The sequence below is a fragment of the Arthrobacter sp. UYNi723 genome (assembly GCF_054057635.1).
Genome location: NZ_JBSRZM010000005.1, coordinates 115344 through 210883, shown reverse-complemented (window position 1 = coordinate 210883; position 95540 = coordinate 115344). Strand labels below are relative to the sequence as shown.

The following is a 95540-nucleotide window of genomic DNA, read 5'->3' as shown; positions in this document are numbered from 1 at the left end:
CACTCCTTTTAGCACCGTGCATCCAGCCCAGCATGGCGCTCGTCAGAGTGCCGGTGATGAAAAAAATGCAGCCCACAGGCTGCAATCTTCTGGACAACTGTGGCCACCTTGCGCCCAGGAATGACCAGCAACGGGCAGTGAAAGGGCGAGTAACACCGCGATTCCAGCGCAGTACACCAGAACCAGCGCCGCCAGGCGCGAAATAGCGCGGTTAGCCCGGAATCGGCCAGTGTTTGGCCCGCCGATGGTCAGAAATTGCCCACAAACCGCCCGCTGTTGGTTACAGCTGATTCAGCCGACCAGATTGCGGCCACTTTCGGCCCAAAATAGGCCGTTTGTGACCCTAAATGGGCTGGTGGGACCACGGCGGTAAGAATCAGGCTACAAAGTGGCCACTATGTGGCCGGGCGGGTGCGCCACCCGCCGACCGGAATAGTGCGACATTTGCACCAGTGACTCTGCGGCTGACCGGTACCCTCCTCGTTTGCTGATAGAAATGAGACTTGGTGCCCGTGCCCGCGGCGATTTTCTAGGAGTGTCATGTCCAAAAGCATGTTCGAGGTCTACTTGAACGAGGTGACGGACGAAGGGCTCCGAGCAAGGCTGAAGGCCGAATTCGAGCGCACTACCAAGAAGTTCGGGCTCGTCTTTGAACGGCACTCTCCAGAAGGCATTCGGATGCCCCAGGCCCAGGTTCGCCGAGGTCGCACAGTCATCCGCGAAGCGGACGGCACATTCCACAAGGTCCGTGCCATCAGCGGCGACGCTGTGACTCTTGCAGACGAGCACGGAAACGTGATCGAAGAGAAGCTCTCGAACGTAACCGCTGCTCGGCAGTTCGGTGAAGTGGTCTTCCCAGGTCTGAAGACCGTGGGTTCCGTGCGCACCGGCAATACCGAAGATCCCGCCCATGTGGTGATCAACGGAGAGAACTTCCACACCCTCGAAATGCTTGGATACACCCACCGTGAATCTGTGGATCTGATCTACATCGACCCGCCCTACAACACGGGCAACAAGACTTGGCAGTACAACGATCATTACGTCGGAGAGCAGGACACCTTCAGGCACTCGAAGTGGCTGAGCTTCATGGAACGCCGGCTGACGCTTGCCAAGAAGCTGCTCAAGTCCACGGGCGTCATCATCGTGGCCATCGGCGACGAGGAACACCACCGGCTGCGGATGCTCATGGACCAGGTCTTCGGCGACAACAATTTCCTTGCCAACATCATCTGGCAGGGAAGTGGAAAAAATGATTCCCGGTACACGGGAGGTGGCGTGGATTACATGCTCGCGTACTCCAGAAGCGAGAGTGCACTGACCGACGCAGACACCCGTTGGTTGGAGTCTAAACTCGGAATCGAACTTTCCGAAGAGGCAGCAGCCGCGGCGTGGGCGCAGGCTGATGGTGATACACAGCTTGCGACAAGTCTTTTCCGGTCTGCTCTGAGGAAACTAAAAGGACAGCTTGAGCCAGCAGTCTTTCGATATGACCAGATTGATGACAACGGTGAGGCGTATCAGCCGACTGATTTGACGAGCCCCAACCCCCGGCCGACGCTTCGATACGACATAGCTCATCCCGTCTCTGGCCTGCCTGTCAAAGCACATGCAAATGGCTGGCGCTACTCGCGCGACGCAATGGACAAGCTGATTGAGGAAGGGAAAATCCTCTTCGGTTCAGACGAAAAGACTGCACCGCGCTTCAAACGATACCTCCGGGACCAGGGCTCCCAAGTTCCCTACCCAACTTTTACGCAAACTCGAATGCCTGGCTCAAAGCGTCTTGAAACAATCCTTGGAGACAAACGCTTCCCCAATCCCAAAGACCCTGAGGTCCTCATGCGCTGGTTCCGCATGGTGGCCCCCAAAGACGCCGTGATCCTCGACTTCTTCGGTGGCTCGGGCACAACCGCCGAGGCCGTCATCCGGCTCAACGCCGAGGACCAAGGCGCCCGCCAGTGCATTCTCGTCACGAACAATGAACTGTCAGCCAAGGATGACGCCGCGCTGCGCAAAGCCGGCCACGGCCCGGGCTCCGCCGAGTACGAAGCCCAGGGCGTTTTCCACAACGTCACCAAGCCGCGCGTCGAGACAGTCGTTACAGGAGTGCGCCAGGACGGCTCTACCTACTCTGATGGTCTGCCAGCCAACGTGGAGTTCCTTGAGCTCGCCTATCTGGAGGAGAGCCGTGTCCACGCAGCTCTGGAGTACGAACGCCTCGCGCCATTGTTCTGGCTGAAGTCCGGCGCAGTGGGCACCGTGGTGCAACGCACCGAAGATTCAGCCTATGAATGGAACGAGGAGTCCTCGATGGCCGTCCTGTTTGATGCCGGGAAGGCAACTGAATTGGCAGAGGTCCTTGCCACCAAACCGAACCGGGTCAAACACGTCTTCATCATCACCGACTCTCCCGAGCAGGGCGACCTCGCCGGGGAGGCGTTTGGCGACGAGATCACCGTTGAGCCCATCTATGGCTCCTATCTTGACGCCTTCCAGATCAACCGGAGCGATTCGTGAATTTCACCCTTGCCGACTACCAGGCCGACGTTGTTGAGGAAGCGCTCAACGAAATCAGCATTGCCGCCCAACGGCTCCGCTCCAACAGTGATCGCAAGACGGCGATCGGCATCAGTGCTCCGACCGGCGCGGGTAAGACTGTGATTGCATCGGCTGTTCTGGAGGGATTGTTCTTCGGAAGGGAGGACTCCGAACCGCGGTCGGAAACCACCATTCTGTGGCTGACCGATGATGCGGAACTCAACGAGCAGTCCCGCAAGAAGATCAAGGCGTCCTCGGACCGGATCAACATGAACATGCTCCGGACCGTCGAAGCTGGCTTCGACCAGGCTGAGTTCAGCCCCGGGCTCATCTATTTCCTGAACGTCCAAAAGCTCGGAACCGGCGCTACGCGTCATATCCAGACTGGCGACGGGCGCCGGTATTCGCTGTGGGAAACCATCGGAAACACCATCAAGCAACGCGGCAGCGGCTTCATCATCTTGGTCGATGAGGCCCACCGGGGAGCCACAGACCGGAGCCGGCCGACGATCCTGCGACGAATCCTTGACGGCGCCACCATCGAGGTGCCGGGAGGCAACGACACTTTCCGCACGATCGTGAACCCGCCGGCGCCCGTCGTGATCGGGCTTTCGGCGACGCCGAAGAAATTTGAGGAGGCCATGCGCGGTGCCTCCGGTCGTTCCCTGGTGCAAGTGGTGGCCGATGTCCAAAAGGTACGCGCCTCCGGTCTCATCAAGGAGCGCATCAACGTCAGCTACGCTGTGGACGACCAGCCCAGCGATGACACCCTGATTCGTCAGGCTGTAGCTGACCTGGACCGTTCCGACCGGCAGTGGCAGGAATGGGCCCGTGCCACGGGCGCTTCGTCTTATCCGGTGCCGCTCCTGGCCATCCAGGTTCCGGACCTAACGTCGGCCGCCAAGATCGGCGAGATCGTCCAGACACTCACCGACGCCTCCGACGCTTTTGACGACGCAGATTCCGTGGCCCACTCGTTCGGCGAGCACGCACCCATCACGACCACCACCTGGTTGAGCGGTGTCGAGATGCCCAGGGTGGTCCAGTACATTGCCCCGACCTCGATCTCGCAGTCAGGGAATCTGCGTGCGGTGATCTTCAAGCAGGCACTGACCACCGGCTGGGACTGCCCCAGGGCCGAGGTCATGGTGTCGCTGCGGACCGCGCAGGAACACACGCAGATCGCCCAGCTCATTGGTCGGATGGTGCGGAACCCCTTGGCCAAGAAGATCGAAGAGCCGGAATTCGACGATTTGAATGCGGTGGATCTCTACCTGCCGCACTTCAACAAGGTTGAAGTGGCGATGGTCGTGAAATCCTTCATGGATTCGGCGGACATCGAGGTTCCGGTGCAGTTGAATCCCAAGCGGATGACGCGAAATCCGGATGTTACTGAAGCCGTCTGGGGTGCCATCGCTGGGCTGACTCGGGAGCAGAAGCCGGTACGCCGGTTCAGCTCGAACGTGAATCGCCTGGTGCGACTGGGCACTCTGCTGGACAACTCCGACTTCGAGCACCCCGGAGGGTCTTCCTACACCGAGGAATCACGCAACGTGGTCGTGGAGACCCTTGCCTCTGTGTTCAGCCAGAACAGGGTGGCCATCGACAAGGTCGCTGCTTCACTGCTCGAAGTGAGCTTTGAAATGGCCACCTTCGACCAGTACAGCGGCGCCAACACCGGGACCATTTCACGTACGGCTGCTACCAGCCAGAAAAACCTGCGTCAGCTCCTGGAGGAGGCTAAACGACGGCTCCCCGACGCCGCCGCAGCCTGGTACAGCACCTCCTTGGTTATCGCCGGGGAACTGGAGTGGGATGAGGTGGTCGTCCGTACTGTCGCCCTGGCACGGTCCGCCGAAGCACGGGAAGCGCTGGAAGCCCAGTGCGGCTCGCGCGTGGAATCCTGGCGGCGCAACACGGCCGGCTCGGTGGCCCGCCTGAAGCCGACGCAACGCCACGAATTTGAAACCATCTTCGCCCCCATCGGTTCGGCATTGACCAACCCCCTCGGTATGCCGGAGACGATCTCCCAGAAAACAGAGATCCTGAACAAGGACACCGGGCTGGTCGAGGAGCTCCCGCTATATGCGGATCATCTCTACGCGCTGCCAGACACCAAGCTGTTCCCGGACACCTTCACCGGATGGGAGGAGAGTGTCCTGGAAGCAGAGCAAGCTTCTGGCACGCTGTTGGGCTGGTACCGGAACCCTGTTGGCGGCAGCCACGCGCTGTCTGTGCACTATCTGGATTCCGAGGTGTCCAAAAACCTATACCCGGACTTTCTGTTCTTCCACGATGACGGTGATGACGGGGTAGCCATCGACCTGGTGGACCCGCACAATCACTCGTTGGCGGACACTGCACCAAAGTGGGCTGCCTTGGCGCGGTACGTCCGAGAGCACGATGGGGATTTCCGCCGAGCTGCGATTGTCATCAAGGACGCTGGGGGCGTACTGCTGGCCATCCAGCTATCCGGCCAAACCGACGACACTCTAGAGAAAAAGTTGGCCGAGGCAACATCCAAGGAAGCCATCGAGCAGCTATTCCGTGAGCTTGGCGGGGTTTATTAGTAGAGGATTTCGTTTTCAGGCTGGTTGCTGGAGGTTACCCGAGTCCAGTCGCACCCTGACCCACGGCTTCCCATGCCCGGAAACAGTGACCCCATCGGATGCTGACGAGCAAACTCGCTGGTGACCTAAGACTAAAGAGTTCGCCGAGAAGCGCCTGCAAGCCTGGAGCACACCCCGATCGACCGTTCCGGGAAGCCCTGACCACACCTCGAACTGCCCACCGGCAAAGCCCGCATCACTTCCGGTGTGGGCCCCTCCGGCGCACAATAGCTCCATGAAGGCACTCCGCTGGAAGCGGCGGCAGAGCCAGTGCGTGGCACTGATTGGGCCCCCGTTAGCAGTCCAGCGTCTATGCGATAGCTAATTTGTTCTCTTGCGTCCAGTTTTCCCAGTAGTGGTTCGGCGTCATGCCGTTCAGGGATCCGTGGGGCCGTTCATGATTGTAGATAGCTTTCCATTCCTCGGCCAAATACTTGGCTTCGGCCATGGTGTCCATGATTTCTCCGGCGAGTTGTTCCCTTCTGAACTGGGCGTTGAATGATTCGATGAAGCCGTTCTGCCAGGGTGATCCCGGGTCGATGAAGGCGGTGTCCACGCCGGCGGTGTTGCACCAGTCGATCAGCGCGGCCGCGGTGAATTCGGGCCCGTTGTCGCACCGGACGTAGGTCGGGGTGGTGCCGGTTTCGGCGATGATGTTCTCCAGTACCGCGACCACGTCGGCGGCCTTGAACGACCTGCGCGGGATGATGGCCAGGGCGGTGCGGGTGTATTCGTCGATGACGTTGAAGAAGCGGATGTGCCGGCCGCAGGAAGTCACATCGGACTGGAAGTCGAAGCTGACCACGTGCATCGGATATTCGGCCGTGAGACGCTTCTGCTCCCCGGCTCCGGGCCCGGTCCGCCGCTTCTTCCGCGCCCTGGGCTTGCAGGTGAGTCCTTCGTCGCGCCAGAGCCGGCGCACCCGCTTCCTGTTCAGTGCCACGCCAGCCCACTCCGGCTGGGCGAGCAGGTGCCAGCGGGCTTTCCGCCATCCCCACGCCGGGTGCGTCACCGCGACGGCGCGCAAAGCTGCACGGAGCCGTGCTTCCTCGAAGCCCATGTCGGGCTTCTTCTTGCGGAAGGCTGACCGGTTCTGACCGATGACCTTGCAGGCGAAGCGTTCGGAAGCCCCAAACTTCTCCACCGCCATGCGCACGGCACGGCGGCGGGGTTCGGGGCTCAGAATTTTCCCTTGGCCACCTCGTTGAGGATGTCGATGGCCAGTTCCTTCTCCGCCAGCAGCCGCTTGAGCCGGGCGTTCTCCTTCTCCAACTCCTTCGTCCGTTTGGACGCCTCGGCGTTCTTCTCGGACCCGTACTGGGTCAGCCACCGGTACCAGGTCGCCTCGGTGACCTGGAGCTCCTTGATGACCTCGACCATCGGGTGGCCGTCATTGAGCATTTTCTGGCCCTGCCGGACCTTCGCGATGACCTGCTCGGGGGTGTGTCTGCGTGCCATGATTCGTGAATTTCCTCCTGTGTCCATTCTCGGACACGAAACTCACACAAACACTGGACTTCTACCTGGGGACCCAACCAGCACCGGTGCAGGGTTCTTCACTTGCCGCACACATGACCGCCACAACAGCCGCCGCACCGACAGTAACGACTTCCGCCCAGCGCGCGGCTGCCGGCCGCCAGGCCATTGCAGATTGCCTTGAAGCCTTCGAGGACCTCCGGGGCGAAGGAGACCGCGAACTCGTAGAGCAGGCCGCCGCGAATGATGAAAACGTCCTGAAGGCGTTAGACACGGTCGGCGAACTCACGGCCGACCAGGCACCTTATCTCGGGAAGTTCCTCGCAGAGCAGCTGTTCGAGGGCGCTGTTGAAGCCGAGTATCAGAGGCAGCTGGACTCTTACCGATCTGCACGCCCGGCAGCCTTCATAGATGAAGACGCCGACCTGGCCTACGAACCGACAGATCCCAAGCACTCCGGCTTCCTGGATCGCGCCGGCGCCTGACAGCGTCCAGGCGCACACAGAAGTGGCGACCCTTGCTTCCCGAAGGAACAAGGCCCGCCACTTCTTAGAGGAACATCCTAAGCTTCTCTGTTTCCCAGCCTAGCCGCTTGCGCCACTTGTCCGACCACGAGTTCCCAGGCGGAAACCACGTCAACCGAGAAGAGTGAACGGAACGATTCTCCACGGTCATAAGTGATAGTAAACTACCGATAACAGCGATTATGTCAACCTAAATCGGTTGATAGTTTCGTTCACCGAATGACGATACAGGTCAAGCACAGGCAGGCGAGTTCATCCACCACTCCCCCGCGTACTGTGGTGCTTCCTCGTAGGGCAGGGGGTTCTGGCGACCGCGTCTGGCGCGATGCTGTACTGAGTGCCTCTTAGGGTCACTTCATGGTTGTGTTCTCAACCTATTGCGCTCGGATCTCAGATGAATTTTTGGTGCTGCGCGTGCACCGGTTAGATGCTTGGGCGGAACACATGTCAGTCTGGATACTCAAGACTCTGGGATAAACTTCTGGGGACCAGTCTACTCACTCATGCGTGGCACATGCGTGACCCGAGTTTGGGGGGAAACATGTCTGTGCGTTTTAGGAAACCTCCCAGCGGGGAGCGGGTAACGCCCGAAGCGGTTGTCGAGGCACTCAACCTGGGCGAGAACGTCACGTTCGAGGAGCTGCTGGCTATTGTCACTGAGGCTCACGGAAAACCGATCGTGCTCAAGGACATCGAGAATTCCCTGATCCCCACGGTCACGGGTCTGTGGGTGGAGAAGGATACGAAGTCGATCATTCTCCTGCCCTCCGGCGACCATAAGCTGCACCGCATCCACGCCGCGTGCCACGAGTTCGGGCACATGCTCCTGGGGCACGACGGCTGTGGCGGCCCGGAAGTAACCATGCCCTCGATTTTCAAACACATAGGCGGCCGTACGGGCATCAAGAGAATGCTGGCCCGGTCCCTGGACTGGAACGACACCGAACGCGCCGCTGAGCGCGTTGCCTATCTGCTGTGCCTGGCGCTTCTGCCGAAAGAACCCCAGAGCCCCAACGAATTCGAGCGAACCTTCATATGATCTCCCTGCAAACGTTGCCGGCTCTGGTTCTGTGGATCGTAGTGGCCATCCGGCTGATTGGCCTGCGCTTCGGCTGGCAGCTGGGCATTCTTCCGGCGATGACAATGGTGGCCATGGGCGCGACCCTGAACATCGACGAGGTGTACCTGGCCGTCGATCCCCTCCTGGGGAGCGTCAACATCCTCAATCTGCTCGTCCACCTGCTCATGGGGGCGGGCATGACCGAATTGAGCCGCCTGCTGCTCCAGGCAAGCGGCCGGGCCGGCCGCTCCAATATGCACGTCAAGATCCTGTTCGCGACGGGGTTGGTGCTGTCCGCGGTGCAGGTGGTGCTTCTCGCTGTCTCGGGCACCCAGGGCTCCGCGACCAATTTCACTGACACGTTCGGCTCAATTCCCACTGTTGCCCTGTACTCGGCAACCTTTTTCGCCTGGATAGCGATCGTCCTGGGATACACGGGTGTGGAATGTCTGCGCCGTGACAACAGCGGCGAATCCCGATCCTTCGCGATCGGCTTCAAGATCCTCAGCCTGGGATGCCTGGCTGGTCTCTTGGCCATTTCCGTGAAGATGCTGCTCATCGGGCTGGAACTGGCGGAAGTCCACGCCGGCTACATGTCCGCGCTCTATCTCGCCTACCGCGTACTCATCGCGCTGACGATCCTCGGCTTCGCGCTGGGCTTCATGCTGCCGTCCTACGGGCGGATCAAAGACGCCTTCGCCTCACGGAGCCAGCGAGCGAAGGCCCTGGATTCGCTGCGGCCCATTGTGCGGCGGCTGATCCAGACCCCGGAGGGCAAGCGGTCGATGGAGGCCGCCAATATCGACCTGAAGGCCCGCACGTCCAAGGTCCAGGTGTATCGCTGGTTCATCTTCATCGGCGACATCAGGGTGCTTGACCCCGATCTGCTCTCCGCGCAGGAGACCCAAATGATTGACGAGATAGGCAAGAGAATTGAACATCACGGATCAACGACCCGGTATACCGCGGCTCGCGTCTAGCTACGTCTCAAAGTTCCTGCCGCCGGCCCTGGTGCTGGCGGTCGTGGTTGTCCTTTCCGGAATCAAAGCCGGGCTGGATCTGCTGAGCGTCACAGTGCTGCTGCTGGGCATCGCTGTAGTCCCGGGGCTCATCTACAAGCGAACCAAGACCCTGTTCCGGGACCGCGGCATTGCTGATCACTGGCGGACCAGCCTCGTGGCCGCGCTGATGTTCGTGGGCACAGTGGTTTGCTATCTGATCGCTGTACCGGCGCCGGTTCCCGCCACGGTCGGAGCACTGTTCGTGGGCAATGCTGGCCTCATCTTCTTCCGCCGCTGGCTCAACGTGTCCGCACATGTGTCCGTGATTTCTTTCGGCATTCTGTGGATAATCGCGAACTTTGGGAGTGGCTGGTCTGCGTTATTGCTATTATCGCCAATAATGCTTATCAGTCGGGTGTCCCTCGGGGAACACACCTGGCGGGAGGCGATGTCCGGCGCATCACTCGGGCTGGCAACTTTCTGCTGCTTTCTCGTGGCCACTACTTGGAGTTGAATTTCGTGAACGAATTTGATCTTTCCCCGCAGCGTGCTGCGGGCATACGACGGGCTGAAACGCTTGCCAGGAAGATCAATCTTCTTCTGGACGTCATCATGTCCGATACAGGCAAGCCCTTCGAGTACCCGGAGATCCGGGACGCTGCGCAGGAAGCCGGCTACTACCTCTCCCGCACCAGGTGGACCCTCCTCAAGTCCGGTAAAGAACAAGTCGTCCCTGAAGATGCACTGCGGGCCATCGCCGGTGTCTTCGATGTAGATCCCGAGTACCTGATCCAGGAAGACGGCAAGCTCCCCGAACGGGTGGAAGCCGAGCTGGAGCTGCTGCGCAGCCTGCGGCGTGCAGAAGTGCGCAACTTCGCCGCTCGCGCGCTGGGTCCAGTAGACCCTGAAGCACTCAGGGCCATCGCCAAGATCCTGGATGAGAGCTAGCCCCAGGCTACGAACCGATGGATGAAAAACAGATACAGGACATAGCCGACCAGGTTATTGCCGCTCTACAGCATCTGGCGCCTGCGGAACCGTCGGTGTTCGCCAACATCGCCGCGCTCACGCCCTTCGCAGCTCTGACAGCCGCTATCGTGGCCGCCGTTGTTGGCTACAAGAACCTGAATCAGCAGCAACGCGCTTTGAAAGAGAGCGTGAAAAGCAACGCCAGAAGTCTGAATCAGAAGCGCCAGGCTGACGCCCGCAGTGAATGGTGGAAGCGCACGCAATGGGCCCTGGAAGCCGCAGCCTCAGACGATCCACGAATGTACGCCTATGGCGCCGGGATGCTCGATCTCCTGGCCCAGAGTGAACTGGCAGGCCCCAAGGACAAAGAGCTTCTGGATGCGGTGTGGGAAGGCACGGACACCGAGATGCAGGACGAGGACATCGAGCAGCTCATCAAGGACGCCAGTGAGCAGGAAGACCTCACGTACGAAGAACTGCTGTCGTTGATGAGTTTTGGCCCGGAAGATGTTGCCGCTCTAGAGCACCTCAAAGAGCAAGCCAAGAACATCTCAGTCGAGGACATGGAGAACGTTCTTAGGCACTACCGAGCCATAAACGATCAGGAAGACGAGCAAGAGGTTCTTGATGATCCTGAGCCCTCAGAGCCTCCAGGCGGGTTCGGCGGGCTTCCTGGCAGATTCCGCGGGCTTCTTGGAAGGTTCCGCCGGCCCCGGGCGACAGCACCCGTAGACGATTCATCGAGTCCAGATAATAATATGAAGGACAGTAAGGAGGAAGAAGATGGCGACTATTCGCAGGAAGTACGATCCGAAGCGTAAGGACCAGGTGTTTGATACGCTGCGTCGCGAAATCCTTGCGGCCCGTCTGAAGGTCACTCTTGATCAACAGCTTCACAGGCCGACCTCCATCACTGTGAAGCGTTTGGCTGGCATGAAACTGCCGCCGACCATCAGAACGAACCCAGCTGACCAAAACCCTCTGATCACCCACTAGGGACACAGACAAAAAAGAAGCCCCACCCGGATGACCCGGATGGGGCTTCTTCGTTTCAGTCGATCCTGGTGTCCCTGACACCGTTGCGCCAGTCGCCCACTTTGGCGGAGAGGACTCCCCCGCCCTCGGTGACCATGATGACCTGCTGTTCGCGCAGGTGTTGCTCGCCAGGCACGATGATGACCGCCTGCCGGTAGTTCCAAAAGACTTCGGCTTCTTCCTGCTCGATCGGTGTGCGGAGGCCGGCGATGATGTGCTGCACCTGCTCTTGCAGCTCCTTGGAGGGCGCCTCGATCATGGGCGCTGTCTCGTCCCCTTCCACGGTCAGCCCGACGCTGACGTTCTCGATGTGGAGGGTATAGCCGCCGCTGGCGTCCTTGTTGCGGTCGACGTGCAGCGTCAGCGCAGTGGCGCCTTCCTCGTCGTCGAAGTCGACCTTGCCGTAGTCCTCGGGCGTATTCCGGGGCCAGGGATGTGGCTCCAGGCGGTCACCGGTGTCGTAGGGCGTCAGTTCAGCCAAAGTGTCAGTGGCCGGGGATCTGTGTGTCATGGGCTTCTCATTTCGTAGAGGGCAGCTGCTTGCCTTGGTTCCCCCGGAACCGGCTTTGCCGGTGACTGCGTACACTTCCCGTATGGCTGCACGGCGGATGAACCGCATTCTGAAGATCACGCTGATCGCACTGGCGTCCATTGTGGTTGTAGCGGTCGGCTTTGCTGCCATCTTCGCCGGGGTCATTGAATCGGAACGAAGCTCCGCGTCGCAGAAGACCGTACCAACGACGCGCCCGACGGCTTTTTCATCCCTTGAGGTGGTTCGCCCGACAACGGTACCCAGGACCGCCTCTGCCGTTCCTGTGCCAACAACGGCACGAAGCCACACGGCCCCGGAACCGACTGCATATGCCCCCGAGATCCCCCAAACCGTTCAGGCACAGGTCCCGGCCGTTCCCGCTGCTCCCCGCGCGTCGGTTGCCCCGCCGCGGGCAACCTGTCCTTCCGGTGCCGTGACCGCGGGTCTGGACTCCATCACTTTCGAATGGCCTTACTCAACTCTTCCCAATGAAGTCACCGTCGTCGGACGGGGTACGCTCCACAACGGAACCAGCGCTGCCATCAAGATTTCCGAATACGACGTTCCCGACTTGGACGGACTGGACAGCAAAGGGCAGATCGCCGCCATCGAAACGTACGGTGAATACGATTGGGCCCCACCGCCGGGCGTCCCCAGCCGGGGGTACTTCGTGCTTCAGCCCGGCGAGTCTGCGACGTACACGGTCAAGGACGCAACCCTTGGCTCAATGATCGTTTCCGTTACTCACTGGTACTCCGCAACAGAGTCAGGGTCGGTCCAGATGTACTACGACACGGCCAGCAGTCTTTGTAGCGTCACCGGCATGGTGGACGGCACCGGCAAGGCCATCGCCAACACGTTCACGCCGAAGGTGTAGCCAGCGCCGGGGGGACAAAACGAAAAAAAGAACCCCCCTGCGCCGAAGCGCAGGGGGTTTCTCCCGCTGTTTGAGAGCTATTTAGTTGTAGCGGAGGTGGTCCGTGCCAAGAGCCAATGGGGGGAAGCTGTCCAGCCCGGTACCTCTCGCACTTTCTCTCCCGGACCCGGCTTTGCCGGGTCGCACTTTTCGCTGAGAAGCATTCTCCGGCCGGTGGCACAGCCTTATGTGGAGATGTCGTTCATGGATCTCACGGTCCACTCCCCCGTGTTCTGGTCCCGTACCAGAACGAACGTGACCAATTCTGCTTCTTCAGCGTTCGATCCCTCGTGGGCCTGGAGCTGCCACACCTCGATGTCGATCTTGAACGACTGTCCCCGCGGGATGGATGTGACCAGCTCCCACCAGGGTGTGCGCTCGAACCACCGCACAGCGTCTGTTGCCACCTGCCAAGTGCGCCCCTGGAGCACAAACGACAGCGGAACGCCGTCGGGCGCTGGGCTGACATCCACACTTTCCATGGTCCCAACGCTACGCGGGCTCCCCTGTTGGTCTGCTGAGGTTTGGCACTGACGCAGCACGATTTCTCTACTGCGCTCTTTACTTCGTCTCTGATGCGTCGTTACTGCCCGACTCAGGTGCGCTGTAACTGCGGTTGTTAGGTGCGTAGTTACTCGCTCTCTACTACGTCGCAACTTTTGCGCTAACTCTTCATCAAAGTGCAGCGTGTAATGCGCGACTCAGCTATGTAGCTAATGCGCCGTTAGCGTCTGATTACTTTGCTTATGCTCCGTAGCTGGTCTGCGCCTGCTGGTTGTCTAACGCATAGCTACTGCACTCTTACAGCGTCTTCAGTGCAGAACAGGTGCACAGTAGGATCACTGTGACTTTGGTGCGACACCACAGCGAATGTACTGCTGAGCTGCATTGGCTGCATTTAGGATTTGCACTATGGATTCGACAACTACCTCCCACACGTTGTCGCCCGCCGTTCTCCTGGCGTCGCGACGCACCATCTGCATCTCCAACGGCAAGGGCGGCGTTGGCAAGACGACCGTGACCACCAATCTGGCTGCTCTCCTGGCGGAAGCCGGCTACAGGGTGCTTGTCGTGGACCTGGACTCCCAGGGCGACACGTCGACCAACCTTGGCATCATCAACGATGACCGATACGACCATGGCGAAGCATTGGACATTGCAGTCCGGTATGACAAGGTTCCAGCGCCAATCAAGGATGTACGGCCGGGCCTGGATGTTCTTGCCGGCGGCAAGTTCACAGCACAGCTCATGGACGCCTTCCAGGGAGACGCCTCCCGTCAGGGCAAGATGCGTGGGGGAGTGGCCCGGACGTTGGCCAAGATCGCCCCGAACTACGACATCGTCCTGATCGACACCCCTCCTTCTGAGGCTGGTTGGACTGCCATCGAAGAAGCGATGTTGGCTTCTCGTTGGATTCTGGCTCCGGTGAAGCCTGAGCCGAAGTCAATCCGTGGTCTTCAGTCTCTTGCCCGTCGTATCCTCAGCGTTCGGAATGACAATCCAGCCGTCTCGCTGCTCGGTGTCATCCTCTTTGGCATTCCCACGAACGCCACCAACGTGGACAAGCAGGCCAGGACTCTGTTGCAGGAGTCCCTGGACGGCATCGCGCCTGTGTTTGAGGGCAGCATCCGCGACGTCGTGGCTGCTGACGCAGACGCCAGCTTCCGTGGTCTCGCGGCCCATGAGCTAGCCGCCAGGGCGGCGACTCAGTCACCGTTCTGGCAGCGGCTGCGCAACAAAGGCAAGAGCACCTCTGATGAACCCCGAATCGCACAATCGGCAGGCAATCTGGCTGAGGACTATATGCGGCTGACGGAGCAGATCGTCCACGAGCTCCAGGCTCAGGAGGAAGCGCTTGACGAGGACCTTGAGGTGGCCGCGAAGTGAGTATGCCCTCCAGTCCGGGAAAGATGGATCTCAGCGCACTCAGTGGCCTGAAGAAGCGCGCCCTGCGTCCGGTGCCGGATTCTGTGGATGCCGCCCCGATTGAGCCCGAACAGCTGGCACCTGCACCTGAAGTGCCTGCAATATCACCTGAAACAGCCCCTGTAGCTGTGCCTGAGCCTGTACAGGAGGTTCCAGACGCTCCACAGGAGCCTGGGTCGAATACTGCGGCGGTCGCGTCAGCAGTGCAGCCCGAGCAGCCCGAGGGCGGCTCCGTGGACCAGTCGGCTGCACCTGTTGCTGCCGCCACCGCTCCAGCGAACACAGCGACGATCGAACCTGCCGCAGAGGAACATTCAGGGCACGTCACGCTCTACCTGCCCAAGGACCTGAACCAGTGGCTGGGGGAGCACCACGACAGCACCGGGATCTCGTATCCGGGAATTGTCCTGAACGCGATCAGCTGGGCCGCCGGCGACAATCGGTTCGGCCAGATTTTCGCGCCCGTGGACAGCCCGATCCCGGCCAACGACATCTTCGGACGGGCACCTGCGATCCCCAAGCTTGCCCGTGGGTCAATTGATCCCGCGACCAGGCCAATACGATTCCGTAAAGACCACATGCAGGTGATCATCAGTCTCGCCCGCACCTGGACGGCTGACAACAGGAATGCTTTCTTCGTGGGAGTTCTCACTGCGTACCGGGGGCAACTCCAACAGGAACAGCAGGCTACCGAGTAACGATCCGCCCTACGTGTCGCGAGCCGGGCCCTCGACTTCGCCCGCGGGTCGCTGGCGCGGGGTACGGCGTTGTTTGGCCGCTGTCTCACGGGTCCGGATCAGTTCGTCGCGTAGTTGGTCGACTTGGCGGCCGTAGGTGGTGTGGAGGTCCTGGACTCGCTGCTCTCCATGGGCTCGTTCACGCTCAACGTCGGCTCTGGCCGCTTCCCGTTCGGCGGTTACCGTTGCCAGGTTGCCGCGCAGCTCGGCTACTGTGTCACGGGCGCGCCCGACGTCGGTCCGGGCGCTCTCAAGCTGGCCCCGCGCCTCTTCTGTGGCGGCGTCTGCGCGGTCGGCTCGCGCCTCCTCAGCCCTGGCACGGCTCTCGGCGGCGCCTGCACGATGCTCTGCCTCCGCACGGGAGCGTTCCTCAGCCTCAGCCCGTTGTGTCACTGCATCACGTTCCAGCTCAACCTGTCCCAGGTGAGCGCGGGTGGACTCCAGGTCCCTGCGTAGCTGCTCAGCTTCGGCTTGAGCCCGCTCCCGCTCTGTGGCGGCAGCCTCACGAGCCTCGGCGAGCTCTGACGCAAGCCGGCTCTTCTCCTCGCGCTCGGTGGTCAACTCAGCGTTGACGCCGGACAGCGCCTCAGCCAGTTCTTCACTCTTTCGGGTGGCTTCCTCGGCTGCGGCGTCCGCTTCGTCCTTCTCGGCGCCAGCCCGGCGCTGAGCCTGCTCGGCACGGGCGGCCCGGGCGTTCGCGGTAGCCACCTGCTCGGCGGCTTCGCTTGCTACTGATTCGATCTGTGCCTCTGCCGCCTCGGGGTCTCCTACGGTGCGCAGCTCCTCGACCAGCGTTGTCAGCTGCTGCCCGAGGTGCTCGATCATCCCGGTGACCTGGCCGGTGATCTCGCTGGCGCGCTGGCGGGCGGTATCCACGGGCCTTGTCTCGGCGGCGCGGGTGGCGTCCTCACTTAGCCCTTGTCGGGCGCGCCAGGCGGACGCCCTGGTGTGTGCGGGATCGTCACAGTACTCGGGAGGACGGCCGGTGCTGGCCACGGAAGCCATGACGGGGCGCTGGCACCCCGGGAATCGGCAGGTGCGCTCTTGAGTGATGTTCTCAGTCATGCGCAAATACTACCGTCCCTTGTTACGAAAGACGATAACGAAACGAAAGACGAAACACGTAAGCCGGGAACGTTGTTCCACTGAAAAATGAACACCCCCACCGGGATGATCCCGGTGGGGGGTGTTCTACGGTGCGTGGGCCCCGACTGAAAGGTTCAGATTCTCTGCTTCCTGGGCGACGTCGCCTGATGCAGCAGTCCGAAGAGCCAGACAATGAAAATCAGCGTAATTCCGGTCAGGAGCAGGCAGAACAGCATCAGCTGAAAGAGGACACAGACGGCCGCAAGGATGTTCATGGAAGTGCCCGGACGTTCTTCGGGGCGCGCGCGTCAGACATCCTCGTCCCATTTCATGTTCTCGCCGGTACCGTAGTGGATCGTGCGCTGGGCGTTCGTTTCGGTGACGTTGTAGCGGCGGTAGATCGAGCCGTTCTCGATGCCGAACACCCCGTTGTCGCAGGCAGTGCGGACCGCGAAGTTCTCCAGCAGCTTCTGGAGATTGCCGCCCGGGGCAGCGGTGCCGATCCGATGACGGTCGGCGTAGACGGCTTTCTCGTTGTTGTTGGTCGAGGCGTAGTCGATGTGCAGCTTGGCGATGCCGGCGACGTTGAGCAGCTCACCGTTGTCGGTCTGGATGAATGCGGTCATTTTTCGCGGGTCTCCTTCAAGTGGTGGGGGAGTGGGGGGACTGGTGACGCAGTAGTTATGCAGTAGACGGGCAGTGGTGACGCAGGGGATCTCCCGATCGCAGCTGTGCTGGGATGCGCAGGCTGTATCCCGCCCGGTCACTTCCGGGCGAACGCTGACCACGAACGGGCCAATGGCGGGCGCGACGGGTATGTGCGAAGGCAAATGTCCGTGTATGGTCATGCAATAACCATAACCGGCCCGTAGATGCTCAGATATGCGCACTATTGGCCCAATATAGACCCATACGGCTTGATTGCCACGTGGCGGCCGTATATGCTGATAAACAAGCAGAATCGGGCCGTTGTCAGAGCAAAGAATGAGAGGAGGGGCCCATGGCTGATCTTCAGACCACAGCACCGTCAAAGGCAAAGGGCGGCGCCGCAAAAGCTGCCAAACAGCAGCCCCAGCGTTTCCGTGTGAGTGTCCCCGCAGCCGACGAGGCAGTGTTGGCGTGGATGGATTTGCAGGACAATCCTTCCCTGTCCATGCGGATGCTGATCCGGGAGAACATCGAACGCAACGGTTATGTCGATGTCATCAACAGGCCAGTGGTCCAGCTTCCCAAGCGGGGGAGGCCCGCGGGCTCCGAGGAAGAGCTGTCAGATCCAGCAGAGCAGGCAGGCGCACCTCGCGCAGCCGCCCCGACGCTGCCTGTTCACCAGCCGGCCGCTGCTCCCGCTGACCTGGATCTCCGCCAGAAAGAACGTACGGCCCCCGAGCTCCTGGGCATTGCCCTGGAGGACCCGGTCCTCGCCCGCACGCAGCCACCGTCACAGCAGCAAGCACCACAGCAGAACGCAGCGCCCGATTCCTCTCCCGTCCCTTCCGAACCGGAGCAGCCTTCGTCAGGCCAGCTCGAAGTCAACGACATCTTCTCGACGTTGCGGTAGCTCCCGCAGCGGGATCAGCCAGCAGCCACACCACACACTTTCTACGAAGGGATCACCCTCATGACCATCTCGATCAATCTCACCGGCGGAATCGACGTTGGCAATGGTTACGTCAAGGGTCTTATCCGGGGCTCCGGGGCATCCAGCGCCATCAACGTCGACGAGATCGACCTACCCAGCGGCGTGGCGCTGATTACGCGCTCCAATTCGCTGCCGGTCGCAGACAACGAGGCACCGGCCCGGATGGACGGCAACTTCTACAACGAGCTGGACGTGAGCTTCGCATCCCCGTTGATCGGAGACCAGTACCGCAGGCTCTTTGGCACGCGGGCACTGAGTGCCCAGGGTGCCTTTGACGAGTTCGACGTCGTCGGACGCCGCAGCAAGGCCCAGCAGGAGCTAAGCAAGGTCCTGGTCATGGGTGCGTTCGCGGCGAAAGCCCTTCGTGACTACGTTCGGGTGCACAGCTCGCTGCCGCCGGCGGATGAGACTCTGAGCGTGCAGGTCCGGGTGGCACTGGCCCTGCCGATCAACGAGTACATGTCCCACCGCACCAGCTACGCAGCCGAATTCATGACGGGCACGCACACGGTCACCGTTCACAACTTCGAGACTCCGGTCACCGTGAAGCTCAAGTTTGCCGATGTTCAGGTGATCCCTGAAGGCGCATCAGCACAGTATGCGATCACTGCCAAGGGTGAGCCGCTGATGGATGCCATGCTCGCTGACGTTCGCCGCCGCGGCCTGGCCCTGGAGGGCATCACCTCGGGGGATGTGCTGGCCGCTCAGCACACGATCGGCATCGACATCGGCGAGGGCACTGTGAACTTCCCGGTGTTCACCGCAGGAGCGTTCAACGCTGATGCCTCGACCACGTACAACAAGGGCTACGGCAGCGTGCTCACGGATGCGCTGAAGGCAATGGAAGACCGTGGCTTCTCTTCGGGCTTTACCTCCCGCAAGCAGTTGGCCGAGTACTTGCAGGCTGGTGCTTCCCCGCTCAAGCGCAATTTCTACGAGAAGGTCGCCCAGTTCGTGGAGGAGGAGATGATGTTCTTCTCCAAGGAAGTCGCTGAGCAGTTCGGCCGGGTCCTGGCTGTTGTTGGTGCGACCACCGAGGTCGCATACGTCTACGGCGGCGGCGCGGGGCCGGTGAAGAAGCACCTGTACCCGGCACTGCTGGCCAAGGCCACGGAGATGAACTCGGAGGACTCGTTCCCGACGCTGTACCTGGACTCGTCCTACTCCAGACACCTGAACCGCGAGGGCCTCTACATTGCGGCCGAGACCGTGGAGCGCAAGGCTGGGCTGGCACCAGCAGCAGCGCCGGCTGCCTCACGATCCGGTAAGCGCAGCACGGGCTCAAAGGACAAGGAGCTCGCAGGAGCTGCTGTGTAGTGCTCCCGCAGCTGTGAAAAAAGAATCCCTCCCCGGATGACCCGGGAAGGGCTTCTTTGTGTTTGCTCTAGGTAAGGCCGCGGAGGACTTCGGCTGCGGCATTGGCGGCGTCAGCGATGCAGACGAAGCCTTCTGCTGTTTCGAGCGATGTCCACCCTGAAGAGGTTTCCTGTTGCAGGGTGAAGCGGTAGCTGGGGCTGTTGTCCCAGGGGCCTTTGTCGGTGGTTCCCCATTCGGCTTCGATTTCGAGGCGAAGGGTTGGAGCTGCGTGAGTGCACATGGCATGTGGTCTCTCATTTGTTCGTGCTTAGGCGGCGGGTCGGCTGACCCCTTTGAGTGACGTGAGGAGCTCGTCAGTGAGGACGTCGGCAGCCACGTACAGCGGCGCAGACAGATCAACGTGGCGCAAGGCGGCGGCGATGACACCATGGAGCGATTCCCAGGTAAGCCCGGGCCCTTCAGCGGCTACCACTGTGAACTCAATTGGAACGGTCGGTACTGGAGTGTGAGTCATTTTGCTTCTCCTTGAGATGTGGTGACCCGGTTCTTTAGGCTGCGGACTTGTGGCTGGCTGCTGTGGCTTCTGCGGCCTCGGACTGCTGCTTTGCGGCTTTCTGTGCGTCGATGAGGACCAGGCGGGCAACGGTGAATGGTGTGCCTGTTACGGGATGGACGTCGCGGCCTTCCGGTCCTGCGATCCGGAGCCCTTTGAGGGTTGCGTGCACGCGGTAGACGCTCTGGTTGTGAATGTTGGTCCGGACTTCAAGCTCCAACTTCAGTCCCGAAAGGTGCTCGCAGTGCAGAGCCTTCTTCGTTTCCGCGAGGAAGATCATGGCGCGGGCTCTCTCGACCTGCCGGCTGGTGGGTTCGCTGTAGCGTGTCATGGCTCTGCCTTTCAAGGTGTGGTTGGTTGTGGGTGAACCTGCGACGAAAACGAGAACCCCGAAGCTGGCTAGGCCGGCTTCGGGGTTCTCGTATGGAGTTGTCTATTCAGTTGTGGGTCGTGCTGTGCTGACGCTGCTTAGTGAGCAGCTTCAGCGAACGGAGCGTCGTTGTCGTAGGCGCTGGCACCCTTGGCTTCTTCGGCGGCCGGAGCAGCTTCAGCAGCCGGAGCGTCAGCAGCGACGGTGCGCTTGGCCAGACGGGCGTTGGTTGCGCTGCGGGACTCCAGGAAGTTGATGTTGTCGACGACGATCTTGGCAGCCGGGAAGACGGTCTCGCCGTTCTTGGCCTTGTACGACAGCTGCTCGATGTGGGTGCTCAGGGCCACCAGGTCGCCCTGGTGAATGTGGCCGAAGGGACCGAGGCCATCGACCTTGTTGCTGACGAAGGCTTCCACAGCAATGGCGTCAGAGATGGTCTGGCCCTCTGCGTTGCGGTAGGCGCGGTCAGCGTAGACCGTGAAGACGACCTTCTTGGAACCGTCAGTGTTGGCGAAGGCGCGGGGATCTGCTGCCAGGCGGCCGATGAGGTTTCCGTTGTTGAGTGCGTTCGACATGATGATTTCTCCTTGAGTGTGAATTCGGCCGCCACGGATCAGTTCCGTGTAACCAGTGATTTTTGGTGTTCAGGGTCTTCCCCGAGACAGCTGTGCTGACTGGGTGTTTTCTGTTGGTGTTCTTTTGAGCGGAGCGTTGTGCTCCCCTCTCAGTTCCTCTTCCGAAGCAGCTGTGCTGCTCGAATGCTGTTGATCTCTTGCTTTGTGGCTTCTCAGCCCAGCTCGATCAGGGTCGATCCGGACCCGTCCTGAAGACCTGTTGCGAGGTCGTACCAGAAGTTGTTAGCGAGTCGGACCAGGCTCTGTGCCTTGCGGTCGCGCCAGCCGGTGTTGGTGCCCGGAATGTCGCGGCGTTCCAGAATCGTGGCGGTGCCGAGGGCTTCCTTGATGCTCGGGTCGGGCACAAGGGTGTGTGCACCGCGGTATTCGTCGTAGGGGCCCTGGATCTTCCAGGCGGGGTGATTGAGGTTGCGCATGAGCACCACCACGTCGCCGGGCTGGAGCTGTTGCAGGGAGGTTCTGGACATGGTGGTTCCTCTCGTCCGGGGGAGTGGCTGCTGTTTGATGTGTTGTGGGTCCGGGCTGTTAGCCAGGGGACCAGTACCGTCAGGGGGTCTCGAACCACCCATTCATCCCGTGGTGTTCCTGCTTGCTCTGTCAGGGCCCCATGTACCGTGCGTGAGTTTCAGCGCTGTGATGTTCTCTGCTTGGCCTCCTCGTCGTCTCTGGGGGGAGAGACGGTAAGAGGAGGACGCAGGGAGACGGTCAGCGGACTTTCACAGGGTTTGGGACAGCTGGACACCTGTGCTGGCGTCTGCGGGCGTTTATGGTCGCGTGTCGACTGACCAAACCAAACATCCGTGAACCACCGATCTACCGAGCGGGACCTCCTTGAGATCCCTCGCATGTTCTCTCCCGATCCCAGCTCTGCTGAGATCAGGAAGCTTTTGGGGCGTTAGAGCACGACCCGCACTTCGTACGCTGTCGTGGAGAACGGACCCACCATGTGCGAGCCGATGATTTCGACCAGGCCGTCTTTGGCCAGGGATGCCGCGACGCCGGCGCCTTCGCTCCAGTCCTTGATAAAGACGAAGCCGGGGCGGGGAGTGAGTCCGTAGGAATCGAGGTTGACGCTGAGGCGCTCGGGGCCGCCGGTTTTGTTGTCGATGAGTACCAGGGCGTTCTTATCTGCGAGGTAGAGAACGTCGCCGCTGATTTTGACGCCGGGGAAATCAACGGACGCATTCTTGGCGACGGTGATGGGTTGCGCATTCATGATGTTCTCTCTTCTGTAGTCAGGAATTGCCTATTCATGGTTATTCCCGATCACAGCTGTGCTGGGATTGGATTCTCACGACCGCATATTTGCTGCGCATATTCATCGGCAGATAGACACCACAGCACTCCAAACAATGGAGCTGAACACAAAATAGATGCCCCGCCGGCGTAAACCGACAGGGCATCTTATTGGGGGTGAGGGAGGATCTGCATTTACTCAGCCAGGACGCCGGCCATTCCTGCTGTCGGCTTCCCCTTGTAGGGCAACTCCTGAAATCTTCTCGCCCGGTAACCGCGGACATGACGATCTGATCTGGCAATCGTGCAGAGGCGGCTGCCAGCGGGTACCAGTCCCGACAGCACCTCCTTGGCGAAACCGAAACCGGAGTATGTCTTCTCGTACGGGTGCTTGGCCAGATACACAATCTCGTACACCGGCTCGTGGTGCAGGTCCTTCTTCCACGACCGGACGGCCGCAGAAGCCCTGAACCGGCGGATGGGGCGACCGCACATGAGGGCGATGAGGAGGAGCCCCAACACCACAAGCAGAACAGTCAGATCCAGAGGACCCAAGAGGATGAGGAGCAGCCCCGCCAGGACCCAGTGACTGTATCCGTTGCGCTGACCATCAATGCCTGTAATGCCTACAACGACGCGTCGGTTTCGGTGCCACAGACTGCCCTCCAAGGCTGCGGGCACGATGTAGGCAATGTGCCGCGGATAGCCGAGGACTGCACGAACTCTGGGCCACGGCTTCTTAGACCCACAGGCAAAGGCAAGCGAACCGGTCCATGCCAGATGCCAGGCATCAGCCAGCGTGGCCTTCTTGATGTCCACGGCGAGGCCCTCCGGCCCGGGGCGGTTAGTGGACTGCGGCACGGTGCTCTTTGGCGATCAGGACAGCGGCGATCTCGTTGTGCCAGTCCAGGGTGGCGTACTGGCGGGTGATCTCCAGCAGGCTCGGATCAACAAAAGCGTCCGTGGTCACGACCTCGGCCATGCTGCGGATGCTCGCGGCGAGCTCCATGGAAGCCTCGGTGCTGTAGGTGTCCGGTGACTTCTCGACAATGCGGGCGAGGGCTTCGAGGAAGACGACGGCCTGCGCGGTGTTCTGGGTGGTCATGATGGCTCTCATTTCGGTTGGTTTAGGGGTGGTCGGTGAAGAATTCTTTCCCTGCTGCGTCCCAGGAGTAGATGCCGAGCTGTGCGAGCTTCTGTTCGCACCATTGGCAGCTACCGCTCCAGATGTAGGGGTCTACGGCGTGAAGCTTTTCCCTCAGCCGCGTGGAATAGGGAGATGTCGCACCTGACATCCAGCGCACGTCGGGTTCCAGGCGATGCGCCTCGGCGTAGATCCGTTCACCAATTCCCAGACCCACGTAGCTCTCCCACTGGGTGGCCGTACCCGGGTTGTCGGGATCAATGGATCCAATGTTGTAGGGCTTGGAAAACACCGCGCCCATTCCCGGCCTGATCACCGTGAACATGGCTCGCAGACCCGAGGCAATGTGCTGGACGATCATCGCCGGCTGGTTGTCCTTGTTCTGATAGCGCTCATGGGCAAACGCTGTGGATGCAGCGATGTCAGCGCGTTCGGCAATAATATTGAGCACGTTGGACTCGATGAACGGTCCAGATAGACGCTCGGCGACGTCGGGCAGGCTGGAAAGCCTGGAGGAACGCGGGTGCATGTGAAAGAGCACAAGATCGTTCCTCCCCTCCAAGGCCAATTCAAGGATCGCGTCGAAGTGTTCCTGGGCGGCGCGACCATAGGGGTTCTTGTTCGGGATGACGTTTTCAGCTGCCTGATGCCACAGTCTTGATCCGGCCCGGTTTGCCAGGCGCTCCACACCGTCGGGTCCGATTTTCTCGTTGCAGACTGCAATCGAGGTATGCAGCGACGCTATTTCGAGCCGCAGACGGCTACGTTCGCCCAGGCGGTACCACGGAAGCATCGTGCTGGCTGTTTCTGCCTTTTCAAGGCTCCGGATGTGCCCGCCACGGGCGTGGACGGCACGGCATACGTCTTCAAGCGGGTCCATCTGGTTTTCTCCTTGTGTACTTTCTCTGTGTCACGATAACGGCGCTCTGTGTCATTGCCGGGCAAAGAGAAGCCCCGCCGGTGTAAGCCGGCAGGGCATTCTCGTGGTTAGCAAAAGTCGCGGAACTCTTCAGCGGTCTTCGCGAAGTTGATGTAGTCGGGGTCGCCCTTGCGGCCGATCGAGCCGAAGCCGTTGGCCCAGGCGTTCAGGTAGCCCTTGAGCTCTTCGCGCTTCTGATCCTTGGTGGCCACAGCCGTTGCGGGCGCCTCTTGCTCCTCGAAGATCGCAAACATGGGGGTGGAGGCGTTGTTCTTGGTGAGGGTTGAGACGCTCATGATCGGCTCACTCTGCTTTCAGGATTAGGTGCGGTTGCTTGTCCTTGTCACAGGCATTCCCGATCACAGCTGTGCTGGGATTGTGTTTGGAAAAAGAAGACCCTGCGGACCACAGACCGCGAACGATCTATGCCCCACAGGGTTCTTTGTTGGCTTCTCAGTTGCAGTCGCAGGGTCCGATCAGCCAGCAGGACGGGCACACCGGCTTGTTGACCAGGCGGTCCAGCTCTGTGTCCGGGCAGTCGACGTGGATGTAGTCCTGATCGAGATTGCGGCTGATTTCCTCGCCCGGTTTGATGCGGGTTTCGCAGTCGGCACAGGTGCCGGCGGCATATTTGGCAGTGAATGTGCTCATGGCTGGGTCGTTTCCATTTCGGGCTGTGCTTCCTGGGTTTCGTGATCTGCCTGGGACTTCTCTGCTGCTTGAGCCAGCTGACCCGCCATCTGTTCCAGGTGGGCCGGCAGCTCACTGACGCATTTGCGGCAACGGATGTCCTTTTTGGGGGCTGTCTTGCGCAGGTTCGGGAACATCTCGAAGATGCGTTCGTCGAAGGGTCTTTGGTAGCCACAGAGCGCCGCCCAGACCGGATTGTCTTCGGGCTGCATCTCCGGGTTGTTGTGATGCGTAAACCTGCCGGTGAGCACATGCCACTTCGGTTCCACCTCCCTGAACGGCTCCGTGTGGAAGCCTTCACGGCGCCACCAGATGCTGGCTCCAGCCCGGGCCAGAGCCAGCATCGCGTTGCACTTCTTGACTGAACTCTCGTAGCTCACGGTCTAGCTGCTTCCAGACGGAAACAGGTGCGGGAAGCCCCAGTTTTGGGCGTCGGTGAACTCCGCCGGCGACTCTGCCTCGATGAGCACAGCGCCGCCGGAGATCCGGCGGAAGTCAGGGCTCATGCTCATGTCAGAGGGTCCGATGGCGTTGACGGGCACTTTCCAGGTTTCCTGGGTGTAGTACTTGCCGCTGTCCTTGAAGAGCGTCACAGCCGCTGTCCGGGTGAAAGCCTCCTGGGCAGCCACCCCGAGATCAGCGGAGAGCTCCACGATCGTGGAGAGCCCGTCAGAGGTCCCGCGAGGTGAGGGTCTGGCGATGATGCCAAGGGTGCGCAAGGCACTCCAGGCGCCCTCCACTTTGGGGTGGACACCCTCGATCCGGTCGGGGTAGGCCACGTCCAGGAGCCGGACCTGCCGCTGGTCGAGCTTGCTGATATTGCTCTCGGACAGACCAAGGAGCACTACCTGGGTCTGCGGATCAACGAGCTCCAGCGTGCCGTTCCCGGTGTCCCACACCAAGGTGCCGGCGTAGGTCCGGTGGATGATCTGGCCGCGGCCGGTGGTGCTCTCGTCCGGGGAAACGACTGTGTGAAGGGGCAGGCGGACATTGTCGCGGGTAATGATGGTCATGATTTCGGTCCTCACTTTCAGGTGATGTGGGTGCAGCGATGGGTGCTGTTGGGGGTGACAGCGCGCAGAGCCTGCTCAGCCGAAGACGACCTTGTCGAACATGGCTTGCTGGACGGTGATGTCGCCGACCATGGAGTCGAAGCAGAGATCACCGTCGGTGATCTCGCGCATCTGCCAGTCGGGCAGTTGGTTGTTGTTGGCCAGGGTGCTGAAGGCATCCCGCAGCTGGTCGAAGGTGAGCGTCTTGTCGGCTGGCGTTTCGTCGTCGGCGAGCTCTTCGCTGCCCTCGATGACGCGGTAGGTCTTGGCCTCTTCATCGACCGTGGCGCTGGCGGCCCAGTAACCGATGCCGTAGCCGGCGCAGTCGAGCAGGTTGATGACGTCTTCGTCGGTGAGGCGAACGGACGCGGTCTTGGGTGCAGTGCTCATGGTGTGGTGTTCTCGCTCTCGGGAGGTAGGGGTGTGCTGGGACTGGACGTGCGGTTTCTGGAGGCGTCAGAGCGCGAGGGTGCGCAGCGTGCCGCGCACCAGCTGGTGCTCGGGGACCGAGATCCGGTAGCCCTGGACGGGATAGCTGGCGTGGTCGGAAGCGACCACTATGCAGGTCCAGGTGCTGTCGTAGCGGCGCCGGGGGAGCGTCTCGGTCTCTTCGCCCCTGGAGTAGCGGTGGCTCTCCGTGGGCACCACGACGATCGTGTGCTGCGGATCGCCGGCCAACGACGGGAGCTCGATCAACAGATCCTGAACGTTGCCGCGGATGTTCACTGGAAGCTGGCTCAGTGCGTGGCTGGTGGAGCCGGCAGGGGCCTGCGCCAGGCGGGCCACTTCAGCTTCGGGGGCTTCAATAAGGGTTTTGAACATGATTTCGGGTCTCTTTTCCGGGGTAAGAAGTGCGGAGTAGGTCGGTGCTTAGTCCGACACCCGGTCGCAGCTGTGCTGTGACCCTTTTGGCTGCAAAAAAGAGACCCCTGCGGCGCTCGGTATGAGCACCACAGGGGTCTTGGGTCAGAACGTGTCAGTGAGTCTCAGTAGCTCTCGATGAGCTCCAGACGGGCGAAGGTGACGCGTCCCCGGGCATGAATATCGAACCTGTCAGCGTGTGAGTAGACCGTCCACCGGTATTTGCCCGGCGTGACATCAAGGACCGTGAACTTCTCGATCGCGAAGTCCTCGTTGGCTGTGCTGATGTCTGGCCCACCGTGGTCCAGCCAGTTCTGGTAGTCAGTCAGCATGGTCGCCCAGAGATCAGTGCAGATTTCAGCAACCATGTTCTCCCCGTCCTTGAACACCGGAATATCAGCGTCGTCCGGCCAATCGGGGCTGACGACCTCGACGGAACCGTCTGCGTGCCGGGTGACCATGGGGGAGGTGTTGCCGACAAACGCGTATGCGGTGTTGGCCTGTTGCGCCGTCAGCACAGCCAGGACGTCGAGCCCGACGCCGCTGTTGATGGACAACGGAGCCTCGATGTTGAAGTGCTCGACCGAGCGCAGGTCATCGGCGGCGATCAACCGCCCCGAGGGGACAGTGATCTCGGTGATGGTGGTGCCGGTATATTCAGGCTGCTCGGCGTAGAAGCCGTTGGTGCGTGGTGACATGGTGAAGTTCTCGCTCTCTGAGGGTGGGGTGGCGGTCTTAGCGCGGCGTGGTTGTGCGGGCGGTTTTGCCGCTGTAACAGGGCAGCGCCAGGGCATCATTCACTGTCCGCGGCACAACATGCAGGTGCAGGTGGAACACCGACTGCGTGGCAGCCGGCCCGATACTGGTGATGATGTTGAAGTCCGGGCTGTTAGGTCCATCGCTGTCGGCACGCAGGCGCAGGTGCTGGATATACTGCGCAGCATCGCCCATGACAGCAGCCGTTACAGATGGTGCTTCCGAGGCGTCGCGCACATGTTTGCGGGGCATGAAGATGACATGGCCTTCGGTTACCGGGTTGAGGGGAACGATGCCCAGGGTCGCAATACCGTCATAGACGATCTGGGCCGGCTGGTTGCCGTAGAGGATCTCGCAGAAGACACAGTTCATGGTGGGTGGTTCGCTCTCTGGGTGGTGGGGAACAGCGTGGGCTGGCGGCTTTAGGCGTGCATCTTTAGGTGTCACGGCCAGGGGCAGATGCAGCAGCCGCCTTGATCAGTGCCTCCAGGACCGGCTCCAGTGCGTCAGGCACCGTGGTGACCCGGTAGTTGAGCAGGTGGTATTCCTTGCGGGCCTCGGCCGCGTCACGCGCGGGACTGTGCTGGCGCTGGGCGTCGGCGAGTTCTTCGGCGGCCCCGACGAGTTTCTGTGCCGAGGTGATCATCGAGCGGGCGCGGTCAACGGCCTGGGCGGTGGTCAGAGTAGTTGCCGGGATCTTGGGCATGACGGGTCTCATTTCGGGTGAAGTCAGGCGCATGAATGCGGAGTTTTCTTAGTCACCGTGATCCCCGGTCACAGCTTCGCTGTGACGGCCCGGTTTATTTCATAAATCAGGGCTTTTTGTCCATATTCATGTACTAATGTGGTCATGTCTCCATGACTCCGCTTCCGCAGGCACGCAGGAGTGCCGTCGGTTGATTACGGCGTGACGGGAACATGTCTCGAACTACACTTGTCCGGGACAAAATTTCGGATCGAGGACCCTTATGGATGATCAGCTGCGCGCTACAGCGCTTGATGCCTTCCAACAGCTTGAGTTGCCGGCGAATGTGAGCCTTGAATCCCTGGTCGAACGCCTGGAACTGCTGCGCGGCCGGCAGATTGAGGTCGTCGAGACGGAGCATCTTTCCGGTAAGAAAATCTGCGGTCTCTGGATTCCGCGCGAGGAAAAAGACGTGGTTTATCACGCGGTCACGGAAGGCTTGCTGCATCGTCAGCAGATGATCCTGCATGAGCTGAGCCACATGATCCTCCGCCACGACGAGCAGGACGGAGCAGCCTGGCAGGGGATCAGGGTCTTCGAGGCGCTCTCCGGCGAAGTGGTGAAGAAGGCTCTGGCCCGGGGTGACTTCCGCTGCGATCTTGAAGTGACGGCAGAGTATCTGGCGGACTTGCTGGCGGCCGCCATCCGGGACGCCAGCCAGGAAATCTACGACTACGAGGCGTACTTCGAGTGAGCGAGTTCCTTGTAGCCGGGCTCATGTGGGCGCTTGTGGCCGCCCTGTCCTTCCGCGTTCGCACCAGGCCCGACAACACCATGTTCGTGGCAGCGACTGTCATTGCGGCTTCCCTGACCACCAACGTCGACGCCGTCTACCTCTGGGTGGCATCCTGGATGCCCTGGCCGAACCTATTGGACCTCGTTGCCAATGGACTGTTGATCTTCGGGGTCTCGTATCTGTCCCGGGCAATCATCAAGGGAGCAACAAGGCGGTCCCGGCAGAATGGGCGGGCGGCACGGTGGCCCCGCTACGCATCGACGGCAGTTCTTGTTGTCATGGCGTGCGCGTTCGCGTTCATCGACAATCCCCGGCCATCAACCACGTTCATGCTCAGCTTCGGTGACCAGCTGGCCGCGGGGATTTACTCCGCCGTCCAGTACGTCTACATCTTCGCTGTCATGTCGGTGACCCTGTTCACCTGCGTGAAGAACGTCCCGAAGATGCGGCAGGGCCGGTTTCGTCTCGGGTTCAGCATCACCGGGGTCGGCTGTGCAGTGGCAATGCTGCTGTGCATCGTGGTGGTCGGGATGGATATTGCCCATGTTCTCGGGTCCGATTCGGTCCTCCGGAGCTTGGGAACGATTTACAACTACCTCTACTTGGCCACCATGGTGCTGCTCTGCGTGGGCCTTGGAATTCCGCCGGTAGGGCGCCTGCTGAAATCGCTCTCTGTGCGTGGAGAGGTAGTGGCCATCGAGCCTCAAATTCGCAGGATTTGGCTCGCCACTGTTGCCGACAGCCCGGCAGTGAGCCTGGTCGAACCCATGGAGCCACCCATAGCGGGAGTCAAAGCTGTGCCGAAAAACATCACCACCGCCGGGATACACCGGATGGTGATCGAGATTCTTGATTGGGCCAACGTCAACCGATCATCCCGCGACCTTGTTTCCGACACTGACTGGGAGACCGTACGTCAGGCGGAGTCGTTGTGCCTCAAACACGGCAGAGTCCTCCGGTGAGCAGGGCCCGGTGGGTGGCCGGTGCAGGTTGTGCAGTCGGTTACGTTCTCGCTCTTGGGCTGGCCGGGCGTTACGTGCGCAGCAAAGTCACCGACTCCCGCCAGCAGGTCAGAGCCGAATCAGTGCGGGTTCGTACGGTGGGGGACAGGGAGTGGGTCGAGTTCGACGGCACGGGCTTCGTTGCCCACCCAGGCCGCCTGAGTATGCGTGCGGTCAGCGGCGGCGACCTGTTGATTCTCGGTCCACCGGAGGAGTCAGGCGGCAAAATCCGCAGGGTCATCGAGAAGGGTGACCCGGCTCGACTGCGGGAAGACCGGAAGGGCCAGCTGAGCGGGCATCTGGGGGAGAGCCCCGCTGATTTTGGCCTGAAGTTCACGTCAGTGACTGTCGGGGAGCAGTCTGTGTGGGAGATCCTCGGAGACGCGGACAAGTCCTCCGATGTGTGGGTCATCCATGTTCACGGGCTCGGGAGTCAGCGCAGCCAGGTCTTACGTGGCGTGCCTACCTTCACCTCGATGGGGTTCACTTCCCTGGTACCGACCTACCGGACGTCCCTGGACGGTGGCGCCGAAGCGCCGCCGGCGAGCCACTTGGGCCTGAGCGAGTGGCGGGACATTGAGCCGGTCCAGAGGTACGCGTTGTCCCGAGGGGCGAAGCGGATCATCTATGTCGGCTGGTCCCTGGGCGCTTCCATCGTCCTCCAGGTCATCCGCAATGCCCCTGCTTCTGAGGTCGCCGGCGCTGTGCTGGTTTCACCGGCTCTTGATTGGCGGGCCATTATCCTCTCGGCCCTGGCGTCCGCCGGAGCGCCCCGTCCGTTGGCCCGGTGGATGCTCTCGGGGTTCAATCTGTTTCGGTCCAAGGGGGAGCCGGCCATCCGGTGGAGGGACTTGCCCGCAACGTCTCCGGCCACGGATACAAAGGTGCCGACGATGGTGATCCACGGCTCGGCCGATCGGAGCATACCCGTTGACCTCTCGCGGATTTATGCAGCCCGGCAGCCTGATGGCATCTCCATGGTCGAGTTCCCGGAAGCCCATCACACCCTGGAGTGGAACGCCGCCCCGGGGAAGTGGAATGACGCCGTACAAACTTGGTGCCGTTCACTCTCCCTGGCAGTTCCTGCAAAGTAGGGCTGGCAGAAAAAACACCCCGTGGCTCATCAAGAGCACACGGGGTGTTTTTAGTAGGAGCCGGCGGCCATTCTGAGGATCTTGGAGCGGTCGCTCGTCTCCCGCAGGGTGATCTCGGAGGTGACGACTTCCAGCGCCTGGGCGACAGTGTTGCCGTCGAGAATCGCCTGGTACGCCTTCTCCGCCCAGTAGTCGCTGCCGTCCAGGAGGAGGGCCAGGGTCTTGTGGAGAGCGTTGGCGATGTCGCCGTAGACGCCCTTTTGGGGCGCGGCCACCTCGATGGCGTTGGCAGCTGTCCGGGCGTTGTCGAGTGACGTGGCCAGATCGGTCAGCTGTGCGGTGGTGGCAGTAGCGCTGGTCATGATGGGTCCTCAATTTCGTTGAGTTGTCAGGGGGATGGCAGGAGTTCGCTGCTTAGAACGGGATCGGCAGCAGGGCGTCCAACCGGGTCGGCGCCGCTGTGTGCTGGGCCGGATCTTTGAAAGACGCAGTGCGCTCGGCGATCACGAGCTGCTGGGCTTTCGATCCCCAGGGGTAGAAGCTGTCCCTCCACAGGACAACCGTCGGCAGTTCTGCTTTCATCGCCGCTCGGGCGCAGCCCCAGGTGCCCCTGGAGTGACCGGAGGCTTCCTCACCCATCGGGAATGCGACCACCAGATCAGCGCCGAGGGCGATCATCTCGTGGTTCCGGCGATGGCCGGCCATCTTGCAGGTGTTCTGGACGGAGGGCGTGAAGTGCGAGGCCGGGCATGCTGCTGTGTGCTCACGCCACTGTGCCGGGTAGCCTTCGATCTTCCAGCCGCGGCCGCCCGCCAGCTGCGCTGCCAGGGAATCGAGTCCCTTTGCATCGCCATGAATTAGCGTCACCGTGTCCTGCATGGTGACCGGGACCTGCAACAGGGCCAGCGCGGAGTCCAGGGCCTGCTCGATCAGGTTCTTATCAGTCCACTCGCGTGAACCGGTGACGAGCACCCGGTGCTGCTTCGGAGCGGGTGCCTGGATCTGGCTCTGCTCCTGTGTCTGGCTGGTGCTCTGGGTTTGGGTTTCAGCAGTCACGGTTAGACCTCGGCCTTTGAGTAGTTGGCGGCGGCCGGGACCAGGGCAGACAAGTCCAGGTCGATGGCGGGCTTGGGCAGCTTGCGTCCCAGGATCAGATCCATCAGCGCGGTGCGCTGAAGGCGTTCTTGCGTCAGGACAGGTCCGTGGACCAGGCAATCGGGGTTGTACTCATGCGTGGAGCCCGGCTCGGTGGCTCCGTAGAAGACGAAGTGCTGGCTCTCCGGGAGCAGCCAGCACAAGCAGGTGCCACCCATGAGGGCGGGGTTGATGAAGCGCACATCGCCGGTGATCAGCCAGGTGGTGTTCACCCGCAAGACCCGCGCGTAGAGCCCCAGTTCGGCCGCGGTGGGATTGTCCAGCTGACGCAGGCGCTTCCAGGCAGCCTGAGCGGCTTCCCGGTCAGTGCACGCAGCCAGGAATTCAGCCTGAACATCGGCTTCGGTGACGCCCTGGCCCGCGAGTGCTTCCAGGACAGATTCGACGCGCCGGCCGAAGGCTTCGCTGTTGGTGATGTTGATGGTCGTAGACATGGCGGTGGCTCTTTTCTGGTCAGGAGGAATGTGTGGCGTTAGTACCTGGGTTTCCCCCCGGCCATGGCTTGCCCATGGCGTCTGTGTCTCTGTTAGAATGTCTTGAAATATGAGGACAAATTAGAAACGAGAGCGTAACCATGGCAGACACTCCCAGTCGTGCGAGAGTCGATGGGCTCCCTGCCGCCCCGCTATCTACCGACGCGGACGGCGCCGGCGGTTCCAACGGCGTCATCGGCGGTACTGGTGTCACTCCGACTGCGCCTGTGGTCAAGGGCTCGGAGACATCGGCGCCACGGGTGCGGGTGGCTCTGCGACTCCATCCGGATACGAACGAGCGCGCCAAGTACTGGGCTGACAAGGCCAACATCTCGGCGAACGAGTACATGGTCGAGGCCGTCGAGGAGAAGATCCGCCGTGAAAACGGCGACTACGACCTGCCCACACTGGAGATCGCCCGGCTGAACCAGCTCATTGACCAGATGACATCCCTCTCGACGAACGTCGGCAACCTGGAGCGCGTGACGGTGACCGGCTTCGACTCGCTCATGGGCCTGACCCGTGGGGATAACTACCTGCTGGATGCCGAAGACGGCGAGATTGGGGAAGAACAGCCATGAGTTCTTTTGACGATTTGCTCGGCCAGTACGAGCAGCCGAGTGAGGTGGATATAGCTCTGCCGGCCAGAGCGGGATCTGTCGGCGATAAGGGTGGCACCAATGGCACAGCGCCGGTGGGCTCGCCGGCTGAATCTCAGGCTGCAAGCACCGCTCCGGAACCGGAACCCCAGCTGCCCGAGGGCAGCGACGCGGAGGACAAAGCTGCTGCTGAAGAAGAGGAAGCAGCGGTGGCTGAAGCCGCAGCAGTTCAGGCAGCACAACAGGAAAAGGCCGCAGCTGAAGCGGAAGCCGCCGCAGCAGACGAGGCCCTCGACGGGCGTGACGCTGACGACACCGATACAGACTCCGACACCTCCGAACCCGAGGCTGATCAGCCCGGCAGTGGTGCTGTTCAGCAGAGCACGCCGCAGCCAGTGATTCCCCGCAAGGGCGGCGGGCTGAGCTTCGAGGGCGAGAGCGCGTACCTGAAGCAGTTCCCCCGGATCCTGATCGACCAGATGCGCGAGAGTCTCAAGTCGCAGGTTGGCGACGCATTTGCCAGGGACATCTCCCAGGTCAGCATCGTGACCGCCTTCGTGATTGCAGCCATGGGCGCAGAGATCGCCACTGATGAGTTCACCGAGGCAGCGGTGAAGGCGTTCCGGGCGAACGATCCCAAGACCGATGCGATCGAGAAGCGGACGGCGACCCTGCTGGAACAGCAGGCGAAGTCCGATGCCATGCTGAAGAAGATCTCCGAGAAGCTGGGTGAAGTGGCTGATACCGCTGCCGTGCTGGAGATGGGACAGGCGTATGCACTGGCTGAACGCACGGCGCATCTGGACACCGAGGGTGCCCTGCCCGAGACGATCGACGTTACGCAGAAGCGTGCCGTGGCGTCCCGGGACAACATCCGTAAGCGGGTGAAGATCCAGCAGCGCGAAGAGAAGGTCAGGGCCGGCAGGCCCATCAGGTAGCAGCACTGGCTGATGCACACAGCGCAGATGCGCGCCACAGGACAGGGGACTATGTCGGAGACACGGAGACACAGAAGAAGCATGCTCGTGCAGGACAGTTACATCCCTCCGCCGTCGCAGTTCGGCGGCGGGGGATTCAGGTCGTTTACCAGCACCGCGGTGCTGGACCGGGAGCCGGAGTTGGAAGCTGCTCCCGACCAGGAGGTCTTTGACCAGCTCGCACCTGTTGTTCAGGATGCCCCGGAGCTGGCACCGGCGGTTACAGAAGAAGATGTCGAGGAGCCGGCGATCGAGCCAACCTTCGATGAGCTGATCTGGGGGCACAACGACGCCGGGGCCCAGGTGGAAGTCCAGTCAGACATAATCCCGCGGCGGCTGTCGCCCGGGGACTCTTCGCAGCAGCACGGAACGCTGGCGACGGCATCGCTGGTTGTGTCCCTCGCAGGGATTGTCACCGGTGTTGGGTTCGTGGCCGGCGCAGTGATGGGTCATGTGGCTTTGAGCCAGATCGGTCGTGCCGGCTGGTTCCGCAGCGACGAGCTGGCTGCACGCCGGGCCCGGAACGCCGTCAGCATCGGCTACATCGGGATGGCTGTGCTGTTCATTGCGGGAATCCTGGGAGCCGCTTACTGGCTGACGCAGGTGGCCGTTCCCGGACGGTAGCTGGCACGGATGTTGAACGAAAAAGCCCGAAGCGTCCTCTAGGGCGCTTCGGGCTTTGTGTTGGGCTTGCTGAGCATCACTTGGTGAGCTCAACTGCCACTGCGTACAGCATGATGCAACCTACGGTTGTCAGGCCGAAGCCCCGGGATATATCCCCGACTGCGCTCGACACAATAAACCCGATAGCTCCGTACAATCCGAGGAGCACCAAAAACTTTTGCATTCTGTAGCTTGAAAACATAACGACCACTCTCCATTTCTTTGAATTTGTTTCACATATGTTCCCGGTGCTGCCGTGCAGCACCATGTAAACAATGGGAACACTGCAAACAATGGAGAAAGCCAGAACTACAGAACACAACCACCCACCCTCTGCCCCTTTAGGCTTAGGCGGATCTTGCAAATGGTCTCTACATTTGCTCCATGCGCACCAGTGGAATGCCATCTGGAGATGTATCGGTGACGCCGTATCCAGAGGTCTTGTTGACGCTGGTGATCTTCCACTGGGTGCCAGGAGGGAAGATGACCTGGCTCATGTCGGTATTGAGCATAGAGCTGTGAGAAGTGCGCTTGAGCAGCCCCCTGCTGCGGTACCTCTGTTCAGGCACGCAGAGGCCGGAGTGGACGATGAGCTCGACGAGTGTCGGCCGCAGATTTCCAGACCATGCCCCGTTTTCCGTTCCGTCAAATTCCAGTGCCGACTGCGGGTCGGTGGCTGCGAATCCGAATCCTGCATCCGTGAAGGTGCTGTGCCAGGGGGTGGTCTCCGTGGACAGGTGCTCACTGAGGCCGGCGATGTCGAGGCTGTACGCATCAGTGACCAGAGGCAGCCCCACGCCCCGGAACAACATCATCTGCTTGTCCAGCCTGATGGCACTGCCCAGCCGGTCGAACATGTCGCTGGCCTCGTTGAAGAATTCCAGCTGGGTGAAGTAATCCAATGCGGGCCAGGTGTATCGCCCGGCATCGACGTCGAGGCTGTGGCCACCGCGCACATTTTCATTGACCGGGTACACGTCGACTGAGGCCAAAACCCCAAGGACGCGCATATCTCTGGGCGTGAGGTTCTTGAGCTGCCGCTTACCGTTGCGGAGTACCGCCGCGTCGGCTGCGTGCGGCGGCGCCACAGGAACATGGACGGGGGCGGGCAGGAGGTTTCGCATGTGATCCGATCAGGTCAGAGGTCCGGGGCAGTGCCGCAGGTTCCGTAGGCGCCCGCATCATAACGTTAGCGCCGAAATGAAGCAAGGTTTTCGGACACCTTTCTGTTCGTCGGATTTCGCCTATATCAAACCGACTGAGAGCGTCAAGCGATTTGTCACCGAATCGGCACTTATTTCCGAAAAATCCAAGATTCTTCGACACGCTCCAAATCCACACCATAATGTCGCTTATGATGTGGATTTTGTGAGAGGGTCAATTATGGATCTCGCTTATAACACCGCGCCCGCCAGTAATCGGGAACGACACGCCAGCATTATTGCGGCGTGGCAGTTGGCGCAGAGTTCGCCGCACACCTTGACTGCTTATACCCGAAACCTCACCGGGTTCTGTCTCTGGCTGGACAGCCACACGCTGGATCTGTTCACGGTCCGACGTGTGCATGTGGACGGCTTCCGGCACACACTCGTGGGGGCGCCGACGACGGTGGCCAGGACGCTCGCTGCGGTGTCCAGCTTCTATAGGTACGCAATGTCTGAGGGCGTCGTGGACCGGAACCCGGTCGAGATGATCGTCCGGCCCACTGTGGATGCGGACCACAGTTCCACCCAGGGGCTGAACCGCGAGCAGGCCAAGACTCTGCTGGCAGTGGCTCATAGAGACGGTCTGAGGTCAGCGGCCCTGGTGAACCTGCTCATGTTCACCGGCGTCCGCATCAGCGAGGCGCTGAACGCGAGCACCGCCGACTATGGTCACGACGCAGGACACCGCACGTTGAACATCAGGCGCAAGGGAGGCAAGTCCGCCAAGGTCGCGGTGCCTGCACCCGCTGTCGTCGCTCTGAATTCATATCTGGGCACTTCCGGCGCCGACCTGGTTTTGGGACATTCGCTGAGCTCTCCGCTCTTCACCACAGCCACCGGCAAACCCTGGAACCGCTCGGAGGCATTCCGCACCGTGCAGCGGCTGGCCCGCAAGGCCCGCATAGAAGGACAGATCAGTCCGCACAGCCTGCGGCACACTTTCGCGACCATTGCCCTGGACAGCGGCACTTCACTTCACGCCTTGCAGGACAGCATGGGCCACGCTGATCCGCGGACCACGAGGCGCTATGACAGGGCACGGAACAATCTGCTGAAATCGGCCAGCTACGACGTGGCGCGGGCGCTGGCATAAATCAAGATAGCTGCCCCGTAACATGCTGGTCCTGCCGGGTAAGCAACCCCCGGCCGCACTCAGGTGGAGTGAAGAATGGCCCCGGTATCTATCGGGGCCATTCGTCTGCCTGGTTCGACTTCGTGAATGGACGCCGGACTGCCCGAAACGGATACGCCACAAGCCTGGCCAGTCCGGCGACGGCCAGGAGGATCGCGAAGGCGACCAGCTGGACGAGGAACATCAGCAGGGCCACCGCGAGGGTGCCGGTGTAGGTCAGGCCGAAGGCCAGGGTGGACGGGTCAGCCATCAGTCCTGAATCCTGCCGCGCCCGGCGCGGGTGTGGTGACAGGTGACGGCGGGCAGAGCTTCTGTACGAGGGCCCTGAGCTGGGCGGTTCGGAAGGGTTTGGTCAGGTATGCGTTGGCGCCGGCTGACATGCCGTCGAGCTCATCACTGGGCTCCGTGTACGCAGTGATCATGAGTAGCGGCGCTTTCGAGAGCGTCCGGATCTGGCGGGCCACGTCATGGCCGTCCAGGTCGGGAAGGCCCAGGTCCAGGGTGATCAGAGCCAGGTCCAGTCTTTTGGCCGCGCGAAGGCCTGCCGCGCCGGTTGCTTCGGCGTGGACTTTAAAACCTGCCCCGGTGAGGATCAGGCAGAGCAGATGCCGGATATCGAGGTCATCTTCGATGACAAGGCAAATCCCGCGTGAATTCATGTGGTCCCCCCGGACAATTCCTCACTATTCTATGTGTCTCCGGCTCCTCTACTCCCCAGGGAAGAAACCACAACGGGTCCGCCGGCCGCCGGCCGTTGGCCACCGCCCGCGCGTGCGCTGCACGCTCCACGTATGGCCCGAAGCCTTCGTCCATGTACAGGATGGACATGCTGAGTCTCCTTTCCAAGATCGTCTGTTCAGCGCCCGGAAAATTCGGGCCCGGGTGACCGGTGTTCCGAAGCGGCAGCCGGCGGGATGCGCGCTTGTCTAGAGTTGGGTGCCGTAGATGAATTCCTTGGCGTGGTATACGGCTTTACTGAAGGCGTCGTTGCGGAGGGTGATCTGTTCTTCGGTGTTTGTCTTGCCTGGCTCGATGTAGGCCGTATGTCCGGGGTGCAGCACCCAGATACCCCCGGACGGGGGCAGGTAGAAGACGCCGAAGGAGCGGTGCCGGGCGTCCTCTGCCCAGATCGGGACCACTGCGATCGCCGCGCCGGTGTCGGCGTTGATCCATTGGGCCCGGGGCAGGGGCTGCAGGTGGACCTGGACGGCGGTGTCCAGGAACGGGGCCGTTCCTTTGCCCCAGCGCTGCTCAAACCGTTCGTGAAACGCCGGCATCAGAAGGTGGTCGTACGGGTGCCAGTCGCTCATGGCAGGCTCCTTTCAGGGTCGCGTCAGGGTCGCGCGGCGTGACGGTAACGGGGCTGGGCACGGCTGTTTTCACCGGCGGATCCACCATAGGATCCGGTACCCGCCAAGGGCGGGTTCTTCACCGCGTGCTGCACGGTTCGGTAGCCGCTCGAACAGATCCCATCGGCCGGTAACCTGCCGTCCGGTGACCTGCGGTCCGGCGGTTGGGTTCCCGGGGTTTTCCCACCGCACCGGGCCGATGAACAGGGCAGGGCCGGACGGGCCGGGTGGCCCAGTGCCGGGCGCCCGTGCGGCCGCGGCGCGGGAGCTTGTGCCGGCGGCGGCGACCCCCGCCGCTGCCGGTCGTAGGCAGCCCGCTTGACCGGGTCGCCGAGAACGGCGTAGGCGTCCATGATGTCGTGCAGTTCCTGCATTCCGGACCGGCGGCCACTGTTCCGGGGGTACGGGTGCGGGTGTCCGGATGATGGGCGCGCACCAGCGCCCGGTAGGCGCGGGCGACCTCACGGGCACTCGCGGCGGGCCCGAGGTGGAGAACCTCGTAGGGATCCGGGCTGTGCTCTTTCATGGTCGGGTGTTCCGCCTGTTGGTCGTTTCCTGTCCGCACCCAACCCCCCTGGGGTACGGCGAGGGGCGGGGATGGTCCCCGGTCCGCGGGGGCCGGGGACCATCGGTGCGGGAGGCATCGTCGGGGGCCGTTTTTCCGGTGCGCAACTGGCGCAATGGCGTGGCTTCTCTGCATCGCCATCTAGTTACTGGCGGCCGGTCCAATGCTCCCGGTCCCGCGGGTCTGACCCGGGCGCGTCTTAGGCCTTGATTTCCTGACGCGGGGTCTTCTCCGATGCGATTTCGATCCGGCGCGGTTTGGCTTTTTCGGCCACCGGGATCCGCAAAGTCAGCACCCCGGCGTCGTAGCTGGCCTTCACCGCGTCGGTATCCAGGGCATCGCCGAGGATGAGCTGGCGGCTGAAGACGCCGCGGGGCCGTTCGGCGGCGATCAGCTCGGTGTTTTCACCGGCCGGGTCCTTGCGTTCTGCCTTGACCGTCAGGACGTTGCGTTCGACGTCGATGTCCACTGAATCCACCGCGACCCCCGGCAGGTCGAAGGCGACGACGAATTCTTCCCCGTCCTGCCAGGCATCCATGGGCATCGCGGCCGGCCGGGCTGTGGTGCCAAGGACCTGCTGGGCGAGCCTGTCGAGCTCGCGGAACGGGTCGGTACGCATCAGCATGGTCATCTCACTCCTTGCAGTCGATTCTGTCATTCGGTCCCAGCCGCTTATCTATGGTGGCTGGTATAGATTTTTTATAGCACTGGTGGGAAACTGGTGCAAGGGGTTTTTCGGGGTTTTTGAGGAGTATCCGATGGAGACAAGAACCGGGAGGGCTACGGGGGTGTATGCCATTTCCGTGGCCGCCGAGCTGGTGGGGATGGGGCAGCAGAACCTCCGACTTTATGAGCGCAAGGGCCTGCTGGAACCTGGCCGGACGGTCGGGGGAACCCGGCGGTACAGTGAACAGGACCTGGAGACCCTGCGCCGGATCAGCGCACTGCTCGAGGACGGGCTGAATCTGGCCGGCATCCGCGCGGTCCTTCGTCTTGAGGCCGTTAACGTGCGGCTGGAACGGGAATTGGCGGCTGCCCGGACCCGGCGCTGAGTGGAAGCGGCGTGTGCCCTGCGGTGGCAGGGGCCGGCCGCGGGGCCTTCGGCAGGGCGAAGCAACCCCGGTGTACAAGGCGCTGCGCCCCGGGTCCGGGCCGCCCGCTCTTTCCCCGACGGTTTAGCCGCGGGAGATGGGGACCTTCCGGTTCTCCGGTGTTCCCTGTTCGGGCAGCGGCACACGGATTTCCAGGATGCCGTCGGTGTATGAGGCCTTCACCTCGCCCGGATCGATGGCCGACAGAAGGCTCACGGTCCGGGAGAAGGTCCCGTACGGGAATTCGGAGCGGTAGCCCTCTTTGTCCGCCGTCCGGGGCGGTACGCCTCGCGCGGACGTGTGCTTCACGAAACATCGGGAAAGGGGACGACATCAGGCTGGTCCCTCCCCAGAGGTGTTGGGATCGTCCCCGGCATAACATGACCCCACGGGCGTGGAGGCCGAGGTGGCAAGGGTTTTGCGAGAGCTCTTGGAGCAGGCGGTTGAAGTCCTCGCCACCGGGCCGCGACCATTAACCCCCACGGCCGCCGTGGTGTCTATGAGCTGCGGAGGCCGCAGTTCTCAAGTAAGGCCGTTCTCGAAATCCTTCGTTTTCTGGAACGAAAGCGACGGGGCGGCAGGAAGATGTCGCGGCACGGGACTGTGACTTTCAGCGGTAAATGGCGGCGTTTTGGCGGCGCTATTTGTCGCGCGCCCATGGGTCCTCAAGGGGATCCCTTACCGAGCACCCACTGCCTGCCCAGCTCTTTGCTCGCGGGCGCACCCTGGGTGAGAAGTCTTTAGGTCTGGAGATGAATGTAAAGTTTTTCGGATTCTGCGAAACCTTTTGGGCGTTGCCGGACACTAAAGGGCATGGGGAACATACAAACCGGGGACGAGGGGCTGTGGCGCCAGAGCCTTCTGGGCCAGGGCGACGCCTTTGGCGTCCTTTACGACCGGCACCGGGACAGGGTTTTCCGCCACGCCTACCGGTTGTGCGGGAACCACCACGATGGCGAAGACATCATGGCTGGCGCTTTCCTTGAACTTTGGCGGAGACGAAAGCACGTCCGGGTGGTCGAAGGATCGATCCTCCCCTGACTACTGGTCACGACCACGAACGTAGCCCGCAACCGCGCGCGTGCTGCTGCCCGCTACCAGCGGCTCCTGAACTCCTTGCCGCGTAACCAGGAAGCTGACGACCCTTCAGCTGATCCGTACCGCAGATACCAGAACCAACTCGATCAGGACCTTGCGCAGGCTCTTGCCACCCTGAACTCCGAAGACCTGCACCTGGTGAGCCTGATCGTTTTCGAAGAGCACACCATCGCCGCGGCGGCCACTGTCCTCAACCTGACACCAGCCGCAGCGAAATCCCGGATGCACCGCGCCCGGCAGCGACTACGGGCCGCCCTCGATGGCAAGGCACCCGCGCAGAACCCTCCCACCGCTCCAACACCAGTTTTGGAAGGAGAACGGCCATGAACCAGCTCCACGTCGACAACGTGTTCAGCGACGCGCTACGAGCCGAACTCATAACAAGAGTTAAGGAAGCCGCACCTGCCCGCGCCCGGAAGCGCATCAGGCTTTGGACCGGGACTGCAGTATTCGCCGGTATCGGCGTCCTAGGCGGTGTCGGCGCGACCGCGGCCGGCCTTTTCATCACCCCGGGATCCACGCAGGTGACGCCCTTGGCGTCCCCGGTGACGGAGACCCACCACGGGACGGCCACCGTGCAGCTCGGCCCACCCCCGGAAGGCACAACGGGAATCGAAATGCAGTTGCACTGCCTAACCCCTGGACGTTTTGAGTACGGTGGCGGAGCCAGCAGCATCTGTGGACCCAACGATGTAGGGACACCCCAGGACTGGACGGGATACACAATTCCTCTCACGCCCGGGGAAGAAAGCATCACCATCAAAACAAGCCCCGATGCCAGCTGGAAAATCACCGCCCAGTACGTCAACACCGAAATCACCGACTGGGCATTAAATGCCGACGGAGACACTTACGGCGCAATGAACGAGAACGGAAGCCCTGACATGGTCGCCGTCGTAGCAACCAACGGGACCAGAGGCTACGTCCACCGGAGAGAACTTGAAGATGCGGACGGTACGGCAGCGATCAAGACCTTCAAGAGTCCGGCAGAGGCCCTCGCCTGGCAGGAAGCCCGCCTAGGCAAGGTCTTATCCATCCCCGTTTACGACGTGACGGGCAAGACGGTTGTAGGTGAATTTGTCATCAGTTATGCGGCCGGGAGCTCTGGGACCGCTGGCACACCTGTAGTGGAATGCGCGGGTGTCCCGCCGACACTGGCTCCTGGTGAGGCATACCGCTGCCCCGGCTTGTCGCCAAATGAAACCGGATACCCGGCTATCCCTGTCCCTTCCAACTGATGCACCCCCATTGCCCGCTAGCCGGCGGCCCATGCTCCACGCGCCCGGTAGGGGATCCCTCATCGGACATTCTCTGCAGTGGATGCGGGTTTCCGTCGTACACCTTCACAAAGGGATGGGTGGGTGGAATGCTGAGGGCACTTGCTTAGCCTTACGCGGTGGCGGACATTGGGGGAACAAGAATGCGACGGAGCCAACCGGGGTTGTGGCAGTACATAGTTCCTCTTTTATTTGTTGGCGTGCTGCTGACATCTTGCGGTGATGTGAGAACCGGGATGCCGGAAACCGCTGTACCTGTGCCCGTCGAATCCCCTACGTCCACCAGCGCTGGTCCCAGAACTTCACCGAGCACTTCACCGCCCCAATCATCCTGTGCGGCGTTGCTGCCGTCGGCCCCGTGCACGAAATACCTGGGCATCTCGGGCACGGCGAATGGCGAAGACCTCCCCTGGGTAGCGTCGGGGGGCGTTAGCGCGGAGCTGGCCGCCGTAAACGGTGAACTTTTGCTGGCCGTGGTACCCAGGTGCGCGCCCATGAGCGGGCCAGCGACAATCACTGGTACCACGCTCACTGTCAGGGACATCGTGATCGGCGCGAGCGGGTGCATCGACAAGAATATGGGCGAGCAGCAGCAGTGGGTGCAGGACTTCCTGCAGCGGCCTATCGAACAGACCTTCAGCAACGGGACTCTCACCTGGAAGAGTGGAACTGACACACTCAGCTTCAGAAGCGAATAGGCCGGTGTTGCTGGGCTTTGCTCTTCCCGTGGTCCGCTCCCAGGCCGGCGGCGGGGCCGGGCCGGATCCGGACTGGCGGAAATCTTCGAGCACCGGTTTCGGCCGATTTCAGCCGCGATTGCCGTCCCGCTTTACGCGTTCTTCTCCGCCGGAGTGGCGGTGGGTGGCTGGGACGGGCTTGGCTCGGCGCTGATGGACCCGGTGGCCGTCGGCATCATTCTGGCCCTGGTGCTGGGCAAGCCGGTCGGGATCATGGGCACCACTTGGTTGCTTACCGAGACCAGCAAGGCGCGCCTGGACGGATCCTTCAAGTGGATGGATGTCCTGGGAGTGTCCCTGCTGGCGGGGATCGGCTTCACCATCTCGCTCCTGCTCACCGCTCCGGCCTCACCACTCCGGCGGGAGCGGGAATTCCCCGAAACCGCGACCGTGTGGGGCGCTGCTGGTGGCCTCCAGCGGATCCACGCCGGTTAGCGGTGCCTGCGGTGAGAACCTGGCCCGTCCAGCCATCGGCGTCGGAACCAGATCAGCCCCGTTATGGCCCGTCGTGCCACTGGTGAGCCCAGGCGTTCCCGGACATCGGCGACGGCAGCATTCCAGACCCCGTCCGAATACGTGGGGTAGGGGTGGGTCGTTCCGGCAATGTCGGATGTTGTCATCCCTTTCCGGACTGCCAGGGTCAGTTCAGCCAGGGATTCCCCGGCCCGCGGGCCGACAATGGTGCCGCCCAGGATTCTTCCCCGCCGGTCCAGGATCAGCCGGGTGAAGCCGCCTGTGGAGTCCTCCGTCACGGCGCGGTCGACGTGGGTGTGCCGGACCGTGCGGGCCCGGTGATGCAGGCGGGCGTCGGCTGTGGTGAGCCCGACGGTGGCGACCTCCGGGGAGGTGAACGTCACCCGGGGCACGGTGCCGCTGATCTGGCGTGTGAGCCCGAGCACCGCGTTCGAGGCGGCCACGGACGCGTGGACGCCGGCCAGGTGAGTGAACCGGGGGTTCGCGGTCACATCTCCCGCCGCCCAGATGAGCGGATTGGAGGTCATCATCCGGGTGTCCGTGATCACCTGGCCGTGCTCGTCCAGGCTGACCCCGACCCGTTCCAGGCCAAGACCCGCGGTCCGGGGTGTGCGTCCGGTGGCCAGAAGGACAGTGTCCGCATCCACTTCAGCGCCGTCCCGAAGCCGGAGCCGGGATCCGGTGTCCGTGGTGACGGCGTTCTGGACTGTTGTGTTCTCCAGGATGCGCACGCCGTCGGTTTCCAGGCTTTCCCGGACGAGGGCGGCGGCGTCGGGATCTTCTTTGGGGAGGATCCGGGTGCGGACGATCATGGTGACATCGGATCCGAGGCGGGCGAAGGCCTGCCCGAGTTCGCAGGCGATCGGACCGCCGCCAACAACGGCCAGCCGCGCCGGAAGGTCATCGAGTTCCCAGATCGTGTCGGAGGTGACCGTGGCTCCCGGGTCCAGGCCGGGAATGCCGGTGCTGACCGGCGCCGCGCCGGTGGCGATCAGTGCCTGCCGGAAGCGGATCGTCCTGCCGTCAACCTCGGCCACCCCGGGGGAGTGGAACGTCAGGGTGCCCTTGATGACTTCAACTCCGGCGGCTTCGAGCGCCGCCGGGGAGTCGACGGGTTCGATCGTGGTGATCGCGGCCAAGATGCGCGTGCGCACCGCGGTGAATTCCGTGGGCCGGCCGGTCAGCGCGCGGGCTGTCGTGGCGTGGGCGGCTGCCGACAGAAGGGTCTTGGACGGGACGCATCCGGTCCACAGGCAGTCACCGCCGGTGCGGGCCTGTTCGACCAGAAGGGTCCGTGCTCCGAAGCCGGCCGCCGTCGTGGCGCCCACGATTCCCGCGGTCCCGCCGCCCACGACCAGGAGGTCTAAGATCGGGTTCTCGGCTGCCATGATGGACTCCTCTTGAATGACGCTGAATGCCGGACATGTCATCCGCCGCCGAGCGGTCGTCCGCGACCGCGACGCTGCGCAGTACGAACCCGAAGGAGGCCGCCATCGGCGATAAATACACGCTGTTTGCCCCGTATTACGATCTTCTTTCGGGCGAATACCCTGTCTATCATGCCGGGCGGGTGCTCGGCATCGATGCGCTAGCCCCCGCGCCGGGCCAGCAGGTGCTGGACATCGGATGCGGAACGGGGCTGAATTTTCCGCTGCTGCAGGAGCGCATCGGCCCATCGGGGACCATCGTCGGGATCGACCGCAGCGCCGGCATGCTCCGGCAGGCGCGGCGCCGGGTCCAGTCCCACGGCTGGCAGAACGTGATCCTGATCCAGGCCGACATGGTGCTGCTCGACCCAGAGTCAATTGCCGCCCGCATCCAGCAGAGCGGCGGAGCGGCGGTCTCCAATGCTGCCATGGCGACTTACTCGTTGTCCCTGATGGGGAACTGGGAGCAGGCGTGGACGAACATGACCGGGCTCCTGGCCACGCCTGCCAGGGTGGGTGTGGTGGACATGCAGGACTCGGTGGGACGGTCCCGATGGCTCACTCCGCTGGCACGGCTGGCCTGCGCCCTGGGAGGATCCGACATCACCGCCGCCCCCTGGCAGGCCGTGGAAGAACGGTGCGTCGACCTCGTCCACGCCTCGGCCCGGGGCGGTCACCTGCAGATCCGGGCCGGAAAGTTGATGCACGGGTGAAGGGCCCTCGCACGGGGGCGCGTCCGAGGCTCTGCCGGACTGCCGTGCGCAGTTGTCGATCTTTTTTGCTGTGTAGCGCAGATTACTGAACAGCATCATGGACCGGCCATACGTTGAAGAGGTCAGGAAGAAACTCTCTTATGGAAGGTCGCCGTCATGGCTTCTGCATCAGCTCTTTCCCGTCCCGCGTCCGGCATTGGCGTGGGACGGCGCGTCGCCGCCGGGGTAGCCGGGGGCATCGCCGGCGGTATCGTGTTCGGGGTTCTCATGGCAATGATGGGCATACTGCCCGTCATCGCGTCCATGGTCGGCTCCAGTTCGGCTGCGGTCGGGTTCGGCGTCCACCTGATGATTTCGGTGATGATCGGCCTCGGCCTGACGGTGCTGTTCGGCAACCGGTTCCTGACCGGGTATGGCCGCGGCGCCCTCGTCGGGCTCGGTTACGGGGCCATCTGGTGGGTCCTGGGCCCGCTGATGATCATGCCGGTCATGATGGGCATGCCCCTGTTTGCCGTTGATCTCATGTCTCTGATGAGCCTCATGGGTCACCTGATTTATGGCGTTATTCTGGGACTGGTGGCGGTCCGCGTCCTGACGGGCCGGGCATGACCGGTTCCTGCCGGATCGATGTGGCGGCCACCGCCTCCGGGGACCTGCGACCGTGGGCCCCGCGGCAACGAGAGGTGGACCCGCTGATGGCAGGACCCGCGGACCCGTTCAGTTGTTTGAATGAAGTTGATCTGTTCGCTGACCTGAGCGCGCAGGAGATCGAGGCCATGGACCTCATGGCGCCGGCCCGGCTGTTCCGCCGCGGAGAGCTGCTGTTCAGTCAGAGCCAGCCCGTGAAGGCCCTGTTTATCCTCAAATCCGGCCGGGTGCGTATCTTCCGGGTCGCCGAGGACGGGAAGGCCCTGACGATGGCCATCCTGGAACCGGGCGCCGTGTTCGGGGAGATGATGCTCGTGGGCCAGCGGATGTATGACAACTACGCCGAAGCCCTCGAGGACTCGGCCATCTGCCAGCTCAGTGTCGACGAGGTCGAACGGTTCCTGCTCTCGGACCCGCGCATCGCGATCCGGATCTCGCGGCTCCTGGGCGAACAGGTAGCCCGCCTCGAAGAACGCCTCACCGACCTGGCGCTGCGGCCGCTATCGGCCCAAGTGGCGGCCACCCTGCTCAAACTCGGTGACGCCGCGGGGCCGCCGCGCTTCGGGCAGGCCCGGACCATCCACCTGACCCACGAACAGCTCGCCGGCCTGCTCGGGTCCTCACGGGAGGCCACCAGCAAGATCATGGGCGAGCTCACAGCAAGGAAAGCCATCCGCCAGGGCCGCGGACGCATCGTCATCCAGGACCGCGACGTCCTGCGCACACTGGCCCGGAGCTCCTCATGATGACGGCCACGTTCAACGGCCAGGTGATCGCCCGCTCCGGCCAGACGGTGTACCTGGAAGGCAACCACTACTTTCCCCCGGAATCCATAGTGCCCGGTGCGCTGGAGGACAGCCGGGTGCGGACCCTGTGCTTCTGGAAAGGCATCGCGCGGTACCACCACGTCCGCGCCGGGGACCACCGGGCATCGAACGCGGCCTGGTCCTACCCGCGGCCGACACCCCTGGCCCGGATGATCAAAGGCCACGTCGCCTTCGCCCCCGGCACAGGGGTGATCGTCTACGACCAACGTCCCTGACCGCCGGCTTCACCGCCTTGTAAGCGGGACGGACGGAATACCTGAGGTCGGGGTCAGATCCTGGGTTGTCCGGGAGCGAGTTTTTGGAGAAAGGCCTGAAAGCTGTCCGGTAGCACGAACCCCTCCGCGTGGTCCTGGGTTCCGGCCCAGTCCGTGCCGGTTACCAGTCCTGCGGCCGCCACAACCTCAGATACCAAGTCCGCCGGAACCGGTCCTGTCGGATCTGCCAGGAGCCTTGCCCGGGTTCGCCCGGATAACTTTTCCCACCACGACTGCTCTACCTCAAATTCGGTCATGGACAGAGCCTATTCCGTCGGAGCAAGGGCGGCCATGGTGCGGGTGGCCGTCGCAACGTCCCAGCAGCGATCCTCAACCCTGGTTCATGTACGCCCCTTGAGCACCCGCCCGGCCGTCAGACCCAGGACAGCCCCGTACATCAAGTGACCCACCAGGGTCATCGCCGCCATGAATTCCCGGCTGAACACGGACTCGCCGAGCATTTGGGGCGTGATCAGCAGCCCGCCCACGCCCCACCAAACGACCCACCACAGGACCCCGTACACCAGGCCTGTGACGGCGCCTTTGCCGTAGCTGGTGAGGAACTTGCCCGCGAAGAGGACCGTCAGTCCCAGACCGGCCGCGACCGAGATTATCAGGTGGATGATAAGCCCGGCTCCGGCGGAGTCGGAGCCAACCATTGACGCGATCATGGGGAACATGCCCATCCGCGCCATCAGGAAGCCGAACACCATCCCGCCGGCGAGGCCGCCGACCACTCCGGCCAGGATCCGGCGGCCAAGCGTGGCCCAGGGGTGGGGATAATGCGCCGGAACGCCTGAAGAAGACACAGCAGCCCCTTTCATCACTGGAAGAGCGGGCGTCGATCGGGAACCCGGCCACGTCCCTGACCGTGATTATTTTTCTCTTCCTTACGGCGTGGACCCTGAAAAGGTGTTAACTGCCGTGCCGACGGAGCGCCCCCGCCGCTTCGGGAGAATCGAAGGCAGCTTTCAGCAGTCCTGTTGCCCCTTGGCCTTATACGTATTATTCACCTGTCTGGTCCCTTTCTGCGATGTCAAGTTTTCGCCCGGCTTTGATGACGTGGATGAGCAGGGCGCCGGTCTTGCACCTCGGGTCCGGGGAGGAATTCAGGACTGGGCTCCTGCGACACGCTCCATACATACAGGCTTGAGCCTAGGCGGACAGTAATCATGCCAACGAGCTCCTGGGGACGCCCCTGCGCTGTTCTTCGAGCCTGGGGCCTTGTCGGGAGCCCCGCTGCCGCCCTGTGGAAATACCTGTGGATAGTGTGCGGGTAAGGGGCAGATAATGAACGCAAGGCACGTCGTGTGCCGGGGGCGACCCTCTGTCTCCGGGCTCCGGGCCGTTCTTCGGGAGAGGAGGTTCCCATGCCGCTCTCGGATGAAGAGCGCCGCCGCCTTGAAAAGCTCGAACAGGACCTGGCCGCGACGGACCCGGACCTGGACCTTGAGTTGAAGTCCGGGTTACCCCGCGGCATGGCTGCCCTCACCGTCTACGGGCTTTTGGCCGTGTTGGCCGGCTTCGTGCTGGTCATCGCGGGCATCATTGTGCAGGTCATGGTCCTGGGCGCCCTGGGATTCCTCATGATGGTTGCAGGTGCTCACTGGTTCGTCAGCGGCTTTCGTTCCCGCCATGAGTCCGGGTAGCAGCCTGGACCTGGCAGCCCGACGGTGGAGCATCCGGCCTGCAGACCCCCGCCCGCTGGTTCATCCTGGGTACCGGAACACAGCCAGTCCTGGCACGAACATGAGCTCGTCCACCCTTGGGATCTGGTGTTCCGGACGGGCATCGAACCATGGAATAGCAGTTCCGGACCGGGCGTACCGCTGGGCGGGACCGGGCAGGGGACGCAGGCTTGCTGGAGGAGTACTCTGTGATGTATCCGTTCGGCTCGGACGGACTGCTCCGGTTTTAGGGGATGAAAAAACGTGGCTGCTGATCCAGCGCCGAGTCCATCAAAGGGGCCACGCCCGGCCCCGCGTCCGGTAAATAAGCCTGCGCCCTCGAAGCCAAAACGCCCGGTTCGGAACCCGTCCGCGGACAAAGCCGGGGCCGCGGAGGTGACGCGGGCCGGAATGATCTGGGTTGCCGTCAGCGCGGGGCTGATCCTTTTGGTGTTGCTCATCATCTTCATCCTGCAGAACCAGGATCGGGTGACCGTGCACTATCTTGGCGTCGCCGGCGAGCTTTCCCTGGGCATGGCGCTGTTCATCGCAGCAGTGGCGGGCGGGATCCTGGTCGCTATCGCCGGGGCAGCACGGATCCTTCAGCTAAGAAGCCAACGCCGCCACCCGCACGGCCAGCCGCCGGTCCCGCCGGGACCCGCCACGACCAGCCGGACCGAACCCACGCCCCGACCGGGGGGTCCACCGCAGTAGTCGCGGCGGCGCCGCAGAGTCCGGCCCGGATCCGAAGGTGGCCGCCACGGGCAGACCGGGCTGATGACTCCGGCAACGTCTTCCTCCACAATGCGGCGCCCGGTCCCACTACGATCCGGGAAGCGGTAGACGCGGGACCATCAGTCCTGCGGCTGGCCGACCGCACGCACCGGTTATGTCTTAGAGCGGGCGAATATTCTCCGCCTGCGGACCTTTCGGGCCCTGGGCCAGATCAAACTGGACTTTCTGGTTCTCTTCCAATGAACGGTAGCCGCTGCTGGCGATCGCCGAATAATGGGCGAACACATCGGCCGAGCCATCATCATTGGCGATGAACCCGAAGCCTTTTTCAGAGTTGAACCATTTTACTGTTCCAGTTGCCATATCTGTCTTCCCCATATTCTCTGTCACCTCGGCCCTCACTGGCCGCAAGCTGCGGAGACCCTTCTCCGCTGCCCCCCAACGTACGGTGCCGGCCCGGCGCGTGCAAGCATCCCGGCCGGGAAAGGCCCGGGACCGCGCGTACACGGGCGGCTCCGGCTCGACGCGTGGCCGAAGCCTGATCGGGGGTCCCGACAAGGAACGAAAGGGTCTCGCTGCGCTCGGACAGCACAAGCATTTCTCCTTGTCTTTTTGCTGCTGCGGATTCTAGGAGCCCGCTCCGGCCCTGATCTGCAAGCCCGTCGTTCCTCCGGGCTCTGCGCCACCGAAAGTTCTTCTCCGGCGCTTCGCTTATTTCCTCCGAAGATTTTTCGGCGGGTGCTTCGTCGTCGCACGGAGCTCTGGTCTGGCACGTTGGTGCGGGCGCGGCAGTCGGTTCCCGGGCTTCCGCTCAGGCGGCTGCGGTGATGCTGGTAGCACGGGATCGCGGCGGTCCGGTATGAGAGGATTCCCGCATGAATCAGAACGGCTCCCGTAAAGCTGCGCGCCGCCCGGTCCGGGGTTACGCCGACAGCACCGGAAACCGCCACCATCACGAAGCCCTGACCAGAGAGCAGCTGCAGGCGCTCGGGCAACGGCGGAAGGACGCCGAACAAAAACTCGAACGCCACCAGCTGGAAGCACGGAGCAAGGAGCAAGGAGCACGGAGCAAGGAGCAAGGAGCAAGGAGCAAGGAGCAAGGAGCAAGGAAAGTCTTCACCAAACACGCCCGGACCCTGCAGATCCGGCGGACAACCGCCGCTAGCTGCTAGCGGACGTTGGCCTGTCTGGCCCTTGCCACCTCGGGCAGGCCCGACAGCAAAATGGCCGTCGGGTCAATGCGGCGCTGCGGGGTTGGCAGACGGTGCCGTCCCAGAGCATGGCGTAGAGGGTGTTGAAGCGTCTTCGGGCCAGTGCCACCAGGGCCTGGTTGTAGCGTTTTCCTTCGCCGCGCTTCCGGTCGTAGTAGGCCCGGCAGGCGGGTCCTTGAGCGAGGCGAAGGCGGAGAGGAACAGGACGCGTTTGAGGGCCTTGTGCCCTCTGCGGGAGGCGTGGTCGCCGCGGAGGGAAGTCCCGGAGCGCCAGGTGACGGGGTGCCCCTGCACTTGTTTTTCGTCCCGTCGGATCTCCTTGTTGAATTGGTCAGCATGCCGCTGGCGGCTTTTTGTCCTGCCCGTGGCTGGAACGGGCGCCGAGCTAAGAAAAGGGAAGCTTAGTGCCCTCTTGGAGAGGAAGGACACCTTGGGACGGCGTGATGGTGAACCATTCATTTTCCTGTTTGGAGGCGAAGATGAGTACTCTCTGATTCGTGTCGAGCGGATCGCCTTCCGGGTAGGATTTGCCGCAGGTCTGGGGCATGGAGGCGACGAGAAGAGGCTCCTGTCCCGGGACACCTTTGAGGACCGTCTCAATTTCCACCTGATGCGACCGGGCTTTGTAGCCATAGATGCTGGTCTCGCCACTGCGTTTCAGGGGCTTTCCGATCACCACCAGGTTGGCGTTGTCGAATTGGTCCTGAGGGGTTTCAAATCGGACCCAGTCCACGCAGGTATCGCCGCCGGTACCTGGTGGAGGGCTGCAGCCGATTCCAAGAACAGACACCACAATGGCTGCCGGTGCCAGCCTCGCAAGTCTTCCCATGCCATGAGGTTAGCCGCAGCCGGGGGCCAAGGCGATGCCGTCACTCCGGTTGGAATTCAAATGAGACCGGTTGGCTGGCACACCAGGAGATGGCGTGCAGCAGGCCAACGTTTGTTCGGGCGCCCACCGGACTTCGTGGCTTATAGATGGTCCCGTCCCGAAGCAGGGCGTAGAGGGTGTCGCGGCGTCGTCGGGCCAGTGCTACGAGGGCCTGGTTGTGTCGTTTGCTTTGCCGCGTTTCCGGTCGTAGTAGGCCCGGCATGCCGGGTCCTTGAGCGAGGCGAAGTCGGAGAGGAGTGATCGCCGCGTATGGCGGTCCCGGAGCGCCAGGTGACGGGGGAGAGGCCGGCGTGGGAGGCGAGGTGTCCGGCGGTGGGGAAGTTTTTGTCGACGACGTCTGTGAGGATCCGTGCGGCTGTCCCTGACGCCCACTGCCGGCATTATGTCAGGACGGGGTGAAGTGGGCGGACCTCAACGATGGCCTCGACCCGGGTCAGGACCTTTGCCCGTGCCTCGTGGACCGGCCAGCATCGCGCCAGCTCCGGCCGGACGATACCGGCTGCAGTGGTTCCGATGACCACGACGTGCTGTTCATCCAGGGCCGTCAGGATCTGCTCTGAGAGCCGGTTGAACATCTTGGGTGCGAGCTTCCTCAGTCGCGCCGCGATGCGTTCCTGCCCGGCTTTCCGGAGAGCCTCGGGGGTGGGCCATATATCCGCTGAGGGATATTTTTATAGCATCTGGCCCGTGGCGTGACAGGCCGTTTCCCGGCCGGAACGGGGCACCTCTCCGGGAAGATCCAAGGGCCAGGGAACGTTATTTCAGTAGGACTGGACGTGGCCGGGAAGGCTTCCGAGCGGCGGTCCAGTGGCCAGCGAACGATGCCGTTCAATCAACTCGCTCCTCGACCGCTCCTCGGGGAGGATCTCACTGACGACCCACGACGACTCCCGTCCCCACCTCCATCTGTTCCCCGAGGGCGACGACATCCTGTCCCGGGTCAAGGCCGTCACCGCCGGCGGTCTGGCACTGTTCATCGCCTGGAGCGGCGGCCAACGGATCGGCACATGCGCCCGGGCGGCCTGTCTCAGAGCGTTCATCGACAACTCCAAGGCCGGTAGACAGCGCTACTGCAGCGCCCGGTGCGGAAACACCGACGCAGTCGCCCGGCACCGCCAAAACGCGAACAGGCCTCCTGCATCCGGGATGAAACCTACAGCGTCGCACCGGCGGAACTGGTAAACACCCAGCACGACCACCCCTTCGCCGCACACTGGGGCGACGGCACTACCTCCTCTTCTGACGGTCAGCGGTTCCGGGCCGGCAGCAAAGCCGAATCCACCGGGGATGTGAATCCCAAGTACGGTAGTGTAGCGCGTCAGAGAGTTTGTCCGCTCTGTTCTTCGAATAGAGAGAGACGTAGGCTAAGGCCACCATCCGGAGCCCGCAGAAGCTGAGGGAACATTATGACCGTTCCGCCGCAACGCGAACCCGCACCGTTTCCACCAGACCCGGTTCCTGCGCCAGGGTCCCCGGACCCCACATCGCCCGCAGCGCCGGAACCGGTTCCTGACCCTAATCCTCGTTCACCTGACCCGACATCCCCGGTGCTACCGGGCCCGGGGCCCGTCGTCCCGGATCCAGGACCACCAACCGAAGACCCCACGCACAGGTCCTGAAGACTCCACAGACAGATCCTGAAGGCAGCGGCCGGGGATGGGCGCGTCTTAGCCGGCAGCGGCAGGCTCACTGTGCCCGTCGTGTGGTTCATTTTTGTGCCGTGCCACCTGCAGATGCTGCTCCAGCTTCGACTCAGCGTCACGGCGCCGCTGACCCACTGTGCGCAGCTGCCGCGTTGTCGGCTTGCCCGGTTGCGGTACGGCCTCAGCCACCTCGCGGGGCGACGGCCGCAGCAGGCCCGCTTCCTCGTTTTCGCTCATAATCGGATCGTCCCACGTCACCGCGAAACTGCAAAGGCTGTGAGACCTGTCCGCTCAACCCCGGGAGACTCGGACCGGACGACCGGATCCGTGAACAGCGGAGGGGCCGACGGCGCTGCAGTTCATGGCTATCTCCAGGAGGCCACACTGCGGCGTGTGGTCGTCGGGGAGGCAGGCGGTTACCTGGTCTGGAACGGAGCAGGGCGATCCGCGTAGCAGCTTGCGCGCCGATTGCCCGCTGGCATGCGATGACTCCACTGTAGGCAGGGCACCAGGGGGAGGGCCATGAGTGGGTGCTACCTGAATTCTCCCCTGTCAGACCAGGTGAGGGCCGCTGTCCAGGAAGCCGGCCACCTCGAGGGGTACGCGTCCATCACCGACCTCATCGAGGCGGCGACCCTGCGAGAAGTGAAGCGGCTGCAACGCAAATACAACGGCGCGTGGCCGCAGGGGCCACCGCCGCGTTGCTGACCGGCTGCAATCCATACAGCACCGGACCGATTACCGTGAAGGCCGGGGATGCGCCCACGGCGGTTCGATGCGAACCGACCGACCGGCACAGCACCTAAGCCTTCGGCCATTGGTTACGAGACCGGAGGCCCGTACCTGGTGGAAAGTGTGGTGGACGGGGATGCGATCCGCATCAGTTGCAATGGCGAGTGCGCCCGCGTCCGCCTTGTCGGCGTGGACACTCCCGAAACCGTGAAAGAGGATTCCCCGGTGGAGTGCGGCGGCCCGGAAGCTTCTGCCTATCTGCACTCCTGGCTCGACGCGGCCAGGTGTTCCTCTCCACGGACCCGGCCCAGAAAGAGAGCGGGACCAGTACGACCGCTTACTGGCCTACGTCTGGACCGCCGAGGGTGCCCTGGTTTTCCTCTGCAAGGCAGCCGGCGTGATCGCGCTGCTGACCGCGATTGATTTCTGGATCGGCCAGGGCTTCGCCCAGGCGATCCCCGGCTTCCTGTTCATGGCCGGCTTATTCTTCTTCTTCTTCTTCTTCGCAGTGAACAAGCTCGAACTGCGCTGGCGCAGCTGGTGAGTGCCCGGTGACTCCCTCACCGGAAGACCGGTTCTGGGTCAAGGTCGTCAAAGGCCCACGGGCCGATGATTGCTGGCTGTGGAGCGCAGCGGTCAGTGATGACAGATATGGGAGGTTCACCCTGAACGCTGCAGGACGGACAAGCTGTCCGCCCTCACCGCTTCGCCTTCCACCTGGTGCACGGCGTTCCCCTGGATTCTTTCGGCGCCCTGATGCATCGGTGTGATGTGCCGATCTGCGTGCGGGTCACGAACGGCGCTGATACACACCTGGATCCCCGGAACGAACCGCGAGAACATGGCCGACCGGCTTGCCATAGGGGCGGGACGCCAACGGTTCCATGTTCCGCTGGCGCGGACTCTCCCATGCCCTGTTTGCCGAGCGCTCCCGCCTGCTGCGGGATGAGGCCCGCGCCCACGGCTGGGGCCGTGAGGAACGCATTCGCGCCCTTATTGCCGGCGCGGACCCTGAAGCGCCCACCCTGTTCTAGACCCAATGCCGTTTACTTAGCTCGGGTGTGTTAATGTTTCGGCATGGCGCGGAGTGGATGGGTGACCCCGGAGGGTCCTGAACGGTTGACTGATCACATTTCCCTGGGTGTGTTGACGCGGGTTTTCCCGGCAGATGTGGTGGATGCGGTGATCGGGCGGACCGGGGCGCTGGAGCAGCGGAACAGGTTGCTGCCGTCCCGGTTGATGGTCTATTACGTGATGGCCCTGGCGTTGTTCTCCAACGGATCCTATGAGGAAGTCATGCGTTCGCTGCTGGCCGGGATGGAGTGGCTGACGGGCCGGTACCGGGAGTGGACGATGCCGACGAAGGCGGCGATCTACAAGGCGAGGACCCGGTTGGGGTCCTCGGTGATGGTGGAGTTGTTCGCCGAGGTCGCCAAACCCTTCGCAGCCCCGGGTAGCGGGGGGTTCTACAAGGATTGGCGGCTGGTGTCTGTGGACGGGACCACCATGGATCTGGCCGACACGCCCGCGAACGAGCGGGCGTACGGCCGGCCTGGGACGAAGACGGATTTCAAGAGTGCGTTCCCGCAGGCGCGGGTGCTGGGATTGGTCGAATGCGGGACCCATGCTGTCTTCTCAGCGGTGGTTTCCGGCTACAACACCTCCGAGCATGACTTGTACCCGGCGGTGCTGGCAGATTTGGAAAAGGACATGCTGGCCATGGCCGATCGTGGGTTCTTTTCCTACCAGGCATGGAAGGACAGTGCCGCGACGGGGGCGGCCTTGCTGTGGCGGATGAAAGCCAACAGTGCCCTGCCCGTGGAGGAGGACCTCCGGGACGGGTCTTACCTCTCAACGATCTATCCTTCCACCCAGGACCGGCGCAAGGGCAGCAATGGGATCCCGGTGCGGGTGATCGAGTACGAGGTCACGACCGGGGAGGAGGTCAGCACGTTCCTGTTGATCACCACGATCCTGGACCCGGCCACCGCCCCGGCCGAAGACCTGGCCCAGCTATACGCCAGGCGCTGGGAAATCGAGTCCAGCTTCGATGAACTCAAAACCCACCAGCGCGGCCCTGACGTCGTGCTGCGTTCCAAAACACCTGACGGGGTGCTTCAGGAAATCTACGGATACCTCTGCGCACACTACGCAATCCGCTCCCTGATCGGCACCGTCGCCGCAGACTTCGACGAAGACCCCCTCCATTTCTCCTTCACACGGACCCTCCGGGCAGCACGGCGATCCCTCGCCGCGCGCCCGGCTTTTTCCCCCTCACAAACTGGCTGAAGCCTTCACCATCTTCTGCCAGGAAATCCTCCACGAGCTCCTGCCACCACGCCGACAACGCACCGTCCCCCGCGCCGTCAAACGCAAAATGTCCAACTGGCCACTCAAGAAAACACACAAAACCACAAAGTAAACGGCATTGGTTCTAGACCACCCCTCCCACACCCGCGAATGGTCCCCGGCAATCCTGCCGGGGACCATTCCTGCTTCTGAGAGATGACGCTTAGGTGGCGTGTGCCGCCACGGGCTGATCATCGTCCTGGTCACGAGCGGATGCTTCCGCTCTCCCGTCGCCCCGCTCCTTAGCTTCGTCGAGGTCGAGCATCTTCTTTACCCATGCCCCGGTAATTCCCAGGCGGGCAGCGACGGCGGACTTCGCCTCGCCGGCATCGACCATGGCGCGGACAGTGTTGGCGGCCTTGCGGGTGGCTTCTTCGGCGTCGTGCTCGCCCTTCGCCAGGATCGCATCAGCCTTGCGCTGCGCTTTGGCACGGACCTGGTCCGCCTGTTCCTGCTGCTCGAAGAACTCGGCAGCGAGGTCGATCAGTTTTTCGTGGCGGGCGGTGAGTTCCTGGGCTTTGGCCCGCGCCCTCTCGCGTGCCGCCAACTGCTGCGCGGACTTCCGTGGTGCTGCCATTATCTGGGTCCCTCTCCTTGGGTTTTCCGTGGATGATCCCGTGGATGTTCCAACCGCTGTGGTCGATTTTGTTGCGGTACAGGTAGGTGTGGCCGATCCGTCGTGTGTGAAGCGGTACGTTGAACGGAAGCAGACTCGGTTCGAGCACCGGTGGGCGATCGCCGACGGTCGTCGGTTACTGCGACGATGTCGCGTCGGAAAGCACGTGGGCAAAAGGTGAATGGCTAACCTAACGGCATCGGCGAGCCAGCCAGACGAGGAGCGCCAGTACAGCGACGGCGCCGAGCGCGACAGGACTAAAACGGCGCACCAGTACCGGCCACACGGTCGAGCCAAGGTCCAATTCAGCCGCCGGCGCGGACTGCGGATTGAACGGAGGCGCTCCCGCCGAAGGCCGAGTTACCGGTGACGCGCCTGCGGCCCGCGGGCCCGGGGAGGCGGGCCCGGCCGGTTCCCCGGAGTCCTGTACTGTCGCCGAAGGTTCCGTGGACGTCCCGGCGGCCGGTTCCGCGGTCTGCCCGGCCCCCCCGCCGCCCGCTTTCCCGACCACGCACTGGACAAATTGGGCCAGCAGCTTGTCCGAGATGTCCTGGATGACACCCCGGCCGAATTGGGCCGGTTTGCCGGTGACGTTCATGTCGGTGGTCACGTCCACGGCGGTACCGTCGCCGTCCCGCGTCAGCACCGCTGTCACCGTGGCGCCTGCCGTGCCATTGCCGCGTTTGTCCTTCCCGGTCGCCGCGATGACCACGGTGTGCGAATCCTCGTTGCGTTCAAGGAATTCACCGGTGCCGGCATACATCATGGCGATTGGCCCGAGCTTGACCTTGACCGTTCCGGTGAACTGGTCGCCGCTCACGGATGTGAGAGCCGCTCCCGGGAAACAGGGTGCGATGTCTTCCAATTGGTTGAAGGAATGCCAGGTGTCCTCCAGCGAACTGGGAACCACGAAGTTATGTTTGAGTTCCACGTCTTCCTCTCGCCGTGTTCCGCTAGAGCCCCGCGGCCGTGGCGACCGCCCGCCTGGTCAAAACCTCGGCCAGATGGCGCCGGTAGGCCGGGTCGCCATTGAGATCGCTGGCCGGATCGGTCCCCTCGGCCGCATGCACGCTGGCTGCGGCGATCGCGTCCCGGGTCAGCGGAACCCCCGCCAGCGCCTGCTCGACCGCCGTGGCGCGCAGGGGAGTGCTGGCCATATTGGTCAACCCGATCCGGGCCTCGGCGATGGTGCCGCCCTCCACCCGGACCATCGCGGCGACTGCGACGATGGACCATTGCTGGGCCACCCGGGTGAACTTCTCGTAGTGCGCACCCCAGCCGGTGTACTTCGGCACCCGGATGTGGGTCAGGATCTCGCCGTCGGCGACGGCGGTGGTGAAGTAGCCCTGGAAGAAGTCGGCTGCTGCCACCCGGCGTTCCCCGTCCGGGCCGGCCAGGATGAACGTCGCCTCCGCGGCCAGCACCGGCGCGGGCAGGTCGCCCGCCGGGTCGGCGTGCACCAAGGCGCCGCCGAACGTGCCGCGGTGGCGGACCTGCGGATCCGCCACCGTCGCCGCGGCTTTGGCCAGCAACGGCAGGTGGGTGGCAATCAGCGGGTCGGTGGCGACTTGGTAGTGCGGCGTCATGGCGCCGATCAGCAGGGCATCGCCGTCATCGCGAACCCCGGACAGCTCGCCGATCCGGCCCAGGTCGATCACCATCGCCGGGTCGGCCAGGCGCAGCTTCATCACCGGGATGAGGCTTTGGCCGCCGGCCAGCAGCTTCACGTCGTCGCCGGCAGCGGCCAGCAGGTCCAACGCCTCCGCCACGGTAGCGGGCGCGGCGTAGTCGAATGCGCTCGGAATCATTGCACACCTCCGGTCGTCTTGGCTTCTTCAAGGGCGGCCCACACACGGGACGGCGAACAGGGCATCCGGATGTCCTTCACGCCCAGATGCCGCACCGCGTCCAGAACACCGTTGACAATGGCGGGCGTCGAGGCGATGGTTCCCGCCTCCCCGACCCCCTTGGCCCCGAGCTGGTTGGTGGTCGACGGCGTCTCGGTGCGCGCCGTGGTGTAGTGCGGCAGGTCCGGTGCGCCGGGAACCAGGTAGTCCACAAACGAGCCCGTGACCAGGGTGCCGGCGTCGTCGTACACGGCCTCCTCGTAGAGGGCTTGGGCGATTCCCTGGGCCAGGCCGCCGTGCACCTGGCCTTCCACAATCAGCGGATTGACCACCACTCCTACGTCGTCCACGCATACGTACTTGCGGATCGTGACCCGCCCGGTCTCCGTGTCCACCTCGATGGCGGCCAGATGGGTGCCGTGCGGGTAAGAGAAATTCTGCGGATCGAAGGTGGCGTCCGAATCCAGATTGGGCTCAAACCCGTCCGGCAGGTTGTGCGCGGAGAAGGTCGCAAAGGCGATCTCACCGAGCGCCGTCGACTGGTCGGTGCCCTTGACACTGAACTTGCCGTCCGCGAACTCGATGTCCTCTTCGCTGGCCTCCATGAGGTGCGCGGCCACCGCCTTGGCCTTCTCGATCACCTTGTCCGCCGCGGCGAGTACCGCCATGCCGCCCACCGTCAGCGACCTGGATCCATAGGTGTCCAGACCCCGCTGGGAGATCTGGGTGTCCCCATGCAGCACCTCGACATTTTCGAACGGCACGCCCAGCTTGTCCGCCACGAGCTGGCTCCACGCGGTTTCGTGGCCCTGGCCGTGGGAGGAGGAGCCGGTGACCACCTCGATGTTGCCGGTGGGCAGCACCCGCACCTGGGCGTGCTCCCAGCCGCCGGCGGCGTAGTTGAGCGCACCAAGCACCCGGGACGGCGCGAGCCCGCACATTTCCGTGAAAGTGGAGATGCCGATGCCCAGCTGGACAGGGTCGTTGGATTCGCGGCGCCTCGCCTGCTCAACCCGGAGCGCGTCGTAGTCAAAGAGCTCAAGCGCCTTCGCCGTGGCCGCCTCATAGTTGCCGCTGTCGTATTCGAGCCCGGCAACGGTGGTGAACGGGAATTCCTCGTGTTTGATCCAGTTCTTTTCCCGCAGTTCCAGCGGGTCCATGCCCAGTTCGGCGGCGAGTTCGTCCATCATGCGCTCGAGCGCGAAGGTGGCCTCCGGCCGGCCGGCGCCGCGGTAGGCATCGGTCCACGCCTTGTTGGTGAACAGGTTGGTGCATTCAAACCGGTAGGCCGGGAACTTGTAGATGCCGTTGTACATGAAGGCACCCAGGATCGGGATGCCGGAGGTGACCAGGCCCAGATAGGCTCCCATGTCCGCCAGCAGGTGCACGTCCAGTCCGGTGACAATCCCGTCCTTGGTGGCCGAAAGCTTCAGCTTCTGCACCTGGGCCCGGCCGTGGTGGGCCGCCATGAGGGATTCGCTGCGGGTCTCGGTGTACTTGCACGGCTTGCCGGTGTGCCGCGCGGCCAGCACGGTGATGGCCTCCTCTGGGGTCACCTGCAATTTTCCGCCGAAGCCGCCACCCACGTCGGGGGCGATCACGCGCACCTTGCTTTCCGGGATTCCCAGGGTCAGCGCCATCATGAGCCGCAGGATGTGCGGCACCTGGGTGGCCGACCACATAGTGATCTGTTCACCGGTGGGGTCCACCACGGTGGAGCGGGGCTCCATGAAGGACGGGATGAGCCGCTGCTGGTAGAACGTGCGTTCGATGAGAACCTCGGCGTCCGCCAGTGCCTCAGCGATCGGTTTGCCGGTGCCGGCCTCGCCCGAGTCAAAGACCCAGGTGGCTGATTTGTTGGTGCCCAGGCCCGGGTGGGCCAGCACCTCATCCTTCACTGCTTCCTCCAGGTCCAGGACGACGGGCAGCTCCTCATAGTCGACGTCCACCAGCTCGACGGCGTCGCGGGCGGCGGCGGGACTGCGGGCGATGATGCACGCGACCACTTCGCCGGCGAAGGCAACCTCATCCACGGCGATGGCAGGGTGCGCTGGGGCCTTTTGGTCCGGGGTGATCGGCCAGGCGTTGGGCAGGCTGCCCTGCTCTGCGGCCACGTCGGCTCCGGTGAGCACCGCAATGACGCCGGGAGAAGATTTCGCGGCGGCGGCGTCGACCGAGGTGATCTTCGCGTGGGCGAATGGGCTGCGTACCATCGCCAGATGCAGCATGCCGGGCAGCGTGATGTTGTCGGTGAACCTGGAGCGCCCGGTGATCAGGTGGGCATCCTCCTTCCGGAGGCGGGCCCTGCCGACTTCGGCGGTGGTCATGACACACCTGCCTTTTCCGTTTCGCCGGTGTCCGAGGACGCAGCGCTTTCCGAGGAAACAGTGCCTTCCGCGGCCGCTTGGACCGCGGCAACAATGTTCTGGTACCCGGTGCACCGGCACAGGTTCCCCTCCAGGCCGTCCCGGATTTCCTGTTCGGACGGGTGCGGGTTTTCCGCCAGCAGGGATGCGGACTGCATGATCATGCCCGGGGTGCAGAAGCCGCATTGCAGTGCATGGCATTCGTGGAAGGCCTGCTGCAGCGGGGCGAGTTTGCCGTCCCGGGCCAGGCCCTCGATGGTGGTGACGCGGTGGCCGTCGGCCTGGACCGCGAACATGGTGCAGGATTTCAAGCTGACCCCGTCCAAATGGACGGTGCAGGCGCCGCAGTTGGTGGTGTCGCAGCCAATCAATGTGCCGGTCTTGCCAAGCCGTTCGCGCAGGTATTGGACCAGCAGCAGCCGCGGCTCGACGTCGTCGGTGTAGCTCACATCATCGACTTCGACGGTGATCGTTTTGGAACTCGCCATTGAGATCTCCTCTCGCTATGGAGGACGAGCACGACTGCCCGGCTTCCAGTCTTGGTGTGTCACACGCTACATTAAGCCGAAGGATTGCGGGTCAGGGATTCCTAAGTTCCTACCCTGCGTCCTCGTGGCCGGCGTCGGCCATGGGCTCATGGTGGATCCGGGCATCCATGCTGCTCAATCGTCCACCTTCCCCGCCCCAGTGCAGCGCAATGATTTCGGCGGCGATCGAGACGGCCGTCTCCTCGGGGGTCCGGGACCCCAGGTCCAGGCCGATGGGGCTGGACAGTTTGGACAATTCGGCCTCGGTCAGGCCAGCCTCGCGCAGCCGCTCCAGCCGGTCGCGGTGCGTGCGCCGGGACCCCATCGCCCCCACATAGGCCACGTTGTGGCGCAGCGCCACCTCCAGCAGCGGCACGTCGAATTTCGGATCATGGGTGAGCACGCAGATCACCGTGCGGTCATCCACCTGGCCGGCGCCGATCTGCGCCTGCAGGTAGCGGTGCGGCCATTCCACCACCACCTCGTCCGCTTTCGGGAACCGGGCAGCCGTGGCGAAGACCGCGCGCGCGTCACAGACCGTGACCCGGTAGCCCAGGAAGCTGCCCTGCCTGGCGACGGCGGCGGCAAAGTCGATCGCGCCGAACACCAGCATCCGCGGCTGCGGGGCGAAACTTACCGCGAACACGCGCATCCCCTCGCCGCGCCGCTGGCCGTCCGGCCCGTACATGAGGGTGGCATTGCGGCCGGCGGCCAGCAGGCCCTGCACGTCGTCGCAGACCGCGTGGTCGGCGCGGTCGCTGCCCAGGGAGCCGGCAAATCCATCCGGGCGGACCACCAGGTGGCGGCCCAGCCAGGCCGGATCCGGGTGTTCGATCACGGTGACCACGGCCACCGGCCGTCCGGCTCCGACGTCGTCGGCCACCTGCGGCAGCTGCGGGAAAGTTTTGGCGGAGACCGGTTCAACGAAAATGTCCAGGATCCCGCCGCAGGTCAGGCCCACCTCGAACGCAGCGTCGTCGCTGATGCCGTAGCGCTGCAGAACCGGCCGGCCGGCCTGGACCACCTCGGTGGCCAGTTCGTAGAGAGCACCTTCGACACAGCCGCCGGACACCGAGCCCACCGCGCGGCCGTCGGCGTCGACCATCATGGCCGCCCCGGCCGGCCGCGGCGCGGACCGGAAGGTGCGCACCACTGTACCCAGCCCCACGGTGTGGCCGGCCACGATGGCGGCTACCAGATCATCCAGGACCTCACGCATTGGCAACCACGTCCAACAATTCCTCGAAACTCTGCATTGAGTGCCCCCCTATAAAGTAGTCAACATGCGGCAGCACCGCCCTGATTCCCCGCTGCAGGGGCTCGTATCCCGCCTTGCCCCGGTGCGGGTTGGACCAAATGATCCGCCTGGCCAGGTGGTGCAGCCGCTCGGCCTGGCGCCCCAGCAATGCCGGATCGCCCCGCTCCCAGCCGTCGCTGGCAATGACGACGACGGCGCCGCGCGCCACCACGCGCTGGCCCCAGCGGTCGTTGAAGGCGCGCAGCACCTCCCCGAGCCGGGTTCCGCCGGACCAGTCGGGGACGGCGCGGCCGGCGAGGGCCAGGGCATTGTCGGCGTCCGGCACCCGCAGAGCGCCTGTCACCCGGGTCAGCCGCGTGCCCAGCGTGAACACCTCCACCTGGTGCGGAGCGGCCTCGACCACCCGGTGGGCTAGCCGCAGCAGGCTGTCCGCATAGGGCGCCATCGAGCCCGAAACATCGATCAGCCAAACCAGACGGCGCGGTTTGCGCGGCGCCCGCGCGCGGCGCAGCGGCCCCGGTTCCCCGCCGCGGCGCAGCTGGTCGCGCAGGGTCCGTACCCGGTCCACGTCGCCGTGCCGGTCCAGGCGTTTACGCCGGGTCTGCCGGGTCGGCAACCGCACCGGCAGCTGCTCGAACATCCGGTGCAGCAGCGCCCGCTCGTCCGGCTCCAGCGTCGCCACGTCCCGGTGTCTCAGCCGCTCCCGGCGGCTGGCGAGCGCTTTCAGTTGGTTGGGGCCGTCCTCCCGGCCGCCGCCGTCGTCGTCCAACGCGGCCGCGCTGACGGAGGCTGCGGCCGCCTCCGTGCGCGTGGCGGCCGAATGCTCCACCGCGAACCAGGCCTCAAAGGTCCGTTGGTAGGTCGGCAAGTCCTCCGGCGCGGCGCACAGGGTGGCCCGGCCGGCCCAGAACACGTCCGCGCGGCGTCCGAGGGCGAGCCTGCCTACGGCATCGACAAAGCTGCGCGCCCGGTCCGCTGTCACCTTCACTCCGGCCGAGCGCACCGCCGCGGCAAAGGCCAGGAGGATCTCCTCGGCGCTGTGCTCCACGGCCGCCATCAGTCAGCCGAGCATCCGGGCCAGGGATGCCGATACCCGCTCGGTGTCTTCACGGTACTTGCACAGCGCGCCGATGCTCGCCGCGGCCGAGGCGAGGTCGAGCTCGGCCCGGCCGAGCTGGTGCAGAGCCCGGGCCCAATCCAGGGTTTCGGCCACGCCGGGGGGCTTGAGTACGTCGTCGGAAGCCCTGATCTGCTGGACCACGCATACCACCTGTTCGGCCAGCAGCGTCGGGACTTCTGGCAGCCGCGTGCGCACGATTTCCACCTCGCGGGCCAGCCCCGGGTGGTCAATCCAGTGATATAGGCATCGCCGTTTGAGTGCGTCGTGGACGTCACGGGTCCGGTTGGAGGTGAGCACAACAATCGGCGGGGTGTCTGCCTTGACCGTGCCGAACTCGGGGATTGAAACCTGGTAGGTGGAGAGAACTTCCAAGAGGAATGCCTCGAACTCGTCGTCGGCGCGGTCGATTTCGTCGATCAGCAGCACGGCAGGGCTCTGCTGCAGCGCCTTCAGTATCGGCCGCGCAAGCAGGAATCGCTTGTCATAGAGGGAGTGCTCCAGCTCGGCCACGCTCAACCCCGCGCCACCGCCGGCCTCCACGCTGCGCAGATGCAGAATTTGCGCGGTGAAGTCCCAGTCGTACAGCGCCTGCGTGGCATCGATTCCCTCATAGCACTGCAGCCGGATCAGCGGCAGCCCAAGGGCCTGCGCGAGGGCCTCGGCCAAGGAGGTCTTGCCGGTACCGGGTTCCCCCTCCAGCAGCAGCGGGCGTTGCATGCTCAGGGCGAGGTAGCCGATCGTGGCCAGGCCCTCATCGGCGAGGTAGCCGGTGGATGCCAGCATTTCGGCCAGTGCTGCGGCGGAGCTGATCGACGTCTGCGTCATGGCACCAGCATAGGGCCACTGATCGACAGGGGCCCGGGAGTCGCGGCCAGCCGCCAGTGGGGAAACCCATCATGCAGCTGGCGCGTTGTCACGAAGTCGAGGCCGATCACCAGGAAGTTCATCACGGCTGCGACGATGGTAAACCGCAGTGCCCCACCTTTCCCCGCGCTGACCCAAAGCTGCGCGACGACCTAGCTAGACCCACGGAATAGCCCTCAACTGACCAGGGCGGCTAGCGCCAAGATGGATGCATCGACGGGCCACGGACAATCGCACTGTCAAAGTCATTGCTTCTGACCTTCTGCCACTCGTTGGATGGACGGACAATGTGAGCGCCTAGTGTCGAGCGATCAAACCGGAACGCAACGCCTCGCCCCGGACCCGGACCCGGACCCGACGAGACCTGCCGGGCGGCTCCTTCCCGCGTCCAGGAGGACATCGATGACCGGCACATTCGAACTCTTCACCGACGAGGAGACGCTCTTCAGATTCAGACTCAAAGCCCCTGATGGAACAGTGGTGGCCGTCTCCAGATCATTCCCCGATAAAGCTGCCGCGGTCGCCGGCATCGCCGCCGTCCGCGAATACGCCGGAATGGGCATGATCACCGACCAGTGCCCGGACATCCCCCGTCCCCGGATCACCCACAGCGTCCTCGGCGGGCCGGCCACCTTCCCCCGGTCGGGCCGGCCCGCCGAGGCGCCGCAGCGTACTGCCGCCACGGGATCGTACCGGCCGGCCGCACCAGGCCGGGTTCCTGTGGGATGCGGCCTGCACAGAGCCGCCTGAGGCGAAGCTCCAGGATTCCGTCTTCGCCGGGGCTGGCCCCGGTCACCGGATCGCGGTTGGATGGTCAGGGTGATGTTTTCGTGGGAACGTATTTGCGTAGCCGGCCCCGAATGGCGGGTTGCGTCCCCGTTCCGGTGCCTTCCGGGACCGAGGAACTTATCGTCCCCGTATCGGTGAGGGCAGCGTAGGTGGGTCGGGCGAGCTCGTAGTGCCGGTACAGACTGTCCGTGTCGGTTGGTTCAAGGTGGAGGTCCGCGTCAAGTTGCGGGGCGTCGGTGATCTGGTCTTTGGTGTAGGGCACGCGGATGTCCTGTCCCTCGGTCATTGCGCCTTCGAACGGGACGAAGGACTCTGAGATTCCGAACAGTCCTGTCCGGACGGTGATCCAGCTGGGCCGTTCGGTGTCTTCGTCCAGGTAGACCTGGCCTAAGGGGCCGATCTTGTCTCCGTCGATGGAGAGGACGTTTGCGCCTTTGGCGAGCAGATCGTCGATGTCTTCCGGGCCGAGCATGGTGTCTCCTTGGATTTTCTCTATGCGCAGGTTGGGCTGGCTTGTGGAAAAGTGAAATATCTGACTGTGAGGTCGTGTTCTTCGGCGTGACTTGTTCTTAGTAGACGACGGTGCCGGTGGTCTCCACGGTGGTGCCGGAAATGGCGTTGCGGTCACTGACCTCGAGCTGGATTCCTGTCCGCCGCAGCGGTGTTTCCAAGGCCGTGGAGAGGTCCGGAATGACCCGGGTGTTGATGCTGTGGAGGACGTCCTGGATGTCGGCGCGGTTGTTGACGGTGACTTTCATCGTCAGATCCGGGTCCATGGCTGTGCCGCGTAGCAGCGCCGAGGAACCCACAACCCCGGGCAGGGTATTGATCTGGTTTTCCACGGCGGAGGCCAGCACCGAGGCTTCACATAGCGTGGTTCCGGAGGCGGGGTCCTGATGCAGCCGGTACCTGTCGGCGGGATTCCTTCGTGGAATCTGTGCCAGGATCCACAACAGTCCCAGGGCGCCCAGGACAGCACCGGCCACCAGGACTATGGCTGTAGCAGAGGCAGGGCCGAAGACCGTGTGCAGGTCCCCTGTCACGACGGGACTCTCTGCAGCCACCGTTGCGGGGCTCATGGCGTGCAGCGTTCCGCTGGCCATCAGCAGTATCAGGACGCCGCCGGCCAGGGCGAGAAGGCCAAGGATGAGGAGCCAGGTGCGGTTCAGCGCTCCGGCGTGTTGTCGCATGGGGTGCCTTCTTTCCGGAATACGGGAGGATGGTGACAGCGGTTATTCCTTGGACCGGACGGTCGCGGTGATCTTTGGGACCGGGTTGAGCCCGGCACCGGCCAGTTGAGCCCTGACCTCGGCAATGACACGGCCGCGCAGTTCCCCTGTTTCATGCAGGGCCGTGGTCACGTTCAGATGGACCGCGCGTGCCGAGGCCGTGGCCGATGCTGAACCGACGCCGTCGACATATTCACTTTGCGCGGCCGCGTACCGCGCAACGGCCCGCCGTGTCATGACAATTTCCTGCGTTCCCTCCACCTGTGCCGATCCGTCTCCGGGTGCCTGCAGCCGCAAGGCGTTATAGCTGCCCGGAATCAGCGCTGCCGCGAGCAGGACAACTCCTACGATCGCCGCCGCTGCCCCGACGGCCCAGACGCCCGGATCGTTCCAGGTCACACCGGTCAGCCAGTCCAGGGTGCCGGCCAGAAACACCGGCCAAGAACCCGTGGCCAGCCGCGCCACTGCCGCCCACACCAGTCCCACCCCGGCGGCCAGCAGAAGCAGTCCCAGGATCAGGGCAGGAACAGCCCGGCTGGGACGGTGCCGCAGGGATGTTGCTTTCCCATCGTGCCGGCTCATAACAGCCTCCGGCGGCCGGTGGACTCATCGGCAGGTTTCAGCCAGGACACTGTGATGTCGACCTGGCGCACCTCCACCCCGGTCAGGGCGTTGACGCGTTCGCTGATCCGGCGCCGCAGCTGTTCGGTCACCTGGCGCAGCGGTACCGGGTAGAGCAGCCCTATTTCAACGCTGAGCACCGCGATATTGCCTGCCAGCTCCACCGTAACTTTGGGCCGGGCGGAAAAGTCCGAATGTGCTCCGATGCCCAGAAACCCCCCTGAGGACCCGCCGGCAAAGGACTCTTCGCTGGCGACCTGACTGGCGATCTTCTCCAGCACCTTCCGGTCAAGGACGGTGCGCCCCCGCGAATCCAAATCCGGGGAGCCGGCATGTGCTGCAGTGGCATTCATCGGCTGGATGCTTTGCCGAACAATGCCTGCAGATCCAGTTTCCCTTCCGCAACACGGCCCACTACCAGCCCGATCAGGCCAAAGAGGACCGCTATCACCAGGGCTGTAAAACCTCCGAAGGCCAAAACGATTCCTAATACCAGGCCGACTGCCAGACACCATCGTGTAGTGGACATGGGCACTCCTTCCAAAATCGGCTGCCGCCCGAAAACGAGGCAGAGCGGGTGAGCTGGTTACTCCAGAGGCTTCCTGGTGTCCTCTTCGGGCCGCTCATCCTCTGGCAGATGAACATCGGTGACGTGGACATTCACTTCCAGCACCTCCAGACCGGTCGCGCGCTCCACCGACTGGATGACATTGCGCCGGATACCCTGGCTCACCTCGACAATGGACGTTCCGTACTCGACGACGATACTCAAGTCGATGGCGGTCTGGCGTTCACCCTTCTCCACGCTCACCCCACCGCTGACATTCGTCTGGGAACCGGGAATGCGCTCGGTCATCGCGCCGAACGCGCGCCGGGCAGCGCTGCCCATCGCATACACACCGGGAACCTCACGCGTGGCCATGCCGGCCAGCTTCTGGACCACGGTTTCCTCAATGGTGGTATCACCCCGGTCCGTGTGCAGCAGGTCGGTCGTGCGGCGCGTTTCTACGGGGGCGTTCCGTTTCTGCCCCTCCTCGGCAGCCACCATGCCGCCGGACTGTGCTGGGAACTGCGGGGCTTCTGTCACGGGAACCATCTCCTCAATCAACCGTGCGATGTTGCCTACATGGTTAAAGACGCACGTCACCGCCAAACGTCACGCGGATAGGCAAACTGTTTTGCTTGTCCCTGCGTCACCGCACCAGGGCATTCCCATTACCGGCGCCGTCTGAAAATATTGGTAATAAGCCCCGGAACCCGGGTGGCGGGGTTCGGGGGCACAGGGAGACGGCGGTGACGATGGATGAGCGTGAGCCCGTTGCCCTGACGCGGCCCCATGATCTGGATGAGGCGACCGTCGTCGCCCGGGCGCAGGACGGCAACCTGGACGCCTTCGAATACCTCGTCGAGGCGTATCAGGGCAGACTTTTCCGTCTCGCTTTCCGGATGCTGCACGACCGGGGCGACGCCGAAGACGTCGTGCAGGACACCCTGGTGGCCTGCTGGAGAAAGCTGCCGCTGCTGACAAGCGTGCAGGCTTTCAGCGGGTGGCTTTACCAGATGGCCACCAACCGCTGCCTGGACAGTCTGCGTCGACGGTCCGGCCACCCGGAGGTCGTCCAGGAACCGGCAACTCTGCAGACAACCGCCGATTCCTTCGCCGGACCGGGAGCCGGAGGCGATCCCGCCCGCGATGCGGAAATCTCCTGCGAGATCGACGGCTTGGCCGCAGCGCTGCTGACCCTCCCGCCCGGGCTGCGCGCCTGCTGGCTCCTGCGGGAAATCCACGAACGCAGCTACGCTGAAATAGCCGCAACGCTGAAGGTCAGTGAACAGACTGTCAGAGGGCGCCTCGCCAGAGCACGCGCACAACTCGCGGAAAAGATGAGTCAATGGCAATAGACGAAACCATCCCCCGCCTGGGCTGTGGCCGCGGCATCGACGAGGTCTGGGCATCCATCAACCAGCCCCCCACCGCCCATGAGAACGGCTGCGTCCAGTGCCGGACGGCACGGGCCAGCCTGGCAAAGCTCGCGGAGGCCACCGGCACGCTTCGGGACAACGATGCAGAAGACCCCTCCCTGCAGCCCCATCACGGCGTCAAGGACGCCATCATGAACCTGGCCCGTGCCGAAGTCCGAAGGGGCAGCCGGCTCCCCGTCTTCCGGGCTGAGCAGGGGGGCATCACGATCAGCGAACAAGCCATCACTTCAGTCATCTGGTCCGGCGCGGATGCCCTTCCGGGAGTACGGGCCCGCCGCTGCCGCGTCCACCCTGCCCCGGGTACCGCGGACGACCCCCGCTCGGACGGGACCGCCGACATCGCGGTGAACCTTCGAATCGCCGTGGCCTCCGGCACCGACATCCCCGGAACCGCCGAGCTGCTGCGTCAGCGGATCATCAGCATGATCACAGAACACGTCGGGCTCAACGCCGGAGCCGTCAACATCACCGTGGAGGATTTCTACGATGTCTGAGCATCCCCTCGAAGCCCGGCTGATCAGCAGCCACCTCATTGCCGACCTTGCTGCCCGCACCGCCCTCGATACACCAGGTGTCCTCCGACTCGAACCGACCCTGAAAAACCTTCTCACCCGCCTGGGGAAAGGAACAATCCAAAATCTCCGCAAGCCAGACACCCGCACCACTTCCGGCCGGCACGACGGCGTCTTCGTCACCGTCCACAACGGCATCGCCGACGTCCAGCTCGACATCGCCACCGATATCGCCTTCGCAGCCCTGAACGTCGCCCAGGCCGTGCGGGAGCAGATCGCCCGGACCATCAGCCACACCGGCCTCACCCCCGGGCGCATCGACATCTCGGTCCTGGCCATAGAGCACCCACCCGCCGCCACAGCGGCCCGTCCTCCCAAGCCCCTCTGATCCAGGACACCAGCATGACGGCGACCCCACCATCATCGTTACGGATCAGCCTGACGATTCCGAACTACCGCTACCGCACCGGGACTCCCGAGCGCTACCCCCTCGGCATGGAACCGGCATGAACTCTGAACCCAACAACCAGGAAAATCCGGCCGAAGGAAACACGAACGGAACCGGCCGGCACCAAGGCAGGACATTCTGGGCAGCGGCCATCCTCCTCCCGCCGGCGCTGCTGCTGTGCGGCGTCTGGCTGCTGCTGATTGCCAGCTACCTTCCCGCCGCCGTGTTCTTCTTTGCCACCATGGCCTCTCTGGCCTACTTCGCAGCCCGACGCCGGCGCGGCCGCAGCCCAAAATAGACGCCGGAACGGCCTTCCGGCCGGCAGGCCGACTTTCCCTGTTGGAGCAGGTCTCAGCTTTAAGATCGGGTGCCGTCTGCCTGTTTTTACTTCCGGGGTATGTGGAATGCTTCAGCCATGCCGTTCTACGTCGAATACACCGTCAATCAGAATGCCGACATCCGTTCTGCGCTGGACGCCGCTGACCGGGAGGAAGCTCTGAGCAGGGCCACCGATGCGGTGAGGGAGGCCGGGTGCCGGGCCGCCCTGCTGCGCTTCGAGGCCACAGCGAGTACCTCCTTCGGCCAGGGTGTCTTGGTTGCCCGATATTCGGAAACCGGTGGCTGGGAAACGCTTTAGGACAGCCCTCGGGAGCCCTGCGGATGCTGCGAAGCCGGTCAGCCATACTCCCTGGCTATCTTTCAAGAGTGCTGCGGGCCCGTCGAATCCGTAGGATGGGAACCGCCCCGCCGCGATCTAGCCGCTGCCTGTTCGATCCCTACAACCCCCGCCGAGAATACCGGAAGGATGCTGAACTGGTGCTCCCGATGAACGAACGTCCCCGCGCCGTAATCCGCGACGAATCAGGTTCCATCGTTCAGCCGGAACGCTGGAACGACGAGCAGCGCCGCGAGGCGCGCGCATCCATCATCGAGCAGTTCCGCCACGGCTTCCAGCGCGAGAGGCTCGAAGAGGTCCGCGACGAAATGGCGGCCCGCTGGACGTACGTTGAATCCTGGGAGGAAGAACAGGCCGTGAGGGAATGGATCCTGAGCCAGCTGGACGGCCTGATCGAGCTCGACAAGACCGGCCAGGTCAATCACAAAGCCACCGAGACAGGTGCACCGTAATTCCTGGATCCCAGCGCCGCCCGCAAGAACCGGGAAGCAGCACACAGATTCGCTGAGGAAAAACAGGGAAGCCGGAACCGGCACCTGTCACAGCCCCGGATGGATGCGGGTGCCCTCGTGGACGGAGACATCCTGCGGGGCACCGGAACAGACCCAGCAGCAGGGCGCTCAGGCCCAAACTGTCAGTCCGGAACCCCCCTGCCGGCCGGAAGCCGTCGGAGCCCGTTCCTGGCATTTTCCGGGCAGCACGTGCCTCCCCCGGGAAGATCCAGGGACCCGGGAATGTTAATACAGTATGGCTGGCCACGGCCGGGAAAAGCTTCCGCAGGGCAGACCCGGTTGTCTCTCCCGGTCCGGATCTGCCGGGCCCGAGGCCAGAGTTTTCGGCACGACCCGCGCAACGGGATGATCGGGGTGGCGGGAGAACATTGGGAGGTTCTGATGGACGTTCTTATCCTCATCGGCCGTGTGCTGTTTTCGGTGCTGTTCCTGGTGTCGGCCTTCGGCCATCTCACGAAGCGGGAGATGATGTCCGGCTATGCGGCGAGCCGCGGAGTGCCCGCGGCGAGGGTGCTGGTGCCGCTGACGGGGGTACAGCTCGGCGTCGGGGCGGTCATGGTGGCCCTGGGACTTTGGCCAGACCTTGGCGCGCTGATCCTTTTCGTCTTTCTCCTGCCGACGGCATTTCTGATGCACGCCTTCTGGAAGGAAAGCGACCCTCAAAGCCGGGCAATGGAGCGGGTTCAGTTTTTGAAGGATCTGTCGTTGGCCGGAGCGGCACTGGTGTTGTTCGCGGCGTTCGCCTCCCTGGGCGGCGACCTTCACCTTGTCATCGCCGGGCCGCTGTTCAACTTCCGCTAAGGGCTCGCCCTGTCATCGGAGCGCGCCGGTCTCCCCAGCGGGTGGGCCGCCTTCAGTCGGTGCGTGTCTAGGCGTACCACTGCCAGCCTGGAGGTGCCCAGTCTTCCGGGGCTTGGTGGGAGTAGTGTTTGCCGCAGTGTTTGCAGTTGTAGCTGACGACCGGGGGCCGCAGGCTGTCCGGGACCGGGTCCGGGTCGTAGGATGCCGGAACATATCCGGTGAATTCCAGGTAAGCGTCGGTGCCACATTGATGGCACTTCGGCAGCGGCGGCTGGGCGGGAACGGACTCCCGGAGGTGTCGCCGGTCGCGTCTTCGGGCTGTGATTGTCATGAAGGTCCCACACACTCCTCATTAGGTTGAATGCCGGCCTGTCCGGAATCCCTGATCAAAGCGGTTCTGCGGGGCATCACTCTGCCCGGCGGCAAGGGTGCCCGGTGTGTCAGGGTTGTGTTGCGTCGAAGAAACGGTATTCCCGGGGCGGGGCTTCCGCCTCGTGTGCCTTGGCCTGGATGAAGTCGCGGTCCTCCTGGGAGAGCGCCGTCTCGCCGTGCCGGTCACCTTCGTCAGTGCCCGTCTCCTTGCAGATGGTTGCCGTGATGGTGCGCGGCAGAATCAGGCACCCCGGATTGTCGATGAGCCACGTCTGCGTGTCCGGATCGAGCCGGTCCCATTGGTCCCTGATGTTCATCTTCGTTGATGCATCCTTTCCGTCGTGATCCCTGCCGCCAGGCCGCCGTGGCTTGGTATCCGGTGGGGGAGTCTGCTCAGGGTACGCTGTCCGGCCGGTGAAGAACAGAGGCAGGCCGGGTGCGTGGGGTGCAGCATGGGAGGGCTAGGAAAGCGCCTCGATTTCGACAAACATGATCCAGGCTGTGCCCCGGTTCTCGACGGTGTGCGCGGCGCCTGCCGGGCGGGCGTAGCTTTGGCCGATACTGAGTTCGACCGCGGTCTCGGTGCCGTCCGGGGCTGTCGCCCACAGGGTGCCCTCGGTGAGAGGGACGACCACGTACTCGTGCTCGTGCACGTGCGCCGGGATCGTATCTCCGGGTTCCAGTTCCCAGCGTGTTACCCGGAAGGTGCCGTTCTCGATCTGCGTTTCACTGATGGGCAAGGTTGCTCCTGTGGTTTGCTGTGTTCGCTGTTCCGGTCACCGTGCCGGTCCGCCCTGGCCGGGGGAGCTGCCCTGAATGCAGTTCAGGCGGCCTTGTGCCGGCGGGGGTCGCGGCCCCGTGCGCTGTGTCCCTGTCTTGCCGGGGTGCCGGTGGCAGTCCAGGGTGCCAGCGCGCCGGCTGAACGGGCCGCCGGCGGAGCGGTGGATAGTGGGGAGGGCGTCCGGGCCGCGGGCCGGGCGTTGGCCGATGGTCTGTGGAGGGGGATGTCGGGGCAGAGGTCGGTGATCAGGCCCATGCCGGCGTATTCGCGGACCGCAGTGATGCCGGCGACAGCGGCGGCCTTGTCAGGGAACGGCCGGGAAAGCGCCATCACGGTCCCGTCGGGGGCCGTGAGCCTGAACCTGAAGTGCTTGTCTTCGTCGTGGAAGAGTTCGAATGTACCTGTCATGGGTGTCCTCCTGGACGCGGGAAGGAGCCGCGCCGGCTTTCTCCTCGGTCCGGGACGCGGCGTTGCGTTCCGGAGACTCTGGTCAGGCAAGGGATTCAGTTCGGCGTGTCTGTGACGCACGACACACAGGTGTGGCCTTAGACTACGCGGTCAGCAAGCATACTGACTAGTAATTTGCCGGACCCTGCTCCCGGAACCTGTGACCGCCCGGCCGCTGGGGCCGGACGAAACTCATGGTCTGAGGTTGGCACGCACTCATTCCCTGCACGAGTTGCAGGGGTGGCTGACGGCGGGACAGCCATACTTGAAAGCACTGCCCCGACACGCGCCCGCGAGGGCGGAAGGATGCTGATGCCGTGCTGCCGATGAACCAACGTCCCTGCGCCGTGATCCGCGACGAATCAGGTTCCATAGTTCCTCCGGAACGATGGAACCTGGAGCAACGCCGCGAGGCTCGCGCGTCCATCGTCGATCAGTTCCGGCACGGCTTCCAGCGCGAGACGCTGGTCCGGGACGAAATGGCGGCCCGCTGGAGCTACGTTGAATCCTGGGAGGAAGAGCAGGCCGTGCGGGAATGGATCCTGCGCCAGATCGAAGGTCTGATCCAGCTCGGCAAGACCGGACGCACCAACAACGGCGGAGACGCCAACCACAACGCCACCGGGACGGGTGCACCGCCAGTTCCTTGATCCCCTCGCCGCCTGCAAAGAACCGGACGTAAGAAGGGATTTCCTTCGCGTAGGAAAACAGAAAGGCCGGCGCGCCCGCTCCGGCCTCTTCTGCGTCCCCTGGCACCGACACCCCCTCGGATGGAGTTATCGGAATTGGTGTCAGATTTTGTCCGTGGGGTCCGCGGCCGGGGCTACTTCGGGCTCTCCGCTTCGGTGCTGGCCCCGCCAGATGATTGCCCCTGCGGCCACGGCCGCCGCGAGAAGGCCGGCGGCCAGCCATGCCTTGGCGTGACCGTGGTCTGCGTGCCTGAGTTTGCGCTCGGCGCGGTGTAGTGCCGTTTCTGCAGCCTTCCGTGCCTGTTTCGCGGCCTTCCGGTTCCCAGTGAGCGTGAGGACCGCCGCGTGGGCCACCTCGGGAACATTGGCGTCCTCAAGCCGGGACAGCGCCCACCGCACAGCGGCCTCGGCCTGGGGCGAGCGGTCCTCCGCGGCGTGTTTGATCCATCCCGCCACGCGGGGCTGGACGTCGTGCGCGGTTTTGTTCCATCCGGTCATGGTCATCTCCTTACGGTCCGGTGGCTACGGGACCTGTGTTGGATGATTCTTACCGCACCGGCCACGGTGACCAGGGCAGGATCAGCATACCCAGCCCGCCGAGGGCTGGATTATCCGGTGCGGGGCGGTCTGTGTGCCCCGGTCCGCGGCAGTCCGCGCGTTGCGCGTCAGCGTTTCTTGAAGGCGTCTTTGACCTTCTCTGCAGCCTGCTTCAGGTTTGCCTTGGTCTGGTCGGTTTTGCCTTCGGCTTGCAGTCTTTCGTTCCCGGTCGCTTCGCCGGTTGTCTCTTTGCCTTTGCCCGCGGCCTTCTCGGCGGCGTGCTTGAACTTGTCACCCAAACCCATGATCTTTCCCCTGTCGAGCGGATGGTCCGTCGGGGAGCCCCGGCGGGACATGTTCATCGTAACCCCGTAGCCGTAACCGGATCCTCATCCCGGGCGCCGGAGCTGGCATCCTGGTGGCCCGGTATCGCGCTGATAGCGCTGTCCGCGGTCTGGCTCGCTGGCATCTCCGGGTTCCGTGGCACCGTGGGCAGTGCGCGCTGTTCATTCGCGCTGCCGCTTTGACCTGCTGCGGATGCTTGCCCGAGCGGGCGTGGCCGGTGCCGGTGAACCCCCTGGCGGAAGAGCCCGCGGGCAGTCAGTGCGAGTAACCGGGTAGCCCCGGCCAGGACCAGCAGGGCCGTGAACAGCACGAGTCCGGCGAGGAACATGGTGAAACCCAGCAGGAGCGTTCCCAGAAAGATCAGGTGCAGCGAAACCGTGTACGGGTCCTCCACAGCCCCCTCCCTTCTGTCTGCGGCACCGTCACTCCGCCGGCCGGCGGTTCCTCATTCTCTCCCATAACCGGCCCGGCGGGCGGACCTGGGCAGTGCCGGGTTCCCGCAGGAGGCGTGCGGCGTCCAGGATCCTGCGGGCGAAGATGACGCACTGGTCATCGGTGAGTATGGCTGCGCTGGCGGTGGCCGATCCGCGTTCACCGTCGTTGACCGTGGACATGGCCTCGTGGAGGTCCAGCTGGAGGGCATGGACGCTCGGCGGGAGCCTGTTGCTGATGTTCGCTTCGTCGGCGAACAGACTGAACCGGTAGGCGTCGGCCAGTCGCTGCTGGATCCGCTCCGTCCCGGTGGCCAGGGTTTCCACTGCATGTTCAAGCAGGGTGAGCATGCGCTCCGCTTCGGACTGATTGTTGCCCATGCGGCTAACTGTAACGCTGGAAAGCATCCGCGCCGGGGAACCGTCACCGGTCTCTCTTCTCAGGTGGTGGCCGCGTGGAACGCCTCGGCGATCCTGTCCGGGATCGGCCCGCGGGAGGCCATCTGATACCCGTTGCCGATGGCCCACCGGCGGATCCTGCCGGCGTCTAAGCTCCTTGCTGCCGTTCCGGCGGTCCCTTTGGTCTTCCGTCCGGCGGAGATGTACGGGCCAGAAGGGACCGGAGCGCGGCGGCGTTGGCGGCGGAAAGGTCGATTTCGTGACCTGCTCCGTCGAGAGCAAATGTCACTGTCTCGTCGGCGGCGCCGCCGTCAAGGTCGTCGATCAGGATGACGGTTGCCTTCGTGGCCATGCAATCAGGTCCTTACTGTTGTTCTCCCATTAATTGCGGGGGTGTTCGGGTTCCTTCTGCCTTGGAGCGGAGGAAGTCCAGGTCCTCCCGGGAAAGCGTTGCCTGCCCGTGCTGGTCAACCTCGGCGCTTACGCCGGTTTCCTGGCAGATCGTTTCCGTCGTGGTGCGCGGCAGGATCAGGCATCCGGGGTTGTCGGTGAGCCATTGCCGTGTGGCGGGGCTGAGCCGGTCCCAGTGGTCCCGAATGTTCATCTCCATTGATGCTGCCTTCCTGGGTGGACCCGGAACCGATCCCGGGCCCCGGTACTTGGTTGTGAGCAAAGGGTACGCCCGGCGAATCGGTGAAGGACATTGGTCGGAGGTGTGTCGGTGCCGGCGCCGCCCGCCGCATCGACTTGGTGCCGGCGATCTGGGGGACCCTGACAATGGCGGGCAGGACAGCGGGTTTTTCACAACCAGGAATGTTGGACCCGAATGGAAAGCTGCAGGATTCCGGCGGGCTGTCGCTCTGTTCAGAGCCCCACCGAGAGGGGCCGACGATGGCTGGGGATACGCCCGGTCTCAGGCGCGTCTGTCATCGCCGACCCGGTCTGATCCTCCGGACCCTGCCGCCCGGACAACTCTTGCCGTGGCGCGGCGTGGGGACAGCTGCCGCGCAGCAGCAGAGAAATCATGCCTCACTACAGTCAAGCCGGGATTGAGGCGGTCAAGGCACGAGTGGTTTGTACTTGCTTTTGGCTCCATACTGCTGCCTGTTTCCCGGAGGAATCCGCCCGTACCCAGTAGAGTGCCCCGACATAGGACCTGGTTCATGCTGCGTCCCTCCGCTATGAACTTGTCGTGCGACACGCGCCACCGGCCAGCCGGGCTGCTCTCGATCCTGCGGTGCACGCTGACCGGAAGTACGCTTACTATTCCATCGCGGGAATGCTACCGTGAAGATTCACCCGCAGGCGGATCCTGGAGACGACGATGAGCGTGAATGAGGCAGAGAAAGACCCCCGCGACGACGATTCCACCAGTGACCGGAAGCTGACGGGCCCTGCCGGCCTCGGCCGGGATGGCACCATTCCCGGCTCACCGGATGGTGTGGGGCTCGGCGCCGGCACGGAGCCGAACACCTTCGAGCCGGAAGAGGATCCGGACACAACCGCCGAAGCGGCCGAAGACAGCGAAGATACCCGCTGAGGAGTCCTCCGCGGCCTCCCGGCCGTGATGGAGTGCCCCCTGGGATTCTGGCCCGATCCCGGATGGAGTCCTCAGCCTAGGCGGGTTTCCGGCCCCGACCTGGGCCGGCGGACGAAGGAACCAGCCAGTGTCGATGCAGCAAGCGGCCCTTCCAACACCGGTCGGAAGCGGGCAGCCGGCACCCCTGGAAGCCAGAATGCCGACAGGAGATGATGTCGCGGGAATACGCCGACAGGCCGCCGAAATAATCGAGACGATACTGTCAGGGACCGATCCGCTCAACCCCCGGGCCAGGGAAGAGCTGCGCCGACACGTTGCCGCGCACCCCCGGCACCCGGAACTAGCTGTACTGACCGGACACGTTGATCAATCGTGAGAAGGGCGGCTGGCTGCCGCATGCGGTGTGGGGTCGGTGATGGTTGTAGTGGTGCAGCCAGCCATGTAGCTCCCCACGACGCTCAGCCTCGGAGGTATAGCAGCGGGCGTTGGCCCAGCCGTCGGCCAGGGTGCGGTGGAAGCGCTCGATCTTGCCGTTCGTCTGTGGGCGATACGGGCGGGTGCGTCTGTGCTTGATTTCAGGTTCGGCGCAGGTGTCCCGCCACAAGTGTGAGCGGTAGGCGCCACCGTTGTCAGACAGAACGCGCTCGACGGTGATGCCCCGCTGGTTGAACCACTCGACAGCGCGAACGAGCACCGCTGTGGCAGTTTGGGCGGTTTCGTCATCGTGGATTTCGGCGTAGGCGACGCGGGAATGATCGTCGATGACGGTGTGGACGTAGGCGTAGCCCAGAAGTGGTCGCTGTGTTTGTTGCGCGGCTTGCCGGGTGTCTTGGCGCGGTTCTTCTCGCCTTGTCGGCGGCCGACGTAGCGCCAGCCTCCGCGGTCGGGGATGTTGGCGAGCTTTTTCACATCTACATGGATCATGGAGCCGGGATGGTCGTGCTCGTATCGACGGATCGGTTCACCGGTGGCACGGTCGACATGCGACAGGCGGTTCAGGTGAACCGAGGTGAGGATGCGGTGAACCGTCGACGGGGCAATCCCCAAACGGAAAGCCATCTCTTGACCGTGGGCCACGAGACCTGGAATCGGGCGGCAACTTCGCTGATCGGCCAACCGTCATCGACGACGAGGCGGCCGACCTTTAGTCGGTGGCGCGGTGTGAGAGCAGCGTTTGGGTGGGTTTAATTCCCTCGGAGACGGAAAGGGGCCAGCCGGATTCGGCTGACCCCTTCAGGTTGTGCGTGCAGTTCAGTTGGTTCGAGAAGCCTCTGACTGAATGGCCTTGGCGAGGTCGCGGGGACTGCTCCACATAGGCCAATGGCCCGTCGGGAGGTCAATGACGTCGAGGTGTTCAAGGTTCGCGACTTCGGTGAACATGGGATGACCGGTTTGGGCCAGCTCCAGCACCTGCGCGCTCGGGATCGAGCAGCACACCAGGGTGGTCCGGACCTTGCGGCGGGCATCGTTCGTGAGCTCGACGGGCTGACGAAGCACGGGGCCGGGCTCAGGGACGGCCCGGGCCCGAAAACGCTCGAGGACCTCTGCGCTCAGGCCTTCGAGGCTCGCCTGCTGTGCGAGGACGTCGAAGGGCGGCAGCGGAAGCTCCTCCAACTCCTCCGGGAGGTCTGGGGCGAAGGCGCTTCCCGTCGCCACAGGGCCGGAGTCGACCCACACCACTCGATGGACTAGCTCAGGGTGTCGGTCAAGGACGAGGCTGACGGGGGCGTTCGCCCCGCTGTGAGCGACGAGAGTTGCGGGCTGATCCTCGGAGACCCCGAGTTGAGTGATGACGTCTAGGACCGCTGCGGCTTGATCGTCGAGAGTCTTCGCCGCACGCTCGGGATCGTCCCCGTCGAGACCGGGCAGTGTCATCGCGATTGCACGAGAGTGGTCGGGTGTCAGGTGTTCAAGGACTTCATCCCACGCCCAAGCGCCCAGCCAGTGGCCGGCGATGAGAATGATGGTCGGCCTGCTTGTAGTAGTTGTCATGACAATACCCTCGCAGGCACTACGGACAAGGGTATGTCACTATTTATGTCATGAATTTGTCGGGGTCTGAACTGTGAAGCGAGTCGAACGGCTCCATGCTCTATCCGAGATGTTGCGCCGCAGCGGCACGCGGGGGGTTTCCGCCGAACGGTTGGCGAGAGAGTTTGAGGTATCCGTGCGCACAATTAAGAGAGACCTCGAAGCGTTAGAGAACAGCGGTGCGCCTATATGGTCTCGCCCAGGTCCGGGCGGTGGCTACGGATTGGCTATAGGCGCGTCCCTGCCGCCTGTCAGCCTGTCCCCAGCGCAGGCCGTGGCGCTCATGGCAGCCGTGTCCGCTGCACCCGATGCCCCCTACGCCGATCTGGCAGCAGCAGGTATCCAGAAGATCCTGGACGTCCTCGATCCGAAAACCCGAGCACGAGCCGACAAGCTGGCCCACCGCGTTTGGGTCAACGCGCGCCCCTCCTCTTCGCGCGCAATCAAGTCGGCACTGGAGGAGGCGATGGCCGAGCAGCGAGTGATCCGCATTCGCTACACATCGAGAGACGAGACCAAGACCACCCGCGACGTTGAGCCAGTGCTGTTCGCCTCCACGAACGGCCAGTGGTACCTAGTTGGGTGGTGCCGACTGCGCAACGCAATGCGATGGTTCACCGTGTCGCGCATCGAGCGAGCCAGCGTAAGCAAGACGGCTTGCGGCGGCCATACCATCCACGAGGTCGGAGAACCCCCAGCGAACGCCAGACCGGTACACGGTCGTGGCGAGTGAGCCACTCAATCAACCTCTCCGGTCAGTACATCTAGGTCTCAGCCAGGCGCCGGGCAAGTGCAGCTTCGGACCCGCTCACCGTCCCGGCACTGCTGCTGCGAAAGTCCCAGTGGCTTGACGTGCCGTCCGGACCGGTAGCCGAACCTGCACTGAGGGCCTCATCAATCCTGCGGCGCACGTCCTCTTCGTTGTCCGGATCCGTGGCGAAGACCACCCGCAAGCTGACGGTGTTCCCGGTCCTTTCGGCATGGGTGTGGTGTGGGTGAGGACAAGGGGGCTTGTGATCCCAGCTCCCGCACAACTCCAAGGTGACGGCGGCGCCGGGAGCGTCGAGGTCAGCATCTGAGCTCATCACCAGACTTGCCTGGTGGACATAAGGTGCCCGCATTGCGTCAGTATGCCAGCCGCCCGCAGGCACCGATAGACCGGAGACGGCTCCCCTCTGCGCACTTGGAGTCAGTTTGGTGGGTGTATATGAATGGGAAGCATCGTCGACTCTGACGGTCTACCGCAGATCACGCGCGGCTTAAGCGCCAGTTCGTCGACGTTTCCCAGGTACGTGAACGTGCCGCTGTCATGGGCGCAGTCTTGGGAAGACCGGACGAAAGGCAGGAGTACGGCTAGTAGGGTCCAGAGGCCGGTATCAAGGTCGAGGACCTCGGTCGTGCGTCGGCCGTCCACGAGTTCACCGCCGGGCAGGAATTCCCCTCCGGCGACCACGGCATGTGGCGGCTATGGATCGTACTCGTCTCGGTCCTACTACCCGCCGGCCTACCAGCCGCGGAGCAGTGTGGGCGGCACGAGCAGAGGGTGCGGGTCCAGCAGCAGCGCGCGGCCGAGCTGGTCGTCGAGCAGCGCCTCCGCGACCTACACGTCTGCCGAAGTGCGGACGCTAACTCCGATTCGCCGCAGCATCGAGGCGCGAGCGTATACCTACCCTGACCTTCGCGACGTCTTCCTCTGTCACGCTTGGGATGACCGGCGCGGTGCTGCCAAGGAGCTGCACGACCTGCTCGAGTCCAGCGACGTGTCGGTCTGATTTAGCGAGAAGGACGTCATGCTCGGCGCGCCGCTGCTCCGCGCAATCGACAAGGGCCTGGCGAAGTCGCGTGCCGGGATCTTCCTCTGGGACAGTGTTGGGAAGTGTCGATGACTACCTTGTTGCTGGTGCTTTGGATGCGTGGTGCCGTTCAGCGGTGGGGCGGGGCTTGGGGGATGTCGCGATAAGGATGAAGCCCACGGCAGCGCCCCACAGGGTGAGGGTGTCAAAGGCAATCCGTTCGGTAATGCCTAAACCGAGCGCCAGCGACGGGCCGCCGCTGATCGCATCGATGAAGAGCACGAATCCGATGATGGAGATGAGCACGCCTGCGATCGTCAGGACCGCCGTCCAACGGGCAGCAGCACTTCCGCGAAGGGCGAACGCGAGGATGATCATGCCGACCCACTGCACGGCGGCTTGAGCGAGAGCAACAACATCGTGCGCCTCAGGGTAAAGATCCCAGGGCAGGAAACCAACCATCATGACGAGGACGCCGCCCATCGCGAGGAACACCATCGCGATCTTCCCTGTCCGCCGTCGCGGCCAGACGGACCACAAAAGGACGGCGCCAACAGCCAGGAACGCCCCGTTGGCGATCGTCGACCCGTTCGCCAGCATGTGTCCTGGAGAGCAGAGATAGCGCTCCACCCGGGTTCCGGCATCGAACGTCCCGCAGGTCGTCACGCCGAGATCACTGATGAGGTTCGACGCCCACGAGTACCGTTGCGGCCACAGCGCTGCCGCAGCGTATTGTGCGGGAAAGGTCAGCAGGCCAAGGGTCCAGAATGTGGCACCCCACCGAAGTCTTATCATGCCGCAAGCGTACAATACGATCGTATTGTTCTGGCAGGGGTAGTCTCAAAAGATGACTTCTTCAGCCGCCCAACGCATCCTTATGGCGGTGCAGGACATCCTCGTCAACCGCGGCATTGAGGAGGTCACGATCCGCAACGTTGCTACGGCGGCCGGTGTTTCCATCGGGGCTGTCCAGCATCATCACAGGACCAAGGACGAGCTGCTGATGGCGTCCATGGACAAAGTCAGCGAGGACTTCATTCAACGGGTGACGTTAGCGACGGACCCCGGAGCAGGTCCCGTATCGAACCTGGTGGCGGTGTGCCGAATGCTGGGAGGAGTAGACGACGAATCACGCACTGCCTCTATTGTCTGGTTGGCGTATGTCTCTAAAGCTACGACCAGCGAGGCGGTGGCTGTGGCACATCGGGAGTCCTGGCGCCTCATGGAAGACGGACTCACGGCGCTGCTACAACAGGTGAATCCAGAGCTAGGGCGCGATGACGCGGCGACACTGATGGCACTGTTGGACGGCATCGCGATCGCGCGAGCAACGGAGACCAAGCGCATGACCTCGCAACGAGCCCAACACATCATCAGCACGTTCCTCGAACGCTTCGACCCTCAGGGAACTGCCGCGACGCGGTAGGGCATCCTCACCGTGCACGGCCGAGCGCGTCGAAGTCGCAGGCAAGTGCGTCCTCGTAGTGCCGCCGTGGCGGCTGGCGGCTGGCGGATGCGAGCTGCGCGGAGCGACTACGCGACCGCCGCGCTCGGCGTTTGCTCCAGCTGTTTGGTTCAGGCCTCCGGCCTCGCCCACGCGCTCGACCACCACATCGAACACGTCATCTGGGGCGGCCGACACCGACTAGCGCGCTCAGCTCATTCCGAAGGAGACGCCGCGACCCTCACACCTCAGCCCGAATAGGTCCTACACGTCGACCAGCTCGGCGACCTTGGCGGCGATGTCTGCCATCGATTCTTCTGCAGTGTTCAAGCCGCTTCGCGAGCCGAGCAAGGGGCTGACCTCGCGGAGAGCCTCGTACGTCTTCCCGTGCACAACGGGGATGAGCTGGTCGCGCGCCAGGAGCTCCGAGAGTTCCTTATCAGCGATCCCCTCCGCCGCGACGCGGGTCAGCAGCGCAGGGGTGACCAGCACGATCGCTTTGCGGGCATCAGGGCGCAGTAGTGTCGTTTGTATGACCATGCACCAGGACGAGATCGGTATCGGTGCGGAGACTGCCGAACAGCTGATCGCGGAGCAGTTCCCGGAGTGGCGCAACGAAGTCGTCGAGCAGATCAAAACCGGTGGGACTGCCAACGCGATCTACCGGATCGGAACTGCTCGAACGGCACGGTTTCCGCTTCGCGCTTCCGACCCAAGCGGCGTGGCGGCAGATTTACGGCGCGAGGCGTCGGCGATGCGGGAGCTGTTGACTGTCTGTCCGTTCCCCGCAACAGTACCTATCGCTTTGGGGCGTCCGGGCCATGACTACCCCATGCCATGGACGGTTCAGTCATGGCTGCCCGGCAAAATCGCAACGCCGCGAGGTGTTGCTCACGCCGATGACTTCGCCAGGGATGTTGCCGAACTCGTTGGAACACTCCGCACGGCCCCTATGCGGGGCCGTCGTTTCGCCGGGTCTGGGCGCGGTGGGCACCTCCCCGACTCGGACAGATGGATGGAAACGTGCTTCCAGGAGAGTCAGCAGCTGCTCGACGTGCCTGTCCTCAGAGACTTGTGGGCGCGATTCCGTGCCCTGCCGCGGAACCAAGCCGACGTCATGACGCACGGGGATCTCATCCCAGCGAACCTCCTCGTGAGTGACCACCGCCTCGCAGGCGTACTCGACACCGGCGGCTTCTCGGCCACCGATCCCGCTCTCGACCTGATCGCTGCGTGGCATCTGTTCGACGCTGAGGCTCGCTCGGCATTCCGTGAAGTTCTCAGTGCCAGCGCCACCGAGTGGCAACGCGGTGCTGCATGGGCCTTTCAACAAGCCATGGGTCTGGTCTGGTACTACCAGACGTCGAATCCCAAAATGGCTCGGCTCGGCCGGAGCACTCTCACACGCATTGTGCACGATGCCGAGCTCTCGAGCACCCTCCCCACCGCCCGGTAAAGGTTCCTCAAACGGACCGGCTTGCGGACGTCTTAGAAGTTCCGTGATTTGGCCCCTATCAGACGCTTTGAGCGGGCTACGAGGGCCACTTGGTCGGCATGGCTGGGTGGGGCATGCAGTCGGCTAGCAGTCCGGGTGGTCAGAAATGAGAGGCGGACGACCGCAATCGCCAGCGCCGCTCCACCATGGAGCCCTAGCTTTGCTCGGGTGACTTCTTCGCGGCCCGGCGATACCACCAGAAGCTGAAGCCCAACAGAGCAAGGTTCAGACTCTGGATAATCCAATACCAGACTGTTGCTCTGGCACCCTCTGCCAGCACGGCATATTGGTTGTTGGCCAACCACATTGCTGCGATGAGGCCCATAAACACGGCGCCCACTTTGGTCGGCTGCTTCCAATTCCTGGTGCCCATGACCCGAGCCTAGCGGTGACGTCAATAGGTGTGGGTGGACGAACGAGCGGCATTTTGCACCGGAGAACCATCCTCTACTGACTCAGTGGTACGTCGGTTTCAAGGATCGACATGTAGTGGACGTCAATCCATTGCTCGTCGAACCACAGCGCGTCCCGGCCCGTTCCTTCGTAGCGAAATCCTACTTTCTCGTAGACATGCCGGGCGCGCGGGTTGAAGGCGTAAACTTCGAGACCTATTCGGTGAAGACCAAGCTCGTGTATGCCGTGCCGGACAATCAGCTCGGTCGCCTCACTTCCAAGCCCCCGGCCGCGGCCTTCGGCGCCAAGGAAAGTGCGGAAGCCGCAGGAGCGATTCAACTCGTTCCAGTCGTTGAGGACGACTTCTCCAACCATCGCGTTCGTCGCCTGATCAATCACGGCGAGGACGAGACGGTCATCAGCGGAGCTCCAGCGTTCGTACTTCACGCGGAGGTCATCAACAGTCCAAGGCAGCGTTGTCTGGCTGCTGGAGTGCACTGTTCCGGTTAGAATTGCGGCTTCGGCGTCCTGAAGCATCCGATGCAATATAGGTACGTCCTGAGCCTGAACCGGTCGCAGTTTGACGCGTTTGCCCTGGATTGTCGGCTTATGCGTGAAGATCGTGGTCATGCGCGGTGCAGGGTAGAGGTGGCCGACGGCGGCTGGGGGAGGTGCGAACGGTCTCAGGCCGCACCCTCACCGCCGGCCCCGGTCTTCACCGTAGCGGCCGACCGCGCCGCGCACACGAGTAGTGGATACCTGCTTTAGCGGTGCAGGGCTACCCACCGAGCCCGGCGCCCGCGGCCCACTTTCACTTTCCTTGGGCTCATGCTCCCATGCCTGCGCTTTGGACCGACGGCACCCTTACGGGGTTCTCTGAGCCCGGAGCGACGTTCAGCGCGACCGAGAAGGGCAAGCATGCTCGAGGTGATTGCGACCCAGAGCATTGCCACAGCAAGGACGATAAGAATCGAGATCAAAGGGTGCATGTGGGTCCTCCAGGGGATACCTCGGTGAGGGGCCAATTGCAGGGGTCGGCAGTTGTTGTCCCTTTGTCTGGAGACTTGTCTGATGTTCTCAGATTCCGCGTACACGCGGAAGTACCTCAAAGTCATGGGCTATTTCGATATGCGTCAGCGGCACTGGGCTACCACTGAGATGGCCACCGCGCTGTACTTTCCTACTCCTCCTTCGGGTGCCCACATCCGGACTACATCGTTCGCGTTCTCGAAAACAACGGATTTCGAGAACACCTTGAATCGAGGGATGGCGGTGCTTGCCGCGGGGGCCGGAAGGCCGAGGGCTGTGAATCGCAGCGATATATGGCGGCGTTTTCGCAGCGATAAATGTCACCCCCGGGCGCCCGTTAGCCGGTAACGATTCGGGTCAGGTACTTCTCTGGCGGTAAGGCTCGTGAGACGATCCGGATATGAGTCAGACTGCGAACGGGTATGGCGGCGCGGGCGTTCCCGGGACCGGAGTGAATGTCCACGCGTGGGAGCGGGAACACCGTCATCCTACGAGGGGTCAGTTGCGTGCGATCGGTTACCGTCGCCGGGATGCGGAAACGAAGCTGGAGCAGCACCAGCTCGAAGCCCGACAGCGGGCCGGTGGAGAACACCTGGACCCGCCCGGCTAAATAATCCGGTTATCCCCGATGCATGGGGTGTTCAGCGTGCAGCCGTGCGGGGGCTTGGTGTCATTTTCAGCAGGCGATTGCACGGAATGTCAGGAGTCCTCTGCACTCATAGCCCGACTCTGGCGATACATTCTCACGAACTGGCATGGTCGGCAAAGACTTTCCCACCTTCAGGTGCTGGCTCGCTGTGGCCGTTTCATACTGGCCGACAAATAGGGAAAGCCCCTCGGGAGGGGCTTTCAGCGGGTTGGGCAATTGATCTCTTGTAATGGTCTGCGGTGATGCGCTCCTCCTTTCCGGGCGCTGTGCGCGCCCCTGCCGGTTTCCGTAGTTAGAGACTCTAATAAATACCTCGGCTGATCGTCCAGCGACATGACCAAGAATTCCGGCGGCCAGGCATGGCCCCCGTCCGCTCGGGGCCAAGCTTCTGCCGACGGACGGGTCGCTGAGGGCGAGACCCCTTAATTAAGCGGCATCGTCGTCATCGCCCGGCGGTGTAGTGGGCCGCTATCTGGGCGGGGGTGAGCACGGTGGAGTAGGCGGCGGCGAACCTCATGGTCCCGGTGAAGGCGTAGTTGGAGGGTTCGTTGGTGCCCCAGCCGGCGAGGTTGTTGTAGCCGATGCGCCAGAACCCGCTGAACGTTTCCCCGGTGGTGGTGGCGGGGTCCTGGGCGGCGAGCTGGCCGTCGACGTAGAGTTTCATCCCTGCGGCGGACAAGGTTGCGGTGACGTGGTGGGGTTTCCCGTCACTGTAGCTGCCGGGGCTGGTGATGACTTTCACGGTGCCGGGGTAGACGCCGAAGACGAGCTGCCCGGCGTCGTTCATGAAGATGTGCCGGTCATAGGTGGCGGAGGTTCCGGTGGCGGTGTTCCCCCAACCGATCAGCCGGCCGCCCGGGGTGGTGGTCCTGAACCAGACTTCGAGGGTGAAGGTGTTTGTGGAGGCCCGGACCGTGGAACCTCCCGCCGAAACATACGTTGTAGTTCCGGTCAGGGCGTAGGATCCGCCGGGGTCCCGGGGTGTGCAGGGCCGGTTCGTTGAGGTGGTGTCCGAGGTCATGGTGCCGCGGTAGGTGCCGGGGTTGTTTTTGCCGGAGAAGTCCGCCGCGACGGTGGATCCGGAGGTTTCGGCGAGCCGGTAGGCGAATATCGCGGAGGCCTTGTCCGCTGCCATGGCGCCCTGACAGGTGAAGTAGGGGGCCGTGTCCGAGGTGTTCGTGCTGTTGGTGATCCGTGCCAGGTACCCGCCGGAGGTGGAAGGGACGACCAGAGCGGCCAGAGCGGTCATCAGGGCCAGGGCGAGGGCAACGGCGGGAACGGGCCGGCGGGGCCGGGGTCCGCGCGGTTCCGTGGTCATCCGGGCACCGGGTCCGGTGTTTGCTGGGGATCGCCGGAGCGCAGGCCCCGGCCGAGGACCCAGAAGACGGGTATCAGACACACCAGGACGCTGATGATCCAACCCCACCAGGGGAGGTCGGCGGCGGAGGAGAGGTAGTAATAGCCCTCGCCTGTCTTGGCGGTGAGTTCGCTGACCTGGCCGCTGGCCAGCTCGGCCGTGGTGCCGTGCTCGGCCCGGACGGTGATGGGCAGCAGCCCGGTGGAGGCGACACTGGCCCGGGTCCCCGATTCGTCCGTGACGACCTCCAGCAGGGTCAGACCGATGAAGGGACGGAGCACGATGACGGTCAGGGAAACGACGGCGCAGGCCCCGAAGAGCCGGACGGGCCGTTGCCACCGGCCGCGGATCCAGTACCGGGTCACCGCCCACAGGATCAGGCCTCCGGCCAGGAGCAGGGGCACTGCCTTGACCAGCCAGCCCCAGCCGGGCAGGAGGGTGGCCCGGCCGAGGATATTCTGCGGTGTGAGGACCCAGGGGTCGTTGGTTCCGTTGATGTCCCCGCGGGTGGTGATTCCCCCGGCATCATCGATCCCTGCGATGCGGTGGGTGTAGACCGTTCCGGGCCGCCCGGGCGGGGTGAAGGTGAGGACGTCCCCGGGGTGCAGCCCGGACGCGGTGACGGGTTCGGACAGGACCAGGGAACCGACGGGGGCGCTCTGGCCCATGGAGGGGGTGGAGACAACGAACCAGCGCCACCCGGCCAGAAAGAACAGCACGGCGGCGAGCACGAGCCCCGCCGCCAGCAGGGCACAGATGGCCAGGGCCACGCTGCGGGACCGGTCCTTTACCTGGGACACCACTGCCTTCCTTTCCGGGCTGGGACGAGGGTGCGGTGCCCCGTGCCGGCATGGTGTCTTCCGGCACGGGCACCGCAGGGCGTGTTTCTTAGCTGGTTTCTTAGCTGGCGAACGACCAGGTGAGCGGCAGCGATGCGGCCAGGCCCTGGTAGGTGTTATCTGCCGTCGCGTCGAGGGTGACCTTGATGTTGACCGGGATGCTCACACCGGCGGCCGGGGCTGGGGTGATGCTGATCGCGGGGGCCCCGGCGAGGGTCGCGGCGGTGCCGTTAAAGATGGAGGTGCCGCCGGCGGTGATGACGACCTTGAGCTTCGCGCACAGGTCCGTCGCGGTGCCGTTGACGGCACCGTTGTTGGACTGGGTGCAGGCCGTGCCCGGGGCCAGGGCAAAGGTGCCGGCGTTGGCCGTGCCGATGTTTTTGATCGTGATGTCGGTGCTGACCATGTTGCCCGGCACCAGAACCGTGCTCCCGCCGAACTTGTTGATCGTGGCGCAGGTTGCGGTGTTCGTCCCGACCCCGCCGGCACCGGAATTGGACGTGCAGGTGACGGGCGTGGTGCCGGTGGATTGTTCCTGCATAACCAGGGTCCCGGAACCTGCGGTGTTGGCGCTGTTGGTGATGCTGGCGGCGAAGCCTGACAGGGTCCCGGTCATGGTCAGGGACAGCAGCCCCGCGCCGGCGGCGGCGGCAATGAGAGCCAGCGGGGCGATGCGGCGGTTCTTCTTGGTGGGCATAACGGAATCGTTCATGGCAGCTTCTTTCAGCAGTCGGACTTAGACGGAAGGACCCCACCAGGGCACCCTTGCAACGTGGTCCCCCGGCCTGTCCATGGCGCACAGATACCCGGTAATGGTTCACGAATATCCACTGATGGCGGTCTAAGCTGCGCCGTCCAAGAATGATCGGCCCGCTATCCGGGCCCGCACGGCTGCACCGCTGGCGCCCGACCTACACTACCGGCCGGTAACCCCATTGCCCGACCGGCTCGCCGCGCCAGTACCGGAAACAGCCCACGGCTGGCCGGTAGACCCCCATAGAACCAAGGAAGTGGGATGGAACCGCGCGCAGGCAATGCACCACTGAGGAGTGCGACGACTCGGGCTTGCCATCGTTACTGATTCCAGTGGTCTCGCCAAAAACAAGGATCCATGCTGTCCTATATTTAAGTCATCAATGAATGAAGGGGGCGGGGCCATGGACAACCCGGAAGATCGCTCGACTTTGATTGAACGCCAGGACTTTCGGGGTTCGTTCGTCGCTATTAGTGGCTTTGTGGCACTTCTCTGCTGGTGGATCGGGATATCCGGTTTCATGACCGTCGGAGGCTTCGCTAGCGGGGGAGCGGGGTTCCTCAGCTTCTTGCTCGTTCCCCTCCTGGCCACGGTCGCCGCTTACATAGTTGCCCGCCGTTACATGCGTTTTACGCGGGGAGTCGGCGCGGGACGTCACAACTCCCGCAATTAGAGAGTCCGCAGAACGTAGCGCGAGCCCTGTTCCCCGCTGGTCGCATTGCACCATTTTTTGCCGTGGCTGCGGTCTTGGAAGACCGCGTTCGTTCTCAGCGGGCTGATGTGTGCTTAGACACTGCCACAGGCATTCCGCATGAGGTAGGCGGCGTGAAGGATCCTGCGGGCAAAGATGACGCACTGGTCATCGGTGAGTGTGGCGGCGCTGGCCGTTGCCCATCCACGTTCAGCGTCATGGACCGTGGTGATGGCTGCGCGCAGATCCGGCTTGAGGGCGTAGACGGCCGGAGGCAGCTTGTGGCTGATGTTCGCTTCGTCGTCGATGAGGCTGTAGTGATAGGCGTCGGCGAGGCGCTGCTGGATGCGTCCGGTGCCTGTGGCCAAGGTTTCCACGGCATGTTCCAGCTGCGTGAGTATGTGTATGGCTTCGGCCCGGTCGCTTCCCATGCGATTACTGTAGCTCTGCCAAGGATCCGGGCAAGGAGACAGACCCGCATGGGGGAGGGGAGCACGGCGGCAAACGCCGGTACAACGTCATGCGTTTCAGGCCAGTCGGCAGTCATCTCCCGGGCGAAAGCACGGCCGGCCCGCACCAGTGCCTTATGTTCGAGCTTAGTTGACGGTGCTTCGTGCCTCTGGAAGGGGAACCGTCGGCGTCCGTCCGCGTCTCAGTACCGGCCTTGCCGTATGGGGACCATCGGCGAGGGTCTCCTGATAGAGCTGAAGGTGTTCAAAGGCCATCCGTTCGGTGCTGAAGCGTGTTTCGGCGGCGTGCCGGCAGTCGCCCCGGTCCAGGGTTCGGGCCTCGTGCAGGGCGAGGGCGAGTTCGCGGATTCCGCAGCGCAGGAAGCCGGTTGTGCCGTCGTCGATGATTTCCGGGGCCGAGCCCCTGGGGGTGGCGATGACCGGGGTCCCGGCGGCTAGGGCCTCGATCATGACCATACCGAACGGTTCGGGCCACTGGATAGGATTCAGCAGGGCAACGGCGTCTCCCAAGAGGGCGTATTTGTCCTTGGTGTTCAGCTCGCCCAGATATTCCACGTCGGGCCCGAGCAGCGGCGCGATGACGGCGCGGAAATACTCGTGCTCGTCCCGGCTGGTCATTTTCGCCGCGATCCGCAGCGGCATCCGGGCCAGCCGTGCGGCCCCGATGGCCTGTCGCAGGCCTTTGTCCGGATTCATCCGGCCCAGAAAGCAGGCGTAGCCGCCCCGGCCGCTTCCGGCCGGTACCTCGGCGGCGTTGATGCCGTGGTGGATGACACGGCTGATCCTGAGTTTCGGGGCGGCGCTGGCCTGGTGGTGTGAGATGGCGATGAGAGATGCGTCGGCGGTTATCGCCTGATAGACCCGTCCCAGCCCTCCGGTGAGAGGTCCGTGGGCTGTGGTGATGATGGGTGCCTGGTTCGGCCGGTGCCGGTACAGCGGCCCGGCGAGGGTGTGGTCGTGGACCAGATCTACGCCGTCCATCCCTTCGTAGGCGGACACAATGTGCCGGAGCTCATCAGATCCCGTCCCGACTCTTGCCCGGTCCCCAATGGAGGCCCCTGGAAGCTGGGGGACCGGGCAGGTGCTGCCTGCCGCGGCGGCGAGCAGGACCTCGTGTCCAGCAGCGGTCAGGCCCCGGGCCAGCGAGTCCACTATGGCCTCGATGCCGCCATAGGCCGGCGGCGGCACGGGTATCCAGGGCGGAGCGATCATGCCTATGCGCATCCGGGGCCTCCCGCAGGCGAGCACGGGACCGCTCTTGGCGCGCTGGTGCTCTGGTCCTGAAGGGCAACGACAGATTGCTGGCCCGCTGGGTTGGTCATGCCCCAATGTAGAGCCGGCCGGGCGGCCGCACAACCCGTGGGTTCGGTGTCCGGGCCTCCGCTTTGGGTCATGTGGAAAGACACGGTACCGGGTGGCAGGAGACCGTCAGGTGTTGCGTCCGGGCAGCGGTTCAGTACCGTTGTCGTCGAACCACCCATTTAGGCTCTGTCCGGCGGTCGAGGCGGCTGCTCTGCGGGAGTTCTTGGCAGTCCGGATCCGGTCATGTCAACCACAAGAGCTGCCGCGGCGCTCTCCCGGACTGCCATGAGGCTGCCTTGACGGCACTTATGCTGCCCATCCGGCCGGAGACCGCGACGACGGAACCGTCATCGGACCGCAGCCGGAACCTGAAAGGCAAAGGACCACCATGGTCATGGAACACTTCGAATATGGCTGTCACTGCCCACCTTTTGCTTCAACCCGCTCCCCATTGAGCGGGAAGGTGCACGTCATTTCCTGTCGACACGTGCACCGGTTTTCAAGGTTATCCGCGCCGCCCTGGCCTGCACATCTCTACCCGGCGGTAATATGCGTCATCCGTTCCGCCCGAGGGCAGCCGCGGGCCGGTTTATCGGGCATGACGGGCGTTGAGAGCTAAAGGACATGCCGCCACAGCCGCTGCCGTGCACTTTGCCCTCCGCTGGAGTTGTGCCTGACCTTAACCCCGTTATTGGTGCCACTTCCTGCGGCTTTAGCCCTTGCACGGCAGGGTCGGTGCCCGTAGCTTTGGTGCAGCGGTAGACACACCTTCCGCCGCGTCTGCCGTCAGGGCTGGCGCAGAAGCAGTCACCGAAGGATGCAGCGATGGCAACAGGCACGGTTAAATGGTTCAATTCCGAGAAGGGTTTCGGCTTCATAGCGCCCGATGACGGGTCGGCGGATGTTTTCGCCCACTACTCCGCAATCGCCAGCAGCGGCTACCGCTCCCTGGAGGAGAACCAGAAAGTCCAGTTTGACGTCATCCCCGGCCCGAAGGGCCCGCAGGCAGAGAACATCCATCCGATGTGATCAATCCGGCCAGCCGGCCGTGAGCGGCACTGCTCTTCTGGGCGTGGACCGATTTTAGGGCTGGTCGCCGGGGGCGCCCCGGGAGATCGGGTGGCCGCCGACCGGCGACCCACGGCGCCGGATCTCAGGCATGGGCCATACGGGGATAAAGCTGCCACTTCCCAGGGGGGTGCTGGCCTCACCGCTGAGCGGCGGATCGGCGTCCATGGCCCCGGCGTAGACTTGAAGAAGGCCGGCGACGGAAGAGCCAGCGGTTCCCCCAGCCCGCGTGGCTAAGCCCCATCCCGCCGTCGGTCCTGCGCTGGTGTGTACCTGGACGCGGTACGGTCTTTGAATGGCTACCCGAAAAATCATTGTGCTGGAAGACGATCTTAACGGTTCCGATGCGGATGAAACTGTTTCTTTCGCTCTGGACGGCAGTTCTTATGAGGTCGATCTGAACGGTGCCCACGCCGAGGAGTTGCGCGCGCTGATGCGCCCGTACACGGAGGCCGCGCGGAAGGCGGGTGCAGGAACGGGCCCGGCCCGCAGGAGTGCCGGGGCCAGGAGCGGCGAGGTGCGTGCGTGGGCCAAAGAGCAGGGCTTGGCCGTCAACAGCCGGGGCAAGATCAACGCAGACATCCTGGCACGGTACAAAGCCGCCCACTAAGGCAGAAGTCAGGACGCCCGCCGTCCGGCATGTCCGAAGTTCCCTGCGCTCAGGCCCGTGGAAGTGCTATCCGCTTACGGGTCGAAGTAGGTGGCGGGAGAGTCTCCTGAGATTCGGTGGACCATGTATGGGAGAGCCTGCGGCCCTGCCCCTGCGCTCGGCAGGGGCAGGACGTGGGAAAAGACACGGCGGGCACGTCCACCCGCGGGGATCAGGACCGGTGCGTGGGATCCTCCGTCGGCGTACCTGGCTCCGGTCCGGGCAGCGGGCCCGGTGGCACAGGGGAGGTCGGGTCAGGAGTCGGGCCTGGGTCCGGGGGAGAGGTGGGGTCCGGAGAGCCTGGGGCAGGAAAAGGGTCTGGCGGCGGGAACGGAGAGGGCTCGTGTTGCGGTGGAATGGTCATGGTGTTCCCCTCGGCTTATGGAACTTCCGGACGGTGGCTTCAGACTACGCCCCGCTCAATCCGCAGTACAAGGGGAGTGCCGTTCCTTTGAATGGCCCCTGAATAGCGCTCTTACAGGTCTCGAAGACCGGCATCGCCAGAGCTCTTCCGCGTGGATGGTGATCTTTTCAGCGGACGTCCACCAGGGTCCTAGGCCCTGCATGTTCTCATTGCGTGAGAGTCAGGTCCGCGGGGCGGGATCTGAGAGCAGCCATTTCATGGCCTCGGTCCGGGAGTTGAAAAAGCGCGTGGGGCAGGGGAGGTTCTGCACCGCAAGGGTCCAGTTCGCGAGTACCCGATCTACAGGGCTGGAACCCAGCAAGGCGATGCGGGAGGCCGCACATGGATTGGAGAAAACGGACCGGGCCTGACGGCTCACGGAATCAGTGGTGGCCATGTCAACCAGCATCGGA

130 protein-coding genes and 5 pseudogenes (1 of these 135 only partly in view) are annotated in these 95540 nt (G+C 63.5%); 57 read left to right on the top strand and 78 right to left on the bottom strand.

Annotated elements, in window-relative coordinates:
• The first annotated feature begins 540 nt into the window (after nt 1-540).
• Together ACVWY0_RS06455 and ACVWY0_RS06450 are read left to right on the top strand one after the other, a co-directional pair.
• Entirely contained in the window at nt 541-2520 is a 1980-nt protein-coding gene (locus tag ACVWY0_RS06455) for a site-specific DNA-methyltransferase (RefSeq protein WP_485835948.1), read from the top strand.
• Nucleotides 2517-5111 carry a DEAD/DEAH box helicase gene (locus ACVWY0_RS06450; RefSeq protein ID WP_485835947.1) on the top strand — a complete coding sequence of 865 codons (2595 nt, stop codon included), beginning with the start codon at nt 2517-2519 and terminating at the stop codon, nt 5109-5111. Before ACVWY0_RS06455 ends, ACVWY0_RS06450 begins: the two co-directional genes overlap by 4 nt.
• 349 nt (nt 5112-5460) lie before the next feature.
• Here ACVWY0_RS06450 and ACVWY0_RS06445 read toward each other — a convergent pair.
• A protein-coding gene (locus ACVWY0_RS06445) for an IS3 family transposase (RefSeq protein ID WP_485835946.1) occupies nt 5461-6608 on the bottom strand; the annotation gives its coding sequence in 2 pieces (ribosomal slippage) (nt 5461-6335 and nt 6335-6608; 1149 coding nt in all).
• Between the two features lie 113 nt (nt 6609-6721).
• On the opposite strand from ACVWY0_RS06445, the gene ACVWY0_RS06440 reads away from it, so the two are divergent.
• The 7 genes from ACVWY0_RS06440 (at nt 6722) to ACVWY0_RS06410 (ending at nt 11176) form a co-directional block, all read left to right on the top strand.
• Complete coding sequence (locus tag ACVWY0_RS06440) at nt 6722-7111, top strand: hypothetical protein (RefSeq protein ID WP_485835945.1); 390 nt, start codon at nt 6722-6724, stop codon at nt 7109-7111.
• Nucleotides 7112-7691: 580 nt separating this feature from the next.
• Nucleotides 7692-8189, top strand: coding sequence for a hypothetical protein (locus ACVWY0_RS06435; RefSeq protein WP_485835944.1), 498 nt, complete (start codon nt 7692-7694; stop codon nt 8187-8189).
• Nucleotides 8186-9190 (top strand): hypothetical protein, encoded by a 1005-nt coding sequence (locus ACVWY0_RS06430; RefSeq protein ID WP_485835943.1) that lies wholly within the window; start codon nt 8186-8188, stop codon nt 9188-9190. Before ACVWY0_RS06435 ends, ACVWY0_RS06430 begins: the two co-directional genes overlap by 4 nt.
• Nucleotides 9144-9725, top strand: a complete 582-nt coding sequence (locus ACVWY0_RS06425; protein WP_485835942.1) for a hypothetical protein — start codon at nt 9144-9146, stop codon at nt 9723-9725. Before ACVWY0_RS06430 ends, ACVWY0_RS06425 begins: the two co-directional genes overlap by 47 nt.
• A 5-nt stretch (nt 9726-9730) precedes the next feature.
• Complete coding sequence (locus tag ACVWY0_RS06420) at nt 9731-10159, top strand: hypothetical protein (RefSeq protein WP_485835941.1); 429 nt, start codon at nt 9731-9733, stop codon at nt 10157-10159.
• 17 nt (nt 10160-10176) lie between these two features.
• Complete coding sequence (locus tag ACVWY0_RS06415) at nt 10177-11001, top strand: hypothetical protein (protein WP_485835940.1); 825 nt, start codon at nt 10177-10179, stop codon at nt 10999-11001.
• Nucleotides 10964-11176, top strand: coding sequence for a hypothetical protein (locus tag ACVWY0_RS06410; protein ID WP_485835939.1), 213 nt, complete (start codon nt 10964-10966; stop codon nt 11174-11176). Before ACVWY0_RS06415 ends, ACVWY0_RS06410 begins: the two co-directional genes overlap by 38 nt.
• A gap of 55 nt (nt 11177-11231) precedes the next feature.
• Here the strand turns inward: ACVWY0_RS06410 and ACVWY0_RS06405 are convergent, their stop codons facing one another.
• A complete protein-coding gene (locus ACVWY0_RS06405) occupies nt 11232-11726 on the bottom strand; it encodes a hypothetical protein (protein WP_485835938.1) in 495 nt (164 codons plus the stop codon).
• Nucleotides 11727-11808: 82 nt separating this feature from the next.
• Between ACVWY0_RS06405 and ACVWY0_RS06400 the strand changes: the two genes are divergently transcribed.
• Complete coding sequence (locus tag ACVWY0_RS06400) at nt 11809-12624, top strand: hypothetical protein (protein WP_485835937.1); 816 nt, start codon at nt 11809-11811, stop codon at nt 12622-12624.
• Nucleotides 12625-12848: 224 nt separating this feature from the next.
• Here the strand turns inward: ACVWY0_RS06400 and ACVWY0_RS06395 are convergent, their stop codons facing one another.
• Nucleotides 12849-13145: a hypothetical protein gene (locus ACVWY0_RS06395; protein ID WP_485835936.1), complete on the bottom strand. Its 297-nt coding sequence runs from the start codon at nt 13143-13145 to the stop codon at nt 12849-12851.
• A gap of 430 nt (nt 13146-13575) precedes the next feature.
• On the opposite strand from ACVWY0_RS06395, the gene ACVWY0_RS06390 reads away from it, so the two are divergent.
• The gene (locus tag ACVWY0_RS06390) at nt 13576-14550 is read left to right on the top strand and encodes a ParA family protein (RefSeq protein ID WP_485835935.1); all 975 of its coding nucleotides are present in this window, start codon (nt 13576-13578) and stop codon (nt 14548-14550) included.
• Between the two features lie 23 nt (nt 14551-14573).
• Nucleotides 14574-15287 carry a hypothetical protein gene (locus ACVWY0_RS06385; RefSeq protein ID WP_485835934.1) on the top strand — a complete coding sequence of 238 codons (714 nt, stop codon included), beginning with the start codon at nt 14574-14576 and terminating at the stop codon, nt 15285-15287.
• A 9-nt stretch (nt 15288-15296) separates the two neighbouring features.
• Here ACVWY0_RS06385 and ACVWY0_RS06380 read toward each other — a convergent pair whose 3' ends face one another.
• From ACVWY0_RS06380 to ACVWY0_RS06370, 3 genes are all read right to left on the bottom strand, one after another.
• On the bottom strand, nt 15297-16391 hold the full coding sequence (locus tag ACVWY0_RS06380; RefSeq protein ID WP_485835933.1) for a hypothetical protein: 1095 nt from the start codon (nt 16389-16391) through the stop codon (nt 15297-15299).
• 155 nt (nt 16392-16546) lie between these two features.
• Nucleotides 16547-16687, bottom strand: a complete 141-nt coding sequence (locus ACVWY0_RS06375; RefSeq protein ID WP_485835932.1) for a hypothetical protein — start codon at nt 16685-16687, stop codon at nt 16547-16549.
• Between the two features lie 33 nt (nt 16688-16720).
• Nucleotides 16721-17038 (bottom strand): hypothetical protein, encoded by a 318-nt coding sequence (locus ACVWY0_RS06370; protein WP_485835931.1) that lies wholly within the window; start codon nt 17036-17038, stop codon nt 16721-16723.
• A gap of 374 nt (nt 17039-17412) precedes the next feature.
• Here ACVWY0_RS06370 and ACVWY0_RS06365 point away from each other — a divergent pair, with 374 nt between their 5' ends.
• A complete protein-coding gene (locus ACVWY0_RS06365; protein ID WP_485835930.1) occupies nt 17413-17970 on the top strand; it encodes a hypothetical protein in 558 nt (185 codons plus the stop codon).
• A 60-nt stretch (nt 17971-18030) separates the two neighbouring features.
• On the top strand, nt 18031-19368 hold the full coding sequence (locus ACVWY0_RS06360; protein WP_485835929.1) for a ParM/StbA family protein: 1338 nt from the start codon (nt 18031-18033) through the stop codon (nt 19366-19368).
• A gap of 67 nt (nt 19369-19435) precedes the next feature.
• Here the strand turns inward: ACVWY0_RS06360 and ACVWY0_RS06355 are convergent, their stop codons facing one another.
• The 18 genes from ACVWY0_RS06355 to ACVWY0_RS06270 all read right to left on the bottom strand — a co-directional run bounded on the left by ACVWY0_RS06355 (nt 19436) and on the right by ACVWY0_RS06270 (nt 28290).
• Nucleotides 19436-19648, bottom strand: coding sequence for a hypothetical protein (locus ACVWY0_RS06355; protein ID WP_485835928.1), 213 nt, complete (start codon nt 19646-19648; stop codon nt 19436-19438).
• Nucleotides 19649-19675: 27 nt separating this feature from the next.
• Nucleotides 19676-19882 carry a hypothetical protein gene (locus ACVWY0_RS06350; protein WP_485835927.1) on the bottom strand — a complete coding sequence of 69 codons (207 nt, stop codon included), beginning with the start codon at nt 19880-19882 and terminating at the stop codon, nt 19676-19678.
• Between the two features lie 34 nt (nt 19883-19916).
• The gene (locus ACVWY0_RS06345) at nt 19917-20252 is read right to left on the bottom strand and encodes a hypothetical protein (RefSeq protein WP_485835926.1); all 336 of its coding nucleotides are present in this window, start codon (nt 20250-20252) and stop codon (nt 19917-19919) included.
• A gap of 137 nt (nt 20253-20389) precedes the next feature.
• On the bottom strand, nt 20390-20866 hold the full coding sequence (locus tag ACVWY0_RS06340; protein WP_485835925.1) for a single-stranded DNA-binding protein: 477 nt from the start codon (nt 20864-20866) through the stop codon (nt 20390-20392).
• Nucleotides 20867-21078: 212 nt separating this feature from the next.
• A complete protein-coding gene (locus ACVWY0_RS06335) occupies nt 21079-21393 on the bottom strand; it encodes a hypothetical protein (RefSeq protein WP_485835924.1) in 315 nt (104 codons plus the stop codon).
• A gap of 428 nt (nt 21394-21821) precedes the next feature.
• Complete coding sequence (locus ACVWY0_RS06330) at nt 21822-22142, bottom strand: hypothetical protein (protein ID WP_485835923.1); 321 nt, start codon at nt 22140-22142, stop codon at nt 21822-21824.
• A gap of 215 nt (nt 22143-22357) precedes the next feature.
• Entirely contained in the window at nt 22358-22981 is a 624-nt protein-coding gene (locus ACVWY0_RS06325; RefSeq protein WP_485835922.1) for a hypothetical protein, read from the bottom strand.
• A 25-nt stretch (nt 22982-23006) separates the two neighbouring features.
• Nucleotides 23007-23267, bottom strand: coding sequence for a hypothetical protein (locus tag ACVWY0_RS06320; protein WP_485835921.1), 261 nt, complete (start codon nt 23265-23267; stop codon nt 23007-23009).
• Between the two features lie 22 nt (nt 23268-23289).
• A complete protein-coding gene (locus ACVWY0_RS06315; protein WP_485835920.1) occupies nt 23290-24186 on the bottom strand; it encodes a hypothetical protein in 897 nt (298 codons plus the stop codon).
• Nucleotides 24187-24293: 107 nt separating this feature from the next.
• Nucleotides 24294-24521 carry a hypothetical protein gene (locus ACVWY0_RS06310; RefSeq protein WP_485835919.1) on the bottom strand — a complete coding sequence of 76 codons (228 nt, stop codon included), beginning with the start codon at nt 24519-24521 and terminating at the stop codon, nt 24294-24296.
• A 157-nt stretch (nt 24522-24678) separates the two neighbouring features.
• Nucleotides 24679-24876: a hypothetical protein gene (locus tag ACVWY0_RS06305; protein WP_485835918.1), complete on the bottom strand. Its 198-nt coding sequence runs from the start codon at nt 24874-24876 to the stop codon at nt 24679-24681.
• Nucleotides 24873-25295, bottom strand: coding sequence for a hypothetical protein (locus ACVWY0_RS06300; RefSeq protein WP_485835917.1), 423 nt, complete (start codon nt 25293-25295; stop codon nt 24873-24875). The genes ACVWY0_RS06305 and ACVWY0_RS06300 overlap by 4 nt, the downstream gene beginning before the upstream one ends.
• Before the next feature lie 3 nt (nt 25296-25298).
• Nucleotides 25299-25928: a hypothetical protein gene (locus tag ACVWY0_RS06295; protein WP_485835916.1), complete on the bottom strand. Its 630-nt coding sequence runs from the start codon at nt 25926-25928 to the stop codon at nt 25299-25301.
• A gap of 75 nt (nt 25929-26003) precedes the next feature.
• Complete coding sequence (locus ACVWY0_RS06290) at nt 26004-26357, bottom strand: hypothetical protein (protein WP_485835915.1); 354 nt, start codon at nt 26355-26357, stop codon at nt 26004-26006.
• A 66-nt stretch (nt 26358-26423) separates the two neighbouring features.
• A complete protein-coding gene (locus tag ACVWY0_RS06285; RefSeq protein ID WP_485835914.1) occupies nt 26424-26789 on the bottom strand; it encodes a hypothetical protein in 366 nt (121 codons plus the stop codon).
• Nucleotides 26790-26953: 164 nt separating this feature from the next.
• The gene (locus ACVWY0_RS06280) at nt 26954-27526 is read right to left on the bottom strand and encodes a hypothetical protein (protein WP_485835913.1); all 573 of its coding nucleotides are present in this window, start codon (nt 27524-27526) and stop codon (nt 26954-26956) included.
• Nucleotides 27527-27563: 37 nt separating this feature from the next.
• Entirely contained in the window at nt 27564-27956 is a 393-nt protein-coding gene (locus tag ACVWY0_RS06275) for an HIT family protein (protein WP_485835912.1), read from the bottom strand.
• 64 nt (nt 27957-28020) lie between these two features.
• Nucleotides 28021-28290: a hypothetical protein gene (locus ACVWY0_RS06270; RefSeq protein ID WP_485835911.1), complete on the bottom strand. Its 270-nt coding sequence runs from the start codon at nt 28288-28290 to the stop codon at nt 28021-28023.
• Nucleotides 28291-28552: 262 nt separating this feature from the next.
• Here ACVWY0_RS06270 and ACVWY0_RS06265 point away from each other — a divergent pair, with 262 nt between their 5' ends.
• Genes ACVWY0_RS06265 through ACVWY0_RS06255 form a run of 3 tightly spaced genes read left to right on the top strand, consistent with a single transcriptional unit; the run spans nt 28553 to nt 31160 of the window.
• Nucleotides 28553-29023, top strand: a complete 471-nt coding sequence (locus tag ACVWY0_RS06265; protein WP_485835910.1) for a hypothetical protein — start codon at nt 28553-28555, stop codon at nt 29021-29023.
• Nucleotides 29020-30027 carry a hypothetical protein gene (locus ACVWY0_RS06260; protein ID WP_485835909.1) on the top strand — a complete coding sequence of 336 codons (1008 nt, stop codon included), beginning with the start codon at nt 29020-29022 and terminating at the stop codon, nt 30025-30027. The genes ACVWY0_RS06265 and ACVWY0_RS06260 overlap by 4 nt, the downstream gene beginning before the upstream one ends.
• On the top strand, nt 30024-31160 hold the full coding sequence (locus ACVWY0_RS06255; protein WP_485835908.1) for an alpha/beta hydrolase family protein: 1137 nt from the start codon (nt 30024-30026) through the stop codon (nt 31158-31160). The genes ACVWY0_RS06260 and ACVWY0_RS06255 overlap by 4 nt, the downstream gene beginning before the upstream one ends.
• A gap of 50 nt (nt 31161-31210) precedes the next feature.
• Here ACVWY0_RS06255 and ACVWY0_RS06250 read toward each other — a convergent pair whose 3' ends face one another.
• Genes ACVWY0_RS06250 through ACVWY0_RS06240 form a run of 3 tightly spaced genes read right to left on the bottom strand, consistent with a single transcriptional unit; the run spans nt 31211 to nt 32749 of the window.
• A complete protein-coding gene (locus tag ACVWY0_RS06250) occupies nt 31211-31522 on the bottom strand; it encodes a hypothetical protein (protein WP_485835907.1) in 312 nt (103 codons plus the stop codon).
• Nucleotides 31523-31574: 52 nt separating this feature from the next.
• Nucleotides 31575-32216 (bottom strand): DUF2493 domain-containing protein, encoded by a 642-nt coding sequence (locus tag ACVWY0_RS06245; RefSeq protein ID WP_485835906.1) that lies wholly within the window; start codon nt 32214-32216, stop codon nt 31575-31577.
• A gap of 2 nt (nt 32217-32218) precedes the next feature.
• Nucleotides 32219-32749, bottom strand: coding sequence for a hypothetical protein (locus ACVWY0_RS06240; protein ID WP_485835905.1), 531 nt, complete (start codon nt 32747-32749; stop codon nt 32219-32221).
• A gap of 140 nt (nt 32750-32889) precedes the next feature.
• Here ACVWY0_RS06240 and ACVWY0_RS06235 point away from each other — a divergent pair, with 140 nt between their 5' ends.
• The 3 genes from ACVWY0_RS06235 to ACVWY0_RS06225 all read left to right on the top strand — a co-directional run bounded on the left by ACVWY0_RS06235 (nt 32890) and on the right by ACVWY0_RS06225 (nt 34988).
• Entirely contained in the window at nt 32890-33369 is a 480-nt protein-coding gene (locus ACVWY0_RS06235; RefSeq protein ID WP_485835904.1) for a hypothetical protein, read from the top strand.
• Nucleotides 33366-34325, top strand: coding sequence for a hypothetical protein (locus ACVWY0_RS06230; protein WP_485835903.1), 960 nt, complete (start codon nt 33366-33368; stop codon nt 34323-34325). Before ACVWY0_RS06235 ends, ACVWY0_RS06230 begins: the two co-directional genes overlap by 4 nt.
• 81 nt (nt 34326-34406) lie before the next feature.
• On the top strand, nt 34407-34988 hold the full coding sequence (locus ACVWY0_RS06225) for a DUF4190 domain-containing protein (RefSeq protein WP_485835902.1): 582 nt from the start codon (nt 34407-34409) through the stop codon (nt 34986-34988).
• Between the two features lie 410 nt (nt 34989-35398).
• On the opposite strand, the gene ACVWY0_RS06220 is transcribed toward ACVWY0_RS06225, so the two are convergent.
• A complete protein-coding gene (locus ACVWY0_RS06220) occupies nt 35399-36115 on the bottom strand; it encodes a hypothetical protein (protein ID WP_485835901.1) in 717 nt (238 codons plus the stop codon).
• 112 nt (nt 36116-36227) lie between these two features.
• Here ACVWY0_RS06220 and ACVWY0_RS06215 point away from each other — a divergent pair, with 112 nt between their 5' ends.
• A complete protein-coding gene (locus ACVWY0_RS06215; protein WP_485835900.1) occupies nt 36228-37325 on the top strand; it encodes a tyrosine-type recombinase/integrase in 1098 nt (365 codons plus the stop codon).
• A gap of 88 nt (nt 37326-37413) precedes the next feature.
• Here the strand turns inward: ACVWY0_RS06215 and ACVWY0_RS06210 are convergent, their stop codons facing one another.
• The 5 genes from ACVWY0_RS06210 to ACVWY0_RS06190 all read right to left on the bottom strand — a co-directional run bounded on the left by ACVWY0_RS06210 (nt 37414) and on the right by ACVWY0_RS06190 (nt 39903).
• Nucleotides 37414-37614, bottom strand: a complete 201-nt coding sequence (locus ACVWY0_RS06210) for a hypothetical protein (RefSeq protein ID WP_485835899.1) — start codon at nt 37612-37614, stop codon at nt 37414-37416.
• Nucleotides 37607-38023, bottom strand: a complete 417-nt coding sequence (locus ACVWY0_RS06205) for a response regulator transcription factor (protein WP_485835898.1) — start codon at nt 38021-38023, stop codon at nt 37607-37609. The genes ACVWY0_RS06210 and ACVWY0_RS06205 overlap by 8 nt, the downstream gene beginning before the upstream one ends.
• 267 nt (nt 38024-38290) lie before the next feature.
• Nucleotides 38291-38674, bottom strand: a complete 384-nt coding sequence (locus ACVWY0_RS06200) for a hypothetical protein (RefSeq protein ID WP_485835897.1) — start codon at nt 38672-38674, stop codon at nt 38291-38293.
• Between the two features lie 118 nt (nt 38675-38792).
• The gene (locus ACVWY0_RS06195) at nt 38793-39239 is read right to left on the bottom strand and encodes a J domain-containing protein (RefSeq protein WP_485835896.1); all 447 of its coding nucleotides are present in this window, start codon (nt 39237-39239) and stop codon (nt 38793-38795) included.
• 238 nt (nt 39240-39477) lie between these two features.
• Complete coding sequence (locus ACVWY0_RS06190; RefSeq protein ID WP_485835895.1) at nt 39478-39903, bottom strand: Hsp20/alpha crystallin family protein; 426 nt, start codon at nt 39901-39903, stop codon at nt 39478-39480.
• Nucleotides 39904-40036: 133 nt separating this feature from the next.
• Between ACVWY0_RS06190 and ACVWY0_RS06185 the strand changes: the two genes are divergently transcribed.
• Complete coding sequence (locus ACVWY0_RS06185; RefSeq protein ID WP_485835894.1) at nt 40037-40330, top strand: MerR family transcriptional regulator; 294 nt, start codon at nt 40037-40039, stop codon at nt 40328-40330.
• Between the two features lie 123 nt (nt 40331-40453).
• On the opposite strand, the gene ACVWY0_RS06180 is transcribed toward ACVWY0_RS06185, so the two are convergent.
• On the bottom strand, nt 40454-40678 hold the full coding sequence (locus ACVWY0_RS06180; RefSeq protein ID WP_485835893.1) for an Hsp20/alpha crystallin family protein: 225 nt from the start codon (nt 40676-40678) through the stop codon (nt 40454-40456).
• A 504-nt stretch (nt 40679-41182) separates the two neighbouring features.
• Between ACVWY0_RS06180 and ACVWY0_RS06175 the strand changes: the two genes are divergently transcribed.
• From ACVWY0_RS06175 to ACVWY0_RS06155, 5 genes and pseudogenes are all read left to right on the top strand, one after another.
• Entirely contained in the window at nt 41183-41410 is a 228-nt protein-coding gene (locus tag ACVWY0_RS06175; protein WP_485835892.1) for an RNA polymerase sigma factor, read from the top strand.
• Between the two features lie 75 nt (nt 41411-41485).
• Nucleotides 41486-41794, top strand: a complete 309-nt coding sequence (locus ACVWY0_RS06170) for an RNA polymerase sigma factor (RefSeq protein ID WP_485835891.1) — start codon at nt 41486-41488, stop codon at nt 41792-41794.
• Nucleotides 41791-42705: a peptidase M56 family protein gene (locus tag ACVWY0_RS06165; RefSeq protein WP_485835890.1), complete on the top strand. Its 915-nt coding sequence runs from the start codon at nt 41791-41793 to the stop codon at nt 42703-42705. The genes ACVWY0_RS06170 and ACVWY0_RS06165 overlap by 4 nt, the downstream gene beginning before the upstream one ends.
• Before the next feature lie 533 nt (nt 42706-43238).
• Nucleotides 43239-43442, top strand: a complete 204-nt coding sequence (locus tag ACVWY0_RS06160) for an META domain-containing protein (protein WP_485835889.1) — start codon at nt 43239-43241, stop codon at nt 43440-43442.
• A 4-nt stretch (nt 43443-43446) separates the two neighbouring features.
• Nucleotides 43447-43817 (top strand): annotated as a pseudogene (locus tag ACVWY0_RS06155) (Na+/H+ antiporter NhaA); the annotation flags it as partial.
• A 95-nt stretch (nt 43818-43912) separates the two neighbouring features.
• Here ACVWY0_RS06155 and ACVWY0_RS06150 read toward each other — a convergent pair.
• Entirely contained in the window at nt 43913-45343 is a 1431-nt protein-coding gene (locus ACVWY0_RS06150; RefSeq protein ID WP_485835888.1) for a dihydrolipoyl dehydrogenase family protein, read from the bottom strand.
• A gap of 35 nt (nt 45344-45378) precedes the next feature.
• Between ACVWY0_RS06150 and ACVWY0_RS06145 the strand changes: the two genes are divergently transcribed.
• The 4 genes from ACVWY0_RS06145 to ACVWY0_RS06130 all read left to right on the top strand — a co-directional run bounded on the left by ACVWY0_RS06145 (nt 45379) and on the right by ACVWY0_RS06130 (nt 47785).
• A complete protein-coding gene (locus ACVWY0_RS06145) occupies nt 45379-46095 on the top strand; it encodes a class I SAM-dependent methyltransferase (protein ID WP_485835887.1) in 717 nt (238 codons plus the stop codon).
• A 156-nt stretch (nt 46096-46251) separates the two neighbouring features.
• Complete coding sequence (locus ACVWY0_RS06140) at nt 46252-46704, top strand: hypothetical protein (RefSeq protein WP_485835886.1); 453 nt, start codon at nt 46252-46254, stop codon at nt 46702-46704.
• A 116-nt stretch (nt 46705-46820) separates the two neighbouring features.
• The gene (locus ACVWY0_RS06135; RefSeq protein ID WP_485835885.1) at nt 46821-47489 is read left to right on the top strand and encodes a Crp/Fnr family transcriptional regulator; all 669 of its coding nucleotides are present in this window, start codon (nt 46821-46823) and stop codon (nt 47487-47489) included.
• The gene (locus tag ACVWY0_RS06130) at nt 47486-47785 is read left to right on the top strand and encodes a DUF427 domain-containing protein (protein ID WP_485835884.1); all 300 of its coding nucleotides are present in this window, start codon (nt 47486-47488) and stop codon (nt 47783-47785) included. Before ACVWY0_RS06135 ends, ACVWY0_RS06130 begins: the two co-directional genes overlap by 4 nt.
• A gap of 380 nt (nt 47786-48165) precedes the next feature.
• Here ACVWY0_RS06130 and ACVWY0_RS06125 read toward each other — a convergent pair whose 3' ends face one another.
• Complete coding sequence (locus tag ACVWY0_RS06125; protein WP_485835883.1) at nt 48166-48633, bottom strand: hypothetical protein; 468 nt, start codon at nt 48631-48633, stop codon at nt 48166-48168.
• Between the two features lie 561 nt (nt 48634-49194).
• On the opposite strand from ACVWY0_RS06125, the gene ACVWY0_RS06120 reads away from it, so the two are divergent.
• Together ACVWY0_RS06120 and ACVWY0_RS06115 are read left to right on the top strand one after the other, a co-directional pair.
• On the top strand, nt 49195-49473 hold the full coding sequence (locus ACVWY0_RS06120; protein ID WP_485835882.1) for a DUF3040 domain-containing protein: 279 nt from the start codon (nt 49195-49197) through the stop codon (nt 49471-49473).
• Between the two features lie 429 nt (nt 49474-49902).
• Nucleotides 49903-50205, top strand: coding sequence for a LapA family protein (locus tag ACVWY0_RS06115; RefSeq protein WP_485835881.1), 303 nt, complete (start codon nt 49903-49905; stop codon nt 50203-50205).
• Between the two features lie 180 nt (nt 50206-50385).
• On the opposite strand, the gene ACVWY0_RS06110 is transcribed toward ACVWY0_RS06115, so the two are convergent.
• The gene (locus ACVWY0_RS06110) at nt 50386-50589 is read right to left on the bottom strand and encodes a cold-shock protein (protein WP_427005514.1); all 204 of its coding nucleotides are present in this window, start codon (nt 50587-50589) and stop codon (nt 50386-50388) included.
• A 512-nt stretch (nt 50590-51101) separates the two neighbouring features.
• On the opposite strand from ACVWY0_RS06110, the gene ACVWY0_RS06105 reads away from it, so the two are divergent.
• Nucleotides 51102-51398 (top strand): hypothetical protein, encoded by a 297-nt coding sequence (locus ACVWY0_RS06105; RefSeq protein WP_485835880.1) that lies wholly within the window; start codon nt 51102-51104, stop codon nt 51396-51398.
• Here the strand turns inward: ACVWY0_RS06105 and ACVWY0_RS06100 are convergent.
• The 3 genes and pseudogenes from ACVWY0_RS06100 to ACVWY0_RS06090 form a co-directional block, all read right to left on the bottom strand.
• Nucleotides 51388-51719, bottom strand: a pseudogene (locus ACVWY0_RS06100) (hypothetical protein); the annotation flags it as partial. The gene ACVWY0_RS06105 and the pseudogene ACVWY0_RS06100 sit on opposite strands and share 11 nt — an antisense overlap.
• 103 nt (nt 51720-51822) lie before the next feature.
• On the bottom strand, nt 51823-52266 hold the full coding sequence (locus ACVWY0_RS06095) for a hypothetical protein (RefSeq protein ID WP_485835879.1): 444 nt from the start codon (nt 52264-52266) through the stop codon (nt 51823-51825).
• Between the two features lie 40 nt (nt 52267-52306).
• Nucleotides 52307-52976, bottom strand: a pseudogene (locus ACVWY0_RS06090) (transposase); the annotation flags it as partial.
• A 157-nt stretch (nt 52977-53133) separates the two neighbouring features.
• Between ACVWY0_RS06090 and ACVWY0_RS06085 the strand changes: the two are divergent.
• Together ACVWY0_RS06085 and ACVWY0_RS06080 are read left to right on the top strand one after the other, a co-directional pair.
• On the top strand, nt 53134-53508 hold the full coding sequence (locus tag ACVWY0_RS06085; protein ID WP_485835878.1) for a CGNR zinc finger domain-containing protein: 375 nt from the start codon (nt 53134-53136) through the stop codon (nt 53506-53508).
• Nucleotides 53454-53636: pseudogene (locus ACVWY0_RS06080) on the top strand (Tn3 family transposase); the annotation flags it as partial. The gene ACVWY0_RS06085 and the pseudogene ACVWY0_RS06080, both read left to right, overlap by 55 nt.
• Before the next feature lie 357 nt (nt 53637-53993).
• Here ACVWY0_RS06080 and ACVWY0_RS06075 read toward each other — a convergent pair.
• A complete protein-coding gene (locus ACVWY0_RS06075; protein WP_485835877.1) occupies nt 53994-54206 on the bottom strand; it encodes a hypothetical protein in 213 nt (70 codons plus the stop codon).
• A 285-nt stretch (nt 54207-54491) separates the two neighbouring features.
• On the opposite strand from ACVWY0_RS06075, the gene ACVWY0_RS06070 reads away from it, so the two are divergent.
• The 4 genes from ACVWY0_RS06070 to ACVWY0_RS06055 all read left to right on the top strand — a co-directional run bounded on the left by ACVWY0_RS06070 (nt 54492) and on the right by ACVWY0_RS06055 (nt 56990).
• Nucleotides 54492-54677, top strand: a complete 186-nt coding sequence (locus tag ACVWY0_RS06070; RefSeq protein WP_485835876.1) for a ParB family protein — start codon at nt 54492-54494, stop codon at nt 54675-54677.
• A gap of 421 nt (nt 54678-55098) precedes the next feature.
• The gene (locus ACVWY0_RS06065; protein ID WP_485835875.1) at nt 55099-55245 is read left to right on the top strand and encodes a hypothetical protein; all 147 of its coding nucleotides are present in this window, start codon (nt 55099-55101) and stop codon (nt 55243-55245) included.
• 340 nt (nt 55246-55585) lie between these two features.
• Nucleotides 55586-55735: a hypothetical protein gene (locus ACVWY0_RS06060; RefSeq protein WP_485835874.1), complete on the top strand. Its 150-nt coding sequence runs from the start codon at nt 55586-55588 to the stop codon at nt 55733-55735.
• A 43-nt stretch (nt 55736-55778) separates the two neighbouring features.
• Nucleotides 55779-56990, top strand: a complete 1212-nt coding sequence (locus ACVWY0_RS06055) for an IS4 family transposase (RefSeq protein ID WP_485835873.1) — start codon at nt 55779-55781, stop codon at nt 56988-56990.
• 223 nt (nt 56991-57213) lie between these two features.
• On the opposite strand, the gene ACVWY0_RS06050 is transcribed toward ACVWY0_RS06055, so the two are convergent.
• Nucleotides 57214-57627, bottom strand: a complete 414-nt coding sequence (locus ACVWY0_RS06050) for a hypothetical protein (RefSeq protein WP_485835872.1) — start codon at nt 57625-57627, stop codon at nt 57214-57216.
• On the opposite strand from ACVWY0_RS06050, the gene ACVWY0_RS06045 reads away from it, so the two are divergent.
• The gene (locus ACVWY0_RS06045) at nt 57554-57847 is read left to right on the top strand and encodes a DUF4158 domain-containing protein (protein ID WP_485835871.1); all 294 of its coding nucleotides are present in this window, start codon (nt 57554-57556) and stop codon (nt 57845-57847) included. The genes ACVWY0_RS06050 and ACVWY0_RS06045 overlap by 74 nt on opposite strands.
• A gap of 9 nt (nt 57848-57856) precedes the next feature.
• Here the strand turns inward: ACVWY0_RS06045 and ACVWY0_RS06040 are convergent, their stop codons facing one another.
• From ACVWY0_RS06040 to ACVWY0_RS06010, 7 genes are all read right to left on the bottom strand, one after another.
• Complete coding sequence (locus tag ACVWY0_RS06040) at nt 57857-58597, bottom strand: SRPBCC family protein (protein ID WP_485835870.1); 741 nt, start codon at nt 58595-58597, stop codon at nt 57857-57859.
• A 22-nt stretch (nt 58598-58619) separates the two neighbouring features.
• Nucleotides 58620-59474 (bottom strand): FAD binding domain-containing protein, encoded by an 855-nt coding sequence (locus tag ACVWY0_RS06035; protein WP_485835869.1) that lies wholly within the window; start codon nt 59472-59474, stop codon nt 58620-58622.
• Entirely contained in the window at nt 59471-61840 is a 2370-nt protein-coding gene (locus ACVWY0_RS06030; protein ID WP_485835868.1) for a xanthine dehydrogenase family protein molybdopterin-binding subunit, read from the bottom strand. The genes ACVWY0_RS06035 and ACVWY0_RS06030 overlap by 4 nt, the downstream gene beginning before the upstream one ends.
• Nucleotides 61837-62367 carry a (2Fe-2S)-binding protein gene (locus tag ACVWY0_RS06025; RefSeq protein ID WP_485835867.1) on the bottom strand — a complete coding sequence of 177 codons (531 nt, stop codon included), beginning with the start codon at nt 62365-62367 and terminating at the stop codon, nt 61837-61839. Before ACVWY0_RS06025 ends, ACVWY0_RS06030 begins: the two co-directional genes overlap by 4 nt.
• A gap of 109 nt (nt 62368-62476) precedes the next feature.
• Complete coding sequence (locus tag ACVWY0_RS06020; RefSeq protein WP_485835866.1) at nt 62477-63625, bottom strand: XdhC family protein; 1149 nt, start codon at nt 63623-63625, stop codon at nt 62477-62479.
• The gene (locus ACVWY0_RS06015) at nt 63618-64721 is read right to left on the bottom strand and encodes a vWA domain-containing protein (RefSeq protein WP_485835865.1); all 1104 of its coding nucleotides are present in this window, start codon (nt 64719-64721) and stop codon (nt 63618-63620) included. Before ACVWY0_RS06015 ends, ACVWY0_RS06020 begins: the two co-directional genes overlap by 8 nt.
• A 3-nt stretch (nt 64722-64724) precedes the next feature.
• Nucleotides 64725-65609, bottom strand: a complete 885-nt coding sequence (locus tag ACVWY0_RS06010) for an AAA family ATPase (RefSeq protein WP_485835864.1) — start codon at nt 65607-65609, stop codon at nt 64725-64727.
• Between the two features lie 441 nt (nt 65610-66050).
• On the opposite strand from ACVWY0_RS06010, the gene ACVWY0_RS06005 reads away from it, so the two are divergent.
• Nucleotides 66051-66398 carry a YegP family protein gene (locus tag ACVWY0_RS06005; RefSeq protein WP_485835863.1) on the top strand — a complete coding sequence of 116 codons (348 nt, stop codon included), beginning with the start codon at nt 66051-66053 and terminating at the stop codon, nt 66396-66398.
• Between the two features lie 64 nt (nt 66399-66462).
• Here the strand turns inward: ACVWY0_RS06005 and ACVWY0_RS06000 are convergent, their stop codons facing one another.
• The 6 genes from ACVWY0_RS06000 to ACVWY0_RS05975 form a co-directional block, all read right to left on the bottom strand.
• Nucleotides 66463-66909 carry a PRC-barrel domain-containing protein gene (locus ACVWY0_RS06000; protein WP_485835862.1) on the bottom strand — a complete coding sequence of 149 codons (447 nt, stop codon included), beginning with the start codon at nt 66907-66909 and terminating at the stop codon, nt 66463-66465.
• A gap of 97 nt (nt 66910-67006) precedes the next feature.
• On the bottom strand, nt 67007-67627 hold the full coding sequence (locus ACVWY0_RS05995) for a hypothetical protein (protein ID WP_485835861.1): 621 nt from the start codon (nt 67625-67627) through the stop codon (nt 67007-67009).
• Between the two features lie 42 nt (nt 67628-67669).
• Entirely contained in the window at nt 67670-68248 is a 579-nt protein-coding gene (locus ACVWY0_RS05990) for a DUF6286 domain-containing protein (protein ID WP_485835860.1), read from the bottom strand.
• Nucleotides 68245-68640 carry an Asp23/Gls24 family envelope stress response protein gene (locus ACVWY0_RS05985; protein WP_485835859.1) on the bottom strand — a complete coding sequence of 132 codons (396 nt, stop codon included), beginning with the start codon at nt 68638-68640 and terminating at the stop codon, nt 68245-68247. Before ACVWY0_RS05985 ends, ACVWY0_RS05990 begins: the two co-directional genes overlap by 4 nt.
• A complete protein-coding gene (locus ACVWY0_RS05980; protein WP_485835858.1) occupies nt 68637-68816 on the bottom strand; it encodes a hypothetical protein in 180 nt (59 codons plus the stop codon). Before ACVWY0_RS05980 ends, ACVWY0_RS05985 begins: the two co-directional genes overlap by 4 nt.
• 57 nt (nt 68817-68873) lie before the next feature.
• Nucleotides 68874-69383 carry an Asp23/Gls24 family envelope stress response protein gene (locus ACVWY0_RS05975; protein WP_485835952.1) on the bottom strand — a complete coding sequence of 170 codons (510 nt, stop codon included), beginning with the start codon at nt 69381-69383 and terminating at the stop codon, nt 68874-68876.
• A 203-nt stretch (nt 69384-69586) separates the two neighbouring features.
• Between ACVWY0_RS05975 and ACVWY0_RS05970 the strand changes: the two genes are divergently transcribed.
• The 7 genes from ACVWY0_RS05970 to ACVWY0_RS05940 all read left to right on the top strand — a co-directional run bounded on the left by ACVWY0_RS05970 (nt 69587) and on the right by ACVWY0_RS05940 (nt 73219).
• Complete coding sequence (locus tag ACVWY0_RS05970) at nt 69587-70189, top strand: RNA polymerase sigma factor (protein WP_485835951.1); 603 nt, start codon at nt 69587-69589, stop codon at nt 70187-70189.
• Nucleotides 70180-70764 carry an Asp23/Gls24 family envelope stress response protein gene (locus ACVWY0_RS05965; protein WP_485835857.1) on the top strand — a complete coding sequence of 195 codons (585 nt, stop codon included), beginning with the start codon at nt 70180-70182 and terminating at the stop codon, nt 70762-70764. Before ACVWY0_RS05970 ends, ACVWY0_RS05965 begins: the two co-directional genes overlap by 10 nt.
• On the top strand, nt 70757-71170 hold the full coding sequence (locus tag ACVWY0_RS05960; protein WP_485835856.1) for an Asp23/Gls24 family envelope stress response protein: 414 nt from the start codon (nt 70757-70759) through the stop codon (nt 71168-71170). Before ACVWY0_RS05965 ends, ACVWY0_RS05960 begins: the two co-directional genes overlap by 8 nt.
• A 118-nt stretch (nt 71171-71288) precedes the next feature.
• The gene (locus tag ACVWY0_RS05955; RefSeq protein WP_485835855.1) at nt 71289-71528 is read left to right on the top strand and encodes a hypothetical protein; all 240 of its coding nucleotides are present in this window, start codon (nt 71289-71291) and stop codon (nt 71526-71528) included.
• A 117-nt stretch (nt 71529-71645) separates the two neighbouring features.
• Nucleotides 71646-71867 (top strand): hypothetical protein, encoded by a 222-nt coding sequence (locus ACVWY0_RS05950; RefSeq protein WP_354249746.1) that lies wholly within the window; start codon nt 71646-71648, stop codon nt 71865-71867.
• A 188-nt stretch (nt 71868-72055) separates the two neighbouring features.
• The gene (locus ACVWY0_RS05945; protein WP_354249747.1) at nt 72056-72358 is read left to right on the top strand and encodes a hypothetical protein; all 303 of its coding nucleotides are present in this window, start codon (nt 72056-72058) and stop codon (nt 72356-72358) included.
• 441 nt (nt 72359-72799) lie between these two features.
• The gene (locus ACVWY0_RS05940; RefSeq protein WP_354249748.1) at nt 72800-73219 is read left to right on the top strand and encodes a DoxX family membrane protein; all 420 of its coding nucleotides are present in this window, start codon (nt 72800-72802) and stop codon (nt 73217-73219) included.
• A 440-nt stretch (nt 73220-73659) separates the two neighbouring features.
• Here the strand turns inward: ACVWY0_RS05940 and ACVWY0_RS05935 are convergent, their stop codons facing one another.
• The 3 genes from ACVWY0_RS05935 to ACVWY0_RS05925 all read right to left on the bottom strand — a co-directional run bounded on the left by ACVWY0_RS05935 (nt 73660) and on the right by ACVWY0_RS05925 (nt 74780).
• Entirely contained in the window at nt 73660-73908 is a 249-nt protein-coding gene (locus tag ACVWY0_RS05935; RefSeq protein WP_354249749.1) for a hypothetical protein, read from the bottom strand.
• A 144-nt stretch (nt 73909-74052) separates the two neighbouring features.
• Complete coding sequence (locus ACVWY0_RS05930) at nt 74053-74331, bottom strand: cupin domain-containing protein (RefSeq protein WP_354249750.1); 279 nt, start codon at nt 74329-74331, stop codon at nt 74053-74055.
• A gap of 83 nt (nt 74332-74414) precedes the next feature.
• A complete protein-coding gene (locus tag ACVWY0_RS05925) occupies nt 74415-74780 on the bottom strand; it encodes a DUF1508 domain-containing protein (protein ID WP_354249751.1) in 366 nt (121 codons plus the stop codon).
• A 356-nt stretch (nt 74781-75136) separates the two neighbouring features.
• On the opposite strand from ACVWY0_RS05925, the gene ACVWY0_RS05920 reads away from it, so the two are divergent.
• Nucleotides 75137-75469: a hypothetical protein gene (locus tag ACVWY0_RS05920; protein ID WP_485835854.1), complete on the top strand. Its 333-nt coding sequence runs from the start codon at nt 75137-75139 to the stop codon at nt 75467-75469.
• Between the two features lie 141 nt (nt 75470-75610).
• On the opposite strand, the gene ACVWY0_RS05915 is transcribed toward ACVWY0_RS05920, so the two are convergent.
• From ACVWY0_RS05915 to ACVWY0_RS05885, 7 genes are all read right to left on the bottom strand, one after another.
• A complete protein-coding gene (locus tag ACVWY0_RS05915; RefSeq protein WP_354249753.1) occupies nt 75611-76006 on the bottom strand; it encodes a hypothetical protein in 396 nt (131 codons plus the stop codon).
• A 167-nt stretch (nt 76007-76173) separates the two neighbouring features.
• Nucleotides 76174-76350 (bottom strand): CsbD family protein, encoded by a 177-nt coding sequence (locus ACVWY0_RS05910; RefSeq protein WP_354249929.1) that lies wholly within the window; start codon nt 76348-76350, stop codon nt 76174-76176.
• A gap of 53 nt (nt 76351-76403) precedes the next feature.
• Entirely contained in the window at nt 76404-76784 is a 381-nt protein-coding gene (locus ACVWY0_RS05905) for a hypothetical protein (RefSeq protein WP_354249754.1), read from the bottom strand.
• 28 nt (nt 76785-76812) lie between these two features.
• Nucleotides 76813-77202 (bottom strand): hypothetical protein, encoded by a 390-nt coding sequence (locus ACVWY0_RS05900; RefSeq protein WP_485835853.1) that lies wholly within the window; start codon nt 77200-77202, stop codon nt 76813-76815.
• 59 nt (nt 77203-77261) lie between these two features.
• Entirely contained in the window at nt 77262-77324 is a 63-nt protein-coding gene (locus tag ACVWY0_RS05895; protein WP_485835950.1) for a hypothetical protein, read from the bottom strand.
• A gap of 44 nt (nt 77325-77368) precedes the next feature.
• Complete coding sequence (locus ACVWY0_RS05890; RefSeq protein ID WP_485835852.1) at nt 77369-77572, bottom strand: Lsr2 dimerization domain-containing protein; 204 nt, start codon at nt 77570-77572, stop codon at nt 77369-77371.
• 12 nt (nt 77573-77584) lie between these two features.
• Entirely contained in the window at nt 77585-77830 is a 246-nt protein-coding gene (locus ACVWY0_RS05885; RefSeq protein WP_485835851.1) for a hypothetical protein, read from the bottom strand.
• Nucleotides 77831-78544: 714 nt separating this feature from the next.
• Between ACVWY0_RS05885 and ACVWY0_RS05880 the strand changes: the two genes are divergently transcribed.
• Nucleotides 78545-78760, top strand: coding sequence for a hypothetical protein (locus tag ACVWY0_RS05880; protein WP_485835850.1), 216 nt, complete (start codon nt 78545-78547; stop codon nt 78758-78760).
• 340 nt (nt 78761-79100) lie between these two features.
• Here ACVWY0_RS05880 and ACVWY0_RS05875 read toward each other — a convergent pair.
• Both ACVWY0_RS05875 and ACVWY0_RS05870 read right to left on the bottom strand, forming a co-directional pair.
• Nucleotides 79101-79944 (bottom strand): annotated as a pseudogene (locus tag ACVWY0_RS05875) (IS481 family transposase); the annotation flags it as partial.
• A gap of 67 nt (nt 79945-80011) precedes the next feature.
• Nucleotides 80012-80752 (bottom strand): alpha/beta fold hydrolase, encoded by a 741-nt coding sequence (locus tag ACVWY0_RS05870; protein WP_485835849.1) that lies wholly within the window; start codon nt 80750-80752, stop codon nt 80012-80014.
• Between the two features lie 73 nt (nt 80753-80825).
• Between ACVWY0_RS05870 and ACVWY0_RS05865 the strand changes: the two genes are divergently transcribed.
• Nucleotides 80826-81524 carry a helix-turn-helix transcriptional regulator gene (locus tag ACVWY0_RS05865; protein ID WP_485835848.1) on the top strand — a complete coding sequence of 233 codons (699 nt, stop codon included), beginning with the start codon at nt 80826-80828 and terminating at the stop codon, nt 81522-81524.
• Nucleotides 81525-81555: 31 nt separating this feature from the next.
• Here the strand turns inward: ACVWY0_RS05865 and ACVWY0_RS05860 are convergent, their stop codons facing one another.
• Together ACVWY0_RS05860 and ACVWY0_RS05855 are read right to left on the bottom strand one after the other, a co-directional pair.
• The gene (locus tag ACVWY0_RS05860) at nt 81556-81876 is read right to left on the bottom strand and encodes a hypothetical protein (protein ID WP_485835847.1); all 321 of its coding nucleotides are present in this window, start codon (nt 81874-81876) and stop codon (nt 81556-81558) included.
• Between the two features lie 801 nt (nt 81877-82677).
• On the bottom strand, nt 82678-83379 hold the full coding sequence (locus ACVWY0_RS05855) for a DUF998 domain-containing protein (protein ID WP_485835846.1): 702 nt from the start codon (nt 83377-83379) through the stop codon (nt 82678-82680).
• 52 nt (nt 83380-83431) lie between these two features.
• On the opposite strand from ACVWY0_RS05855, the gene ACVWY0_RS05850 reads away from it, so the two are divergent.
• On the top strand, nt 83432-84010 hold the full coding sequence (locus tag ACVWY0_RS05850) for a TetR/AcrR family transcriptional regulator (RefSeq protein ID WP_485835845.1): 579 nt from the start codon (nt 83432-83434) through the stop codon (nt 84008-84010).
• A gap of 87 nt (nt 84011-84097) precedes the next feature.
• Nucleotides 84098-84289 (top strand): WhiB family transcriptional regulator, encoded by a 192-nt coding sequence (locus ACVWY0_RS05845; RefSeq protein ID WP_485835949.1) that lies wholly within the window; start codon nt 84098-84100, stop codon nt 84287-84289.
• Nucleotides 84290-84292: 3 nt separating this feature from the next.
• Here ACVWY0_RS05845 and ACVWY0_RS05840 read toward each other — a convergent pair whose 3' ends face one another.
• Nucleotides 84293-84568: a hypothetical protein gene (locus ACVWY0_RS05840; RefSeq protein ID WP_485835844.1), complete on the bottom strand. Its 276-nt coding sequence runs from the start codon at nt 84566-84568 to the stop codon at nt 84293-84295.
• Here ACVWY0_RS05840 and ACVWY0_RS05835 point away from each other — a divergent pair.
• Complete coding sequence (locus tag ACVWY0_RS05835; protein ID WP_485835843.1) at nt 84561-85484, top strand: aminoglycoside phosphotransferase family protein; 924 nt, start codon at nt 84561-84563, stop codon at nt 85482-85484. The two genes, ACVWY0_RS05840 and ACVWY0_RS05835, sit on opposite strands and share 8 nt — an antisense overlap.
• Before the next feature lie 193 nt (nt 85485-85677).
• Here ACVWY0_RS05835 and ACVWY0_RS05830 read toward each other — a convergent pair whose 3' ends face one another.
• The 7 genes from ACVWY0_RS05830 to ACVWY0_RS05800 all read right to left on the bottom strand — a co-directional run bounded on the left by ACVWY0_RS05830 (nt 85678) and on the right by ACVWY0_RS05800 (nt 92917).
• Complete coding sequence (locus ACVWY0_RS05830; protein WP_485835842.1) at nt 85678-85896, bottom strand: hypothetical protein; 219 nt, start codon at nt 85894-85896, stop codon at nt 85678-85680.
• Nucleotides 85897-85970: 74 nt separating this feature from the next.
• Nucleotides 85971-86546, bottom strand: a complete 576-nt coding sequence (locus tag ACVWY0_RS05825) for a GNAT family N-acetyltransferase (RefSeq protein WP_485835841.1) — start codon at nt 86544-86546, stop codon at nt 85971-85973.
• A 1490-nt stretch (nt 86547-88036) separates the two neighbouring features.
• Nucleotides 88037-88912: a LamG domain-containing protein gene (locus ACVWY0_RS05820; RefSeq protein WP_485835840.1), complete on the bottom strand. Its 876-nt coding sequence runs from the start codon at nt 88910-88912 to the stop codon at nt 88037-88039.
• The gene (locus ACVWY0_RS05815; RefSeq protein WP_485835839.1) at nt 88909-89751 is read right to left on the bottom strand and encodes a S26 family signal peptidase; all 843 of its coding nucleotides are present in this window, start codon (nt 89749-89751) and stop codon (nt 88909-88911) included. The genes ACVWY0_RS05820 and ACVWY0_RS05815 overlap by 4 nt, the downstream gene beginning before the upstream one ends.
• Before the next feature lie 100 nt (nt 89752-89851).
• A complete protein-coding gene (locus ACVWY0_RS05810; RefSeq protein WP_485835838.1) occupies nt 89852-90502 on the bottom strand; it encodes a hypothetical protein in 651 nt (216 codons plus the stop codon).
• Between the two features lie 828 nt (nt 90503-91330).
• Nucleotides 91331-91666 (bottom strand): hypothetical protein, encoded by a 336-nt coding sequence (locus tag ACVWY0_RS05805; protein WP_485835837.1) that lies wholly within the window; start codon nt 91664-91666, stop codon nt 91331-91333.
• A 165-nt stretch (nt 91667-91831) separates the two neighbouring features.
• Entirely contained in the window at nt 91832-92917 is a 1086-nt protein-coding gene (locus ACVWY0_RS05800) for a glycosyltransferase (protein ID WP_354249756.1), read from the bottom strand.
• A gap of 915 nt (nt 92918-93832) precedes the next feature.
• On the opposite strand from ACVWY0_RS05800, the gene ACVWY0_RS05795 reads away from it, so the two are divergent.
• On the top strand, nt 93833-94036 hold the full coding sequence (locus tag ACVWY0_RS05795) for a cold shock domain-containing protein (RefSeq protein WP_354249757.1): 204 nt from the start codon (nt 93833-93835) through the stop codon (nt 94034-94036).
• Nucleotides 94037-94370: 334 nt separating this feature from the next.
• A complete protein-coding gene (locus ACVWY0_RS05790; protein ID WP_354249758.1) occupies nt 94371-94685 on the top strand; it encodes an Lsr2 dimerization domain-containing protein in 315 nt (104 codons plus the stop codon).
• 623 nt (nt 94686-95308) lie between these two features.
• Here the strand turns inward: ACVWY0_RS05790 and ACVWY0_RS05785 are convergent.
• Nucleotides 95309-95540, bottom strand: the 3' portion of a protein-coding gene (locus tag ACVWY0_RS05785) for a DUF7793 family protein (RefSeq protein WP_354249759.1). It continues 155 nt past the right edge of the window; only the last 232 of its 387 coding nucleotides appear in the window; its start codon lies off the right edge, out of view — the gene reads right to left on this strand; it ends in the stop codon at nt 95309-95311.

Bases quoted from the DNA above. Each gene is read 5' to 3' on its own strand.
- ACVWY0_RS06455 (WP_485835948.1), top strand. From the start codon at position 541: ATGTCCAAAAGCATGTTCGAGGTCTACTTGAACGAGGTGACGGACGAA.
- ACVWY0_RS06440 (WP_485835945.1), top strand. From the start codon at position 6,722: ATGACCGCCACAACAGCCGCCGCACCGACAGTAACGACTTCCGCCCAG.
- ACVWY0_RS06435 (WP_485835944.1), top strand. From the start codon at position 7,692: ATGTCTGTGCGTTTTAGGAAACCTCCCAGCGGGGAGCGGGTAACGCCC.
- ACVWY0_RS06430 (WP_485835943.1), top strand. From the start codon at position 8,186: ATGATCTCCCTGCAAACGTTGCCGGCTCTGGTTCTGTGGATCGTAGTG.
- ACVWY0_RS06415 (WP_485835940.1), top strand. From the start codon at position 10,177: ATGGATGAAAAACAGATACAGGACATAGCCGACCAGGTTATTGCCGCT.
- ACVWY0_RS06410 (WP_485835939.1), top strand. From the start codon at position 10,964: ATGGCGACTATTCGCAGGAAGTACGATCCGAAGCGTAAGGACCAGGTG.
- ACVWY0_RS06405 (WP_485835938.1), bottom strand. From the start codon at position 11,726: ATGACACACAGATCCCCGGCCACTGACACTTTGGCTGAACTGACGCCC.
- ACVWY0_RS06400 (WP_485835937.1), top strand. From the start codon at position 11,809: ATGGCTGCACGGCGGATGAACCGCATTCTGAAGATCACGCTGATCGCA.
- ACVWY0_RS06395 (WP_485835936.1), bottom strand. From the start codon at position 13,145: ATGGAAAGTGTGGATGTCAGCCCAGCGCCCGACGGCGTTCCGCTGTCG.
- ACVWY0_RS06390 (WP_485835935.1), top strand. From the start codon at position 13,576: ATGGATTCGACAACTACCTCCCACACGTTGTCGCCCGCCGTTCTCCTG.
- ACVWY0_RS06385 (WP_485835934.1), top strand. From the start codon at position 14,574: ATGGATCTCAGCGCACTCAGTGGCCTGAAGAAGCGCGCCCTGCGTCCG.
- ACVWY0_RS06380 (WP_485835933.1), bottom strand. From the start codon at position 16,391: ATGACTGAGAACATCACTCAAGAGCGCACCTGCCGATTCCCGGGGTGC.
- ACVWY0_RS06375 (WP_485835932.1), bottom strand. From the start codon at position 16,687: ATGAACATCCTTGCGGCCGTCTGTGTCCTCTTTCAGCTGATGCTGTTC.
- ACVWY0_RS06370 (WP_485835931.1), bottom strand. From the start codon at position 17,038: ATGACCGCATTCATCCAGACCGACAACGGTGAGCTGCTCAACGTCGCC.
- ACVWY0_RS06365 (WP_485835930.1), top strand. From the start codon at position 17,413: ATGGCTGATCTTCAGACCACAGCACCGTCAAAGGCAAAGGGCGGCGCC.
- ACVWY0_RS06360 (WP_485835929.1), top strand. From the start codon at position 18,031: ATGACCATCTCGATCAATCTCACCGGCGGAATCGACGTTGGCAATGGT.
- ACVWY0_RS06355 (WP_485835928.1), bottom strand. From the start codon at position 19,648: ATGTGCACTCACGCAGCTCCAACCCTTCGCCTCGAAATCGAAGCCGAA.
- ACVWY0_RS06350 (WP_485835927.1), bottom strand. From the start codon at position 19,882: ATGACTCACACTCCAGTACCGACCGTTCCAATTGAGTTCACAGTGGTA.
- ACVWY0_RS06345 (WP_485835926.1), bottom strand. From the start codon at position 20,252: ATGACACGCTACAGCGAACCCACCAGCCGGCAGGTCGAGAGAGCCCGC.
- ACVWY0_RS06340 (WP_485835925.1), bottom strand. From the start codon at position 20,866: ATGTCGAACGCACTCAACAACGGAAACCTCATCGGCCGCCTGGCAGCA.
- ACVWY0_RS06335 (WP_485835924.1), bottom strand. From the start codon at position 21,393: ATGTCCAGAACCTCCCTGCAACAGCTCCAGCCCGGCGACGTGGTGGTG.
- ACVWY0_RS06330 (WP_485835923.1), bottom strand. From the start codon at position 22,142: ATGAATGCGCAACCCATCACCGTCGCCAAGAATGCGTCCGTTGATTTC.
- ACVWY0_RS06320 (WP_485835921.1), bottom strand. From the start codon at position 23,267: ATGACCACCCAGAACACCGCGCAGGCCGTCGTCTTCCTCGAAGCCCTC.
- ACVWY0_RS06315 (WP_485835920.1), bottom strand. From the start codon at position 24,186: ATGGACCCGCTTGAAGACGTATGCCGTGCCGTCCACGCCCGTGGCGGG.
- ACVWY0_RS06310 (WP_485835919.1), bottom strand. From the start codon at position 24,521: ATGAGCGTCTCAACCCTCACCAAGAACAACGCCTCCACCCCCATGTTT.
- ACVWY0_RS06305 (WP_485835918.1), bottom strand. From the start codon at position 24,876: ATGAGCACATTCACTGCCAAATATGCCGCCGGCACCTGTGCCGACTGC.
- ACVWY0_RS06295 (WP_485835916.1), bottom strand. From the start codon at position 25,928: ATGACCATCATTACCCGCGACAATGTCCGCCTGCCCCTTCACACAGTC.
- ACVWY0_RS06290 (WP_485835915.1), bottom strand. From the start codon at position 26,357: ATGAGCACTGCACCCAAGACCGCGTCCGTTCGCCTCACCGACGAAGAC.
- ACVWY0_RS06285 (WP_485835914.1), bottom strand. From the start codon at position 26,789: ATGTTCAAAACCCTTATTGAAGCCCCCGAAGCTGAAGTGGCCCGCCTG.
- ACVWY0_RS06280 (WP_485835913.1), bottom strand. From the start codon at position 27,526: ATGTCACCACGCACCAACGGCTTCTACGCCGAGCAGCCTGAATATACC.
- ACVWY0_RS06275 (WP_485835912.1), bottom strand. From the start codon at position 27,956: ATGAACTGTGTCTTCTGCGAGATCCTCTACGGCAACCAGCCGGCCCAG.
- ACVWY0_RS06270 (WP_485835911.1), bottom strand. From the start codon at position 28,290: ATGCCCAAGATCCCGGCAACTACTCTGACCACCGCCCAGGCCGTTGAC.
- ACVWY0_RS06265 (WP_485835910.1), top strand. From the start codon at position 28,553: ATGGATGATCAGCTGCGCGCTACAGCGCTTGATGCCTTCCAACAGCTT.
- ACVWY0_RS06250 (WP_485835907.1), bottom strand. From the start codon at position 31,522: ATGACCAGCGCTACTGCCACCACCGCACAGCTGACCGATCTGGCCACG.
- ACVWY0_RS06240 (WP_485835905.1), bottom strand. From the start codon at position 32,749: ATGTCTACGACCATCAACATCACCAACAGCGAAGCCTTCGGCCGGCGC.
- ACVWY0_RS06235 (WP_485835904.1), top strand. From the start codon at position 32,890: ATGGCAGACACTCCCAGTCGTGCGAGAGTCGATGGGCTCCCTGCCGCC.
- ACVWY0_RS06230 (WP_485835903.1), top strand. From the start codon at position 33,366: ATGAGTTCTTTTGACGATTTGCTCGGCCAGTACGAGCAGCCGAGTGAG.
- ACVWY0_RS06225 (WP_485835902.1), top strand. From the start codon at position 34,407: ATGCTCGTGCAGGACAGTTACATCCCTCCGCCGTCGCAGTTCGGCGGC.
- ACVWY0_RS06215 (WP_485835900.1), top strand. From the start codon at position 36,228: ATGAAGCAAGGTTTTCGGACACCTTTCTGTTCGTCGGATTTCGCCTAT.
- ACVWY0_RS06210 (WP_485835899.1), bottom strand. From the start codon at position 37,614: ATGGCTGACCCGTCCACCCTGGCCTTCGGCCTGACCTACACCGGCACC.
- ACVWY0_RS06205 (WP_485835898.1), bottom strand. From the start codon at position 38,023: ATGAATTCACGCGGGATTTGCCTTGTCATCGAAGATGACCTCGATATC.
- ACVWY0_RS06200 (WP_485835897.1), bottom strand. From the start codon at position 38,674: ATGAGCGACTGGCACCCGTACGACCACCTTCTGATGCCGGCGTTTCAC.
- ACVWY0_RS06195 (WP_485835896.1), bottom strand. From the start codon at position 39,239: ATGAAAGAGCACAGCCCGGATCCCTACGAGGTTCTCCACCTCGGGCCC.
- ACVWY0_RS06190 (WP_485835895.1), bottom strand. From the start codon at position 39,903: ATGCTGATGCGTACCGACCCGTTCCGCGAGCTCGACAGGCTCGCCCAG.
- ACVWY0_RS06185 (WP_485835894.1), top strand. From the start codon at position 40,037: ATGGAGACAAGAACCGGGAGGGCTACGGGGGTGTATGCCATTTCCGTG.
- ACVWY0_RS06175 (WP_485835892.1), top strand. From the start codon at position 41,183: ATGGGGAACATACAAACCGGGGACGAGGGGCTGTGGCGCCAGAGCCTT.
- ACVWY0_RS06165 (WP_485835890.1), top strand. From the start codon at position 41,791: ATGAACCAGCTCCACGTCGACAACGTGTTCAGCGACGCGCTACGAGCC.
- ACVWY0_RS06160 (WP_485835889.1), top strand. From the start codon at position 43,239: ATGAGCGGGCCAGCGACAATCACTGGTACCACGCTCACTGTCAGGGAC.
- ACVWY0_RS06150 (WP_485835888.1), bottom strand. From the start codon at position 45,343: ATGGCAGCCGAGAACCCGATCTTAGACCTCCTGGTCGTGGGCGGCGGG.
- ACVWY0_RS06145 (WP_485835887.1), top strand. From the start codon at position 45,379: ATGTCATCCGCCGCCGAGCGGTCGTCCGCGACCGCGACGCTGCGCAGT.
- ACVWY0_RS06140 (WP_485835886.1), top strand. From the start codon at position 46,252: ATGGCTTCTGCATCAGCTCTTTCCCGTCCCGCGTCCGGCATTGGCGTG.
- ACVWY0_RS06130 (WP_485835884.1), top strand. From the start codon at position 47,486: ATGATGACGGCCACGTTCAACGGCCAGGTGATCGCCCGCTCCGGCCAG.
- ACVWY0_RS06120 (WP_485835882.1), top strand. From the start codon at position 49,195: ATGCCGCTCTCGGATGAAGAGCGCCGCCGCCTTGAAAAGCTCGAACAG.
- ACVWY0_RS06115 (WP_485835881.1), top strand. From the start codon at position 49,903: ATGATCTGGGTTGCCGTCAGCGCGGGGCTGATCCTTTTGGTGTTGCTC.
- ACVWY0_RS06110 (WP_427005514.1), bottom strand. From the start codon at position 50,589: ATGGCAACTGGAACAGTAAAATGGTTCAACTCTGAAAAAGGCTTCGGG.
- ACVWY0_RS06105 (WP_485835880.1), top strand. From the start codon at position 51,102: ATGAATCAGAACGGCTCCCGTAAAGCTGCGCGCCGCCCGGTCCGGGGT.
- ACVWY0_RS06095 (WP_485835879.1), bottom strand. From the start codon at position 52,266: ATGGGAAGACTTGCGAGGCTGGCACCGGCAGCCATTGTGGTGTCTGTT.
- ACVWY0_RS06075 (WP_485835877.1), bottom strand. From the start codon at position 54,206: ATGAGCGAAAACGAGGAAGCGGGCCTGCTGCGGCCGTCGCCCCGCGAG.
- ACVWY0_RS06070 (WP_485835876.1), top strand. From the start codon at position 54,492: ATGAGTGGGTGCTACCTGAATTCTCCCCTGTCAGACCAGGTGAGGGCC.
- ACVWY0_RS06060 (WP_485835874.1), top strand. From the start codon at position 55,586: ATGTTCCGCTGGCGCGGACTCTCCCATGCCCTGTTTGCCGAGCGCTCC.
- ACVWY0_RS06055 (WP_485835873.1), top strand. From the start codon at position 55,779: ATGGCGCGGAGTGGATGGGTGACCCCGGAGGGTCCTGAACGGTTGACT.
- ACVWY0_RS06050 (WP_485835872.1), bottom strand. From the start codon at position 57,627: ATGGCAGCACCACGGAAGTCCGCGCAGCAGTTGGCGGCACGCGAGAGG.
- ACVWY0_RS06035 (WP_485835869.1), bottom strand. From the start codon at position 59,474: ATGATTCCGAGCGCATTCGACTACGCCGCGCCCGCTACCGTGGCGGAG.
- ACVWY0_RS06030 (WP_485835868.1), bottom strand. From the start codon at position 61,840: ATGACCACCGCCGAAGTCGGCAGGGCCCGCCTCCGGAAGGAGGATGCC.
- ACVWY0_RS06025 (WP_485835867.1), bottom strand. From the start codon at position 62,367: ATGGCGAGTTCCAAAACGATCACCGTCGAAGTCGATGATGTGAGCTAC.
- ACVWY0_RS06020 (WP_485835866.1), bottom strand. From the start codon at position 63,625: ATGCGTGAGGTCCTGGATGATCTGGTAGCCGCCATCGTGGCCGGCCAC.
- ACVWY0_RS06015 (WP_485835865.1), bottom strand. From the start codon at position 64,721: ATGGCGGCCGTGGAGCACAGCGCCGAGGAGATCCTCCTGGCCTTTGCC.
- ACVWY0_RS06010 (WP_485835864.1), bottom strand. From the start codon at position 65,609: ATGACGCAGACGTCGATCAGCTCCGCCGCAGCACTGGCCGAAATGCTG.
- ACVWY0_RS06005 (WP_485835863.1), top strand. From the start codon at position 66,051: ATGACCGGCACATTCGAACTCTTCACCGACGAGGAGACGCTCTTCAGA.
- ACVWY0_RS06000 (WP_485835862.1), bottom strand. From the start codon at position 66,909: ATGCTCGGCCCGGAAGACATCGACGATCTGCTCGCCAAAGGCGCAAAC.
- ACVWY0_RS05995 (WP_485835861.1), bottom strand. From the start codon at position 67,627: ATGCGACAACACGCCGGAGCGCTGAACCGCACCTGGCTCCTCATCCTT.
- ACVWY0_RS05990 (WP_485835860.1), bottom strand. From the start codon at position 68,248: ATGAGCCGGCACGATGGGAAAGCAACATCCCTGCGGCACCGTCCCAGC.
- ACVWY0_RS05985 (WP_485835859.1), bottom strand. From the start codon at position 68,640: ATGAATGCCACTGCAGCACATGCCGGCTCCCCGGATTTGGATTCGCGG.
- ACVWY0_RS05980 (WP_485835858.1), bottom strand. From the start codon at position 68,816: ATGTCCACTACACGATGGTGTCTGGCAGTCGGCCTGGTATTAGGAATC.
- ACVWY0_RS05975 (WP_485835952.1), bottom strand. From the start codon at position 69,383: ATGGTTCCCGTGACAGAAGCCCCGCAGTTCCCAGCACAGTCCGGCGGC.
- ACVWY0_RS05970 (WP_485835951.1), top strand. From the start codon at position 69,587: ATGGATGAGCGTGAGCCCGTTGCCCTGACGCGGCCCCATGATCTGGAT.
- ACVWY0_RS05965 (WP_485835857.1), top strand. From the start codon at position 70,180: ATGGCAATAGACGAAACCATCCCCCGCCTGGGCTGTGGCCGCGGCATC.
- ACVWY0_RS05960 (WP_485835856.1), top strand. From the start codon at position 70,757: ATGTCTGAGCATCCCCTCGAAGCCCGGCTGATCAGCAGCCACCTCATT.
- ACVWY0_RS05955 (WP_485835855.1), top strand. From the start codon at position 71,289: ATGAACTCTGAACCCAACAACCAGGAAAATCCGGCCGAAGGAAACACG.
- ACVWY0_RS05950 (WP_354249746.1), top strand. From the start codon at position 71,646: ATGCCGTTCTACGTCGAATACACCGTCAATCAGAATGCCGACATCCGT.
- ACVWY0_RS05945 (WP_354249747.1), top strand. From the start codon at position 72,056: ATGAACGAACGTCCCCGCGCCGTAATCCGCGACGAATCAGGTTCCATC.
- ACVWY0_RS05940 (WP_354249748.1), top strand. From the start codon at position 72,800: ATGGACGTTCTTATCCTCATCGGCCGTGTGCTGTTTTCGGTGCTGTTC.
- ACVWY0_RS05935 (WP_354249749.1), bottom strand. From the start codon at position 73,908: ATGAACATCAGGGACCAATGGGACCGGCTCGATCCGGACACGCAGACG.
- ACVWY0_RS05925 (WP_354249751.1), bottom strand. From the start codon at position 74,780: ATGACAGGTACATTCGAACTCTTCCACGACGAAGACAAGCACTTCAGG.
- ACVWY0_RS05915 (WP_354249753.1), bottom strand. From the start codon at position 76,006: ATGACCGGATGGAACAAAACCGCGCACGACGTCCAGCCCCGCGTGGCG.
- ACVWY0_RS05910 (WP_354249929.1), bottom strand. From the start codon at position 76,350: ATGGGTTTGGGTGACAAGTTCAAGCACGCCGCCGAGAAGGCCGCGGGC.
- ACVWY0_RS05900 (WP_485835853.1), bottom strand. From the start codon at position 77,202: ATGGGCAACAATCAGTCCGAAGCGGAGCGCATGCTCACCCTGCTTGAA.
- ACVWY0_RS05890 (WP_485835852.1), bottom strand. From the start codon at position 77,572: ATGGCCACGAAGGCAACCGTCATCCTGATCGACGACCTTGACGGCGGC.
- ACVWY0_RS05885 (WP_485835851.1), bottom strand. From the start codon at position 77,830: ATGGAGATGAACATTCGGGACCACTGGGACCGGCTCAGCCCCGCCACA.
- ACVWY0_RS05880 (WP_485835850.1), top strand. From the start codon at position 78,545: ATGAGCGTGAATGAGGCAGAGAAAGACCCCCGCGACGACGATTCCACC.
- ACVWY0_RS05870 (WP_485835849.1), bottom strand. From the start codon at position 80,752: ATGACAACTACTACAAGCAGGCCGACCATCATTCTCATCGCCGGCCAC.
- ACVWY0_RS05860 (WP_485835847.1), bottom strand. From the start codon at position 81,876: ATGAGCTCAGATGCTGACCTCGACGCTCCCGGCGCCGCCGTCACCTTG.
- ACVWY0_RS05855 (WP_485835846.1), bottom strand. From the start codon at position 83,379: ATGATAAGACTTCGGTGGGGTGCCACATTCTGGACCCTTGGCCTGCTG.
- ACVWY0_RS05850 (WP_485835845.1), top strand. From the start codon at position 83,432: ATGACTTCTTCAGCCGCCCAACGCATCCTTATGGCGGTGCAGGACATC.
- ACVWY0_RS05845 (WP_485835949.1), top strand. From the start codon at position 84,098: ATGCGAGCTGCGCGGAGCGACTACGCGACCGCCGCGCTCGGCGTTTGC.
- ACVWY0_RS05835 (WP_485835843.1), top strand. From the start codon at position 84,561: ATGACCATGCACCAGGACGAGATCGGTATCGGTGCGGAGACTGCCGAA.
- ACVWY0_RS05840 (WP_485835844.1), bottom strand. From the start codon at position 84,568: ATGGTCATACAAACGACACTACTGCGCCCTGATGCCCGCAAAGCGATC.
- ACVWY0_RS05830 (WP_485835842.1), bottom strand. From the start codon at position 85,896: ATGGGCACCAGGAATTGGAAGCAGCCGACCAAAGTGGGCGCCGTGTTT.
- ACVWY0_RS05825 (WP_485835841.1), bottom strand. From the start codon at position 86,546: ATGACCACGATCTTCACGCATAAGCCGACAATCCAGGGCAAACGCGTC.
- ACVWY0_RS05820 (WP_485835840.1), bottom strand. From the start codon at position 88,912: ATGACCACGGAACCGCGCGGACCCCGGCCCCGCCGGCCCGTTCCCGCC.
- ACVWY0_RS05810 (WP_485835838.1), bottom strand. From the start codon at position 90,502: ATGAACGATTCCGTTATGCCCACCAAGAAGAACCGCCGCATCGCCCCG.
- ACVWY0_RS05805 (WP_485835837.1), bottom strand. From the start codon at position 91,666: ATGGGAAGCGACCGGGCCGAAGCCATACACATACTCACGCAGCTGGAA.
- ACVWY0_RS05800 (WP_354249756.1), bottom strand. From the start codon at position 92,917: ATGATCGCTCCGCCCTGGATACCCGTGCCGCCGCCGGCCTATGGCGGC.
- ACVWY0_RS05795 (WP_354249757.1), top strand. From the start codon at position 93,833: ATGGCAACAGGCACGGTTAAATGGTTCAATTCCGAGAAGGGTTTCGGC.
- ACVWY0_RS05790 (WP_354249758.1), top strand. From the start codon at position 94,371: ATGGCTACCCGAAAAATCATTGTGCTGGAAGACGATCTTAACGGTTCC.